This window comes from Neoaquamicrobium microcysteis, from assembly GCF_008180155.1.
Lineage (GTDB): Bacteria > Pseudomonadota > Alphaproteobacteria > Rhizobiales > Rhizobiaceae > Aerobium > Aerobium microcysteis.
Genome location: NZ_VSZS01000053.1, coordinates 1 through 111,810 on the forward strand (window position 1 = coordinate 1; position 111,810 = coordinate 111,810).

Annotated in this window: 109 protein-coding genes, 1 tRNA gene and 1 pseudogene (1 of these 111 only partly in view); 34 read left to right on the forward strand and 77 right to left on the reverse strand. The window is 63.9% G+C overall.

All coding sequences use genetic code 11. The annotated features are described in order from the left end of the window. The 3 genes from FY036_RS02485 to FY036_RS02495 form a co-directional block, all read left to right on the forward strand. The coding region (locus tag FY036_RS02485) for a reverse transcriptase domain-containing protein (protein WP_148913124.1) at nucleotides 1-1,190 on the forward strand (1,190 nt) is incomplete at its 5' end. A gap of 303 nt (nucleotides 1,191-1,493) precedes the next feature. Further along, a complete protein-coding gene (locus tag FY036_RS02490; RefSeq protein ID WP_148913125.1) occupies nucleotides 1,494-1,940 on the forward strand; it encodes a hypothetical protein in 447 nt (148 codons plus the stop codon). 360 nt (nucleotides 1,941-2,300) lie between these two features. Beyond that, complete coding sequence (locus tag FY036_RS02495) at nucleotides 2,301-2,867, forward strand: transglutaminase-like cysteine peptidase (protein ID WP_407941120.1); 567 nt, start codon at nucleotides 2,301-2,303, stop codon at nucleotides 2,865-2,867. Between the two features lie 179 nt (nucleotides 2,868-3,046). On the opposite strand, the gene FY036_RS02500 is transcribed toward FY036_RS02495, so the two are convergent. From FY036_RS02500 to FY036_RS02630, 27 genes are all read right to left on the reverse strand, one after another. Next, a complete protein-coding gene (locus FY036_RS02500) occupies nucleotides 3,047-3,730 on the reverse strand; it encodes an ABC transporter ATP-binding protein (RefSeq protein ID WP_148913127.1) in 684 nt (227 codons plus the stop codon). After that, a complete protein-coding gene (locus tag FY036_RS02505; RefSeq protein WP_148913128.1) occupies nucleotides 3,730-5,016 on the reverse strand; it encodes a lipoprotein-releasing ABC transporter permease subunit in 1,287 nt (428 codons plus the stop codon). The genes FY036_RS02500 and FY036_RS02505 overlap by 1 nt, the downstream gene beginning before the upstream one ends. Then, on the reverse strand, nucleotides 5,013-6,341 hold the full coding sequence (gene proS, locus FY036_RS02510) for a proline--tRNA ligase (RefSeq protein WP_148913129.1): 1,329 nt from the start codon (nucleotides 6,339-6,341) through the stop codon (nucleotides 5,013-5,015). Before proS ends, FY036_RS02505 begins: the two co-directional genes overlap by 4 nt. A 485-nt stretch (nucleotides 6,342-6,826) precedes the next feature. After that, nucleotides 6,827-7,099, reverse strand: a complete 273-nt coding sequence (locus FY036_RS02515) for a DUF1467 family protein (protein WP_148913130.1) — start codon at nucleotides 7,097-7,099, stop codon at nucleotides 6,827-6,829. Between the two features lie 4 nt (nucleotides 7,100-7,103). Beyond that, nucleotides 7,104-7,508 (reverse strand): methylmalonyl-CoA epimerase, encoded by a 405-nt coding sequence (gene mce / locus FY036_RS02520; RefSeq protein WP_148913131.1) that lies wholly within the window; start codon nucleotides 7,506-7,508, stop codon nucleotides 7,104-7,106. Between the two features lie 28 nt (nucleotides 7,509-7,536). Next, nucleotides 7,537-9,204 carry a ribonuclease J gene (locus FY036_RS02525; RefSeq protein ID WP_148913132.1) on the reverse strand — a complete coding sequence of 556 codons (1,668 nt, stop codon included), beginning with the start codon at nucleotides 9,202-9,204 and terminating at the stop codon, nucleotides 7,537-7,539. Between the two features lie 18 nt (nucleotides 9,205-9,222). Further along, on the reverse strand, nucleotides 9,223-10,041 hold the full coding sequence (locus FY036_RS02530; RefSeq protein ID WP_148913133.1) for a biotin--[acetyl-CoA-carboxylase] ligase: 819 nt from the start codon (nucleotides 10,039-10,041) through the stop codon (nucleotides 9,223-9,225). A gap of 3 nt (nucleotides 10,042-10,044) precedes the next feature. Next, nucleotides 10,045-11,481, reverse strand: coding sequence for an NADH-quinone oxidoreductase subunit NuoN (gene nuoN, locus FY036_RS02535; protein WP_148913134.1), 1,437 nt, complete (start codon nucleotides 11,479-11,481; stop codon nucleotides 10,045-10,047). 18 nt (nucleotides 11,482-11,499) lie between these two features. Continuing rightward, entirely contained in the window at nucleotides 11,500-13,005 is a 1,506-nt protein-coding gene (locus FY036_RS02540; protein ID WP_148913135.1) for an NADH-quinone oxidoreductase subunit M, read from the reverse strand. Further along, entirely contained in the window at nucleotides 13,005-14,987 is a 1,983-nt protein-coding gene (gene nuoL, locus FY036_RS02545) for an NADH-quinone oxidoreductase subunit L (RefSeq protein WP_148913136.1), read from the reverse strand. The genes FY036_RS02540 and nuoL overlap by 1 nt, the downstream gene beginning before the upstream one ends. Before the next feature lie 7 nt (nucleotides 14,988-14,994). Beyond that, a complete protein-coding gene (nuoK, locus tag FY036_RS02550) occupies nucleotides 14,995-15,303 on the reverse strand; it encodes an NADH-quinone oxidoreductase subunit NuoK (RefSeq protein WP_148913137.1) in 309 nt (102 codons plus the stop codon). A 5-nt stretch (nucleotides 15,304-15,308) separates the two neighbouring features. Continuing rightward, nucleotides 15,309-15,929, reverse strand: coding sequence for an NADH-quinone oxidoreductase subunit J (locus FY036_RS02555; RefSeq protein ID WP_148913138.1), 621 nt, complete (start codon nucleotides 15,927-15,929; stop codon nucleotides 15,309-15,311). A gap of 128 nt (nucleotides 15,930-16,057) precedes the next feature. Then, the gene (gene nuoI / locus FY036_RS02560) at nucleotides 16,058-16,549 is read right to left on the reverse strand and encodes an NADH-quinone oxidoreductase subunit NuoI (RefSeq protein WP_148913139.1); all 492 of its coding nucleotides are present in this window, start codon (nucleotides 16,547-16,549) and stop codon (nucleotides 16,058-16,060) included. Nucleotides 16,550-16,552: 3 nt separating this feature from the next. Beyond that, complete coding sequence (locus FY036_RS02565) at nucleotides 16,553-16,744, reverse strand: hypothetical protein (protein WP_148913140.1); 192 nt, start codon at nucleotides 16,742-16,744, stop codon at nucleotides 16,553-16,555. Further along, complete coding sequence (gene nuoH / locus FY036_RS02570) at nucleotides 16,741-17,790, reverse strand: NADH-quinone oxidoreductase subunit NuoH (protein WP_148913141.1); 1,050 nt, start codon at nucleotides 17,788-17,790, stop codon at nucleotides 16,741-16,743. The genes FY036_RS02565 and nuoH overlap by 4 nt, the downstream gene beginning before the upstream one ends. Before the next feature lie 12 nt (nucleotides 17,791-17,802). Next, nucleotides 17,803-19,884, reverse strand: a complete 2,082-nt coding sequence (gene nuoG / locus FY036_RS02575; protein ID WP_148913142.1) for an NADH-quinone oxidoreductase subunit NuoG — start codon at nucleotides 19,882-19,884, stop codon at nucleotides 17,803-17,805. Nucleotides 19,885-19,949: 65 nt separating this feature from the next. Beyond that, on the reverse strand, nucleotides 19,950-20,534 hold the full coding sequence (locus FY036_RS02580) for an NADH-ubiquinone dehydrogenase (RefSeq protein WP_148913143.1): 585 nt from the start codon (nucleotides 20,532-20,534) through the stop codon (nucleotides 19,950-19,952). A gap of 49 nt (nucleotides 20,535-20,583) precedes the next feature. Beyond that, nucleotides 20,584-21,888, reverse strand: a complete 1,305-nt coding sequence (gene nuoF / locus FY036_RS02585; RefSeq protein ID WP_148913144.1) for an NADH-quinone oxidoreductase subunit NuoF — start codon at nucleotides 21,886-21,888, stop codon at nucleotides 20,584-20,586. 9 nt (nucleotides 21,889-21,897) lie between these two features. Continuing rightward, on the reverse strand, nucleotides 21,898-23,148 hold the full coding sequence (locus FY036_RS02590; RefSeq protein ID WP_148913145.1) for an NADH-quinone oxidoreductase subunit E: 1,251 nt from the start codon (nucleotides 23,146-23,148) through the stop codon (nucleotides 21,898-21,900). Then, nucleotides 23,149-24,339 carry an NADH-quinone oxidoreductase subunit D gene (locus tag FY036_RS02595; RefSeq protein ID WP_148913146.1) on the reverse strand — a complete coding sequence of 397 codons (1,191 nt, stop codon included), beginning with the start codon at nucleotides 24,337-24,339 and terminating at the stop codon, nucleotides 23,149-23,151. 8 nt (nucleotides 24,340-24,347) lie between these two features. Then, nucleotides 24,348-24,953: an NADH-quinone oxidoreductase subunit C gene (locus FY036_RS02600; protein WP_148913147.1), complete on the reverse strand. Its 606-nt coding sequence runs from the start codon at nucleotides 24,951-24,953 to the stop codon at nucleotides 24,348-24,350. A 10-nt stretch (nucleotides 24,954-24,963) separates the two neighbouring features. Beyond that, on the reverse strand, nucleotides 24,964-25,545 hold the full coding sequence (locus FY036_RS02605; RefSeq protein WP_148913148.1) for a NuoB/complex I 20 kDa subunit family protein: 582 nt from the start codon (nucleotides 25,543-25,545) through the stop codon (nucleotides 24,964-24,966). After that, nucleotides 25,536-25,901 (reverse strand): NADH-quinone oxidoreductase subunit A, encoded by a 366-nt coding sequence (locus FY036_RS02610; RefSeq protein WP_148913149.1) that lies wholly within the window; start codon nucleotides 25,899-25,901, stop codon nucleotides 25,536-25,538. The genes FY036_RS02605 and FY036_RS02610 overlap by 10 nt, the downstream gene beginning before the upstream one ends. A gap of 243 nt (nucleotides 25,902-26,144) precedes the next feature. Next, nucleotides 26,145-26,654, reverse strand: coding sequence for a tyrosine phosphatase family protein (locus tag FY036_RS02615; protein ID WP_148913150.1), 510 nt, complete (start codon nucleotides 26,652-26,654; stop codon nucleotides 26,145-26,147). Between the two features lie 28 nt (nucleotides 26,655-26,682). Further along, entirely contained in the window at nucleotides 26,683-26,931 is a 249-nt protein-coding gene (locus FY036_RS02620; RefSeq protein ID WP_148913151.1) for a ParB N-terminal domain-containing protein, read from the reverse strand. A gap of 216 nt (nucleotides 26,932-27,147) precedes the next feature. Beyond that, nucleotides 27,148-27,477: a hypothetical protein gene (locus FY036_RS02625; RefSeq protein ID WP_235897479.1), complete on the reverse strand. Its 330-nt coding sequence runs from the start codon at nucleotides 27,475-27,477 to the stop codon at nucleotides 27,148-27,150. A 70-nt stretch (nucleotides 27,478-27,547) separates the two neighbouring features. After that, nucleotides 27,548-28,600 (reverse strand): aldo/keto reductase, encoded by a 1,053-nt coding sequence (locus FY036_RS02630; protein WP_148913152.1) that lies wholly within the window; start codon nucleotides 28,598-28,600, stop codon nucleotides 27,548-27,550. 200 nt (nucleotides 28,601-28,800) lie between these two features. On the opposite strand from FY036_RS02630, the gene pncB reads away from it, so the two are divergent. The 6 genes from pncB (at nucleotide 28,801) to FY036_RS02660 (ending at nucleotide 36,145) form a co-directional block, all read left to right on the forward strand. After that, nucleotides 28,801-30,105: a nicotinate phosphoribosyltransferase gene (gene pncB, locus FY036_RS02635; protein ID WP_148913153.1), complete on the forward strand. Its 1,305-nt coding sequence runs from the start codon at nucleotides 28,801-28,803 to the stop codon at nucleotides 30,103-30,105. A 152-nt stretch (nucleotides 30,106-30,257) separates the two neighbouring features. Further along, nucleotides 30,258-31,250 carry an ABC transporter ATP-binding protein gene (locus FY036_RS02640; protein WP_148913154.1) on the forward strand — a complete coding sequence of 331 codons (993 nt, stop codon included), beginning with the start codon at nucleotides 30,258-30,260 and terminating at the stop codon, nucleotides 31,248-31,250. Further along, nucleotides 31,240-32,253: an ABC transporter ATP-binding protein gene (locus FY036_RS02645; protein WP_148913155.1), complete on the forward strand. Its 1,014-nt coding sequence runs from the start codon at nucleotides 31,240-31,242 to the stop codon at nucleotides 32,251-32,253. Before FY036_RS02640 ends, FY036_RS02645 begins: the two co-directional genes overlap by 11 nt. Nucleotides 32,254-32,401: 148 nt before the next feature. After that, entirely contained in the window at nucleotides 32,402-34,108 is a 1,707-nt protein-coding gene (locus FY036_RS02650) for a peptide ABC transporter substrate-binding protein (RefSeq protein ID WP_148913156.1), read from the forward strand. A gap of 95 nt (nucleotides 34,109-34,203) precedes the next feature. Further along, the gene (locus tag FY036_RS02655; protein ID WP_148913157.1) at nucleotides 34,204-35,217 is read left to right on the forward strand and encodes an ABC transporter permease; all 1,014 of its coding nucleotides are present in this window, start codon (nucleotides 34,204-34,206) and stop codon (nucleotides 35,215-35,217) included. Next, nucleotides 35,210-36,145: an ABC transporter permease gene (locus FY036_RS02660; RefSeq protein ID WP_148913158.1), complete on the forward strand. Its 936-nt coding sequence runs from the start codon at nucleotides 35,210-35,212 to the stop codon at nucleotides 36,143-36,145. The genes FY036_RS02655 and FY036_RS02660 overlap by 8 nt, the downstream gene beginning before the upstream one ends. Nucleotides 36,146-36,149: 4 nt before the next feature. On the opposite strand, the gene FY036_RS02665 is transcribed toward FY036_RS02660, so the two are convergent. Then, the gene (locus FY036_RS02665) at nucleotides 36,150-36,980 is read right to left on the reverse strand and encodes an aldo/keto reductase (protein ID WP_148913249.1); all 831 of its coding nucleotides are present in this window, start codon (nucleotides 36,978-36,980) and stop codon (nucleotides 36,150-36,152) included. A gap of 88 nt (nucleotides 36,981-37,068) precedes the next feature. Here FY036_RS02665 and FY036_RS02670 point away from each other — a divergent pair, with 88 nt between their 5' ends. Together FY036_RS02670 and FY036_RS02675 are read left to right on the forward strand one after the other, a co-directional pair. Further along, nucleotides 37,069-38,046, forward strand: a complete 978-nt coding sequence (locus FY036_RS02670; RefSeq protein WP_235897482.1) for a heparan-alpha-glucosaminide N-acetyltransferase — start codon at nucleotides 37,069-37,071, stop codon at nucleotides 38,044-38,046. After that, nucleotides 38,043-38,519 (forward strand): methyltransferase family protein, encoded by a 477-nt coding sequence (locus FY036_RS02675; RefSeq protein WP_148913159.1) that lies wholly within the window; start codon nucleotides 38,043-38,045, stop codon nucleotides 38,517-38,519. Before FY036_RS02670 ends, FY036_RS02675 begins: the two co-directional genes overlap by 4 nt. A 12-nt stretch (nucleotides 38,520-38,531) precedes the next feature. Here FY036_RS02675 and FY036_RS02680 read toward each other — a convergent pair whose 3' ends face one another. The 4 genes from FY036_RS02680 to mgtE all read right to left on the reverse strand — a co-directional run bounded on the left by FY036_RS02680 (nucleotide 38,532) and on the right by mgtE (nucleotide 41,310). Beyond that, nucleotides 38,532-38,918, reverse strand: a complete 387-nt coding sequence (locus tag FY036_RS02680; RefSeq protein WP_148913160.1) for a MerR family transcriptional regulator — start codon at nucleotides 38,916-38,918, stop codon at nucleotides 38,532-38,534. A gap of 102 nt (nucleotides 38,919-39,020) precedes the next feature. Then, nucleotides 39,021-39,428, reverse strand: coding sequence for a DUF1801 domain-containing protein (locus FY036_RS02685; RefSeq protein WP_148913161.1), 408 nt, complete (start codon nucleotides 39,426-39,428; stop codon nucleotides 39,021-39,023). 18 nt (nucleotides 39,429-39,446) lie between these two features. Next, the gene (locus FY036_RS02690) at nucleotides 39,447-39,884 is read right to left on the reverse strand and encodes a DUF1801 domain-containing protein (RefSeq protein WP_148913162.1); all 438 of its coding nucleotides are present in this window, start codon (nucleotides 39,882-39,884) and stop codon (nucleotides 39,447-39,449) included. A 10-nt stretch (nucleotides 39,885-39,894) separates the two neighbouring features. After that, complete coding sequence (gene mgtE, locus FY036_RS02695; protein ID WP_148913163.1) at nucleotides 39,895-41,310, reverse strand: magnesium transporter; 1,416 nt, start codon at nucleotides 41,308-41,310, stop codon at nucleotides 39,895-39,897. Nucleotides 41,311-41,549: 239 nt separating this feature from the next. Between mgtE and rimO the strand changes: the two genes are divergently transcribed. Beyond that, entirely contained in the window at nucleotides 41,550-42,863 is a 1,314-nt protein-coding gene (gene rimO / locus FY036_RS02700) for a 30S ribosomal protein S12 methylthiotransferase RimO (protein WP_148913164.1), read from the forward strand. 9 nt (nucleotides 42,864-42,872) lie between these two features. Here the strand turns inward: rimO and FY036_RS02705 are convergent, their stop codons facing one another. The 7 genes from FY036_RS02705 to pcsA form a co-directional block, all read right to left on the reverse strand. Further along, nucleotides 42,873-43,511 carry a glutathione S-transferase family protein gene (locus FY036_RS02705; protein WP_148913165.1) on the reverse strand — a complete coding sequence of 213 codons (639 nt, stop codon included), beginning with the start codon at nucleotides 43,509-43,511 and terminating at the stop codon, nucleotides 42,873-42,875. A 144-nt stretch (nucleotides 43,512-43,655) separates the two neighbouring features. Continuing rightward, nucleotides 43,656-44,726: a BMP family ABC transporter substrate-binding protein gene (locus FY036_RS02710; protein ID WP_148913166.1), complete on the reverse strand. Its 1,071-nt coding sequence runs from the start codon at nucleotides 44,724-44,726 to the stop codon at nucleotides 43,656-43,658. A 51-nt stretch (nucleotides 44,727-44,777) separates the two neighbouring features. Beyond that, a complete protein-coding gene (locus FY036_RS02715; protein WP_148913167.1) occupies nucleotides 44,778-45,692 on the reverse strand; it encodes an ABC transporter permease in 915 nt (304 codons plus the stop codon). After that, nucleotides 45,685-46,782: an ABC transporter permease gene (locus FY036_RS02720; protein WP_148913168.1), complete on the reverse strand. Its 1,098-nt coding sequence runs from the start codon at nucleotides 46,780-46,782 to the stop codon at nucleotides 45,685-45,687. The genes FY036_RS02715 and FY036_RS02720 overlap by 8 nt, the downstream gene beginning before the upstream one ends. Then, nucleotides 46,782-48,353, reverse strand: a complete 1,572-nt coding sequence (locus FY036_RS02725) for an ABC transporter ATP-binding protein (protein ID WP_148913169.1) — start codon at nucleotides 48,351-48,353, stop codon at nucleotides 46,782-46,784. The genes FY036_RS02720 and FY036_RS02725 overlap by 1 nt, the downstream gene beginning before the upstream one ends. Before the next feature lie 122 nt (nucleotides 48,354-48,475). After that, nucleotides 48,476-49,453, reverse strand: coding sequence for a quinone oxidoreductase family protein (locus FY036_RS02730; protein WP_148913170.1), 978 nt, complete (start codon nucleotides 49,451-49,453; stop codon nucleotides 48,476-48,478). 1 nt (nucleotide 49,454) lies between these two features. Beyond that, on the reverse strand, nucleotides 49,455-50,225 hold the full coding sequence (gene pcsA / locus FY036_RS02735; RefSeq protein WP_148913171.1) for a phosphatidylcholine synthase: 771 nt from the start codon (nucleotides 50,223-50,225) through the stop codon (nucleotides 49,455-49,457). Nucleotides 50,226-50,522: 297 nt separating this feature from the next. On the opposite strand from pcsA, the gene FY036_RS02740 reads away from it, so the two are divergent. Then, nucleotides 50,523-51,707 (forward strand): UbiH/UbiF family hydroxylase, encoded by a 1,185-nt coding sequence (locus FY036_RS02740; protein ID WP_148913172.1) that lies wholly within the window; start codon nucleotides 50,523-50,525, stop codon nucleotides 51,705-51,707. Here FY036_RS02740 and FY036_RS02745 read toward each other — a convergent pair. Then, a complete protein-coding gene (locus FY036_RS02745) occupies nucleotides 51,704-52,666 on the reverse strand; it encodes an AEC family transporter (RefSeq protein ID WP_148913173.1) in 963 nt (320 codons plus the stop codon). The two genes, FY036_RS02740 and FY036_RS02745, sit on opposite strands and share 4 nt — an antisense overlap. Nucleotides 52,667-52,804: 138 nt before the next feature. On the opposite strand from FY036_RS02745, the gene hspQ reads away from it, so the two are divergent. Further along, complete coding sequence (gene hspQ, locus FY036_RS02750; RefSeq protein ID WP_148913174.1) at nucleotides 52,805-53,137, forward strand: heat shock protein HspQ; 333 nt, start codon at nucleotides 52,805-52,807, stop codon at nucleotides 53,135-53,137. 68 nt (nucleotides 53,138-53,205) lie between these two features. On the opposite strand, the gene FY036_RS02755 is transcribed toward hspQ, so the two are convergent. Beyond that, on the reverse strand, nucleotides 53,206-53,841 hold the full coding sequence (locus FY036_RS02755) for an invasion associated locus B family protein (protein ID WP_148913175.1): 636 nt from the start codon (nucleotides 53,839-53,841) through the stop codon (nucleotides 53,206-53,208). A 236-nt stretch (nucleotides 53,842-54,077) separates the two neighbouring features. On the opposite strand from FY036_RS02755, the gene FY036_RS02760 reads away from it, so the two are divergent. After that, nucleotides 54,078-55,892, forward strand: coding sequence for an extracellular solute-binding protein (locus tag FY036_RS02760; RefSeq protein ID WP_148913176.1), 1,815 nt, complete (start codon nucleotides 54,078-54,080; stop codon nucleotides 55,890-55,892). Nucleotides 55,893-56,019: 127 nt separating this feature from the next. After that, on the forward strand, nucleotides 56,020-56,712 hold the full coding sequence (locus FY036_RS02765; protein WP_148913177.1) for a DsbA family oxidoreductase: 693 nt from the start codon (nucleotides 56,020-56,022) through the stop codon (nucleotides 56,710-56,712). Nucleotides 56,713-56,715: 3 nt separating this feature from the next. Here FY036_RS02765 and mfd read toward each other — a convergent pair whose 3' ends face one another. Beyond that, entirely contained in the window at nucleotides 56,716-60,204 is a 3,489-nt protein-coding gene (gene mfd, locus FY036_RS02770; RefSeq protein ID WP_148913178.1) for a transcription-repair coupling factor, read from the reverse strand. A 7-nt stretch (nucleotides 60,205-60,211) separates the two neighbouring features. Beyond that, nucleotides 60,212-60,499, reverse strand: a complete 288-nt coding sequence (locus tag FY036_RS02775) for an FAD assembly factor SdhE (protein WP_148913179.1) — start codon at nucleotides 60,497-60,499, stop codon at nucleotides 60,212-60,214. Between the two features lie 94 nt (nucleotides 60,500-60,593). Here FY036_RS02775 and recG point away from each other — a divergent pair, with 94 nt between their 5' ends. Next, complete coding sequence (recG, locus tag FY036_RS02780; RefSeq protein WP_148913180.1) at nucleotides 60,594-62,702, forward strand: ATP-dependent DNA helicase RecG; 2,109 nt, start codon at nucleotides 60,594-60,596, stop codon at nucleotides 62,700-62,702. 50 nt (nucleotides 62,703-62,752) lie between these two features. Here the strand turns inward: recG and glmS are convergent, their stop codons facing one another. Together glmS and glmU are read right to left on the reverse strand one after the other, a co-directional pair. Next, a complete protein-coding gene (gene glmS, locus FY036_RS02785; protein WP_148913181.1) occupies nucleotides 62,753-64,576 on the reverse strand; it encodes a glutamine--fructose-6-phosphate transaminase (isomerizing) in 1,824 nt (607 codons plus the stop codon). Between the two features lie 143 nt (nucleotides 64,577-64,719). Next, nucleotides 64,720-66,069 carry a bifunctional UDP-N-acetylglucosamine diphosphorylase/glucosamine-1-phosphate N-acetyltransferase GlmU gene (gene glmU, locus FY036_RS02790; RefSeq protein ID WP_148913182.1) on the reverse strand — a complete coding sequence of 450 codons (1,350 nt, stop codon included), beginning with the start codon at nucleotides 66,067-66,069 and terminating at the stop codon, nucleotides 64,720-64,722. 124 nt (nucleotides 66,070-66,193) lie between these two features. Between glmU and FY036_RS02795 the strand changes: the two genes are divergently transcribed. Further along, nucleotides 66,194-67,126 carry a DMT family transporter gene (locus FY036_RS02795; protein ID WP_148913183.1) on the forward strand — a complete coding sequence of 311 codons (933 nt, stop codon included), beginning with the start codon at nucleotides 66,194-66,196 and terminating at the stop codon, nucleotides 67,124-67,126. A 100-nt stretch (nucleotides 67,127-67,226) separates the two neighbouring features. On the opposite strand, the gene FY036_RS02800 is transcribed toward FY036_RS02795, so the two are convergent. The 4 genes from FY036_RS02800 to FY036_RS02815 form a co-directional block, all read right to left on the reverse strand. Then, nucleotides 67,227-67,991 (reverse strand): cytochrome c biogenesis CcdA family protein, encoded by a 765-nt coding sequence (locus tag FY036_RS02800; protein ID WP_148913184.1) that lies wholly within the window; start codon nucleotides 67,989-67,991, stop codon nucleotides 67,227-67,229. A 124-nt stretch (nucleotides 67,992-68,115) separates the two neighbouring features. Continuing rightward, nucleotides 68,116-68,358 (reverse strand): hypothetical protein, encoded by a 243-nt coding sequence (locus FY036_RS02805; RefSeq protein ID WP_235897483.1) that lies wholly within the window; start codon nucleotides 68,356-68,358, stop codon nucleotides 68,116-68,118. 131 nt (nucleotides 68,359-68,489) lie between these two features. Next, nucleotides 68,490-68,699: a cold-shock protein gene (locus FY036_RS02810; RefSeq protein WP_148913185.1), complete on the reverse strand. Its 210-nt coding sequence runs from the start codon at nucleotides 68,697-68,699 to the stop codon at nucleotides 68,490-68,492. Nucleotides 68,700-68,884: 185 nt separating this feature from the next. Continuing rightward, nucleotides 68,885-68,960: transfer RNA gene (locus tag FY036_RS02815), tRNA-Lys, on the reverse strand. Between the two features lie 208 nt (nucleotides 68,961-69,168). On the opposite strand from FY036_RS02815, the gene FY036_RS02820 reads away from it, so the two are divergent. Further along, the gene (locus FY036_RS02820) at nucleotides 69,169-69,462 is read left to right on the forward strand and encodes a helix-turn-helix domain-containing protein (RefSeq protein ID WP_148913186.1); all 294 of its coding nucleotides are present in this window, start codon (nucleotides 69,169-69,171) and stop codon (nucleotides 69,460-69,462) included. A gap of 220 nt (nucleotides 69,463-69,682) precedes the next feature. Beyond that, a complete protein-coding gene (locus tag FY036_RS02825) occupies nucleotides 69,683-70,108 on the forward strand; it encodes a BA14K family protein (RefSeq protein WP_148913187.1) in 426 nt (141 codons plus the stop codon). A 66-nt stretch (nucleotides 70,109-70,174) separates the two neighbouring features. Here the strand turns inward: FY036_RS02825 and FY036_RS02830 are convergent, their stop codons facing one another. The 6 genes from FY036_RS02830 to FY036_RS23720 form a co-directional block, all read right to left on the reverse strand. Next, on the reverse strand, nucleotides 70,175-71,593 hold the full coding sequence (locus FY036_RS02830) for a pyridoxal phosphate-dependent decarboxylase family protein (RefSeq protein WP_148913188.1): 1,419 nt from the start codon (nucleotides 71,591-71,593) through the stop codon (nucleotides 70,175-70,177). A gap of 68 nt (nucleotides 71,594-71,661) precedes the next feature. Then, nucleotides 71,662-72,390, reverse strand: coding sequence for a proteasome-type protease (locus FY036_RS02835; protein ID WP_148913189.1), 729 nt, complete (start codon nucleotides 72,388-72,390; stop codon nucleotides 71,662-71,664). Between the two features lie 33 nt (nucleotides 72,391-72,423). Next, the gene (locus FY036_RS02840; protein WP_148913190.1) at nucleotides 72,424-73,218 is read right to left on the reverse strand and encodes a transglutaminase family protein; all 795 of its coding nucleotides are present in this window, start codon (nucleotides 73,216-73,218) and stop codon (nucleotides 72,424-72,426) included. Continuing rightward, nucleotides 73,218-74,159, reverse strand: a complete 942-nt coding sequence (locus FY036_RS02845) for an alpha-E domain-containing protein (RefSeq protein WP_148913191.1) — start codon at nucleotides 74,157-74,159, stop codon at nucleotides 73,218-73,220. Before FY036_RS02845 ends, FY036_RS02840 begins: the two co-directional genes overlap by 1 nt. 21 nt (nucleotides 74,160-74,180) lie before the next feature. Continuing rightward, nucleotides 74,181-75,593 carry a circularly permuted type 2 ATP-grasp protein gene (locus FY036_RS02850; RefSeq protein ID WP_201744685.1) on the reverse strand — a complete coding sequence of 471 codons (1,413 nt, stop codon included), beginning with the start codon at nucleotides 75,591-75,593 and terminating at the stop codon, nucleotides 74,181-74,183. Next, nucleotides 75,551-75,793 (reverse strand): hypothetical protein, encoded by a 243-nt coding sequence (locus FY036_RS23720; protein WP_161601084.1) that lies wholly within the window; start codon nucleotides 75,791-75,793, stop codon nucleotides 75,551-75,553. The genes FY036_RS02850 and FY036_RS23720 overlap by 43 nt, the downstream gene beginning before the upstream one ends. A gap of 55 nt (nucleotides 75,794-75,848) precedes the next feature. Between FY036_RS23720 and FY036_RS02855 the strand changes: the two genes are divergently transcribed. Continuing rightward, a complete protein-coding gene (locus FY036_RS02855; RefSeq protein ID WP_148913193.1) occupies nucleotides 75,849-76,268 on the forward strand; it encodes a DUF4864 domain-containing protein in 420 nt (139 codons plus the stop codon). Nucleotides 76,269-76,274: 6 nt separating this feature from the next. On the opposite strand, the gene tgt is transcribed toward FY036_RS02855, so the two are convergent. The 5 genes from tgt to coaD all read right to left on the reverse strand — a co-directional run bounded on the left by tgt (nucleotide 76,275) and on the right by coaD (nucleotide 80,205). Next, the gene (gene tgt, locus FY036_RS02860; RefSeq protein ID WP_148913194.1) at nucleotides 76,275-77,405 is read right to left on the reverse strand and encodes a tRNA guanosine(34) transglycosylase Tgt; all 1,131 of its coding nucleotides are present in this window, start codon (nucleotides 77,403-77,405) and stop codon (nucleotides 76,275-76,277) included. Then, on the reverse strand, nucleotides 77,402-78,478 hold the full coding sequence (gene queA, locus FY036_RS02865) for a tRNA preQ1(34) S-adenosylmethionine ribosyltransferase-isomerase QueA (protein WP_148913195.1): 1,077 nt from the start codon (nucleotides 78,476-78,478) through the stop codon (nucleotides 77,402-77,404). The genes tgt and queA overlap by 4 nt, the downstream gene beginning before the upstream one ends. 29 nt (nucleotides 78,479-78,507) lie before the next feature. After that, nucleotides 78,508-78,981 carry a peptidylprolyl isomerase gene (locus tag FY036_RS02870; protein WP_148913196.1) on the reverse strand — a complete coding sequence of 158 codons (474 nt, stop codon included), beginning with the start codon at nucleotides 78,979-78,981 and terminating at the stop codon, nucleotides 78,508-78,510. A 133-nt stretch (nucleotides 78,982-79,114) separates the two neighbouring features. Continuing rightward, nucleotides 79,115-79,690, reverse strand: coding sequence for a peptidylprolyl isomerase (locus tag FY036_RS02875; RefSeq protein WP_148913197.1), 576 nt, complete (start codon nucleotides 79,688-79,690; stop codon nucleotides 79,115-79,117). A gap of 14 nt (nucleotides 79,691-79,704) precedes the next feature. After that, nucleotides 79,705-80,205: a pantetheine-phosphate adenylyltransferase gene (gene coaD, locus FY036_RS02880; protein WP_148913198.1), complete on the reverse strand. Its 501-nt coding sequence runs from the start codon at nucleotides 80,203-80,205 to the stop codon at nucleotides 79,705-79,707. A 437-nt stretch (nucleotides 80,206-80,642) separates the two neighbouring features. Between coaD and FY036_RS02885 the strand changes: the two genes are divergently transcribed. Both FY036_RS02885 and FY036_RS24210 read left to right on the forward strand, forming a co-directional pair. Further along, entirely contained in the window at nucleotides 80,643-82,406 is a 1,764-nt protein-coding gene (locus FY036_RS02885; RefSeq protein WP_148913199.1) for a flagellin N-terminal helical domain-containing protein, read from the forward strand. Between the two features lie 130 nt (nucleotides 82,407-82,536). After that, nucleotides 82,537-82,668, forward strand: coding sequence for a hypothetical protein (locus FY036_RS24210; protein ID WP_268932158.1), 132 nt, complete (start codon nucleotides 82,537-82,539; stop codon nucleotides 82,666-82,668). 9 nt (nucleotides 82,669-82,677) lie between these two features. Here FY036_RS24210 and gyrA read toward each other — a convergent pair whose 3' ends face one another. Next, nucleotides 82,678-85,497 (reverse strand): DNA gyrase subunit A, encoded by a 2,820-nt coding sequence (gene gyrA, locus FY036_RS02890; RefSeq protein ID WP_148913200.1) that lies wholly within the window; start codon nucleotides 85,495-85,497, stop codon nucleotides 82,678-82,680. A gap of 323 nt (nucleotides 85,498-85,820) precedes the next feature. Between gyrA and FY036_RS02895 the strand changes: the two genes are divergently transcribed. After that, a complete protein-coding gene (locus tag FY036_RS02895) occupies nucleotides 85,821-86,450 on the forward strand; it encodes a MarC family protein (protein ID WP_148913201.1) in 630 nt (209 codons plus the stop codon). Between the two features lie 303 nt (nucleotides 86,451-86,753). Here the strand turns inward: FY036_RS02895 and FY036_RS23725 are convergent, their stop codons facing one another. The 4 genes and pseudogenes from FY036_RS23725 to FY036_RS02915 all read right to left on the reverse strand — a co-directional run bounded on the left by FY036_RS23725 (nucleotide 86,754) and on the right by FY036_RS02915 (nucleotide 89,008). Continuing rightward, on the reverse strand, nucleotides 86,754-87,182 hold the full coding sequence (locus FY036_RS23725; protein WP_161601085.1) for a DUF4168 domain-containing protein: 429 nt from the start codon (nucleotides 87,180-87,182) through the stop codon (nucleotides 86,754-86,756). A gap of 419 nt (nucleotides 87,183-87,601) precedes the next feature. Continuing rightward, nucleotides 87,602-87,823: pseudogene (locus tag FY036_RS02905) on the reverse strand (IS110-like element ISAli8 family transposase); the annotation flags it as partial. A 35-nt stretch (nucleotides 87,824-87,858) separates the two neighbouring features. Then, nucleotides 87,859-88,395: a GyrI-like domain-containing protein gene (locus FY036_RS02910; protein WP_148913204.1), complete on the reverse strand. Its 537-nt coding sequence runs from the start codon at nucleotides 88,393-88,395 to the stop codon at nucleotides 87,859-87,861. Between the two features lie 85 nt (nucleotides 88,396-88,480). Next, the gene (locus tag FY036_RS02915; protein ID WP_148913205.1) at nucleotides 88,481-89,008 is read right to left on the reverse strand and encodes a single-stranded DNA-binding protein; all 528 of its coding nucleotides are present in this window, start codon (nucleotides 89,006-89,008) and stop codon (nucleotides 88,481-88,483) included. A 915-nt stretch (nucleotides 89,009-89,923) separates the two neighbouring features. Here FY036_RS02915 and uvrA point away from each other — a divergent pair. After that, entirely contained in the window at nucleotides 89,924-92,845 is a 2,922-nt protein-coding gene (gene uvrA, locus FY036_RS02920; protein WP_148913206.1) for an excinuclease ABC subunit UvrA, read from the forward strand. A gap of 286 nt (nucleotides 92,846-93,131) precedes the next feature. On the opposite strand, the gene FY036_RS02925 is transcribed toward uvrA, so the two are convergent. Then, nucleotides 93,132-93,557: a hypothetical protein gene (locus tag FY036_RS02925; protein WP_148913207.1), complete on the reverse strand. Its 426-nt coding sequence runs from the start codon at nucleotides 93,555-93,557 to the stop codon at nucleotides 93,132-93,134. 258 nt (nucleotides 93,558-93,815) lie between these two features. Between FY036_RS02925 and FY036_RS02930 the strand changes: the two genes are divergently transcribed. Continuing rightward, complete coding sequence (locus tag FY036_RS02930; protein ID WP_148913208.1) at nucleotides 93,816-94,442, forward strand: hypothetical protein; 627 nt, start codon at nucleotides 93,816-93,818, stop codon at nucleotides 94,440-94,442. A gap of 104 nt (nucleotides 94,443-94,546) precedes the next feature. Here FY036_RS02930 and FY036_RS02935 read toward each other — a convergent pair whose 3' ends face one another. Together FY036_RS02935 and FY036_RS02940 are read right to left on the reverse strand one after the other, a co-directional pair. Continuing rightward, nucleotides 94,547-95,008: a hypothetical protein gene (locus tag FY036_RS02935; protein WP_148913209.1), complete on the reverse strand. Its 462-nt coding sequence runs from the start codon at nucleotides 95,006-95,008 to the stop codon at nucleotides 94,547-94,549. Between the two features lie 444 nt (nucleotides 95,009-95,452). After that, complete coding sequence (locus FY036_RS02940) at nucleotides 95,453-95,878, reverse strand: RidA family protein (protein ID WP_235897485.1); 426 nt, start codon at nucleotides 95,876-95,878, stop codon at nucleotides 95,453-95,455. 169 nt (nucleotides 95,879-96,047) lie between these two features. On the opposite strand from FY036_RS02940, the gene FY036_RS02945 reads away from it, so the two are divergent. Together FY036_RS02945 and FY036_RS02950 are read left to right on the forward strand one after the other, a co-directional pair. Next, nucleotides 96,048-96,896, forward strand: a complete 849-nt coding sequence (locus FY036_RS02945; RefSeq protein ID WP_148913210.1) for a hypothetical protein — start codon at nucleotides 96,048-96,050, stop codon at nucleotides 96,894-96,896. Nucleotides 96,897-97,080: 184 nt separating this feature from the next. Then, entirely contained in the window at nucleotides 97,081-97,899 is an 819-nt protein-coding gene (locus FY036_RS02950; RefSeq protein ID WP_148913211.1) for a DUF72 domain-containing protein, read from the forward strand. On the opposite strand, the gene FY036_RS02955 is transcribed toward FY036_RS02950, so the two are convergent. Next, nucleotides 97,876-99,393 carry an NAD(P)H-hydrate dehydratase gene (locus tag FY036_RS02955; RefSeq protein WP_235897487.1) on the reverse strand — a complete coding sequence of 506 codons (1,518 nt, stop codon included), beginning with the start codon at nucleotides 99,391-99,393 and terminating at the stop codon, nucleotides 97,876-97,878. The two genes, FY036_RS02950 and FY036_RS02955, sit on opposite strands and share 24 nt — an antisense overlap. A 261-nt stretch (nucleotides 99,394-99,654) precedes the next feature. On the opposite strand from FY036_RS02955, the gene FY036_RS02960 reads away from it, so the two are divergent. Beyond that, nucleotides 99,655-99,993: a P-II family nitrogen regulator gene (locus FY036_RS02960; RefSeq protein ID WP_148913212.1), complete on the forward strand. Its 339-nt coding sequence runs from the start codon at nucleotides 99,655-99,657 to the stop codon at nucleotides 99,991-99,993. Between the two features lie 61 nt (nucleotides 99,994-100,054). After that, nucleotides 100,055-101,464 carry a type I glutamate--ammonia ligase gene (gene glnA / locus FY036_RS02965; protein WP_148913213.1) on the forward strand — a complete coding sequence of 470 codons (1,410 nt, stop codon included), beginning with the start codon at nucleotides 100,055-100,057 and terminating at the stop codon, nucleotides 101,462-101,464. A gap of 78 nt (nucleotides 101,465-101,542) precedes the next feature. Here glnA and FY036_RS02970 read toward each other — a convergent pair whose 3' ends face one another. Beyond that, entirely contained in the window at nucleotides 101,543-102,175 is a 633-nt protein-coding gene (locus FY036_RS02970; protein ID WP_148913214.1) for a hypothetical protein, read from the reverse strand. A gap of 289 nt (nucleotides 102,176-102,464) precedes the next feature. Here FY036_RS02970 and FY036_RS02975 point away from each other — a divergent pair, with 289 nt between their 5' ends. The 4 genes from FY036_RS02975 (at nucleotide 102,465) to FY036_RS02990 (ending at nucleotide 105,451) form a co-directional block, all read left to right on the forward strand. Beyond that, the gene (locus tag FY036_RS02975; protein WP_148913215.1) at nucleotides 102,465-102,719 is read left to right on the forward strand and encodes a DUF4212 domain-containing protein; all 255 of its coding nucleotides are present in this window, start codon (nucleotides 102,465-102,467) and stop codon (nucleotides 102,717-102,719) included. 18 nt (nucleotides 102,720-102,737) lie between these two features. After that, nucleotides 102,738-104,714 carry a sodium:solute symporter family protein gene (locus FY036_RS02980; protein WP_148913216.1) on the forward strand — a complete coding sequence of 659 codons (1,977 nt, stop codon included), beginning with the start codon at nucleotides 102,738-102,740 and terminating at the stop codon, nucleotides 104,712-104,714. A 103-nt stretch (nucleotides 104,715-104,817) separates the two neighbouring features. Continuing rightward, complete coding sequence (locus tag FY036_RS02985; protein WP_148913217.1) at nucleotides 104,818-105,123, forward strand: YggT family protein; 306 nt, start codon at nucleotides 104,818-104,820, stop codon at nucleotides 105,121-105,123. Nucleotides 105,124-105,127: 4 nt separating this feature from the next. Next, nucleotides 105,128-105,451, forward strand: coding sequence for a hypothetical protein (locus FY036_RS02990; protein ID WP_148913218.1), 324 nt, complete (start codon nucleotides 105,128-105,130; stop codon nucleotides 105,449-105,451). Here the strand turns inward: FY036_RS02990 and FY036_RS02995 are convergent. The 7 genes from FY036_RS02995 to rplQ all read right to left on the reverse strand — a co-directional run. Then, nucleotides 105,448-106,239: an ATP12 family chaperone protein gene (locus FY036_RS02995; RefSeq protein WP_148913219.1), complete on the reverse strand. Its 792-nt coding sequence runs from the start codon at nucleotides 106,237-106,239 to the stop codon at nucleotides 105,448-105,450. The genes FY036_RS02990 and FY036_RS02995 overlap by 4 nt on opposite strands. Nucleotides 106,240-106,381: 142 nt before the next feature. Beyond that, entirely contained in the window at nucleotides 106,382-107,302 is a 921-nt protein-coding gene (locus FY036_RS03000) for a DMT family transporter (protein ID WP_407941119.1), read from the reverse strand. Next, nucleotides 107,299-108,285, reverse strand: a complete 987-nt coding sequence (locus FY036_RS03005) for an RluA family pseudouridine synthase (RefSeq protein ID WP_148913220.1) — start codon at nucleotides 108,283-108,285, stop codon at nucleotides 107,299-107,301. The genes FY036_RS03000 and FY036_RS03005 overlap by 4 nt, the downstream gene beginning before the upstream one ends. A gap of 37 nt (nucleotides 108,286-108,322) precedes the next feature. Continuing rightward, nucleotides 108,323-108,700, reverse strand: a complete 378-nt coding sequence (gene crcB / locus FY036_RS03010) for a fluoride efflux transporter CrcB (RefSeq protein ID WP_148913221.1) — start codon at nucleotides 108,698-108,700, stop codon at nucleotides 108,323-108,325. Nucleotide 108,701: 1 nt separating this feature from the next. Continuing rightward, entirely contained in the window at nucleotides 108,702-110,015 is a 1,314-nt protein-coding gene (locus tag FY036_RS03015) for a replication-associated recombination protein A (protein ID WP_148913222.1), read from the reverse strand. A gap of 9 nt (nucleotides 110,016-110,024) precedes the next feature. Further along, nucleotides 110,025-111,509, reverse strand: a complete 1,485-nt coding sequence (locus tag FY036_RS03020; protein WP_148913223.1) for a Do family serine endopeptidase — start codon at nucleotides 111,507-111,509, stop codon at nucleotides 110,025-110,027. A gap of 131 nt (nucleotides 111,510-111,640) precedes the next feature. Continuing rightward, on the reverse strand, nucleotides 111,641-111,810 hold the final stretch of the coding sequence (rplQ, locus tag FY036_RS03025; protein ID WP_148913224.1) for a 50S ribosomal protein L17. It continues 259 nt past the right edge of the window; the window shows 170 of its 429 coding nt (coding positions 260-429); the start codon falls outside the window, past its right edge; its stop codon occupies nucleotides 111,641-111,643.

Below are 111,810 nucleotides of genomic sequence, written 5' to 3' on the forward strand. Positions count from 1 at the left end.
CATCTGGCCGGCGCCGAACCGTAGAACGGCACCACCATCTGCACAGGCAATGGCCGGAAAGCCGATCATGCATTAAAACTGAAACCGGACCACCTCATAGGGGCAGGCCAATATCCATTGCAACTGTGCGTGATCGGATTGTCTTGCGAGCAATCAACAATGTCTTGATTGAGTGCTTCGAAGATAAACGTCAGGCTGCACCACACCACTACATCCATGAGATTTCGGACCTAATTGGACCTTTAGATAACGACCATTCGTTTGTGCAGATTGACGTTCAACACTTCTATCCCAGCATCGTCCACGAACTGCTTATGAAGCGGGTTAGGTCACGTGTCCGAACCCGTGAATTGCTCAAATTGATCGAGACGGCAATCCAAACCGCAACTGGCACTTCGTCGGCCCAGAAGTCACTGATGGGCGTTCCCCAAGGGTTGAGTATCTCTAACATTTTGTCGGCCATCTACATGACCCGGTTCGATGAGATGATGCGGTCGCGTTACTCGTATTTTCGGTACGTCGATGACATTATCGTAGTCTGTAAGACGGAGAACGCTGCGAAGGCATTTGCCTTCATTGCGAAACAGCTAGAAAAAATCGGTCTGCAGTGTCATCCCCAAACCGAGGGCAGCAAAAGCAAGATCGTTCCGCTTAATACCGGCGTTGATTATCTCGGGTATTACGTCAAGCCGAACATCGTATCCGTCCGACGCTCGTCATACCGCCGCATGATGGAGACCATAATGGGTGTCCTGACTGCGGCCAAACATACGACGAATAACAAAAAAATTCTGCGACGCCTAAATATCAAAATAACGGGATGTATATTTGATCAAAAGAGGCGAGGATGGATGTTCTTTTTCTCAATGACGACAGACATCAAGCAACTCAAAAGGCTTGATAAATTCGTGGCGCGAGCATGGCAACTTGCAGGCATGGATCAGTTTGGCAGACCCAAAAAATTCGTAAAAACCTACTACGAGATTCGCTATAATTTGGACAATACAAAGTATATTCCTCGTTTTGATGAATATACAAAGGCGCAGAAGGTGTCGCTCATCGCCGACATGATGGGTCGTGAGGGTGCAGAGGTTATGACTTGGCCGCAAGATCGGATCGATCGCGCATTTGCGAAAATCGTGCGCAAAGAAGTTTCGCAACTGGAAAACGACATGACGCCGTTCAGCTAGGCGGGTAATCCAGTTCACGTTCAGGTCTGTCACTATTTCCGTCTTAGAGAATGCGTAGAGGTGGCGAACGACATGGGGGGCGCCTTGCCGCCGAAGCTCGGCGCTGCAAGCTGAAATTCCGCTTTCTCTCACCCGCCGAAACCCGCCAGTCCGCTCCCCACCCCACACTCCCCGTCCCCGCATCGCGCCCGGTCGCGGTCGGGCACCTCCCCTTGTCAGCATCGGTCAGCAGTGCGCCGAAAATCCTGTCCACCTCCCTCCGCACCTCCCGGACAATGCCCGCCAGATAACCGAGCGACGGCAATGGACTGGAACGAGGCACTGGAGGAGGAGCGGGAGGCACTCGGCCGCATCGTCGCCCTGCTCTGCGCGCTTGCGGTTCTGGCCGAGCGTGCCGCCGGGCGGTCGCCCCTCGTCCGCAGCCTGGTTGTGTGGTTGCTGCGGCAGGCCGAGGCCGTGGCGCGCGATTTCGTCTACGGCGACACGCCATTTGAGGTGATGCCGGTCGTGCCTTCGGGCACAGGCCCGGCGGATGCAATGAGGCTCGCGGCCAGCCTTCGCGCGCTGGCCCGGCAACTGGACAGGCAGGCAAGGTTGCTTTGTGCATCCTGCAGGCTGGCCAGCCGTAAACCCGCCGCATCGCCATCCGTCCGCATACCGGCGCTGTGCGACGCGCTCGGCTCCCTGCTCAGGCTCGCAGCGGCAGCCCTTGGCGCACCGTATCCCAGCCCCGCGCCGGACACCTCGTGATTTGCCGGTTCGCTTTCAGCCCCATCCCTGCCATTTCCATGGCAGGCTCAGGGTGCATGGCCTCGTCTTCCCTGGCGGGGTACGAACACCCGTGCCCCCAACCTCCGCGACGCTCCGCGTGCGACCACGTCGCGTCATCAATCACCCCGTTGAACGATCGATAAAATTTTAGACAAATTTGATTTCAATTTTATACTTGTTTTATTCTGTTTATCTGAAACTTACATCTTGATTTGAACAAAGTTGTACTGCGCAACTTTGCGTGGAATAAAGTCGCATCTGCAATAACGGTGTCGTCAACGGGGAGACGACACGATGGGGATCAAGAGAGGGATGCGGCATGCGGCGCTCGCCGTCGCCATGCTCGGTGCCGGCGTGGGGAGCGCTTCCGCACAATCGTTCATGCCGACGGGCGGGCTTTCGACGCAGCCGGTCGGTCACTACGAGTTCTGCCAGCGTACGCCGCAGGAATGCGCCAAAATGAATCAGGCGCGGCCCGTGGAGCTGACGCGGCCGCTATGGGCCAAGATCGTCGAAGTCAACAACCTCGTCAACACAATGGTCACGCCGCGCACCGACATGGAGATGTGGGGCGTCGAGGAATACTGGTCCTATCCGGTCAACGGCTACGGCGACTGCGAGGACTACGTGCTGGAGAAGCGCCGCCGCCTGATACAGGCCGGCGTGCCCGCCTCCAACCTGCTCATCACCGTGGTGCGCCAGCCAAACGGCGACGGCCATGCCGTTCTGACCGTCAGCACCAATATGGGCGACTTCGTGCTCGACAATCTCGAGCCCCGCGTTCTGGCCTGGACCGAGACGGACTATCAGTTTCTCAAGCGCCAGTCCGCACGCCACGCCGGCATGTGGGTTTCGATCGACGACGGCCGCAACGTTCTGGTCGGCAGCGTCAGCTCGAACAGGTAGCAGAAACGGGAAATCGTCGCGGCGGTTTCGCCGCGGCCAAGGGACAACCCGGTCGAGTCCCCACCCTCCCCGTCCCCAACGACCGGGTTCAGGAGCCGGCCCTTCCCCAAAGGGTCGGCTCCGCCTTTTTCACCCTGGCATCCGATGTCGCGGCGCGTTGCCGGGGATGATCCGATGGGTCAGAAATCGACGACCTTTCCGCCCTCGAGCGTCACGCGCCGGTCCATCCGGGCAGCCAGCTCGTGGTTGTGCGTGGCGATGAGCGCCGACAGGCCGGAATGGCGCACCAGCGCCTCCAACGCGTCGAAAACATAGGACGCCGTGGCCGGATCGAGGTTGCCGGTCGGCTCGTCCGCAAGCAGCAGCAGCGGCGCGTTTGCCACCGCCCGCGCGATCGCCACGCGCTGCTGCTCGCCGCCCGACAGCTCGGCCGGGCGATGCTCCGCCCGCTCGCCGATCTTCATGTAGTCCAGCAACTGCAGGGCCCGCTCGCGCGCCTGAGCCCGCGATAGGCCGCACACGAGCTGCGGCATCATGATGTTCTCGACGGCCGAGAACTCGGGCAGCAGGTGGTGAAACTGGTAGACGAAACCGATATCGTTGCGCCGGATCGCTGTGCGCTCATCATCGCTCAGCCGGCCGCAGGCACGCCCGTTGAGGATCACGTCGCCGCCGTCGGGCCATTCGAGCAGCCCAGCCGTATGCAGCAGCGTCGATTTGCCCGCACCCGACGGCGCCACGAGCGCCACCATCTCCCCGTGCTTCAGCGAAAAATCCGCCTGGTCGAGGATCGTCAGCTTGCGCGTGCCCTCGTCGTAGCGGCGATCGACGGCTTTGAGTTCCAGCAGGAGGCCGTTGGTCATCATTCGTACCGCAACGCTTCGACGGGATCGAGCTTGGACGCACGCCACGCGGGGAACAGCGTCGCAACGAACGACAGCACCAGCGCCATGAGCACGACGGACACGGTTTCCTGCACGTCCATCCGTGCCGGCAGCTGGCTGAGGAAATAGAGTTCGGGGTTGAACAGCGTCGTGCCCGACAGCCACGAGAAGAACTGGCGGATGGATTCGACGTTGAGGCAGACCACGATGCCGAGCGCCACGCCGGCGAGCGTGCCCGTCACGCCGATGGCGGCCCCCGTCATCATGAAGATGCGCATCACCGCGCCGCTCGTCGCGCCCATCGTGCGCAGAATGGCGATGTCGCGCCCCTTGTCCTTCACCAGCATGATGAGGCCGGAGATGATGTTTAGCGCGGCTACAAGCACGATCAGCGTCAGGATCATGAACATCACGTTGCGCTCGACCTGCAGGGCCGAGAAGAAGGTCTGGTTCCGCTGTCGCCAGTCTGTCACGTAGATCTGCCGCTGTGCGGCAACCTCCACCGGCACACGCAGCGCGTCGACCGCATCGGGATCGTTGACGAACACCTCGATGCTCTGCACCACGCCTTCTGAATTGAAATAGAGCTGTGCTTCCTGCAGCGGCATGTAGATGATCGAGCCGTCATATTCCGACATGCCGACCTCGAAGATCGCTACCACCGGATAAATCTTCTGCCGGGGTGTAACACCGAAAGGCGTCACGTCGCCTTCAGGCGCGACGAGCTGGATGCCGTCGCCCACGGCGAGCCCCAGATTGTCGGCCATGCGGCGCCCGATGGCTACACCGTCCGCCTCATCGAAACCTTCCAGCGTTCCAAACCGCACGTTGTTGTAGACAAGGTCGAGCTTCGCCATGTCGGTTTCGCGCACACCGCGCACCAGCGCGCCGGTGCCGGCCCCGATGCGGCCCGAGGCGAGCACCTGACCTTCGACCAGCGGAATGGCATAGCGCACGCCTTCAACGCCCTCGATGCGCCCTGCCACCTCGGCATAGTCGTCGAAGACCCGGTCGATCGGCTGCACGATCAGGTGGCCGTTGACGCCGAGAATGCGCGTCAGCAGCTCCGCTCGAAACCCGTTCATCACCGCCATGACGATGATGAGGGTCGCCACGCCCAACATGATGCCCACGAACGAGATCAGCGAGATGACGGAGATCACCGTGTCCTTGCGACGCGAGCGCAGATAGCGCCACGCCACCATCCGCTCAAACGCGGAGAACGGGCCGGCGCCCGCGAGTTTCCTTGGCGGCGCCTCGCTCATAGAGATTTTCCAAACCGGGCGGCGACCGCCGAAAGCGGTATCGTCTCCCGCTCGCCGGTCTTGCGGTTCTTGATTTCGGCCTCGCCGGCCGCAACACCGCGCGGTCCGACGATGATCTGCCACGGAAGGCCGATGAGGTCGGCGGTAGCGAACTTGCCGCCGGGCCTCTGGTCAGTGTCGTCATAGAGCACGTCGCAGCCGGCAGCCGATAGCGCCGCGTAAAGCTCGTCGCAGGCTCGGTCACATTCCGCGTCGCCCGCCTTCATATTGATGAGCGCCATATCGAACGGCGCGACCGCCTCCGGCCAGATGATGCCGTTCTCGTCGTGGCTAGCCTCGATGATGGCGGCGACGAGGCGGCTGGGACCGATGCCGTAGGAGCCCATCGAGACGAAGTGCTCCTTGCCGTCAGGCCCGGTCACCTTCGCACCCATGGGCTTCGAATATTTCTCGCCGAAATGGAAGATGTGGCCGACCTCGATGCCGCGTGCGGCGACCTTGTCGCCATCGGCGACGGCATCCCAGGCCTTGTCGTCGTGCATTTCCTCGGTCGCGGCGTAGGGCGTCGTCCAGTCCTTGACGATGCGGGCGATGCCTGCGTCGTCGGCATAATCGACATCGGCGCCCGGCACTTTCATGTCGAGGAAATCGCGATGGCAGAAGACGGCGCTTTCGCCGGTCTCCGCGAGAATGATGAATTCGTGCGATAGATCGCCGCCGATGGGGCCGGTATCTGCGCGCATCGGGATCGATTTCATGCCCACCCGCTCGAAAGTGCGCAGGTAGGAAACGAACATCCGGTTATAGGCAGCGCGCGCGCCCTCATAGGCGAGATCGAAGGAATAGGCGTCCTTCATCAGGAACTCGCGCGAACGCATCACGCCGAAGCGCGGGCGCACCTCGTCGCGGAACTTCCACTGGATGTGGTAGAGGTTCAGCGGCAAATCCTTGTAGGACCTGACGTAGCTGCGGAAGATGTCGGTGACCATCTCCTCGTTCGTCGGACCGTAGAGCATGTCGCGCTCGTGGCGATCCTGGATGCGCAGCATCTCCTTGCCGTAGTCGTCATAGCGGCCGCTCTCCCGCCACAGCTCGGCGGACTGAATGGTCGGCATGAGGATTTCCTGCGCGCCCGCCCTGTCCTGCTCCTCGCGGATGATGGCGCAGACCTTGTCGAGCACCTTCTTGCCCATCGGCAGCCAGGAGAACGAGCCTGCACCCTGCTGGCGCAGCATTCCGGCGCGCAGCATGAGGCGGTGCGAGACGATCTCGGCCTCGCGCGGATTCTCCTTGAGGATGGGCAAAAAGTAACGCGACAGACGCATGGGATATCCGTGAAAGAAAGGCGCTGCGGAATCATTCGCGCCGGGGGTCCATTTGCTTCGGCTTCATAGCGATTTCATGGCGGAATGGAAACCCGAACCCGGCCGCGTCGGCTTTCCCCCGCACTGTACTAATGCTGGGCATCGGTTGCCGCGTTTTTGTGCAGCGCAGCACAAGTCGCGTCATATCCGCGCAATATTTTTCGTGACACGGCATGTTCGGTTGGTCTAATGTGCCCCCCATAACCGAGAGGGCGGAGCAATAATCCGCTCTCCTACGCGGTCAAAGTCTTGGGAGGATGCGATCTAGGCGCGATTTTCCGCCGCCGCCGTCAAACGGAAACAGATCGGACGCGTTTAAATTGCAAGGCTTCGGCCTTGCATTTTTTTTGTGCATCGAAATTAATCGGCGACAAGGCGACGACGTCCCGCAAGCCAAACGCGGGTCGCCCGCTTTCGACTTGAAGCATACGCAAGCGCGGCGCGCCTCAGCGCGTAGCCGACGGGCCGATATGCGGAATGTTGTCGAAGGAGAATCCATAATAGACGACGGCGATATAGAAGGCCGCGAAGATGATGCCGGAGACGATCGTCGTCCGGATCACCGCGCCGAGCATATGCGAGCCGCGCGGCGCGCTTGAAACGGTGCCCAGCGTCACCTCACCATCCTCGTCCTGCGTCTTGAGACCGAACGGCAGCATGGCGAACAGCACCACCCACCACAGGATGAAGTAGATCGCGAAGATCGAAACCCAGCTCATGGCGCTACACCTGCTCCAGTTCGACGAGCGTGCCGAAAAAGTCCTTCGGGTGGAGGAACAGAACCGGCTTACCGTGCGCGCCGATCCTCGGCTCCCCATCTCCGAGCACGCGCGCGCCTGACGCCTTCAGATGGTCGCGTGCGGCGATGATGTCGTCCACCTCGTAGCACACATGGTGCATCCCGCCGGCAGGGTTCTTTTCGAGGAACGGCCGGATGGTCGAGTTCTCGCCCAGCGGCTCCAGCAGCTCGATCTTGGTGTTGCCGACATCGATGAAGACGACGGTCACGCCGTGCTCGGGCAGAGCCTGCGGCTCAGTCACCTTCGCGCCGAGCGTTTCGCGGTAGTGCGTGCTGGCAGCCGCGATATCCGGCACCGCAAGCGCGACATGGTTGAGACGGCCAAGCATCCTGCCACTTCACTCCGGTTGGCGACGCCTATCGCGTGACGAACACCGTCACGATGGGCTTCTTGCCCCAGGCTTCATTTGCTGCGGCGCGGACGGCGCGGCGCACCGACTCCGCCACGAGGTCGAGGTCTTTTCGCCTGACGCGCGGGATGCTTTCAATCGCGCCTATCGCCGCATCCAGCATGACATCTTCCATGTCCTCGCCGCGCGCATCCGTCTTGGCGACTCCGATGGCGACCAGATCGGGATCGCCGGCGATCTCGTGCCTGTCGTCCAGCACCACGTTGACCGCGACGTGCCCGACATAAGAGAGCTTGCGTCGGTCGCGGATGCCCATGTCTTCGTCGGTGCCGATCAGCCGCCCGTCCTTGAAGATGCGGCCGAACGGCACCTTGTCGACGATCTCGGCCGGCCCCGGCGCCAGCTTTATCATGTCGCCATTGCGTACCTGCGCCACCTCGGGAATGCCCGAAGCCGCACCCAGCGCGCCATGCGCCACGAGGTGCGCCGCCTCGCCATGCACCGGGACGAGGATGCGCGGGCGCGTCCATTCGTACATGCGCCTGAGTTCGTTACGGCGCGGATGTCCCGAAACGTGCACGAGCGCATCCGTGTCCTCGATGATCCTGATGCCTTGCTCGATCAGCAGGTTCTTGGTCTCGAGGATGGCCTTTTCGTTGCCGGGGATGACGCGTGAGGAATAGACGACCGTGTCGCCGGGCGAGAGCGCCACGTTGCGCATCTCGTCGCGCGCCAGCTTGGCCAGCGCGGCGCGCGGCTCGCCCTGGCTGCCGGTGCACAGGATGACGAGGTTCTCGCGCGGGATGAAGCCATAGTCCTGCTCGTCGATGAACTCTGGCAGGCCCTCGAGATAGCCGAGTTCATTGGAAACGTTGATGACGCGCTTGAGCGAAGAGCCCAGCACCAGCACCTGACGGCCCGCATCGCGCGCGGCCTCCATGACCGAGCGGATTCGCCCGACATTGGATGAAAACGTGGTGACCGCGACACGGCCGGGTGCGGCTTCGATCACGCCTTTCAGCCCGTCGCCGACTGCCTCCTCGGAGGGCGAATCTCCCTCTCGCAGCGCGTTGGTGGAATCGCAGATGAGCGCGGTGACGCCCTCTTCGCCCAACGCGCGGAATTTCGCTTCGTCGGTCTTCGGCCCGATGGTGGGCGCAGGGTCGATCTTCCAGTCGCCGGTGTGGATCACCAGCCCCACAGGCGTGCGGATCGCCAGCGAAACCGGCTCGGGAATCGAATGGGTGACAGCCACAGCTTCGATGTCGAAAGGCCCGACCTGAAAGCGCTGGCCGGCGCGGTAGATTTCCACGGGGATCTGCGGCCCACCGTCCATCTGCCGCTTGGCTCCCAGCAGGCCGGCCGTAAACGGCGTCATCCATACCTTGGTCTTCAGGCGCGGCCACAGGTCCAGCAGCGCGCCGTAGTGGTCTTCGTGGGCGTGCGTGATGACGATGCCGCGCAGGCGGTCGATCTGGCTCTCGATGAACCGCGTATCCGGCAGCACGAGATCGACGCCGGGCAGGTGCTCGTCGGGAAACGTCACGCCCACATCGACCACGATCCACTCGCGCGCATTCGCGGGCCCAAGCCCGTAGAGCGCGAAGTTCATGCCGATCTCGCCGACGCCGCCCAGGGGGCAGAAGACCAGTTCGGCCTCATTGTTCCTGGCCATCCCCGCTCCTTTCGATTGTCAGGCCGAGGCGACTGCGCCGAAATGCACGTCGCCAGCGGCTATTGTGGTCACGACGCCGTCCTCGTCGCGAATGATGAAACGGCACTGCTCGTCTATGGTCTCGAACACGCCGCGCACGACGCGTCCCTCTGTCCTCACCGCCACATGCGCGCCAAGGCCGGCGGCCCGGCCAAGCCAGCGCTCGCGCACCGCGGCAAGGCCCCTGCCCTCATCCCACAGCCGCACATTGTCGACCCACGCGTCGGACAGCGCAAGAAAGAGCGTCTCCGCGTCGCAGGTGGACCCGAGCGCTGCCAGCGACGTCGCGGGATACGGCACATCCTGCGGATGCGCCACCACGTTGACGCCGATGCCGATGGCGAGCGCATAACGCTTCTCGTCCAGCAGTGCCGATTCGAGCAGGATGCCCGAAAGCTTGGCGCCATCGGCCAGCACGTCGTTCGGCCATTTGAGCTCGAAGCGCCCGCCGCCGATGGGCGTGCCGCCATCGATGCCGACGCCCACCTTCCGGCCGGGAACGGCGGCCGCCAGCGCGTCGGCCAGCGCCAGCCCGGCCACGAAGCCCAGCGTCGCCGCAACCTTGATCTCGACGGTCGGCTTCAGCAGCAGCGTTGCGGCGAGGTTGCCTTCCGGCGTTTCCCAGTGGCGGCCGCGCCGCCCCCTGCCCGCTTCCTGCTTCCTGGAGACGAGCCACAGCCCGCCCGGATCGCCCTGATGCGCGCGCTCCATGGCGAGCGCATTGGTGGAGCCGACCGTGTCGAACGCCTCCAGCCGATATCCCAGTGCCGCCGCCGTGGGCGCGAGCGAAAAGCCCATGCGCTAGAAGAAGGTGCTGGCGGCGGCCTCGGCCATACGCGCGACCGGCCCGCCGATCACCGCATAGAACAGGACGAACGCGCCGGATACGCCCAGCACCAGCCGCAACTCGCCCGCCATCGGCTGGAAGCCGCCGACGGACTGGTCGAACCACATGATCTTGATGATGCGCAGGTAGTAGTAGGCACCCACCACCGAGGCAAGCACGCCGATGATGGCCAGCGCGTAGAGCTCTGCGTTAATGGCCGCGAGGAACACGTACCACTTGCCCCAGAAGCCCGCGAGCGGCGGAATGCCCGCCAGCGAGAACATCAGGATGGTCAGGATCGTCGCCATCACCGGGTTGGTCGAGGCCAGCCCGCCAAGATCGTCGATGCGCTCGACATTGCCCTCCTCGCGCCGCATCGCCAGGATGAAGGCGAAGGTGCCGAGCGTCATCGCCAGGTAGATCAGCATGTAGATGGCCACGCCGCGCACGCCGGCCTGGCTGTTGGCCGCGAGGCCGACCAGCGCAAAGCCCATATGCGCGATGGAGGAGTACGCCATCAGCCTCTTGATGTTGGTCTGGCCGATGGCGGCGAAAGCACCCAGGAGCATCGACGCGATGGCGATGAAGACCACGATCTGCTGCCAGTCGGCGGCAACCGGCTCGAACGCCCCCACGGTCACCCGCACCAGAAGCGCCATGGCGGCCATCTTGGGAGCTGCGGCGAAGAACGCCGTCACCGGCGTTGGCGCGCCTTCATAGACGTCGGGCGTCCACATGTGGAACGGCACTGCCGATATCTTGAAGGCAAGGCCGGCCAGCACGAAGACGAGGCCGAACACCACGCCGAGCTGGCGCTCGCCGCCCGACAGCGCTGCGGCGATGGCGTCGAACCCGGTGTTGCCGGTGTAGCCGTAGATCAGCGAGATACCGTAGAGCAGCATGCCCGACGACAGCGCGCCGAGCACGAAGTATTTCAGGCCCGCCTCGGTGGAACGCAGATTGTCGCGATTAATGGCGGCTACGACGTAGAGCGCCAGCGACTGAAGCTCGAGGCCCATATAGAGCGCCAGCATGTCGTTGGCCGAAACCATCAGCATCATGCCGAGCGTCGCCAGCACGATCAGCACCGGATACTCGAACTTGTCAAACTTCTGCTCGCGCGCAAAGCCCACCGACATGATCAGCGTCACGACGGAGCCGACCAGCGTCAGCACCTTCATGAAGCGCGCGAACGGATCGCTGACGAATGCGCCGCCGAAGCCCACGCCGTCACCGGTAAAGACCAGCATCCAGCCGCCCGCGCCGATCAGCAGGGCGATGGCAAGACCGGTCACGGTGGTGTTGGCGCGCTCGCCGGAGAACACGCCGATCATCAGCAGCGCCATCGCGCCCACCGCAAGCATCAGCTCCGGTGTGGCGAGGATCAGGCTGTTATAGAGTTCTGCCGTCATGATGTCCGTTCCGGCTTCCTATTGCAGCGCCGCGGCCTGCGTGGCCTCGATCGACAGGGTTACGTTGTTGACCAGCGCCTCGACCGACGCCGCCGTCACATCGAGGATGGGCGCGGGGTAGACACCGAAGAGGATCACGAAGAACACCAGCGGGTAGATGATGAGCTTCTCGCGGGTCGACAGGTCTAGCAGGCCTTTCAGGCTCTCCTTGGTCAGCGCGCCATAGACGACGCGGCGGTAGAGCCACAGCGCGTAGGCTGCCGAAAGGATGACGCCCGTGGCTGCGAACAGCGCGACCCACGTATTGACCCGGAACACGCCGAGCAGCGTCAGGAACTCGCCCACGAAACCGGACGTGCCCGGCAGGCCCACATTCGCCATCGTGAAGATGAGGAACACGACGGCGTATTTCGGCATGTTGTTGACGAGGCCGCCATATGCGTCGATCTCGCGTGTGTGCATCCGGTCGTAGACCACGCCGACGCACAGGAACAGCGCGCCCGAGACGAGGCCGTGGCTCAGCATCTGGAAAATGCCGCCCTGAATGCCTTCCGGGTTCATCGCGAAGATGCCCATGGTCACGTAGCCCATGTGAGCCACCGACGAGTAGGCGATCAGCTTCTTGATGTCCTCCTGCATCAGCGCCACCAGCGAGGTGTAGATGATGGCGACGACCGACAGCGTGAACACCAGCGGCTGGAAGTAGAGCGACGCATCGGGGAACATCGGCAGCGAGAAGCGCAGGAAGCCGTAGCCGCCCATCTTCAGCAGGATGCCGGCCAGAATGACCGAACCGGCCGTCGGCGCCTCCACGTGCGCGTCCGGCAGCCAGGTGTGCACCGGCCACATCGGCATCTTGACCGCGAAGGACGCGAAGAACGCCAGCCATAGCCATTGCTGCATGCCGACAGGGAAGTCGTGGGTCATCAGCGTCGGAATGTCGGTGGTGCCCGCCTGCCAGAACATCGCCATGATGGCCAGCAGCATCAGCACCGAGCCGAGCAGCGTATAGAGGAAGAACTTGAACGAGGCGTAGACGCGCCGCTTGCCGCCCCACACGCCGATGATGATGAACATCGGGATGAGGCCGGCCTCGAAGAAGACGTAGAAGAGCACGAGGTCGAGCGCGCAGAACACGCCGATCATCAGCGTTTCCAGGATCAGGAACGCGATCATGTATTCCTTGACGCGGCTCTCGATCGATTCCCACGAGGCGAGGATGCAGAGCGGCATCAGGAAGGTGGTCAGGATGACGAACAGCATCGAGATGCCGTCCACGCCCATGTGATAAGAGATGCCGGAGTCCAGCCAGTCCACCTTCTCGACCATTTGGAACCCGGCATAGGAGTTGTCGAAGCCGGCCCAGATGAACAGCGAAAGCACGAAGGTGAAGACGGTCGTCAGCAGCGCGACATTGCGGATGTTGCGCCGCGCAGCCGCGCCCTCGTCCCTGATAAGCAGTATCAGGAACACGCCGACGAGCGGCAGGAAGGTGACCGTGGAAAGGATCGGCCAATCGGTCATCAGAAGGAACCCCCGAGCATCATCCACGTCACGAGAGCGGCGACACCGATGAGCATTGCGAATGCGTAGTGATAGAGATAGCCGGTCTGCAGCTTCACGACCCGGTTGGTGACATCCACCACCCGCGCGGCCACGCCGTCAGGACCGAGCCCGTCGATGACGGCACCGTCGCCCTTCTTCCAGAGGAAGCGGCCGAGGCGCATGGCGGGCTTCACGAACACGAGGTCGTAGAGCTCGTCGAAATACCACTTGTTGAGCAGGAACTGGTAGAGCCCCTGATGCTGCGCGGCCAGCTGCTTCGGCGTCTCCGGCGAGCGGATGTAGAAATGGTAGGCCGTTACGAACCCGCCGACCATCGCCACCAGCGGGGCGAGCTTCACCCACAGCGGCACGTCGTGGAACTCGTGCAGGATGTGGTTGTCCGGCAGCAGGAACAGCGCACCCTTCCAGAAATCGTCGTGGCCGTAGCCGATGAACGCATCGTGGAAGATGACGCCGGCAAACAGCGCGCCTGCGGCAAGGATGAACAGCGGCACAAGCATGACCGGCGGCGATTCATGCACGTGGTGCATCACGTCGTGGCTCGCGCGCGGCTTGCCGTGGAACGTCATGAAGATCAGGCGCCAGGAATAGAAGCTGGTGAAGGCGGCGGCCACGACAAGCAGCGTGAAGGCAAAGCCGGCGAGCCCGTTGTGCCCGGCAAACGCACCTTCGATTATCGCGTCCTTGGAGAAGAAGCCGGCGGTGCCGATGATCGTCGTCGGGATGCCGACGCCGGTCAGCGCCAGCGTGCCGATAATCATCATCCAGTAGGTCGTCGGGATGAGCTTGCGCAGCCCACCCATGTTGCGCATGTCCTGCTCGTCGGAAACGGCATGGATGACGGAGCCCGAACCGAGGAACAGCAGCGCCTTGAAGAAGGCGTGCGTGAACAGGTGGAAGATCGCCGCCGAATAGAAGCCCATGCCCAGCGCCACGAACATGTAGCCGAGCTGCGAGCAGGTAGAATAGGCGATGACGCGCTTGATGTCGTTCTGCACGAGGCCGACGGTCGCCGCGAAGAAGGCGGTGATCGCGCCGATGAAGGTCACGAACAGCAGCGCCGCGTGCGACAGCTCGAAGATCGGCGACAAGCGCGCCAGCATGAACACGCCCGCCGTCACCATCGTGGCGGCATGAATGAGCGCGGAGACCGGCGTCGGGCCTTCCATCGCATCTGGCAGCCAGGTGTGCAGCGGCACCTGCGCCGACTTGCCCATCGCGCCCATGAACAGCAGCAGGCAGATGGCCGTCAGCGCCCCACCCTGCGTGAGCGACCAGCCGAGGAAGGTGAAGACCGCCTCGCCTGAACCTTCGGGATTTTCGGCGATCGAAGCCGCGCTGGCGAAGATGGTATCGAAGTTGACCGAGCCGAACAGCACGAAGACGCCGAACAGGCCGAGCAGGAAGCCGAAATCGCCGACGCGGTTGACCACGAACGCCTTGATGGCGGCGGCATTGGCCGAAGGCTTCTTGTACCAGAAGCCGATCAGCAGGTAGGAGGCTAGACCCACGCCTTCCCAGCCGAAGAACATCTGCACGAGGTTGTCGGCCGTCACCAGCATCAGCATGGCGAAGGTGAACAGCGACAGGTAGGCGAAGAAGCGCGGCCGGTGCGGGTCGTGGTGCATGTAGCCGATGGAATAGACGTGCACCAGCGCCGAGACGGTGTTGACCACCACCAGCATGACGACGGTGAGCGTATCGATGCGCAGCGCCCACGACACGTCGAGCGCGCCCGACTGGATGAAGCGCAGAACCGGCACGGTGAATGCCGCGCCGTCGCCGAACGCAACGGTGAAGAAAGCCACCCACGAAAGCGCGGCTGAGACGATGAGCAGGCCGGTGGTTACATATTCCGACGCCTTCGCACCGATCGAGCGGCCAAAAAGGCCGGCGATCAGGAAGCCGAGAAGCGGAAGGAAGACTATGGCGTGATACATGATCCGCTCAGCCCTTCATCATGTTGACGTCTTCGACGTCGATCGAGCCGCGGTTGCGGAAGAAGACGACGAGAATTGCAAGTCCGATAGCGGCTTCTGCCGCAGCCACCGTCAGCACGAACAGTGCGAAGACCTGGCCGACGAGATCGCCGAGCGCGGCCGAGAAGGCGACGAAATTGATGTTCACCGCCAGCAGGATCAGCTCGATCGACATCAGGATGACGATGACGTTCTTCCTGTTGAGGAAGATGCCGAACACGCCCAGCGTGAACAGGATGGCCGATACGGTGAGAAAGTGCGCGATGCCGACTTCCATGACACTCAGATTCCCTTGCCCGTCTCGACTTTCTTGACCTCGATTGAGGTCTGCGGCACGCGCCGCACCTGCTCGCCGATGTCCTGACGCTTGACGTTCGGCTTGTGGCGCAGCGTCAGCACGATGGCGCCGATCATGGCCACCAGCAGCACGAGGCCGGCAATCTGGAAGAAGTAGATGTAGTCCGTGTAGAGGATGTCGCCGAGCGCCTGCGTATTGTGGCGCTCGCTCAGCGCCGGGGTGGGCTGCGCAACGCTGGTCGCAAGCTCCGGCGCGAAGGTATAGCCGCCGACAACGATGATGAGCTCGGCCGCGAGAATCAGTCCAACAAGCGCGCCGATCGGCGCATATTGCAGCGCGCCGTGCTTGAGCTCCGCAAAATCCACGTCGAGCATCATCACGACGAACAGGAACAGCACCGCCACGGCGCCGACATAAACGACCAGCAGGATCATCGCCAGGAACTCCGCGCCCGTCAGCAGGAAGAGCGCGGCGGCGTTGAAGAAGGTGAGGATCAGGTAGAGCACGGAGTGCACGGGGTTGCGCGCGGCAATGACCATGAAGGCCGCCGCCACCGCGATGAAGGCGAACAGATAGAAGAATATCGCCTCTAGTCCTGTCAGCATGGGTTCCCCCGGTTCCTTTCAGGTGCGGGCGCTATCGCCCTGCCCCGCTCCGGCCCGCGCCCCGCCTCCGGGCCGCGAATCCGCGTGTGTCTTAGACGAGCCTTCCCGGCCCGTCCACTTGTGAAGCCCTACCGATAGGGCGCGTCGAGTTTCAGGTTGCGCGCGATCTCGCGCTCCCAGCGGTCGCCGTTCGCGAGCAGCTTTTCCTTGTCGTAGTAGAGTTCCTCGCGCGTCTCCGTCGCGAACTCGAAGTTCGGCCCCTCGACGATAGCGTCCACCGGGCAGGCTTCCTGGCAGAAGCCGCAATAGATGCACTTCACCATGTCGATGTCGTAGCGCACCGTGCGCCGCGTGCCGTCATTGCGGCGCGGCCCGGCCTCGATGGTGATCGCCTGCGCCGGGCAGATCGCCTCGCACAGCTTGCAGGCGATGCAGCGTTCCTCGCCGTTCGGATAGCGGCGCAGCGCGTGCTCGCCACGGAAGCGCGGCGACAGCATGCCCTTTTCGTGCGGATAGTTCAGCGTCGCCTTGGGCGCGAAGAACTGGCGCATCGACAGCATGAACGCGCCGACGAACTCCGCCAGCAGCAGCGATTTGGCAGCATGTGCGAGAGCGGACATTTCCTATTCTCCAGCGATCAGGGGGCCGACGAACCAGCCGGCCACCGGCAGAAGTACGAATTGCAGCATGCCGACCACGTTCAGCACGCGCTTGGTCTCGGCCAGTTCGACGCGGCCCGCGAGCATGCGCAGCAGCGCGAAATCGACCACCGCGACGACGAGACCCACCAGCGCTCCGATGAGGGCGGCACTCATGCGACCATCAGCTCCCACACCTTCAGGAAGGTCGCGGTCGCGACGACCATGAACAGCGAGATCGGCAGGAACACCTTCCAGCCCAGACGCATCAGCTGGTCGTAGCGGTAGCGCGGCACGAAGGCCTTCACCATGGCGAACATGAAGAACACCATGCACACCTTGAGCACGAACCAGATGACGCCCGGCACCCAGGTGAACGGCGCGAAGTCGAACGGCGGCAGCCAGCCTCCAAGGAAGAGGATGGTAGTGAGCGCGCACATCAGCACGATGGCGACGTACTCGCCGAGGAAGAACAGCAGGAACGGCGTCGAGGAATATTCGATCATGTGGCCGGCGACGAGTTCCGACTCGGCTTCCACCAGGTCGAATGGCGGCCTGTTCGTCTCGGCCAGCGCCGAGATGAAGAAGATGACGAACATCGGGAACAGCGCCAGCCAGTGCCAGTCGAGGAACGAACCCGGCAGGCCGAGCGCCGTGCCCACGCCGTCGCGCTGCGCCAGCACGATATCGGTCAGGCTGAGCGAACCCACGCACAGAAGAACCGTCACGATGACGAAGCCGATCGAGACCTCGTAGGACACCATCTGCGCAGCCGACCGCAGCGCGCCGAGGAACGGATACTTCGAGTTCGACGCCCAGCCGCCCATGATGACGCCGTAGACCTCGAGCGACGAAATGGCGAAGACGTACAGGATGCCGACATTGATGGTCGCGATCGCCCAGCCTTCGCTGACCGGGATAACCGCCCAGGCGGCAATCGCCAGAACAGCTGAAACCAGCGGCGCAAGCAGGAACACGCCCTTGTTGGCGCCGGCCGGAATCACCGGCTCCTTGAACACGAACTTCAGAAGGTCGGCGAAGGCCTGCAGCAGGCCCCAAGGACCCACCACGTTGGGGCCGCGGCGAAGCTGCACGGCAGCCCAGATCTTGCGGTCGGCGTAAAGCAGATACGCCACCAGGATCAGCAGCACCACGATGAGCAGCACGGACTTGCCGAGGATGATGAGCGCCGGAAGCACGTAATATGCGAAAAAGGATTCCATCAGCCCCTGCCCCTACTCGGCCGCCTGCTTCACGCCGCCCTTCGCCAGAGCCGAGCACTCGGCCATGACGGCGGAAGCCCGCGCGATCGGGTTCGTCAGATAGAAGTCTTTGACCGGCGATGCAAACGGAGCCTTGGAAAGCTTGCCCGGCTTTTTCACCAGCGCGGCGATATGCGCCGGTTCGCCTGCCGCGATGCCGTCGATTTCGGCGAAATGCGGGTACGCCTCGTAGAGGTTGGCGCGAAGCTGCGGCAGCGAATCGAACGGCAGCCTGTGGCCCAGCACGTCCGACAGCGCGCGCAGGATCGCCCAGTCTTCCTTGGCGTCGCCCGGCGCGAAGCCGGCGCGATTCGTCATCTGGACCCGGCCCTCGGTGTTGACGTAGATGCCGGACTTCTCGGTGTAGGTCGCGCCCGGCAGGATCACGTCGGCGCGGTGCGCGCCCGCATCGCCGTGGCTGCCTACATAGACCGTGAAGGCGGAGCCGATCGCATTCATGTCGAACTCGTCGGCGCCCAGCAGGAACAGCACGTCCAGAGCGCCCATCATGGCGGAGGCGTCCTTGCCGCCTTCGCCCGGCACGAAGCCGAGATCCAGCCCGCCGACGCGCGCGGCGGCGGTGTGGAGCACTGCAAAGCCGTTCCAGTCAGCCGTCACGGCGCCGACATCGCCCGCAAGCTTCGCGGCCAGCGATAGAACCGCAGCGCCGTCGGCCCGGGCGAGCGCGCCCTGCCCGACGATGATGAGCGGCCGCTTGGCCTTCTTCAGCACCGAGGCGAACTTGATGCCGCCATCGACCAGTTGCGACAGCGTTTCGGCACCGGCGCCCAGCATCTCGTAATCGTAGCGAAGGTCGCCGACATCGCCGATGACGCCGACCGGCAGATCGCCGATGCGCCAGCGCTTGCGAATGCGGGTATTGAGCACCGAGGCCTCGAAACGCGGGTTCGAGCCGATGATGAGCACCGCGTCGGCATCCTCGATGCCGTCGATGGTCGGGTTGAAGATGTAGCTCCCGCGTCCTGCAGCGGGGTTCAGCGCCGCGCCGTCCTGGCGGCAATCGATATTGGCGGAGCCGAGCGAGCCCATCAGCGTCTTGAGGGCGAACATCTCCTCCACGGTCGCCAGATCGCCGGCGATCGCGCCGATCCTGTCGCCGGAGGTCTTCGACACCGCATCCCTGATCGCGGCAAAAGCCTCACCCCAGCTTGCGGGCTGGAGGCGGCCGCCCTTGCGGATATACGGCCGGTCGAGGCGCTGCGAGCGAAGCCCGTCCCAGATGAAGCGCGTCTTGTCGGAAATCCACTCCTCGTTCACCTGCTCGTTGATGCGCGGCATGATGCGCATCACTTCGCGGCCGCGCGTATCGACGCGGATGGCCGAGCCGACAGCATCCATCACGTCGATGGATTCGGTCTTGGTCAGTTCCCACGGGCGCGCCTGGAAGGCGTAGGGCTTCGAGGTCAGCGCACCCACCGGGCACAGGTCGATCACGTTGCCCTGAAGCTCCGAGGTCATCGCCTGCTCGAGGTAGGTGGTGATCTCGGCATCCTCGCCACGGCCGATGAGGCCCAGTTCGGAAATGCCGGCCACCTCGGTGGTGAAGCGAACGCAGCGCGTGCAGTGAATGCAGCGCGTCATGATCGTCTTGACCAGCGGGCCGATATACTTGTCTTCGACGGCGCGCTTGTTCTCGTGGTAGCGCGAGGCATCGACGCCGAATGCCATCGCCTGGTCCTGCAGGTCGCATTCGCCGCCTTGGTCGCAGATCGGGCAGTCAAGCGGGTGGTTGATGAGCAGGAATTCCATCACGCCTTCGCGGGCCTTCTTGACCATCGGCGTGTTGGTGAAGATTTCCGGCGCTTCGCCGTTGGGTCCGGGGCGCAGGTCGCGCACGCCCATGGCGCAGGATGCCGCAGGCTTCGGCGGTCCGCCCTTCACCTCGACCAGGCACATGCGGCAGTTGCCGGCGATCGACAGCCGTTCATGGAAGCAGAAGCGCGGCACTTCCGCGCCGGCCTCTTCCGCCGCCTGCAACAGCGTGTAGTGATCGGGAACCTCGATCTCTTTGCCGTCAACCTTCAGTCTAGCCATATCGCCTCAACCCCGCGGAAAACCCGCAATTCTCGATGGCGGCACCCTTCGGCGCGCCCAAACGTCTAGTTCGCGCCCGAAAGCGCCTTTGCCTGCCCGATCCAGTCGTCGCGGCCGATGCGGCCGGCAAAACCGAGCTCGCTGTCCAGCCACGCGATCTTCTCCGGCGTCAGCGCAGCGATCTGCGCGTACGTCCAGAACCCGAGCCCGTTCAGCACCTTCTCCAGCTTCGGCCCGACGCCCGAAATCTGCTTCAGGTCGTCCGGCGTCTGCGGCCTTGCGACGGGTTCAGGCTTCGTCGCAACCGGTGCCGCGACCGCTTCCGCCTTCGCCGCACGCTTCTGGCTCTTCACAGGCTTCGGCTTGTTGGTCTCCGGCCTCGAAACGACGAGCTTGAGCGTCGCAGGCTTTGGCGCAGCCGGCGCGGCATCATCGACCTCGCCAAGCCCGTTGAGCAGCCGGTGCGACGCCTCGGCGGCACCCGCCATCGCTCCCAGCCACATGCCGACGGCCTGGCTGGCAAAACCCAGTCCCAGCGCGCCCATCGCAGCAGCGCCCGCCATCGGATGCGCCATCAGGTTGACCGCGCTGGCAACTTCCTGCGCCATCGCGGTTTCGTCCGACCTGCTCTTGTGTTCGCTCGTTGTCATCTCAGGCATCGTTCCGTTGGGCAGCAGCCCTGCGTCAGCCGTTTCCTGTCTATTCCGCCGCCACCAGCGCCGGCTCGGCGCGATGGCTGTTGCGGGTAAATTCGTCGATGCGGCGCTCGATCTCGGGGCGGAAGTGGCGGATCAGGCCCTGGATCGGCCACGCGGCCGCGTCGCCCAGCGCGCAGATCGTGTGTCCTTCCACCTGCTTGGTCACGTCCAGCAGCATGTCGATTTCGCGCTTCTGCGCTTCACCGCGCACCAGCCGCTCCATCACGCGCCACATCCAGCCCGTGCCCTCGCGGCAAGGCGTGCACTGGCCGCAGCTCTCGTGCTTGTAGAAATACGAAAGCCGCGCGATCGCCTTCACGATGTCGGTGGACTTGTCCATCACGATCACTGCCGCCGTGCCGAGGCCAGACTTCAGGTCGCGCAGCGAATCGAAATCCATCGGCGTGTCGATGATCTGCTCGGCCGGCACCAGCGGTACCGACGATCCGCCGGGAATGACCGCCAGAAGATTGTCCCATCCGCCGCGAATGCCGCCGCAGTGCTTTTCGATCAGCTCGCGGAACGGGATCGACATTTCTTCTTCCACCGTCACCGGATTGTTGACGTGGCCGGAGATGCAGAAAAGCTTGGTGCCGACATTGTTCGGGCGGCCGAAGGAAGAGAACCATCCGGCGCCACGGCGCAGAATCGTCGGCGCAACTGCGATGGATTCGACGTTGTTGACAGTCGTCGGGCAGCCGTAGAGACCCATGTTGGCCGGGAACGGCGGCTTGAGGCGCGGCTGGCCCTTCTTGCCTTCAAGGCTTTCCAGCAGCGCGGTCTCTTCACCGCAGATGTAGGCGCCCGCGCCGTGGTGCACGTAGACGTCGAAATCCCAGCCGCACTTGTTGCCCTTGCCGAGCAGTCCTGCGTCATAGGCCTCGTCGATGGCGCGCTGCAGCGCCTCTCGCTCGCGGATGAACTCGCCGCGCACGTAGATGTAGGCCGTATGCGCACCCATGGCGAAGCCGGCGATCAGGCAGCCTTCGACCAGCGTGTGCGGGTCGTGGCGCAGGATTTCACGATCCTTGCAGGTGCCGGGCTCGGATTCGTCGGCGTTGACCACCAGATAATGCGGCCGGCCGTCGCTCTCCTTGGGCATGAACGACCATTTCAGCCCGGTCGGGAAGCCCGCGCCGCCACGGCCGCGCAGGCCGGACGCCTTCATCTCGTTGATGATCCAGTCGCGCCCCTTGGCGATCAGCCCGGCCGTGTCGTCCCACAGGCCGCGACGCTGCGCGCCGGCAAGCGACCGGTCGAACATGCCGTAGATGTTGGTGAAGATGCGGTCTTTATCCTGTAGCATCCCGCCCTCCTATCGCGGCTTCTTGCCGAAGACGCGGATGTATTCGGCCTCGCCGCCCTTGGCGAGCGCCTTTGCCTGCTTGACCCAGTCGTCGCGCTCGATCCGGCCCTTGAACTTCAGATAGCCGTCAACCCAGTCGCGCTCGGCCTTCTTCCACGACGCGACCTGCGCGTAGGTGTAGATGCCGAGCCCGTTCAGCACGCCTTCGAGCTTCGGCCCGACGCCCGAAATCAGCTTCAGATCGTCCGGCTGCGCCGGCTTCTCGACGCCGGCCGGGCGGTTCCTGTCTTCGAGCGAAGGCTGCTTCACCTCGACCTCGGCGGCCTTGGCCTTCCTGGTTTCAGGCGCCTTGAATGCCTGTGCAGGCTCGGCCTTCTTGTCCGGATGGGTGCGCGGCTTGTCGGTCTTTTCGACCGACGGCTCGGCCTTGTCGGCCGCCCGCTTGTCTTCCTTCGGCGCTTCCGCGCTCGCGGCCTTTTCCGCAGCCGGGCTCACCTTCACCTTGGAAGGCGACTTGATCGCCGGGCTCGTCTCAATCGCGTCGGTCTTGGGCTTGGCTGCCTGCGTCGGAGCAACGGTCGCTGCATCGGCCTTGGCGGTCTTGGCCGCGGCCTTCGCCTGCTTGTCGCGCGTGGTTTTCAAAACCGCCGTCTCATCCTTGAGCGCGGTGAGGCCCGAAAGCGGCGCGGAGAAGGTGCGGCCGTTCTGTGGCCCGGTAGGCACCGATGCGCCCCTGCCCGCCTCGAACTCGTCGATCACCTCGGCCAGCCGCTCAGGCGTCAGATCCTCGTAGGCATCCTTGAAGATCATGACCATGGGCGCGTTCACGCACGCACCCAGGCACTCGACCTCTTCCCACGACAGCGTGCCGTCTTCGTTGGTGTGGAACTGCTCGGGATGGATCTTCGAGCGGCACACATCCATCAGCGCTTCCGACCCGCGCAGCATGCACGGAGTCGTGCCGCATACCTGCACATGCGCCTTCGTGCCGACAGGCTTCAGCTGAAACTGCGTGTAGAACGTCGCGACCTCAAGCACGCGGATGTAGGGCATCTCCAGCATGTCGGCGACATGCTCGATGGCCGACTTGGTCACCCAGCCGTCCTGCTCCTGTGCGCGCATCAGAAGCGGTATCACCGCCGACTGTTCGCGTCCCTTCGGGTACTTCTTGATGGTTTGCTTGACCCACGCCGTGTTCGCCTTGTTGAAGGCGAAGCTGGCTGGCTGGACGCTGGCTTCTGCGAGACGGCGGACGGACATTTAGCGGTCGACCTCACCAAACACGATGTCGAGGGAGCCGAGGATGGCGGAGACGTCGGCCAGCATGTGGCCCTTGCACAGGAAATCCATGGCCTGGAGATGCGCGAAACCGGGCGCGCGCAGCTTGCAGCGATACGGCTTGTTGGTGCCGTCCGAGACGAGATAAACGCCGAACTCGCCTTTGGGCGCTTCCACGGCGGCATAAACCTCGCCCGCAGGCACGCGATAGCCCTCGGTGTAGAGCTTGAAGTGGTGGATCAGCGCTTCCATCGAACGCTTCATCGCGGCGCGCTTGGGCGGCACGACCTTGCCGTCGATTGCCGACACCGGACCGGTCTTTTCCCTGCCGAGCAGCAGGTCGACACACTGGCGCATGATGCGGGCCGACTGGCGCATCTCTTCCATGCGGATGAGGTAGCGGTCGAAGCAGTCGCCGTTCTTGCCGATCGGAATGTCGAACTCCAGCTCGTCGTAGCACTCATAGGGCTGCGACTTGCGCAAGTCCCATGCAGCACCCGAGCCGCGCACCATCACGCCCGAAAAGCCAAGTGCCCATGCGTCTTCCAGCGATACGACGGCGATATCGACGTTGCGCTGCTTGAAGATGCGGTTGGGCGTCAGCAGATTGTCGAGGTCGTCGATGGTCTTGAGCAGCGGGTCGAGCCAGTTGCCGATGTCCTCGACGAGTTGGTCCGGCAGGTCCTGATGCACGCCGCCGGGACGGAAATAGGCCGCATGCATGCGCGAGCCCGAGGCGCGCTCGTAGAAGACCATCATCTTCTCGCGCTCGACGAAGCCCCAGAGCGGCGGCGTCAGCGCGCCAACGTCCATCGCCTGCGTCGTCACGTTGAGCATGTGCGACATCAGGCGTCCGAGCTCGCTGTAGAGCACGCGGATGAGCTGGCCGCGCTTGGGCACCTCGATGCCCAGCAGCCGCTCGACCGCGAGTGCGAACGCGTGCTCCTGGTTCATCGGCGCGCAGTAGTCGAGCCGGTCGAAGTACGGAACGGCCTGCAGATAGGTCTTGTTCTCGATCAGCTTTTCGGTGCCGCGATGCAGCAACCCGATATGCGGGTCGGCACGATCGACAACCTCGCCGTCGAGTTCCAGCACGAGCCGAAGCACGCCGTGCGCGGCCGGATGCTGCGGACCGAAATTGATGTTGAAGTTGCGTACGGCGGTTTCACCCATGGCCAGCCTCAGTTCGGCTTCGCTTTTTCGTCACCGGGCAGCACATAGTCGGTGCCCTCCCATGGCGACAGAAAATCGAAATTGCGGAATTCCTGCTTCAGCTCGACAGGCTCGTAGACGACGCGCTTGACCTCGTCGTCGTAGCGAACCTCCACGAACCCCGTCAGCGGAAAATCCTTGCGCAGCGGATGCCCCTCGAAACCGTAGTCGGTGAGGATGCGGCGCAGCTCCGGATGACCGGAAAACAGGATGCCGTAGAGATCGTAAGCCTCTCGCTCGAACCAGTTTGCGCCGGAATAAACCCCGGTTGCCGACGGCACCGGCGTATCCTCGTCGGTTGCCACCTTCACGCGCACGCGCAGGTTCTGGTGCGGCGACAACAGGTGGTAGACGACGTCGAAGCGCTTCTCGCGCATCGGATAGTCCGCGCCGCTGATGTCGATGAACGACACGAACTGGCACTGCGGATCGTCGCGCAGGAAAGTCAGCACCCGAACGATATCGGCCGCCTCCGTCTCTATGGTCAGCTCGCCGAACGCGACGGTCGCAGACGTTACTTTGGCGCCGAGGCGCTCGGACACGTGACCGGCAAGGTCTTCCAGAGCTTCGCTCATCGTTCGCCTCTCAACGCTCGATGGTGCCGGTGCGGCGGATCTTCTTCTGCAGGAGAAGAATGCCGTAGAGCAGCGCTTCCGCCGAAGGCGGGCAGCCGGGCACGTAGATATCGACGGGGACTATGCGGTCGCAGCCCCGCACCACCGAATAGGAATAGTGATAGTAGCCGCCGCCATTGGCGCACGAGCCCATCGAGATGACGTAGCGCGGCTCGGGCATCTGGTCATAGACCTTGCGCAACGCAGGGGCCATCTTGTTGGTCAGCGTGCCGGCGACGATCATCACGTCTGACTGGCGCGGCGACGCGCGCGGCGCGATGCCGAAGCGTTCGCTGTCGTAGCGCGGCATGGCCGAATGGATCATCTCGACCGCGCAGCACGCGAGACCGAACGTCATGTACATGAGCGAGCCGGTGCGCGCCCACGTAATCAGCGCCTCGGAAGAGGTGACGAGAAAGCCCTTGTCGGACAGCTCGGCGTTGATCTCCCCGAAGAATGCGTCATCGGAGCCCACCGGCTTGCCGGTGTTCGGGTCGATAATGCCCTTGGGCTTGGGAGCCACGAGGGTCGAGGAACCGTCGTTCAATCCCATTCCAGCGCTCCCTTTTTCCATTCGTAGATGAAGCCGATGGTCAGCACGCCGAGGAACACCATCATCGACCAGAAGCCGAGCCAGCCGACCTCGCCGAACGAGACGGCCCACGGGAACAGGAACGCAACTTCAAGATCGAAGATGATGAACAGGATCGCCACGAGATAGAAGCGGATGTCGAACTTCATGCGTGCATCGTCGAACGCGTTGAAGCCGCATTCATAGGCCGACAGCTTTTCGGGATCGGGGCTGCGATAGGCGACGAGGAACGGCGCAGCGATCAGCGCCAGCCCCACGACGAGCGCAACGCCGATGAAGATCACGATTGGCAGATAGGAACTGAGAAGTTCGCTCATGGTCGTTTTCCGGCGGTCTCTATCGAGACCCAAGTCTATAGCACCGAACCGGGAGGCGGAACCGCGACAGATTCTCCGGCGGGGTCCGGTGCGGAAGGGGTTGTTGCAACGCGGCGAGGGTTAGCGCAGCCGTCTGCACGAAGCAAGTCAAACATTGGCCCGATTTCCATGCCCGAAAACTGCTGAACAGAGCGTTCACGCAGCCGTTTCCGTAACGGCACGAACTGGCCTCGTTCGCTCCCCCTAACCCTCGATGGCAAGCGCGAACGGCGTACCCTCATAGGCGTCCGCGCCGCGGCCGATGGCCTCGACGGCAGCGATCATGCGGCCGTTGCGACCGAGTATCGCATCGGCATGCTGCACCAGGCGCGCATTCGGCGTTGCAGACGGTGCGAGCCTGCGCAGCGTCCAGGCAAGCTCGGCCTCGTCGCGCGACGGGTTAAGCGCTGCCGCCGTGATGTAGGCGGCAGCCGTGGAGCGGCTGATCCCGGCGAAGCAATTGATGACCATCGGCTGCGCCCGGTCCCAGCTGCGCGCAAAGTCCAGAAGTGTTTCCACATGGTCGCGCGCAGGCACAACCATCTCGGGATGCTCCTCGACGATGTCGTTCATGGAGAGGAAAATGTGATTCGCAGGCTCGATATGCGCAGGGCGTTCAAACGGCGTGCCGCCGTTCAGCAGCGTCACCAGCCGCGCTGCGCGTGCAGCGGCGACGGTTTCGCCCACCTTTGTCATCGAGCACACGTAGATCAATTCAGATTCCTTTGTGAGCCGGCCGCATCTAGTGCCGCCGCGCCTGCACCAGATAGCTGTCTATGGTCGTTTCGCCCAGCCATTTCGCGGCCTCCAGCCGGTGCAGTCCCTCCACCAGCACATATCTGTTCGTATCCTTGCGCACCTGGATCGGCGTCTTCATTCCGTTCTGCAGGATGTCTTCCGCAAGGAGGCGGACCGTTTCGGGATGAAGCGTCTTTCGCCGCGCGGTTGGCACGTAGATGTTCGCAATGGGAACTTTTTCGATTCTGAGCATCGATCCTCCGTGCCGGCCGAAGCCGGGCGTCCATCTCATATGAAGACGCGCATCTCGTCTGAATAGGTGTCGCGCGGCGCGATGCCAAGGGTGTGGCGCGGCGCGATGCCAAGGGTGTGGCGCAAAGTCCCCGTCCCCGCGCGTCTCGCCGCGAGCGCGCCCTGCCCGCTCAGATGATCCCAAGCGGTTCAGGCAAGGTCTCGTTATTGGCGTCCCTCAATACCCGCGCGGCGGCACGAACAGGCAGATGGTGGCGCTATCGTCGCGCCCCGCCACCGAGCACCAATGAAAGACGCCGTCGGGCGACATCCTCACCTTGCGCGAGGTCATCGGTATCACCTCGCCGGTGACCTTGATGACGTATCCCTCCGGGCCTTCCAGCACTTCTGCATCCGTTACCTCTCGGCAGTCATAGTCGGAGCAACAGGAAAGCGGATAGGTCCATCCCGCCTTGGCGTCATGCGAAGCTGCGGGAACACTGGACGCGGGGAGTAGAATGCCGAGCGCGGCGGCGATGCGTGGAAGAGGAAGTCCCAAGTCGAACATGGCCTGTTCTCCTGAGGTTGCTCCTCCTGTCCTGATGCTGCGCCTGCATGGTTAACGGATCGTTACCGCCTCAAGGGCACGGGTTGCCGCGCGCTTGGTGGATCGCATCGACCGCCTTCTGCATCTCGTCCGTCCATTTCACGTCCGCGGAATCGAGCGCCATTTCGAGCTGCGCGATGCTGGTCGCCCCGATGATGTTGGACGTGACGAAAGGCTGGTGCGTGACGAAGGCGTTGGCGAACAGCGCGGGTTCCATGCCGAAGTCGCGCGCAAGCTGGTTGTAGGCCTTGTGGGCCTCGGCCGCGCTCGGCGTCTCGTAGCGCTGAAGGCGGTTGAAGAGTTGCTTGCGCGAACCGTCCGGCAAGCCGCCATCGTCGTACTTGCCGGTGAGATAGCCCTGCGCAAGAGGCGAATAGGGGAGCAGCGAGACGTCCTCACGGTCGCAGACTTCAGCCAGGTTCACCTCGAAGGTCCGGTTGACGAGATTGTAGGCGTTCTGCAGCGAGACGACGCGCGGGCCGGTGCCCTTATCCGCCTCGGCCACGAACTTCATCACGCCCCAGGAGCTTTCGTTGGAAAGGCCGAGGTGCCTGATCTTGCCGGCCTTCACCAGCTCGTCGAAGACGGCAAGCGTTTCGGCGATAGGCGTTTCGTCCTCGGCGCGCTTGGCCGGCCACGCGCCGATCCGCGTCGGGCTCGATCCCCACGGCACGAGCCGGTCGGGAAAGTGGATTTGATAAAGGTCGACGTAGTCGGTCTGCAGCTTCTCCAGAGACTTGTCGATTGCGTCCATGATGTCGGCGCGCACCAGCTTCGATGGGCGCCCTCCGCGGAACCAGACGTTTGCGGTGCGCCCTACCACCTTCGTTGCCAGTACCACCTTGTCGCGCGCGCCGCGCGCCTTCATCCAGTTGCCGATGAAGCGCTCGGTGCGGCCCTGCGTCTCCGCCTTTGGCGGAATGGGGTAAAGCTCTGCCGTGTCGATGAAGTTGACGCCGCGCTCCAGCGCCAGATCCAGCTGTGCGTGCCCTTCCGCCTCCGTGTTCTGCTCCCCGAAGGTCATCGTACCCAGACAGATCTTCGAGACAAAAAGGTCGGTGCGGCCAAGCCTGCGCTTTTCCATCGGTGATGCTCCGTGTGCGGAAATTGGGATGGGCGCGAAGGCCCGGAAGGAACCCTGATTATGCGGAATCGATCCGATGGCGCAATGCGCAAGCCGCATTTCTGGTTCAAAGCTTTCCCGAACTCGACGCACAGCCGCGCATTGACAAGCTTGCCGGCTTCGGGTTCCGCTTCGCCCTCAGTTCACAGAGACGCATCGCAATGCCCAAGACCGATATCGCCCGCAGGGTCTATAACCACACATGGAAGCTCGATCCGATCGTGCGCAGCCTGCTCGACACGGATTTCTACAAGCTCCTGATGCTGCAGATGATCTGGGGCGTCTATCGCGACGTTGACGCGACCTTTTCGCTCATCAACCGCACCACATCGGTCAAGCTGGCCGAGGAGATAGACGAGCAGGAGCTTCGGGCCCAACTCGATCATGCCCGCACGCTGCGCTTCTCGAAAAAGGAGATGATCTGGCTGGCCGGTAACACCTTCTACGGCCGCAAGCAGATATTCGAGCCGGACTTCCTGAACTGGCTGGAGAATTTCCGGCTGCCGGAATACGAGCTCTACAAGCGCGACGGGCAGTACGAACTGCATTTCCACGGCCGCTGGCACGACACGACGATGTGGGAAATCCCCGCACTCGCCATCATCAACGAACTGCGCTCCCGCGCCGCTCTGCGCGCCATGGGCCCGTTTGCGCTCGACGTGACCTATGCGCGCGCCAAGGCCAAGGTGTGGGAAAAGGTCGAGCGCCTGAGGAAGCATCCCGAAATCCGCATCTCGGACTTCGGCACGCGCCGTCGTCATTCTTTCCTGTGGCAGCGCTGGTGTGTGGAGGCGCTGAAGGAAGGCATCGGCCAGGCCTTCACCGGAACGTCGAACGTTCTTCTGGCGATGGACACGGATCTGGAAGCGCTCGGCACCAACGCGCACGAACTGCCCATGGTGGTCGCGGCTTTGACCAAGAACGACGACGAACTGCGCGCTTCGCCCTACAAGGTGCTGGAAGCCTGGCAGAAATATTACGGCGGCAACCTGCTGATCGTGCTTCCGGACGCATTCGGAACGGCCTCCTTCCTGCGCGACGCACCCGACTGGGTCGCCGACTGGACCGGCTTCCGTCCCGACAGCGCCCCGCCCATCGAAGGCGGCGAACGCATCATCGACTGGTGGCGCGAGCGCGGGCGTGACCCGGCGGAAAAACTGCTGATCTTTTCAGACGGCCTCGACGTGGACACGATCGAGAGAGCCTACCTGCATTTCCGCGGCAAGGTGCGCATGGCCTTCGGCTGGGGTACCAATCTGACAAACGATTTCGAGGACTGCGCGCCCGACCATAACGACGCACTCCGCGCCATCTCGCTGGTCTGCAAGGTCACCCGCGCCAATGGGCGCCCGGCCGTGAAGCTTTCCGACAACCCCGAGAAGGCGACTGGGGACAAGACCGAAATAGCACGCTACCTCAAGGTCTTCGGCGAAGAAGCTCGCGTCAGGCAGCCGGTGCTCGTCTGAGCGGACCGCCCCAATCTGTACACCCTTTGTGCATTTTTCGCGGCTGCACATTTCCTGTCTTGAAAAGTCTGAACACCGGTGTTGTGATGCCGGCATAAAGATAAGGGGAACGCGTCGCAACGTCGGCGCGACAGCATTGGCAGGGTGTTCCAATCGTTCAGGTATTGGAAGTCTCCGACCTCAAGACCGTCTTTCAGACCCATGACGGGGTGATACACGCGGTCAACGGCATCAGCTTCAGCCTCGACGAGGGCGAGCTGCTGGCGGTCGTGGGGGAAAGCGGTTCCGGCAAGAGCGTGGCGATGATGTCGCTTATGCAGCTTCTGCCGATGCCTCCGGCACGCATAGCGTCCGGCCGGGTCATGTTTCAGAACCAGGATCTGGTAAAGCTCAGCAGTTCGGGCATTCGTCATGTTCGGGGCGCGCGCATCGGCTTCGTGTTCCAGGACCCGATGACATCGCTCAATCCCGTGTTCACGGTCGGCTACCAGATCATGGAGCCGCTGCGCGAGCATATGGGGCTCAACCGCAAGCAGGCTCGCCAGCGCGCGATCGAGCTGCTGGAGATCGTCGGCATTCCCGCCGCCTCCAAGCGCATCGACGATTATCCGCACCAGTTCTCCGGCGGCATGCGCCAGCGCGTGGTGATAGCCATCGCACTTGCATGCGATCCCAAGGTGCTCATCGCCGACGAGCCCACCACGGCGCTGGACGTGACGGTGCAGGCGCAGATCCTCGAGCTCGTGCGCGACCTGCGCCAGAAGCTCGGCATGGCCATCATCTGGATCACCCACGACCTGGGCGTCGCAGCCGGCATCGCCGACCGGGTCATCGTCATGTATGGCGGGCTGGTGGTGGAACATGCGCCGGTGCAGGAGCTGTTCGCCAACCCCCAGCATCCCTATACCCGCGCCCTGCTCGACTCCCTGCCCGGCCGACACACAGCCGACGAGCGCCTGCGCTCGATAGGCGGACAACCGCCGCTGCTTCTGGCGGAACCTTCGTCATGCCCGTTCGCGCCACGCTGCACCCACGCATTCGACCGGTGCCGGCAGCAGAATCCGCGCCTGATGAATGTCGAGGGCCGTCACGAGGTGGCCTGCTGGTGGGATCCCGAAACCAGAGGGCCGCGCGATGTCGGTTGAGCTTGCGGAACACCCCATCAACCAACCCGCAAGCCCCGCGCCGCTGGTCCGCGTCGAAGACCTGCTGATGCATTTTCCGGTCTACAAGGGCATCCTGCGCCGCCAGATCGGCGCGGTGAAGGCGGTGGACGGGCTGACCTTCGACATCCGCAAGGGCGAGACGCTGGGCCTCGTGGGCGAGAGCGGCTGCGGCAAGTCGACCACCGGGCGCGCGCTGCTGCGTCTCTACCGTGCCACCGGCGGGCGCATCCTGTTCGAGGGCAAGGACATCGCCGCGCTCGATGGCGAGCCGCTGCGCCGCATGCGCCCGCGCATGCAGATGATCTTCCAGGACCCGCAGGCCTCGCTGAACCCGCGCATGACGGTCGGCTCCATCATCGCCGAACCGCTGATCGAGCACGGCGTCTACAAGGGCGAGGCGCGCAAGGCCAAGGTGCGCGAACTCCTCGACGCGGTCGGTCTCAACCCCGACTACGTCAACCGCTATCCGCACGAGTTTTCCGGCGGGCAGCGCCAGCGCATCGGCATCGCCCGCGCCCTGGCGCTCGATCCGGACTTCATTGTCTGCGACGAGCCCATAGCCGCGCTCGACGTGTCGATCCAGGCGCAGGTGGTCAACCTGTTGAAGGATTTGCAGAAGAAGCTAGGCCTCACCTACCTCTTCATCAGCCACGACCTTTCCATGGTCAAGCACATCGCAGACCGCGTGGCGGTGATGTATCTCGGCAAGATGGTCGAGCTGGCCGATGTCGCGACGCTGTTCGCCGTGCCGAAGCATCCATACACCAAGGCGCTGCTGTCGGCAGTCCCGGTGCCAGACCCGCAGGTCGAGGCCACCCGCAAGCGCATCATCCTGAAGGGCGACATCCCCGACCCGGCCAACCCTCCGGTGGGATGCAAATTCTGTACGCGCTGCCCCGAGGCTATCGAAAGATGTTTCGTCGAGGAGCCCGTCTGGCGCGAAGTCGATCCGGGCCGCCACGTGGCCTGTCACAGAGTGTGAAGAGGAGGACCGCCTGAAAAATTGCCAACGCCGCCATGGTGTGCGGAAATGAAGACATCCACTGTTTCGGCCGATGCTATGGGAGTGGCAATGCCGGGGCTGACGCAAGACCAATAAGACCAACAATATGCAAAAGGGGAAAGCCGACATGAAAAAGTTCACGACATTTCTGACCGGCACAGCTGCCGTCCTGGCGCTGGGCGCCGCATCGGCGCAGGCCGAGCGCGGCTCGGACGGTCACCTCAACATTCTCTACTGGCAAGCCGTCTCGATCCTCAATCCGTTCCTGTCGGGCGGCACCAAGGATGTCGAAGGCGCATCCATGGTGATCGAGCCGCTGGCCAAGTATGACGAGGCCGGCAACATGGTGCCTGCACTGGTGGACGAGATTCCGACCGTGGAGAACGGCGGCGTCTCGGAAGACCTGAAGTCCATTACCTGGAAGATTACCGAGGGCCTTCTGTGGTCGGACGGCACCCCGTTCACCGCCAACGACGTGGCCTTCACCGCCGAGTATTGCATGCATCCCGACGGCGGCTGCCAGCAGATCGCGAAGTTCACCGACGTTGAAAGCGTCGAAGTCGTGGACGACCTCACGGTCAAGGTGAATTTCTCCGTTCCGAAGCCCTTCCCCTACGGCCCGTTCGTTGGCGCGGAATCGCCGATCATCCAGAAGGCGCAATTCGAGAATTGCACCGGCCCGCGCGCGCCCGAATGCACCGAGCAGAATTTCGGCCCGCACGGCACCGGCGCGTTCCGTGTCACCGAGTTCCGCGCAAACGACGTGGTCTCTTTCGAGGCGAACCCGCATTTCCGCGACGCAGCCAAGCCCGCTTTCGCGACTGCGACACTCAAGGGTGGCGGCGACGCTGCTTCCGCTGCGCGTTCGATTTTGGAGACCGGCGAGTTCGACTATGCCTGGAACCTGCAGGTCGAACCCGAAATCCTCAACCAGATGGCAGCCGCCGGTCGCGGCGTCGTGGTGTCGTCCTTCGGCACGTCGGTCGAGCGTCTGGAGCTCAACTGGACCGATCCGTCCCCCGACAAGGGCGCAATCCGTTCAACCATCGAGGCAGGTCCGCACCCGTTCCTCAGCGATCCGGCTGTGCGCAAGGCGCTGTCGATCTCGATCGATCGCGAACTGCTGGTCGAGGCGGGCTACGGCGCTTCGGGACAGGCGACCTGCAACATCCTTCCTGCCCCGGAGCTCTACGCATCCACCGCAGTGAACTGGTGCCTGGAGTACGACGTCGAAGAGGCCAACCGCCTGCTCGATGAAGCCGGCTGGGAGCGTGGCGGCGACGGCATCCGCGCCAAGGACGGCGTGCGTCTCTCCATCCTCTACCAGACCTCGACCAACTCGGTGCGTCAGGCCACCCAGGCTCTGGTGAAGGATATGTGGCAGCAGATCGGCATCGAGACCGAACTGCGCAACATCGACGCGGCCGTGTTCTTCGGTGGCGATCCGGCAAGCCCGGACACGTTCCAGAAGTTCTATGCCGACGTGGAAATGTACACCAACAACTTCCCCGGCACCGACCCCGAGCGCTACATGGCCGGCTGGCTGTGCAGCGACATTCCGAGCCCGGCCAATGGCTGGCTCGGCGCCAACATGCCCCGCTTCTGCTCCGAGGAGTATGACGCGCTTGTCGGCCAGATGGCCGAGACGGCAGAGCTCGAGGCGCGCGGCGAACTCGCCAAGAAGATGAACGACATCCTCTCCAACGAGGGCGCGCTCATCCCCCTGATCCACCGTGGTGACGTATCCGCGCATTCGGTGACGCTGGAAGGCGTGCGCATGAACTCGTGGGACTCCGAACTTTGGAACGTCGCAGACTGGACACGCGCCCAGTAAGCGATCTCCGATCAGCCGTTCACCCGCAGCTACTTGCCTGCGGGTGAACGGACGATGCCAGACCGACGCCGCACAGGCGCGCCCGGAGCCCCAATATGCTGAACTACACGCTTCGGCGTCTGATGTTCGCTGTCCCGACGCTGCTCGTCATCAGCTTCATCATCTTCGCGTTGCTGGACCTCGCGCCCAACGATCCCACAGGCAACCTGCCGTTGACGATCCCGCCTGAGGTGCGTGAGCAGATACGTCAGACGCTCGGCCTCGGCGAGCCCTTCCACATCCGCTACCTCTACTGGCTCAACCAGTTCTTCATCAACGAGCCGCTCAACATCATCGAGCGCATATTCGGCATCGAGATCGGCAACTCGTCCGAGCGGCTGCGTATCCGCTCCTGGGCGACGCGCAGCCCTGTCGTCGATCTCATCATCGAGCGCATGCCGCAGACGCTCTGGGTCGTCGGCATGTCCTACGTCGTGGGCATCCTGATCGCCATCCCGGTAGGCATCATCTCGGCCTACAAGCAATATTCCTGGTTCGACCAGATCGGCACCTTCGTTTCGATGGTCGGCTTTTCGGTTCCCACCTTCTTCACCGGCGTCGTTCTGATCGTCATTTTCAGTGTCCAGCTTCAGTGGTTCCCGTCGATCTACGACACCACTCTGAAAGTGACGGACTGGTCTAGCTTCTGGGCGCAGGTACGCCAGATGGTCCTGCCGGTCACGGTCCTGGCCCTATACAACGCCGCACAGCTGAGCCGCTTCGTCCGCGCCTCCATGCTCGACAACCTCAATCAGGATTACGTGCGCACCGCGCGTGCCAAGGGCATGAAGGAGCGTGTGGTGCTGCTCATCCACGTGTTGCGCAACAGCCTCATCCCCGTCGTCACCGTCATCGCGCTGGGCATCCCGACCATCTTTTCCGGCGCGATCATCACCGAGCAGATTTTCCGCGTGAACGGCCTGGGCCAGCTTCTCATCATCGCCATTCAAGGCGCCGACATACCGCTGGTCCAGACGCTGACCTTCATCTTCGCCGTGCTCATCGTGCTGTTCAACCTGATCGCCGACCTCGTCTACGGCATCCTCGACCCGAGGATCCGCTATGAGTGACGCCGTCATCAAGCCGCCTCACGGCTCACCCTCTGCTCCGCTGGTCACCAAGCAGCGCACGCTCGCCGCCGATGTGTGGCGTCAGTTCCGCCAGCACCGCGGCGGCGTGGTCGGGGCCATCGTCTTCCTCACCATCGTCTTTCTGGTGATCTTCGGGCCCTACCTCCACGGCATCAACCCGGCCGCGCTCGACGTGCGGTCGCGCAACCTGGGCATTTCTTTCGCCCATCCCATGGGTACTGACAATCTGGGCCGGGACATGTTCGCGCAGGTGCTGGCCGGCGGGCGCACCTCGCTTTCCGTCGGCATCACCGCAATGATGCTGTCGTTGCTGCTCGGCACCACCATCGGCGTCGTCGCCGGCTATTTCAAACGCCTCGACGGCCCGCTGATGCGCCTGACGGACCTGTTTCTGGCACTTCCGCTGCTGCCGCTGCTGCTCGTCATCATCATGCTTTTCCGCGATGTACTGCGCGCCAGGTTCGGCCCGGAAACCGGCATCTTCCTGTTGATCGTCTTCGTCATCGGCATCACCAGCTGGATGCAGACGGCCCGCATCGTCCGCGGGGCCGTGCTCTCGGTGAAGGAGCAGGAATTCGTGCTCGCGGCCAAGTCGATCGGCACGCGGGAGCGTCGCATCGTAACTCGGCACATTTTGCCAAACGTACTGTCGCCCATCATGGTGTCGGCGACGCTCGGCATCGCCACCGCCATCATCACGGAGTCGGCCCTGTCGTTCCTCGGCCTTGGGTTCCCGTCGGATTTCCCGACATGGGGCCGGTTGCTCTACGACGGCGTCAACTTCATGACCATCAACCCGTCGCGGGTGATCTGGCCGGGGCTGGCCATCTCGCTCACCGTGCTTTCGATCAACTATGTCGGCGACGGGCTCCGCGACGCGCTGGACCCGCGTATCCGCGGCAGATGAGAGGTCAGGGTCGGTCCCACTTCGGCGAAAAGCCGTAGTCGCAGATGCGCTGGTTCTGCGAGCGCAGGGCGGAGATGGCATCCATCTCCGCATCGCTCAGCGCAAAGTCGAAGATGTCGGCGTTCTCGGCCAGCCTCTCGCGCTTCGTCGTGCGCGGGATGGCGACGACACCGTCCTGCTGGACATGCCATCGAAGGATCACCTGCCCCGGCGTCTTTCCATGCGCCTTCGCCGCGGCAGCTATGACCGGCTCGCCGAAGAGATCGCCGCCCCGGGCCAGCGGGCAGTATGACACCATCGCCATGCCGGCGGCACGGCAGGCGGCATTAACCTTGCGCTGGTCGAGATAGGGGTGGTTCTCCACCTGATTGGCCACCAGCGGCGCGTCGGATAGCTCCAGCCCCTGCGCCAGCAGCGCGGTCGGAAAATTCGAGACGCCGATGTGGCGGGCAAGCCCGTCCGCCTTCACCCGGTTCAGCGCGCCGATGGACTCCGCCAGATTGATCTTCGGGTTCGGCCAGTGGATCAGCAGCAGGTCCACGTCGTCCAGCCCCAGCCTCTTCAGGCTCGCCTCGGCAGAGTGGCGAAGGTCGTCGGCCCCGATGTCGGTCCACCACACCTTGGTGGTAACGAAGACCTCGTCTCGCTCCACGCCGGATGCGCGCAGCCCCTGCCCCACCGCCTCCTCATTGCCGTACATGGCCGCCGTGTCGAGGTGGCGATAGCCGATCGACAGCGCATCTTCCACCAGCCGCGCGCATTCGCGCCCCTCCAGCGTCCATGTGCCCAGCCCCAGCGCCGGTATGGCCGCACCGTTTGCTTCCACGCTGTGCATGGCGATCATCCTTTCCTTCTTGGCGAGCCGCCGGTCTTTCATGCTATCGCTTCGGACGGCGGCGGATGGAGTCGAGTGAGGGAAGCTAGTGCAGGGAACCGCAAACGACAAACGCCGGCTTGAGGCGATAGACTTCGCGCGCGGCGCGGCGCTGGTCGCCATGGCGATCTACCATTTCGCATGGGATCTCGAGTTCTTCGGCTACGCGCCGCCGGGAATGACGGCCGAAGGCGGCTGGAAGCTGTTCGCACGCGGCATCGCTTCTTCGTTCCTGTTTCTCGTCGGCGTCAGCCTCTATCTGGCGCATGCGAACGGGATCCGGTGGGCCTCGTTCCGCCGGCGCTTCATCATGGTCGCGGGCGCCGCCGCGGCGATTTCGCTCATCACATGGTTTGCGGTGCCGGGCGCGTTCATCTTCTTCGGCATCCTGCACCAGATCGCGCTGGCCAGCCTGCTGGGTCTGGCCTTCCTGCGTTGGCCGGCTTGGGCAACCGTGCTTGCCGCGCTGGCCGTCATCGCGGCACCGCATTTCCTGCGCTCGACCCTGTTCGATCACCCGGCCTTCTGGTGGCTGGGCCTCTCCAGCGTGAATCCGCGCTCCAACGATTACGTCCCGCTGTTCCCGTGGTTTGCCGCAGTGCTGCTCGGCATCGCGGCTGCCGGTCTGGCAACGCGAGCAGGTCTCTTCGCACGGCTGCGTGCGCTGGCCCTCCCGCGCTGGACGCGCCCCGTGCAGACCGCCGGCCGCCACAGCCTTCTCGTCTACCTCGTCCACCAGCCGGTGCTGATCGGGCTCATCTGGCTGTTCTCGCTGGTCTTTCCGGCAGCGCAGACCCCGCCCGACATCGCGTTCACCCGCGCCTGCACCGCCCAGTGCGAGGAAATGCGCGGCCCCCTCTTCTGCGCCGCCTACTGCACCTGCGTCCTGGAAGGACTGGACAGCGAAAACCGGCTGGATGAAATCCACGGCGGCTCGCCGTCGCCAGAAACCTCGCAGCGCTTGCAGGAAATCGTTCAGGCGTGCAGTTTCGAGACCGAATTCGCAGTGCCGGAGGAGGAACCATGACCCCGATCCAGAACAGCCCCAACACGCTGCCTTGGCCGCCGATCGTCTACATCGCGGCGGTGGCCGCAGCCATCCTGCTGCACTGGCTGTGGCCGCTGCCCTGGCTGCCCCGGCCCATGTCCGAGCTGCTTTTCGCCATCGGCTGGCTCATCGTCGGCGTGGCGCTTGCAATGGACATCGCGGCCATGCGCGCCATGGCGTCCGCGAAAACGACGATCATGCCCAACCGCGGCTCAGACCATCTGGTCACCGGCGGGCCGTTCGCCTTCACCCGCAACCCGATCTATCTCGGCAACACCATGCTGATGATCGGCATCGGACTTATCGCCGGTATCGTCTGGTTCATCCTGCTGGCGCCCGTCGCCGCCTTCGTCACCCAGAAGCTCGCGATCGAGCGCGAGGAACGGCACCTCGAAGCGCGCTTCGGCAAGAAGTATCGCGATTACGTGAAAAAGGTGCGGCGCTGGATATGACCTGGAGGTCGGCTACGTATTGACGCCCAGCTCCACCAGCCGCTCCACGCACGCCTCTTCGGCGTGATCCAGCTCGGCCAGCGTCTCCTCGAGATCGCGCCGCTTCTGGCGCAGTTCCTCACGCTTTTCCTCGATGCGCTTTATCATCAGCTTCAGTTGGCCCACCTCGCCCGGCGGCTCCTTGTACATCTGGATGATCTCGCGAATCTCGTTGATCGAGAAACCGAGGCGCTTGCCGCGCATGATCTGCCGGATGAGATGCCTGTCCGAAGGCTTGAAAAGGCGCGTTCGGCCGCGCCGAACAGGCGCGATCAGCCCTTCATCCTCGTAGAAGCGCAGCGTGCGCGTCGAGATGTCGAACTCGCGGGTCAGTTCGGTTATCGAGTAATATTCCCGCATGACCGCGGCATCCTGTCATGAATCTGTTGCAGGATTTGGCACGGCATTTACGTAAAAGTCAATTCGCAAGACCGCGAGGCTGGCGGGTCGTGCCTTGGACGCCTACGCTTTCCCGCGTTTCTTTCGCGCCGAGCGCGTGGTCGCATTGGCATCCATCGCCGCGCGCACCAGCGCCACGAACGCGGCTTCGTCGATCTCCGCTCCCTCGCCGATATCGATCGCGCGTCGCGTGTTGCCCTCAAGGCTGGCGTTGAAGAGGCCGGCCGGATCGGCAAGCGAAGCGCCCTTGGCAAAGGTCAGCTTTACCACCGCCTTGTAAGTTTCGCCGGTGCAGATGATCCCGCTATGCGACCACACGGGCACGCCGCGCCATTTCCACTCCTCGACCACGTCCGGATCGGCCTTGCGGATCAGGGCGCGGACATGCGCAAGCGTTTCGCCGCGCCAGTCGCCAAGCTCCGCTATGCGCGCGTCGATCAGCTTCGCGGCGTCGGTTTCTCGTTCGGACATCTCGGCAACACCTCCCTCTCAGAGCTTCTCGCCGGGCAAGCCGCTCGCCTGCCTCACCCAGGCGGCAAACTGCGCCTCGTCGAACCCGCCTTCATGGATATCCAGATAACGGACCTCAGGGTGTTTGGATTTGCCCGCCGGCACCGGCTCAAGCGAAGTGCCGCGAAAGAACGTCACTTTCACATATCGGGTGAAGCAGTGGAGGCTGAGAAACCACAGATCGTCCTCAATGCCGTAGAACGGCGAATTCCACTTCACCGCCTTGCGCACGCCTGGCACCTCGCCTTCGATGATCGCGTCGATCCGTCGGCCCAGATCGCTCTTCCAGCCCGGCATGGCGGCAATGTAAGCCTTCACCGGCCCGTCCCCATATCCCTTGGCGATCTGCGGGTTTCCGCCGGAAAGCAGGACGACCTCGTCTGCCTTGGCCTTTGCGGCGGGCTTCCTTTCGCCCATTTCTCTCTCCCTAAAGCAGGCCGAACCACCACGTCGCAAGGCCGAGGAAGGTGAAGAACCCGACCACGTCGGTGATCGTGGTCACGAACACGGCCGACGCGACGGCGGGGTCCGCGCCGAAGCGGTCGAGCAGCAGCGGGATGAGGATACCGGCCAGCGCGGCTGTCAGCATGTTCACCACCATCGCCACCGCGATGATCCCGCCGATGTCCGGGCTCGAAAACCAGAACCCCGCAACGATGGCGATAAGGGTGGCGAATATGGCGCCGTTGAGCAGCCCGACGCCGATTTCGCGCCGGATGATGCGGCTCGCATTGTAGATGTCGATGTCCTTCGTCGCCAGCGCCCGCACCGTCACCGTCATCGTCTGCGAGCCCGCATTGCCGCCCATGCCCGCCACGATCGGCATCAGGATGGCCAGCGCGACGATCTCCTGGATGGTGGCGTCGAAAAGGCCGATCACCGAAGCCGCCAGAAACGCCATAACGAGATTGACCATCAGCCACGGCACGCGCGAGCGCGAGGTTGTGAGCACCTTGTCCGACAATTCTTCGTCGCCGACGCCGCCGAGGCGCATCAGATCTTCCTCGGCTTCTTCCTGAATAACGTCGACCACGTCGTCGATGGTCAGCACGCCGACGAGACGCTCGTTCTCGTCGACCACGGCGGCGGAGAGAAGATCGTACTGCTCGAAGATTTGCGCGGCTTCTTCCTGGTCCATCGTGGCCGGGATCGCGTGGCGCGTCTCGTGCATCACCTCTTCGATCTTCACGCCGCGCTGCGTGCGCAGGATCCGGTCGAGATCGACGGCACCGAGCAGGCGGAAGGTCGGGTCGATGACGAATATCTGGCTGAAGGACTCAGGCAGGTTCTTGTCTTCGCGCATGTAGTCGATCGTCTGGCCCACGGTCCAGAACGGCGGCACCGCGACGAACTCCGTCTGCATGCGCCGGCCGGCTGACTCCTCGGGATAGTCCAGAGACCGGCGCAGCCTGATGCGCTCGGTGAACGGAAGCTGCGCGAGGATTTCTTCCTGATCTTCCTCGTCCAGGTCTTCGAGAATGTAGACCGCGTCGTCGGAATCGAGCTCCTGCACCGCCTGCGCGATCTGCTCGTTGGGCATCGCGTCCACGATGTCCATGCGGATCGCGTCGTCGACTTCCGTCAGCGCGGTGAAGTCGAAATCGGACCCCATCAGTTCGACCAGCGCCTGACGCTGCTCGGGCAGAAGAGCTTCGATGAGGTCGCCGACCTCCGACTGGTGAAGCGCGCCGACGTCCTGCTTGAGAGTCAGCGTGTCGCGGTCGGCAATCGCCGCGCCGATATGCGCCAGGAACGAGGCGCGGATCGCGCCGTCCTCGTCGTAGATGTCTGCGCCTTTGGTGTGAACGTCGTCCTCGGGCGGCCGGTCTTGCGGATTTTCCAACGGCGCCTCCCGTGCGTTAGTGTTCGGTCAGCCCCGTCTAGCCCGCCTGCACGGCGAACACAAAGGCAATCGCGCCGCAACGTGTCGCTGCGTCGTGCCTGTGGTGAACGCGCGACACCCGTTGGGGTTGCCTGCCCCCGCGCACTCATTGCCGCACGCGTCGCTACGGAGATTACACCTTTGGAAAATTCGTGCTATGGCGCGGCGCAAATCCCCTCAACCACCGAGAGTTTTCCGCCATGCCAGCGCCCCGCGTCAGCTTTGTAAGCCTTGGATGCCCGAAAGCGCTGGTGGATTCAGAGCGCATCATCACGCGCCTGCGCGCCGAAGGCTACGAGATCGCGCGCAAGCATGACGGCGCCGACCTCGTCGTCGTCAACACCTGCGGCTTTCTCGATTCGGCGCGCGACGAATCGCTGGCCGCCATCGGCGACGCGATGAAGGAAAACGGCAAGGTCATCGTCACCGGCTGCATGGGCGCAACGCCAGAGCTGATCCGAGAGAAGCACCCCAACGTTCTGGCGATCACCGGACCGCAGGCCTATGAAAGCGTCATGACGGCGGTGCATGAGGCCGCGCCGCCCGCCCACGAGCCCTTCCTAGACCTGATCCCGCCGCAGGGCGTCAAGCTCACGCCGCGCCATTACGCCTATCTTAAGATTTCGGAAGGCTGCAACAACCGCTGCTCGTTCTGCATCATTCCTGCGCTGCGCGGCGACCTCGTCTCCCGCCCGGCGGGCGACGTTCTGCGCGAGGCGGAAAAGCTGGTGAAGGCCGGCGTCAAGGAAATCCTCGTCATCTCGCAGGATACGTCCGCCTACGGCGTGGACGTGAAGTACCAGCCGAGCCTATGGCAGGATCGCGAGGTGCGCACCAAGTTCATCGACCTGTCGCGCGAGCTGGGCGAGATGGGCGTATGGGTGCGCATGCACTACGTCTACCCCTACCCGCATGTCGACGAGGTGATCCCGCTGATGGCCGAGGGCAAGATCCTCCCCTATCTCGACATCCCGTTCCAGCATGCCTCCCCGGCAGTCCTGAAGAACATGCGTCGCCCCGCCCACCAGGAAAAGACGGCGGCGCGCATCAAGGCATGGCGGGAGGTGTGCCCGGACCTCGCCGTACGCTCCACCTTCATCGTCGGCTTCCCGGGCGAGACGGACGACGATTTCGAGACGCTGCTCGACTGGCTGGACGAAGCGAAGATCGACCGCGCCGGCTGCTTCAAATACGAGCCCGTCGGCGGCGCGCGCTCCGAAGAACTCGGCTTGCCCGAGGTTCCGCAGGAGATCAAGGAAGCCCGCTGGCGCCGCTTCATGGAGCGCCAGCAGAAGGTCTCCGCCAATCTGCTGAAAAAGAAGATCGGCAAACGCCTGCAAGTCATCATCGATGAGGCAAACGGCACGGCAGCAAAGGGCCGCACCCGCTACGACGCGCCGGAGATCGACGGCAACGTCCATCTGGAATCGCGCCGCCCGCTGCGGGTAGGAGACATCGTCACCGTCAAGATCGATCGTGCCGATGCCTACGACCTCTACGGGCAGGCCAGCTGAAAAGTCAGCCTACCCCGCGAACTGCTTCTGGAAGAACGGCGTCTTAATCGCCATTTCCTGATCTTTCTCGGCGGCGCGCAGATTGGCGGGCCTGTCCTTGACGCGATCCATGTAGGCGATGAACGACGGTCGCTCCGGCAAGGCCTTCATCTGCTGCATCGTATAGCCGATGCTCGACGCGAGTTGCGTATCGGCTGCGGTGAACCGGTCGCCCGCTGCATAGGGGCGCTCCGTCAGAATGCGGTCGATATAGTTGACCATGTCGTCGGCCAGCCCGAACGAGAAGTGATTGCTCTCGTATTTCCACCCCTGCACCTTCGCAGCCAATGCCGGGTCGAACACGGAATCGCAATAAACCAGCATTGAGAGGTATGGCCCGCGCATCGGGTGGCCCACCGCCGGAGCAAGACCGGCATTAGGGAACGCCTCTGCCAGATAGATGGTAATCGCCGCGCGCTCGGTGATGACGACGCCGTCATGCTCGATGGCGGGCACCTTCTTGCTCGGCTGGATGCGCCGGTAGTTTTCGGGCACGCCGCCTTCCTGTCTGATGTCGATCTCCGTCAGCTCGTATTCGACTCCCAGTTCCTCCAGCAGCCACAGCACACTGGACGATCTTGACCATGGCGCGTGATAGAATTTGAGCATAACCCGTCTCCTCGCTTCATTCGGCGGTTTGGATGGGCCGTCTTACCACCAGCCTCCTGACAACCGGCCGTCAGGAGCAGCCAGTTCGCCAAAGAAAAAGGGCGGCCCGAAGACCGCCCCTCGTGATTGCGAACCCGCCTTCGCCTACTGCGGAAGCTGGTCGTCCACGCCCTCCACGTAGAAGTTTAGGCCGAGCAGGAACCCGTCTTCGGCGACTTCGCCGTCGGCCAGCCACTGCGTGCCGTCCTGCTTGTTGATCGGGCCGGTGAACGGGTTGAACTCGTGCGACTTGATCTTCGCCTCGGTTTCCTCGGCCAGCGCCTTCACGTCGTCGGGCATGTTGGTGTACGGCGCCATCACGACGTGGCCTTCGGCCATGTCGCCCCAGACGTCCACCTGCTCCCAGGTGCCGTCCATGACGGCCTTCACACGCTCGATGTAGTACGGACCCCAGTCGTCGATGATCGAGGTCAGTTGGGTCTCGGGCCCGAAGGCGATCATGTCCGAAGCCTGGCCGAACGCCTTGATGCCGCGCTCCGCCGCCACCTGGATCGGCGCGGTGGAATCGGTGTGCTGGGTGATGATGTCGACGCCCTGGTCGATCAGCGCCTTGGCCGCATCGGCTTCCTTGCCCGGATCGAACCAGGTGTTGGCCCACACCACCTTGACCTTGAAGTCGGGATTGACCGACTGCGCGCCGAGCAGGAAGGCGTTGATGCCCATCACCACTTCTGGGATCGGGAACGAGGCGATGTAGCCCGCAACGCCTGCTTCCGACATCTTGGCGGCGATCACGCCCTGTACGTACCGGCCTTCGTGGAATTTCGAATTGTAGGTCGAGACGTTCTCATGCTCGCGCTTGTAGCCGGTCGCGTGCTCGAACTTCACGTCCGGGAAACGGCCTGCGATCTTGTTGGTCGGGTCCATGTAACCGAACGACGTGGTGAAGATGATGTCGCAGCCCGAACGTGCCAGGCGCTCCAGCGCGCGCTCGGCGTCCGCGCTTTCCGGCACGCTTTCCAGAAAGGCCGTCTCGACCTTGTCGCCGAATTCCTTTTCGACGTCGAGAAGGCCCTGATGATGCTGGTAGGACCAGCCGAAATCGCCGATGGGGCCGATATAGATCCAGCAGGCCTTGGTCTTGTCCTGCGCCATCGCCCCGCCCGGGATCAGCACTGCTGCCGATGCCGCCAATGCCAGAAGTGTTTTTCTCATTGTGTCCGTCCTCTGTTGAGATTCGAAAGGGGCTCTATCCCGTTGTTTGTTCTAGCGATCCGGCACAAACGGCCGCCCCAGAGAAGCCGGTGTGTTCACCATTGTCAGTCGCCTGTTTCTTGAGATTAGAACGAGAACCACGATCGTCGCCAGATAGGGCAGCGCAGAAAGCAGTTGAGAAGGGATCGGCCATCCGAGTGCCTGCGCATGGAGCTGTCCGATGGTCACCGCGCCGAAGAGATAAGCGCCCGCCAGAACCCGCCACGGACGCCACGAGGCGAACACCACGAGAGCCAGCGCGATCCAGCCGCGTCCCGCGCTCATGCCCTCCACCCACTGCGGGACATAGACCAGCGCGAGATACGCGCCCGCCAGCCCGGCGCACGCCCCGCCGAACATCACGGCCAGATAGCGGATGGCGATGACGCGGATGCCCAGCGCATGGGCCGAGCCGTGATTGTCGCCCACCGAGCGCAGGGTCAAACCCGCCTTGGTGTAGAACAGGAAATAGGCGACGCCGGCCGTCAGCATGATCGAGATGTAGAAGATGGGGTCCTGCCCGAAGACGAGCCGGCCGACATAGGGCAGGTCGGTAAGGAACGGGATGTACAGCGTTCCCATCTTCACGCCGGGCAGGCCGACGAAGCCCTCGCCGATCATGCCGGACAGGCCGAGGCCCAGCAGCGTGAGGGCGAGGCCGGTGGCGACCTGGTTGGTCACCAGCGTCAGCGTCAGGAACGCGAACAGCAGCGAGAACAGCGCCCCGACCAGAATGGCCGCGAACACGCCGAGCCATGGCGATCCGGTGGTCAGCGCCACGCCGAAGCCGGTGACCGCGCCCATTATCATCATGCCTTCGACGCCGAGGTTGAGCACGCCGGAGCGTTCGACGACCAGCTCGCCCATGGCGGCGATCAGCAGCGGCGTCGCGGCCGTCGCGATGGTTATGACGATGGCTTCAAACATGGGAGGTCTCCCCCGCGCCTGCCGCCTGCGGACGGACGAAGCGGATCTGGTAGTGGATCATCGTGTCGCAGGCCAGCACGAAGAACAGGATCATGCCCTGGAACGCCCGCACCACCTTGTCGGAAAGGCCGACCGAGATTTGCGCCGCCTCCCCGCCCAGATAGGTCAGCGCCAAAACGAGGCCGGCAGCCACGATCCCCAGCGGATTGAGGCGGCCCAGGAACGCCACGATGATGGCGGTGAAGCCGTAGCCGGGCGAGAAACTCGGCCGAAGCTGGCCGATCGCGCCGGAAACCTCCGAGATGCCGGCAAGCCCGGCCAGCGCGCCCGACACGAGAAACGCGAAGATCACCATCCGCCCGGCGGAGAACCCGGCGAAACGCCCTGCACGCGGGCTCTGGCCCAGCACCTTGACCTCGAAACCCTTGAGCGTCTTCGACAGCAGGAACCAGACCAGCAGGGCAGCAACCAGCGCGAACACGAAGCCCCAGTGGGCGCGGCCGGAATCAGGCAGGATTTCAGGCAGTATCGCGTAAGAGTGGAAGTTGCGCGTTTCGGGAAAGTTGAAGCCCGCCGGGTTGCGCCACGGGCCGCGCACAAGCCAGTCGAGGAACAGCTGCGCGACATAGACCAGCATCAGGCTGGTGAGGATTTCGTTGGTGTTGAAGCGCACCTTGAGGAACGCCGGTATCGCCGCATAGGCCGCGCCGCCTGCCATTCCCATCAGCAGCATCAGCGGCAGCACGATCCAGAACTGGAACTCCGGAAACAGCACCGGCAGCATGGAGCCCGCCACCGCCCCCATCAGAAACTGGCCTTCCGCCCCGATATTCCAGTTGTTGGAGAGGAAGCAGACGGACAGGCCCACCGCGATCAGGATCAGCGGTGCGGCTTTGATCGCCAGTTCGTGCAGCGACCAGACCTCGGTCAGCGGATCGATGAAGTAGTAGTAGAGCGTCGTCGCCGGGTTCTTGCCCAGCAGCGCGAACAGCACCGCTCCCGCGACGATGGTCAGCCCGAAGGCGAGAAAGGGCGATAACGCCGAAAACAGCTTCGAGTGCTGCGGCCGCTTGACGAGTTCGATGCGCATCACGCGGCCTCCCCGTGGTGTTCGCCATGGGCGACGTCGGCGCCGCCCATCAGCAGCCCGATCCGCTCCAGCGTCGCGTCGGCCACCGGTATCGGCGCGGAAAGCTGGCCGTCATGCATCACCGCGATCGCGTCGGAGACTTCGAACAGCTCGTCGAGGTCCTGGCTGATGACCAGAACCGCCGAGCCGGAGCGCGCAAGATCGATCAGCGCCTGGCGGATGCGTGCTGCGGCACCCGCATCCACGCCCCATGTCGGCTGGTTCACCACCATCACCGCCGGCTTGCGGTCGAGCTCGCGCCCTATGATGAACTTTTGCAGGTTGCCGCCGGAAAGTGCTGCGGCTTCAGGGTCTTCCGCGCTTTTCCTGACATCCATCTCGGATACGATCCGCTTCGCCGCCTGCGCGATCACCGGGGTGCGGATAAGCCCGAGCCCGCCCAGGAACGCCTTCGCATCGGTCTTGAAGCGCGACAGCAGCAGGTTTTCCGAAAGCTTCATGCGCGGGGCGGCACCATGCCCCAGCCGCTCCTCGGGCACGAAGGCGGCACCAGCCAGCCTTCGCCCGGAGATGTCGAGCCGACCGGCATCCTTGCCGCGCAATCTCACCACCGCGGCGTCCCGCTGGATCACCTCGCCGGAGATCGCCTCGAAGAACTCGCCCTGCCCGTTTCCGGCAACGCCCGCGATGCCCACCACCTCGCCGGCATTGACCGTCAGCCATATGTCGCGCAGCGGGATCGAGAACGGTCCGGCCGGCTGGCGCGAAAGGCCGCGCACCTCAAGCAGCGGCTGGCGAGCCGCATTGGCCGCCGGCGCTTCCCGCACCACCGCCTGCACGTCGTTGCCCACCATCATGCGGGCCAGCGACGCTGCGGTCTCCTTGCGCGGGTCGCAATGGCCGACGACCTTGCCATGGCGCAGTACGGTGGCCCGGTCGCACATGCGCTTCACTTCTTCCAGCCGGTGCGAGATGTAGAGGATCGACTTGCCCTCGGCGCGCAACCGCTCCAGTGTCTCGAACAGCTTGTCGGCCTCCTGCGGCGTCAGCACCGATGTCGGCTCGTCGAGGATGATGAGTTCCGGCTCCTGCAGCAGGCAGCGGATGATCTCGATGCGCTGGCGCTCGCCAACGGAGAGGTCGCCCACCAGCGCATAGGGATCGAGCGGCAGGCCGTAGGCTGCCGAAAGCTGGCGCGCCTTTTCGGCGATCTCGATGATCGACGTATCGTCGTCCAGCGAGAGCATGATGTTTTCGGCCGCCGTCAGCGCGTCGAACAGCGAGAAATGCTGGAAGACCATGCCGATGCCGAGCTTGCGCGCGTGGCCCGGGCTGGTGACGGTCACCGGCTCGCCCTTCCAGAGGATTTCGCCCGATGCCGGCTCCAGCGAGCCGAACAGCATCTTCACCAGCGTCGATTTGCCGGCCCCGTTCTCGCCCAGCAGCGCGTGGATTTCTCCCCGAGCGATGGTGAGATCGATGGCGTCACATGCCTTGAGCTGGCCGAATACCTTGGTAAGTCCGCGCACCTCGAGTAGCGGTGCGGCTGCGCTGTTGCGTTGCTCGCTCACAGTGCCTCCCGGTCCGTTTTTGCTGGACGTGTTCTATGTTCCCGAAGGCATCGTAGGCTGGGGGTCGCGACATCGCAAAGCGTCCCCCAGCTTGAAAGTGCTTCAAGTTTTTCAACGTATTCCTAGGGAATGAGAACCGTGGTGCCGGTCGTCTTGCGGCCTTCGAGATCGCTGTGCGCTTGTGCGGCCTCGGCAAGCTGGTAGCGCTGGTTAACCCGGATTTTCACCGCACCGCTGCCGACCACGTCGAACAGGGCCTTCGCCGAAGCTTCCAGTTCGTCGCGCTTGGCGATGTAGTTGAACAGCGTCGGGCGCGTGGCGTAGAGCGAGCCCTTCTGCGACAGCATTGCCAGGTTGAACGGCGGGATGGGCCCCGACGACTGGCCGAAGCTGACGAACATGCCGCGCAGCCGCAGGCAGTCGAGCGAGCCGGGGAACGTATCCTTGCCGACGGAATCGTAGACCACGTCGCACATCTTGCCGCCGGTGATCTCCTTCACCTGCGCCACGAAATCCTGGTCGCGATAGTTGATGACGTGCTCGTATCCATGCGCGCGCGCCAGTTCCGCCTTCTCCTCGGAGCCGACGGTGCCGATCAACGTCACGCCCAGCTTGCGCGCCCACTGGCCGAAGATCAGCCCGACGCCGCCGGCGGCGGCGTGATACAGCACAACCTCGCCGGCTTTCACCGGATAGGTGCGCAGCAGCAGATATTCGACGGTCATGCCCTTCAGCATCATGCCGGCGGCTTCCTCGTCGGAAATTTCGTCCGGAACCTTCACCAGCCTGTCGGCAGGGATGACGCGCTGCTCGCAATAGGCTCCGATCGGGCCGACATAGGCGACGCGGTCACCGGGCTTCAGCCAGTCGACCCCCTCGCCCACCTCCAGCACCTCGCCGGCCGCCTCGTTGCCGGGTATCAGCGGCAGTCCGGCCGGGGCCGGGTAGAGGCCCGAGCGGAAATAGGTGTCGAGGAAATTCAGGCCGATGGCCGTGTGGCGGATCAGCGCCTCGCCCTTGCCCGGCTTGCCCGGTTGATAGTCTTCGTACTTCAGAACCTCGGGTCCGCCGTTCTGGTGGATGCGTATCGCCTTGGCCATGTCAGTCCTTTTTCAGTCCAAGTTTCGGGAAAAGCTGCATCACGCCTCCGATAACGAACAGGTAGAAGCCGGTGATGCCGACGCCCACCTGCACGACGGAGGACGCATCCATGTTCTGCAGCAGCGCCACCGCGCCAAGCGCGCACCACGCCAGGAAGACGCCCAGATTGAGCGGGCGCAGCCGCTGCACGCGCACCGGATGGAGGAAGCTGACGGGCACAAAGGACAGGATCGCCGCGATCACCACGATCGCGAAGGAGACCCATTCTCCCGGCGCGATCACGAAAAGGGTGAAGACCACCATGTTCCAAACCACCGGGAAGCCCTTGAAGAAGTTCTCCTTCGTCTTCATTCCGGTGTCGGCGTAGTAGATCGCGCTCGACACCACGATGATGGCCGCCGAGAGGAACGACAGACCCTCGCCCATGAAGCCGCTCTGATAGAGCGCGAAGGCCGGTATCAGCACATAGGTGACATAGTCGATGATGTTGTCGAGGAGTTCGCCCGACCACGTCGGCAGCACCTCCTTGACGTCCAGCTTGCGCGCGATCGGCCCGTCTATGCCGTCCACGAACAACGCCAGCCCGAGCCACAGGAACATCGCTGTCCACTGCTTCTCGGCGGCCGCCACCAGAGAGAGGAAGGCGAGGAACGAGCCGGAAGCCGTCAGCAGGTGCACGGAAAAGGCGCGCGCCTGCGGCCACGTCACCTTCTTCTTGGGCCGCGGAATACGCTCCGAAAGCTTCTTGCGTGGGGATGCCTGCTTGCTCACGGGCAGTTCCGGTCCGACTGGATCAGCGGCGTCCGGCCGCTTGGAGCGGCGGCTGCGGCAAGGTCGAATACTCGCGATTGCATGGTCAAAGCCGCTCCTCCCTTATCCTCACCTGATTTCTCGCCCGGCTCGTGCCGTTTGAAGTGGCAGGAACCTACAGGCAGCACCACCACTCGCACAACAATTATCGGCCCTCGCCGCGCTGAACTCTGCGGAAATGGCAATGGGCCAATTCGACACGTTGCTCAAGGGTGCCGGCCGCTCCTATATGCCTGTTGAGCGATTTCGGAGCGTCGCATGAGAATCGAAACGGACATCGTTGTCGCCGGAACGGGCCCCGCAGGCCTGATGGGCGCGCTGGCGCTCGCACGCGCAGGCTTTTCCGTCGCGCTGGCGGGACCGGCCGTCAATCTGGCCGACCGGCGCACCACCGCGCTCATGAAGCCGTCGCTCGAGTTTCTGGGGGGTCTGGGCCTTCTGGAAGCGCTGGAAAAGGAAGCCGCCCCCCTCAGGGTGATGCGGATCGCCGATGCCACGCGACGGCTCCTGCGCAGCCCCGTGGTCACTTTCCGCGCCGCCGAGATCGGCGAAGACTATTTCGGCCTGAACATCCCCAATCGCCGCCTTCTGGCCGTTCTGGCGGAAGCAGTCGCGGCGACCGGCAACGTAACCCGCGCGGAGACGACCGTTTCCCGCTGGACGCTGGGCGAAGCGGCTGTCGAGGCCGCGCTCGCCGACGGCGGGGCTATCGCCGCGAAACTCGCTGTCGCAGCCGACGGCAGGCTGTCTCCCGCCCGCGAGGCTGCCGGCATCCCGGTCAGTTCAGGCAGCACGGGCCAGTCCGCGCTGGTGCTGGATTTCGCCCACACACGCGCCCACGAAGACACGTCCACCGAGTTTCACACCGAGCATGGACCCTTCACGCTGGTGCCCCTGCCCGGCCGGCGCTGCAGCCTCGTCTGGGTTACGCGTCCGGAGCGAGCCGGCGAATTGATGAACCTCGACGACGCCGCCCTTTCGCAGACCGTCGAGCAGACCATGCAGTCGATGCTGGGCCGCGTCAGCGTCGAGCCTGGCCGCCAGGTCTATCCGCTGACCTCGGCGCTGCCGCGCCATTTCGCGAAAGACCGCGTGGCGCTTGTGGGCGAGGCCGCCCACATCTTCCCGCCCATCGGCGCGCAGGGCCTGAACCTCGGCATCCGCGACATCGAAAGCCTCGTACGGGCGGTGGGGGCCCATGCCGCCGACCCCGGTGCGCCTTCTGCCCTCGCCGCCTATGACCGCAGCCGCCGCCCCGACATTCTGGCGCGCTCGTCCGCCGTCAACCTGATGAACCGCTCGCTGCTGTCCGACATGCTTCCCGTCCAGTTCCTGCGCGCGGCGGGCCTGAACCTGCTCGGCGCAGCCCCGCCCCTGCGCGCGCTATTCATGCGCGAGGGGCTGCGAACCGGCAGCGGCTTCGGCTCGCTTTTCCGGGCTTAGGGGAACAGGTCGGGCGGCATGATGCCGCTTCGGATCAGATAGAGCAGCACCGTCAGCGTGACGACGGACAGAACCGTCGTGAGCAGAAGGCTCGCCGACGCGCGCTGAACCCACACATTGTACTGCTGGGCGATGACGAAGACGTTCGTCGCCGTCGGCAGCGCCGCCAGCAGCACCGCCGAATACATCCATATCGGCGAGAAGTCGCCGATCAGGCTCAGGATCACGTAGCAGAGGATCGGGTGGATAACGAGCTTGAGTGCCACGATGGCGCCGAGCTCGGCCGGCACGCGCCGCAGCGGTTGCAGCGCCAGTGTTACGCCCATCACGAAGAGCGCGCATGGCGCGGCCGCCTGCGCCAGATATTCCAGCAGCCTCGCCACAGGGGCCGGCGGCTCGAACTGCGCCCACGCGGCAAGCACGCCCACCGCCGTGGCGATGATGAAGGGGTGCAGCACGATCTTCTTGACGACGCTCAGCGCCAGCGCGCCCGGCGACGTCTTTTCACCCCCGGCAAACGCCATCATCATCGGCGCGACAGCGAAGTGCATGGCGTTCTCGAAGCAGAAGATCAGCGCCACCGGCACGGCCGCTTCCGGCCCGAAGGCAAGCAGCGCCAGTCCGGGTCCCATATAGCCGATATTGCCGTAGGCGGCTGCAAGGCTCTTGATCGTGCTCTCGGCGATCTTCCCGCGCGACAGGATCATCGAGCCCACGAACATGATCGTGAAGACGAGGTAGGTCGCGAGTAGCACGCCGAAAATGTAGCGCCACTCGGTCAACTGCTCGATCGGCGTCCTTGCGATGAGCTGGAAGAACAGGGCCGGCAGCGCGATGTAGACGATGAAGGTGTTCATCCATCCCAGCGCCTCGAGCGGCTGGCGGGTTATGCGCGCGGCGACCGCGCCCAGGAGGATCATCCCGAAGAAGGGCAGAACGAGTCCGACGATATCCGCCATGGTCACCTTTGGCCGCGAAACGGGCGTTGGAGCGGGTGGGCTGATGCGCGGCTACCCTGCGTTGCGGGCATCGTCAAGGAGAGCGAGGATTGAATTGTGCGCTGCAATGAGCCAAATAGGCATACAGGGTGCAGAAAAATGCGTGAAGCCAAAGTTGCGAAGTTCAGGATCGGCCAGGTCGTCAGGCACAGGCTGTTTCCGTTCCGTGGCGTGATATTCGATGTCGATCCCGAATTCGCCAATACGGAGGAATGGTACGAAGCCATTCCCGAAAACGTAAGGCCGCACAAGAACCAGCCTTTCTATCATCTGCTGGCCGAAAACGACGAGAGCGAATACGTCGCCTACGTGTCGGAGCAGAACCTGCTGGACGACAGCTCCGGCGAGCCTGTGCGCCACCCGCAGCTGGCCGAGTTCTTCGACAAGACCAGCGACGGGCACTACGCGCCCAAGGGCCGCGCCCAGCATTGAAATCGACCGGCCAATGAAAAAGGCGGGCTCGAAGGCCCGCCTTGTATCGTGCTGCCGTTCGGCAGGACTTAGTTGCCCTGCTTGGCCCGCTCCTGCTCCTCGCGCAGCTTCTGCGCGAAGTCGTCGGTGTTGCGGCTGACGAAATCCTGGATGCGGCGCTGGCGGTCTTCCAGATCCGACTGCTGCAGCGGCTCCCCGTCGAAGGCGGCGGTGAAGCCGGACAGGCTCATCTTGATCGGGTTTGCCTGGTTCTGGAAGTTGACCGAGGTCAGCGTCAGTTCCGAGCCGCGCTTGAAGGAGGCGACGAGCTGGTCGCTCAGCTGGCCTTCCGCGATGCAGCGGTCCGGCAGGCACAGCATGTAGTCGATCTTCTGCGCCTGGCCGCCATCGATCTGCAGGCCGATGCCGGGAGGCACCATACGGCCAGTCGGCACGGTGATCTGGAACAGGCGGCGGTTGGTCTTGCCCTTCACCTCGATCAGGCTGACGCCGGTCAGAAGCTGGCCGGTATCGGCGACCATGATGTTCTGCACGTTGCAGATGTCCACGTCTTCCTGCTTGCTGCACGCCTTGAACCAGCCCTGCGGCAGTTCCGGCTGTTGCTGCTGCTGCGCTGCGGCGGGCGTGAAGCCCGACACGGCGACGCCGATGGCGCCGGCGGCCAGGAGGGAAATTCGGGTCGCAGTGGTCTTGCGGCGGTTCATCGGGGCGTTTTCCTCTCAGAAATGGAGCTGCGGGCGGGCCGAAGTCGATCCGCTACTGCTTATCAAATACGGCGACAGCATGGCTCTTGCGCGCCTGTTACACCGCCCGCGCGGTGGAATCCAGCCCTGCGCCCAAATTCGCCACAGCGTCTGGCGGGCATTCCGGGCCGAGCGCCTCCCGTGCTACGGTGCCTCGAATCAGCTCTATCAGAATGACATCGCACCGGAGCATTGTCATGCGCCTGTCGATCCTGCCCATCCTGGCGATCGCCGCCCTTTTTTCACCAGTCTGCCAGTCCGCTGCGGGCGACGGCCCCCGCCACGCCATCGCCATGCACGGCGAGCCGGAGCTGCCGGCAGACTTCACGCATTTCCCCTACGCCAACCCGGACGCACCCAAGGGCGGGCGCATCGACTATGCCACGCAGGGCACCTTCGACAGCCTCAACCCGTTCATCGTCATGGGCGACGGAGCGCGCGGCCTGTTCGATCCCTATTTCGGCATGAACGTGTTCGAGACGCTGATGCTGCGCTCGCGTGACGAAGCCTTCACGCTTTATCCGCTGCTGGCCGAAAGCATCGAGACGGACGACGAGCGCACCTTCGTCGAGTTCACGATGGACGAGCGTGCCCGCTTCTCCGATGGCGCGCCGGTGACGGCGGACGACGTGATCTTCTCTATGAACCTCCTGCTGGAGAAGGGCCGGCCCATCTACCAGAACTGGATCAGGGCAGCCGAGCGTATCGAGAAGGTCGGCGAGCGCGGCGTGCGCTTCACCATGAAGCCCGATGCCGGCCGCGAGATCCCGCTGCTGCTGGGCCAGCTTCCCATCCTGCCGCAGCACGCGATAGACGCTGAAACCTTCGACCGCTCTTCCCTCACCCCGATGATCGGCTCCGGCCCGTATGTCGTCGACACCGTGCGTCCCGGCGAACTCGTGGTCATGAAGCGCAACCCCGACTACTGGGCGAAAGACATCCCGTCCAAGCGAGGCTTCGACAATTATGACGAGCTGCGGATAAACTATATCCGCGACGACAACACCATGTTCGAAGCCTTCAAGAAAGGCGTGTCCTCGATCCACATCGAGACCGACACCGGGCGCTGGGCCACCGGCTACGACTTCCCGGCGGTCAGCGACGGGCGTGTCATCAAGGAGGATTTCGAGTTCGGCCTGCCTTCGGGCATGTACGGCTTCGTTATGAACACGCGCCGCCCGGTGTTTTCCAACCGCGACCTGCGCATGGCGCTGGTCAACCTGTTCGACTTCGAATGGGCGAACCGCAACCTCTTCAACGGCGCCTACGAACGCACGAAGAGCTACTATGACGGCTCCGAGCTGTCCTCGCAGGGCGTCCCTGCAAGCGAGGCCGAGCGCGCGCTGCTGGCCCCCTTCCCCGACGCGGTTCTGCCTGAAATCATGGACGGCTCGTGGAAGCCCAGCGCCTCCGACGGTTCGGGCCGCGACCGCGATTTCCTGCGTCAGGGCATGGAGGCGCTGACGAAGGCCGGCTACCGGCTCGACGGCCGCCGTCTCGTCGGTCCCGACGGCCAGCCGCTCAGCTTCGAGATCATGCTCAACGGCCCGTCCGGCGTCCCGCTGGCGACCGCGTGGGGCCGCACGCTGGAGCGCCTCGGCATCCAGGCCAGCATCCGCGTCGTTGACAGCGCGCAGTACCTCCAGCGCCAGCGCACCTACGACTACGACGTGATCCTGCAAAGCTACACGTCCTCGCTGTCGCCGGGCGCCGAGCAGCTTGGCCGCTGGGGCTCGGTGACGCGCGACCTCAACGGCACCTACAATTTTGCCGGTGTCGCCGAACCCGCCATCGATGCGATGATCGAGGCGCTTCTGGCCGCCCGCTCGCGTGAGGATTTCATCACCGCTGTGCGCGCCTATGATCGCGTGCTGCTCAGTGGCGCCTATGTGGTGCCGCTCTACAACCCGCAGCTCAATCGCTGGGTGGCACGCTGGAAGCAGATCGAGCGGCCTGAAACGACGCCGGTCTACGGGCCGCAGTTCCAGACATGGTGGCACGCGGGCCGTTGAGTTAAAGCATGTCTCCCGAAAGTGGGCACCGGTTTCGGGACAAAGACATGCGTCAAAACAAGTAGCTGAAGCGCATGGAGCGAATCTGAAAGATCGCGACGCGCTTTAGAACACAGGGAGCGCGCGCATGAGCGAGCCGGCAGAAATCACCGTCGATGTCATCTCGGATGTCGCCTGTCCGTGGTGTTTCGTAGGCATGAAACGGCTGGAGCGGGCCATCGCGCTTGCCGGCGACGTCGACGTGCACGTGCGCTGGCGCCCCTACCAGCTCGACGGAGCCATTCCCGCCGAAGGGCTGCCCCGGCGCCAGTACATGCTCGACAAGTTCGGTAGCGAGGAGCGGCTGCGCGAAATCCACGACAAGCTCGTCGGCATCGGCGAAGCCGAAGGCATCCGTTTCAATTTCGATGCGATGCAGGTCTCGGCCAACACGCTCGACGCGCATCGGCTGATCCGCTGGGCAGCCTCTCCCAAATCGCCGCCCGGCACGCAGCCGCGCATGGTCAAGCGCCTGTTCGAGATGAACTTCGAGGAAGGCCGCGACATCGGCGACCGCACCGTGCTGGTCGAGGCGGCCGACGAGGTCGGCATGGATTCGGCACTCGTCGAAGCGCTGCTGACCTCCAACGCCGACACCGACTCCGTCCGCGCCGAGATCGGCACCGCCGCGCAGATGGGCGTTCGCGGCGTCCCCTGCTTCCTGCTGGAAGGCAAATACGCCGTCATGGGCGCGCAGGAGGCCGAAACGCTGGCCGACGCGATCCGCCAGATCGCCACCGCCAAGGCTCGGGGCGAACTGGACGAGAAGCCCGCGACCTGAGGTTCAGGCCGCGGCCTTCTCGGCCAGCTTCGCAAGCTGGGTCATGACGACGGCGGAACCCGCAAGCCGCTTCTGGGCCGTCGGCCAGTCGCGCATCAGCACGATGCCGTGATCGGGCCGTATCTTTGCCAGAGACCCTTGCTCGCCGATGAACCGCACCAGACCTGCCGGGTCGGCGAACGACTTGCCGCGGAAGTGGATGACGACGCCCTTCGGCCCGGCATCCAGCTTCTCCACATTGGCCTTTCTGCACAGCGCCTTGATGAAGACGATCTTGAGCAGGTGGTCGACTTCCTCCGGCATCGGGCCGAACCGGTCGATGAGCTCCGCACCGAAGCCGTCGATTTCCTCCGTGGTTTCCAGATCGCCCAGCCGACGGTAGAGCCCCAGCCGAAGCTGAAGGTCCGGCACATAGCTTTCGGGAATCATCACCGAAGTGCCGATGGCGATCTGCGGCGACCAGCTTCCGTCCGACACGTCGCCCGTGCCGCGCAGCTCTGCAACCGCCTCCTCCAGCATCTGCTGGTAGAGCTCGAAGCCCACTTCCTTGATATGGCCCGACTGCTCCTCGCCCAACAGGTTGCCCGCACCGCGAATGTCGAGGTCGTGGCTGGCGAGCTGGAAACCCGCGCCCAGCGTGTCGAGCGACTGCAGCACCTTGAGCCGCCTTTCGGCGAGCTGGGTGAGCGTCCGGTTGGCCGGCAGCGTGAACAGCGCATAGGCGCGCAGCTTGGAGCGTCCCACCCGCCCGCGAAGCTGGTAGAGCTGCGCAAGGCCGAACATGTCGGCGCGGTGCACGATCATCGTGTTGGCGGTCGGGATGTCGAGGCCGGATTCCACGATCGTGGTCGACAGAAGTACGTCGTACTGCCCGTCGTAGAAGGCGTTCATGATGTCGTCCAGCTCGCCGGCCGCCATCTGGCCGTGCGCCGTCGCCACCTTGAGCTCCGGCACCTGCTCGTCGAGGAACTTCTTGATGTCCGCAAGGTCCGAGATGCGCGGCACAACGTAGAAGCTCTGCCCGCCGCGATAGCGCTCGCGCAGCAGCGTCTCGCGTATCACCAGCGGGTCGAAGGGCGAAATGAAGGTGCGCACCGCCATGCGGTCCACCGGCGGCGTGGTGATGAGCGACAGTTCGCGCACGCCGGTCAGCGCAAGCTGCAACGTCCGCGGAATCGGCGTCGCCGAAAGCGTCAGCACGTGCACGTCGCTCTTCAGCTCCTTCAGGCGCTCCTTGTGCTTGACGCCGAAATGCTGCTCCTCGTCGATGATGAGCAGGCCGAGGTTCTTGAAGCTCATCGACGAACCAAGCAGCGCGTGGGTCCCGACCACGATATCGACCGTGCCGTCCGTGATGCCCTTCTTCGTCTCGGCGAGTTCCTTGGAGCCCACCAGCCGCGATGCCTGCCGCACGGTGACGGGCAGCCCCGAAAAGCGCTGGCTGAACGTACGGAAATGCTGGCGCGCGAGCAGCGTCGTGGGGACGACCACCGCGACCTGGAACCCTTCCATGGCGGCGAGGAACGCCGCGCGAAGCGCCACTTCCGTCTTGCCGAAGCCCACATCGCCGCAGATCAGGCGATCCATCGGCCGCCCCGCTGCCAGGTCGTCGCTCACGGCGTCGATGGCGGCCTGCTGGTCATCCGTCTCATCATAGGGGAACCGCGCGGCAAACTCTCCGTAGAGGCCGTCCGGCGGGGTCAGCACCGGGGCTGGCCGCATCTGGCGCTGCGCGGCAAGCTGGATCAGTTGCCCCGCCATCTCGAGCAGCCTGCGCTTCAGCTTGGCCTTGCGCGACTGCCAGGCGACACCGCCCAGCTTGTCGAGAACCGTCTCGGCAGCGTCCGATCCGTATCGGGACAGAAGCTCGATGTTCTCGACCGGCAGGAACAGCCTGTCATCCCCGGCATAGCGGATTTCGAGACAGTCATGCGGCGCGCCCGCCGCCTCGATGGTCTTCAACCCGACGAAACGGCCTATGCCATGGTCGGCATGAACGACGATATCGCCGGCTGACAACGCCGCCACTTCGGCAATGAAATCAGAGGCTTTTCGCCTCTTCTTTGATCGCCGGACAAGGCGGTCGCCCAGAATGTCCTGCTCGGCAACGACCACCAGATTGGCCGTCTCGAAGCCCGATTCGAGCGGCAGCACCGCAAGGCCGGCCTCGCCCGACTTCAGGCTCGTGGCATCTGCCAGCGTCGCGACCGTGCGAAGGTTCTCCAGCTTGTGCTCGGCAAGGATTTGCGTCAGCCGGTCGAGCGAGCCTTCGCTCCATCCGGCCACCAGCACGCGGCGGCCTGCGGCGCGCTGGTCGGCGATGTGCTTTACCGCATGGTCGAACACGTTGGCCTTCGGGTCCGCGCGTTCCTCGGCAAAGCTTCGGCCGGCATGCGCGCCGGCATGGCGCAGCGTTCGGCCGCTGGTTTCCGGCACCTCAAACGGGGTGAACTCGACTGCAATCCGGTCCCCCGCGCGCGCAGCCACCTCGTCCGGCGACAGATAGACCAGTTCCGGCTTCACCGGCTTGTAGGGAACCGCCTCGCCCAGCCCCGCCGCCGGCTGTTTCGCGCGCGCCTCGTAGTGATCGACGATCAGCGCATGGCGCTCCCCGATCGCCTCTTTCGCCAGGTGGTCGAAGATGACAGGCATGTCAGGCAGGTAATCGAACACCGTCTCCAGCCGCTCGTAGAACAGCGGCAGCCAGTGCTCCATGCCGGCGAAGCGGCGGCCCTCGCTGATCGCTGCATAAAGCGCATCGTCGCGCGACGGAGCGCCGAAGGTCTCGATATAGGCCCGCCGGAAACGGCTGATCGTGTCCGCCGTCAGCGTCACCTCGCTCATCGGCTTCTGCGAGAAGGCCGCGCGCTGCCCAGTGGTGCGCTGCGTCGCCACGTCGAAGGCGCGGATCGATTCCAGCGTGTCGCCGAAGAAGTCGAGCCGCATCGGCTCGCCGCCGGGCGCGTAGAGATCGAGAATACCGCCGCGTACCGCGAATTCGCCCACGTCGCGCACCGTCGGCACGCGCTCGAAACCGCTGGTGTCCAGCCTTGCGGCCAGCGCGTTCATGTCCACCTGGTTGCCGGGCTTGGCAACGAAGGTCTGCGCCTCGATCGCGTCTGCCGGCGGCATGCGCTGCAGCAGCGCGTTGGCGCTGGCGAGGATCACCGCGCGGTGAGGCTTGTTCTTCAGCGCAGCCATCGACGCCATGGCGTCCAGACGGCGCGCCGCGGCGTCGGAGCCGGGCGATACGCGGTCGTAGGGCAGGCAATCCCATGCCGGCAGTTCCAGCACCGGCAGGCCCGGGGCTGCGAAAGCCAGCGTCTCGGCGATCGCCGGTAGGCGCTGGCCGTCGCGCGCCACGAACAGCAGCGGCTTCTCGCCCAGTTCAGCGGAAATCGCGGCCAGCGCGAACGCCTCGTAGCCGTCCGCGACGCCGTCCACGACGGTCGCGCCTTTTGCCGGCAGGCGAATGGGGTCGATCAGCTTCATGTTCCCGTCAGACGTTTACGCGGGCGCGATAGGAAAGGATTTTCGCGAATACCGGCGTGTCGTGGCGGGCGGGCACTGGCGCCTCTCCCGTCACCCATTTCAGGATATCGGCATCGGGCTCCGCCATCAGCGCCTCGTAGACGGCGAGCTCGTCCTCGCTCAGCGCGGCGATCTCCCCGTCCGCGAACGATCCGAGGATCAGGTCCACCTCGCGCATGCCCCGATGCCACGAGCGAAACAGCACCTTGCGGCGTCGAATGTCGAGATCGGCGCTGGAGCGCGTTGTTCCTGTCATGACCGAGAACCTTTGTGGATGAAAGGGGCATATAGCGACTGCGGACGCAGATGTCAGCCTTTGCGGGCGCGGTCTGCCGACATATGCTTCCACGATGCGGCCTTCCCTTCTCGATCCCCTCTTTGCCCCCATCACCTCCCTCGACGGCGTCGGTCCCAAGGTGGCGGGGCTGATCGCAAACATCGTGCCGGGAGACGTGCCCGGCCGCGAGGTGCGCGTGGCCGATCTCCTGTTCGTTCTGCCGCATTCCATGATCGACCGGCGCAAGCGCTACGCCATCGCCGATGCGCCCGAGAGCACCATCGTGACGCTGGAAGTCACCATCGACCGGCATCAGCCGCCGCCGCGCGGCAACCGCAGCGTTCCGTACCGCGTCTTCGCGCACGACGACACCGGCGACATCGCGCTCACCTTCTTCCATGCCAAGGCCGAGTGGCTGGGCAAGGCGCTGCCCGAAGGCGAGCGCATGATCGTGTCGGGCCGCATGGAATGGTTCAACGGCCGCGCCTCCATGGTTCATCCCGACCACATGGTGCCGGCCGCACGCGCAGGCGACCTGCCGCTGGTCGAGCCGGTCTATCCGCTGACGGCCGGATTGTCCGGAAAGGTGCTGCGCCGCGCGATCCTCGGCGCGGTCGAACGCCTCCCGGTCCTGCCCGAATGGCTCGACGCCGAGATGATGCGCCGCCACGCACTGTCCGAGGTTGGATCGGCGCTGAAGAAACTGCACGAACCCTATGATCCCCAGGACATCGATCCGAACGGCGTTTCGTGGCGCAGGCTGGCCTATGACGAGCTGCTCGCGGGGCAGCTAGCGCTCGCGCTCGTGCGCGCGAAACTGAAGCGCGCGACGGGCCGCCCGCTGACGGGCGACGGCAGGCTGGAAGCCATGATACGCAAGGCTTTGCCCTATTCCCTCACCGCCTCCCAGGAGCAGGCGCTGGAGGAAATCCACGCCGATCTCGCCTCGCCCGACCGCATGCTGCGCCTGCTTCAGGGCGACGTGGGCTCCGGCAAGACCGTCGTTGCCCTGCTGGCCATGGCGCGTGCGGCCGAAGCCGGCGGCCAGTCCGCCCTGATGGCGCCGACCGAAATCCTCGCCCGACAGCACTTCGCGACAATCGCGCCGCTGGCCGAACGCGCCGGCCTGCGCGCCGCGGTGCTGACCGGACGCGAGAAAGGCCGTGAACGCGCGGCGATTCTGGAAGGTCTCGCCTCGGGCGAAATCCACTTCCTGCTCGGCACCCATGCCCTGTTTCAGGAAAGCGTGGTGTTCAGGGATCTGGCGCTCGCCATCGTCGACGAGCAGCATCGGTTCGGCGTGCATCAACGCCTCGCCATCTCGGCCAAGGGCGGCGCGGTCGACATGCTCGTCATGACCGCGACGCCGATCCCTCGTACTCTGGTGCTGACGGCTTTCGGCGACATGGACGTCTCGCGCCTGACCGAAAAGCCCGCCGGCCGCCGCCCGATCAACACCGTGACCTTGCCGCTGGAGCGGCTGGGAGAGCTGGTCGAGCGCATGCGCAACGCCGTGTCCGACGGCCAGAAGATTTACTGGATTTGCCCTCTGGTGGAAGAATCCGAGGAGGTGAAGCTGATGTCGGCGGAGGACCGCTTCGCTTCGCTCCAGCCGGTCTTCGGCAACGCCGTCGGCCTTATCCACGGCCGCATGAACGGGCGCGACAAGGACGAGGCGATGCGCGCCTTCAAGGAAGGCGAGACCCGGCTTCTGGTGGGTACGACTGTCGTCGAGGTCGGTGTGGACGTGCCCGACGCCACGATCATCGTCATAGAGCATGCCGAGCGCTTCGGCCTGGCACAGCTTCACCAGCTGCGCGGGCGCGTCGGGCGCGGCGACAAGCCGTCCACCTGCGTGCTGCTCTACAAGGAACCGCTCGGCCTTGTCGCAAAGCAGCGGCTTACGGTGATGCGCGAGACCGAAGACGGCTTCCGCATCTCCGAGGAAGATTTGAAGCTGCGCGGCGAAGGCGAGCTTCTGGGCACCCGCCAGTCGGGAACGCCGGGCTTCCGCGTCGCGCGGCTCGACATTCACGGCGACCTGCTAGAGACCGCGCGCAACGACGCACGCCTTATCCTCGAACGCGACCCAGACCTGCGCTCGCCCCGTGGCGAGGCGCTACGGGTGCTGCTCTACCTGTACGGCCGCGACGACGCGGTCAGGCTGCTGCGGGCGGGCTAAAGCATGTCTCCCGAAAGCGGGAACCGGTTTCGGGACAAAGATAGGCCGCCCTACTCCACCGTCACCGACTTTGCCAGATTGCGCGGCTGATCTACGTCCGTGCCCATGAACACGGCGGTGTAATAGGCCAGCATCTGGATCGGCAGCGAGTAGACGATCGGCGCGACGATCTCCGGCACGTCCGGCACCACGATCGTGTCCAGCGTATCCACCGTCGAATGCGCCGCGCCCTTGGCGTCGGTGATGAGGATGATCTTGCCGCCCCGCGCCGCCACTTCCTGCATGTTCGACACGGTCTTGTCGAAGATGCGGTCGTAGGGCGCGATCACGATCACCGGCATCTGCTCGTCGATCAATGCGATCGGGCCGTGCTTGAGCTCGCCGGCAGCGTAGCCTTCGGCGTGGATGTAGGAGATTTCCTTGAGCTTCAGCGCGCCTTCCATGGCGAGCGGGAAATTGGTGTCGCGGCCAAGGTAGAGCACGTGCTTGTAGTGCGAAAGGTCGCGGGCGAGCTTCTCGATCTGGTCGGACAGCTTGAGCGTTTGATTGGCCAGCTTCGGCGCTTCGGAAAGCTGCCGCACGAGGCGCTTTTCCTGATCCTTGTCGATCTTGCCGCGCGCGGCCGCGGCCTTCACAGCCAGCGAGGCCAATACCGAAAGCTGGCAGGTGAACGCCTTGGTGGAGGCCACGCCGATTTCCGGCCCCGCCAGCGTCGGGAACACGCCGTCTGACTCGCGCGCGATTGTCGATTCGCGAACGTTGACGATGGCGCCGATCGGCAGGCCTTCCTGCCGGCAATAGCGCAGCGAGGCCAGCGTGTCGGCCGTCTCGCCCGACTGCGAGATGAAGAGCGCGCCGCTTTCCTTCGACAGCGGCATTTCGCGATAGCGGAACTCCGATGCGATATCGATGTCCACCGGCAGCCGCGCGTAGCGCTCGAACCAGTATTTGCCGATCAGCCCGGCGAGATAGGCGGTGCCGCAGGCCGAGATGGCAAGACGGTCGATCTTGCCGAAATCGAACGGCGTGTCGAACTCCTTGGCCACGCCGTTGGCGAGGTCGAGATAGTGCGCCAGCGTGTGCGACACGACTTCCGGCTGCTCGTAGATTTCCTTCTCCATGAAGTGGCGATAGTTGCCCTTATCCACGAGATAGGTGGTGCCGACGGACTGCTGGCGCTTGCGTTCCACACGCTTGCCGTCGATGTCGAAGATTTCCATGCCGCCGCGGCGCACGACCGCCCAGTCGCCGTCCTCGAGATAGGTGATGGAGTTGGTGAACGGGGCGAGCGCGATGGCGTCGGAGCCCAGATACATTTCGCCTTCACCGTGGCCGACCGCCAGCGGCGGGCCGTTGCGGGCGCCGATGATCATGTCTTCGTCGCCACGGAACATGATGGCGAGCGCAAACGCCCCCTCGAGCTGCTTGAGCGCCGTGTGCGCCGCCTCGACCGGCGATGCGCCCTTCTTCACTTCGCGGGAGATAAGGTGCGCGACGACTTCGGTGTCGGTCTGCGAAGCAAACTCGTAGCCGTCGGCGATCAGCGAGGAACGCAGCTCGGCGAAGTTTTCGATGATGCCGTTGTGGACGATCGCGACGTCGTGGGAAAAGTGCGGATGGGCATTCGTCTCGTTGGGAACGCCGTGTGTCGCCCAGCGTGTGTGGCCGATGCCGATGGTGCCGGCCAGCGGCTCCGCGCCTAGTCGGCGCTCCAGGTTGACCAGCTTGCCCTCGGCGCGTCGCCGGCCGAGCTGTCCCTGCGAGATCGTCGCCACGCCGGCGGAATCGTAGCCGCGATATTCGAGCCGCTTCAATGCGTCCACGATCAGCGGCGCGACCTGCTCGCGCCCCACAATTCCGACAATACCGCACATGTTGCAGCTACCTTCCCGTTCCCGCCCGAAACGCCGGACTCTTGATGATCCGGCTGCCGGGGAAAATTCACTTATGGTTTCAGCCCGTATCGGCCATGCGAATGTCTGGAGGCTATTACTAAGCCATTTCGCTGACCATTCGGTTACTTGCCGGCGCGCGCGGCATACTTCTCGCGAAGTCGCCGGCCGAACCCTTCCTTGTTTTCCTGCCGCGCCCGCCCAAAAGCCAGCGCATCCGCCGGCACGTCCTGCGTCACGACGCTGCCAGACGCAATATAGGCGTTCTCCCCGATGGTGAGCGGAGCGACAAGTGACGAGTTCGACCCCACGAACGCACCGGCCCCGATCTCGGTGTGATGCTTGGCGAAGCCATCGTAGTTGCAGGTGATCGTGCCTGCCCCGATATTGGCCTTCGCGCCGACATGCGCGTCACCCACATAGGTCAGATGATTGATCTTGGCGCCCTCGTCGAGCACCGCATTCTTCACCTCGCAGAAATTCCCGATCTTGGCCTTGCGGCCGACCTGCGTTCCCGGCCGCAGCCGCGCGAAAGGCCCGATTTCCGCGCCCTCGGCGATCTGCGCCTTCTCGATATGCGAGAACGCCCTGATGAACGCACCGGCCCCCACGCTCACGCCGGTGGCGAAGAACACGTTCGGCTCGATGGTCACGTCCTCTGCGATCTCCGTGTCATGCGAGAGGTGAACGGTTTCAGGATCGGTCATGGTCACGCCCGCCAGCATCAGCGAGCGGCGGCGGCGGCGCTGCCAGATGGTTTCGGCCTCGGCCAGCTCGGCACGGTTGTTGATGCCCAAAACGCTCTCATAGGGCGCCTCGGTCGCCGTCACCTTCAAGCCGCGCGTAACGGCGATGCTGACGATGTCGGTGAGGTAGAACTCGTTCTTGGCATTGTCGTTGCCCACCGCCTCGAGCAGCGACAGCGCATGCTCGCCGGCGATTGCCATCAGCCCGCCATTGCAGAAAGTGATGGCGCGCTCGGCTTCGCTCGCGTCGCGCTCTTCGCGGATCGCCAGCAAGGAGCCGTTCTGCATCACCAGCCGCCCGTAGCCGGCCGGGTCCGGCGCCTGAAAACCCATGACCACGACCGCCGCGCCATCGACCAGGCCCGCGCGCAGATCGGCGAGCGCTTCGGGCTCGATCAGCGGCGCATCGCCGAACATGACGACGATGTCGTCATAGCCGCGCGCGATCTTGTCGCGCGCTGCAAGCACGGCATGCGCGGTGCCCAGCCTCTCGGTCTGCTCGAAGATTTCGGCCTCGGGCGCATAGGGCGCGACGGCCTTGTGAACCGCCTCCGCCTGCCGGCCCACCACAATGGCCACGTCGCTCGCCTCGTCTCCGCAGGCCGTCTTCACGACATGGGCGACCATCGGCAGCCCCGCGATCGGGTGCAGCACCTTGGGCATCGCGCTCTTCATGCGCGTGCCTTCGCCGGCAGCGAGAACGACGGACAGGCACGTTCTGTGGCTCATAGACGAGTTCCAGCTAGTCGGTTGAACGGGAATCCGGACCTCTGTAACACCACGGTCGGTCCGGTCCAATCCCCCATCCGGGCCGAGCAGCCCTCCGCCCTTTGCTCGAACCGGGAAGCCGTTCTTGTCCAACACGCCCACCAGCCGCCCGCGGCTCGCCTGGATCATCATGCTGCTCGCGCCGCTGTTCTTTTCCAGCAATCTCATTTTCGGTCGCAGCGCTGTCGAGGAGGTCTCGCCCTTCACGCTCGCTTTCATACGGTGGCTGGCCGTGGCCCTCGCACTCGCGCCGTTCATGCTGTCGGAGGCAGCTTCGCTGCGCGCCGTCGTTCGCGGCAACTCTCCGCGCCTGCTGCTGCTGGCGTTTCTGGGCATGTGGGTTTGCGGCGGCTGCGTCTACCTTGCGCTGCAATGGACCAGCGCCACCAACGCGACGCTGATCTACACCACGTCGTCCGTGCTGATCCTTCTGCTGGAAGGCGCATTCAAGGGCCGCCCGATCGGCCTGCGCGAGCTGGCGGGGTCGCTGCTCGCCATCCTGGGCATCGTCACCATCGTCCTGCGCGGGGACATTGCGGCCCTGCTGGCGCTGGATTTCAACGCCGGCGACCTCATCATCATGGCGGCTGCGCTTGCCTGGGCGATCTATTCCATCCTCTATCGCGCGCCCGGTCTCCAGAAGGTTTCCAACACGGCGATGCTGGGCTTGCTGGCTACCATCGGCGCGGTCATGCTTTTGCCCGCGGCGGCAGTGGAATGGAGCGCCGACGCGACCTTGCCCTCCACCGCGCGCGGCTGGGGCAGCGTCGCCGGCATCGTCGTGTTCTCCTCGCTGCTGGCCTTCTCCAGTTTCCAGTTCGGGTTGCGCAGCTTCGGCCCTTCGCTGGCGGGCGTGTTCATGTACCTGATGCCGCCCTACGGCGTGATGCTGGCGGTGCTGTTTCTGGGAGAGACGCTGCAGACGTTCCACGCCGTCGGCATCGTGCTCGTCATGGGCGGCGTGATTCTGGCGACCTTCCCGGTCGCGTGGCTGCGGCAGAAGCTGGACTGGAGATAAAGCATGTCTCCCGAAAGTGGGAACCGGTTTCGGGACAAAGACATGCGTCAAAACAAGTAGCTAAAGCGCATGGAGCGAATCTGAAAGATCGCGACGCGCTTTAGCCCAGCATCCCGAGCGCCGGGAACGTCTCCAGCAGCCAGTAGGACGCGGCCTGCACGCCACCGGTCAGGAACAGCACGCCCGCGATCACCAGCAGCCCGCCCATCACCTTTTCCACGCGCCCGAGATGAACGCGAAAGCGGCTGAGGAAACGCATGAAAGCGCCGGAAAACAGGGCTGCCAGCAGGAACGGAATGCCAAGACCGAACGAATAGGCCGCAAGCAGCAAAGCCCCCTCGCCCACCGTTTCGCGGCCGCCGGCCAGCGTCAGGATCGGCCCCAGCACCGGGCCAATGCACGGCGTCCAGCCGAAAGCGAAGGCCAGCCCCATCACATAGGCCGCAACCATGCTGGCGGGCTTGCCGCCCGGCTGGAAACGCGCCTCGCGCGACAGCAGCGGAATGCGGATCACGCCGAGGAAGTTCAGCCCCATGGCGATGATGAGGACGCCGGCGACCAGCGCCAGCTCCTGCTGGTAGACGCGCAGAAGGCCACCGATGGTGGATGCGCCCGCCCCCAGCGCCACAAACACCGTGCTGAAACCGAGAACGAACGCGAACGACGCGTTGATGAGCGCCAGCCGCGCCGGACTTGCGGCCAGGACGGCTGCGCCCCCGCGCTCGCCTTCACCGCTGCGGAAATCGTCCATCGACACGCCGGCCATGTAGCACAGATAAGGCGGCACGAGCGGCAGGACGCAGGGCGACAGGAAAGAGATCGCTCCCGCGCCCACGGCGCTCAGATAGCCGACATCGATTGCCATGGTGCCCGCAGCCCCAACCGTTTAACATCCGGCCCCGATATAGACGCTGGCTGCGCGGCGCTCCAATCATCAAAGCGTGTCATAGGGTCGCTGATGGCGCAGCGACCGCAGATCGCGACGCGCCTTAGCGCTTGGTCTTCTTCGCGACTGCCGCCTTGCGTGGCTTCGCGGCCGCGGGCTTGCTGGGCTTGTCGGCCTCGGCATATTCGCGCTCCAGCCTGGCAAGCCGCAGCCGCTCGGTTTTCGCTTCGCGCTTGGCGACCTCGACATCCATTATCTCGCGGGCGACCCTTGTGGTGGTGTCCGCCTTGGCTTCCTGCTTCGAGGCCTTGGGCTGAAATATGGCGTTGATAGCGACTTCATCCATCTGCAAACTCCCGAAAATGAAAAAGGCCGGGAATCCCCCGACCTTCTCCCGCGCGCTTCGACGATCAATGCCAGTACATCCGTGGTCAGAGATCGGAAACGCAATAACGTGGACCCGACAGGTCCGATGCCTTAGGCGGCCTGAAGGTTCTCAGCGGAACTCTTGCCGTTGCGGTTGTCCTTGACAACCTCGAAGCTCAGCTTCTGGCCTTCGACGATCGTGCGCATGCCGGCCCGCTCGACGGCGGAGATGTGCACGAACACGTCCGGCTGTCCGCCGTCCTGCTCGATAAAGCCGAAGCCCTTGGTTGCATTGAAAAACTTAACTGTTCCAGTAGCCATTGTAGCAATCTTTCAAAATCGCAAAAAAGTTCGCCGCCTGACCGAATGCCAGACGCCGTATTATTCGAATTGAGAAAGAAGATCGTAGGAGCGCCGTGGCGCGGGAACAAAGTTCGTCAGCAAATTCGATTTGCTTGATATAGGCCAGCGAGCGAAGAAATGCAAGGCTGCCTGCCGGTTTATCTTGGTGAGCGCGCTGGGGCTCGAACCCAGGACCTACTGATTAAAAGTCAGTTGCTCTACCAGCTGAGCTACGCGCTCCCGTGGCGCAGCAGATCGCGCCCCCGAAATTGCGGCGGAACATAGGGAGAGTGCTTGCGGCGGTCAACCGCAAAAACCATACCGCGCAAAGCGCCGCAGCCCCTGCCAGCAGCAGATGGCCGGCACCCTGTCGCCGCCGTGCGTTGCGGGAATGATCGATGACCGCTACCCTGCTTCCATCGCCAATCGGGCTTGCGGGGAACGCATCATGACACCGGCACAATGCCGCGCGGGACGCGCGCTGATCGAATGGACGATAGAAGATCTCGCCGAGGCCTCCGGCGTGGCGGCGTCGGTGATCACCGACTTCGAAACCCGGCGCACGCAGGTCGACCGCGAGGCCATCGAAGCGCTTGTCGCGGCGTTCGAACATGGCGGCGTGCGGTTGATCCCGGAGAATGGCGGAGGAGAAGGCGTGCGCCTCAAGTTCAGCCGTTCCGAAGTGAAGCGTATCGCCACGCTCGAGGGTGAAGGCGGCATCATCGCCGAAGACGATGTTTAGCCGATCCTGAAATGCTTGCAGGAAGCCGTCGCTTATTCTGCTCTATTTGGATCGAAACGCTTCACGTCTGGCAAACGTTACTTCACCATTCCCGCGGGCCTGTATTTATGCGCTTGCCCGCCCTGTCGATACCACCTAGCCTTGCGGAACGTTCTCCGAAATGGGGCGTTTTGACGGAAAGGGACGGAATACCGACCTGAAGGGAGGCAAGGAGACCAAGATGTTGAAGATCGTTTCCAGCATATGCGCAGCGGTGATGGCGATATCCATTCCGTTCGCAACACCGGCCGTAGCCATGCCCGCGCCGATCTCGGCGCCTGTCTGGGACAAGCAGGGCCCGACCGAGGTGCAGTACCGCTACCGCGACAACAGGCGCGGCTACTATCGCGGCCACCGCGGCTATCGCTACCAGCGTCCGGGCTACCGCTACCATGACGGCTACTGGTTCCCGCCGGCCGCCTTCATCGCCGGCGCGATCATCGGCGGCGCGATCGCCAATCAGGAACCGCCGATCCGCTATCGCCCGCGCGCAACCGGCGGGCATGTCGAATGGTGTTATGCGCGCTATCGTTCGTATCGCGCCTACGACAACAGCTACCAGCCTTACAACGGCCCGCGCCGTCAGTGCAGGTCGCCCTACGGTTGAGAGCTGTCTCACTAAGATGCGAAAGGCCCGCTACCCGGCGGGCCTTTTTCGTTGGTTGGGCGAACGTCAGCCGACAGGCTGCCGCGAAGCGCAGTCCACGATGACGTCGTAGGCTGCCATCACATCCTCTTCAGTCGTCTCGAACTGCCCTGCCTGAAAGCGGATCGCCACGCGACCGCCGACCCTGGTCTGGGTCAGATAGATGCGGCCGTCGTCGTTGATCGCATTCACCAGCGCGAGGTTATGAGCGTCGATGTCGTCGTTGCCCTGTGGCCGATGGCGGAACGAGAAAAGCGACAGCACCGGCTCCGTCACGATCTCGAAGCCGGACGTCCCGCGCAGCCGCTCGGCCAGCTTGCCGCTCCATGCGACGTGATTGCGGATCATCGTGCGCAAGCCTTCGAGCCCGTAGGCCCGCAGCACGAACCAGAGTTTGAGCGCGCGAAAACGCCGGCCAAGCGGCACCGACCATTCCGAATAGTTGATGACACCCTCGCGCCCATGGGTCTTGAGATATTCCGGCTGGATCGCCAGCGTCTTCACCAGACTTTCGGGATCGCGCAGGAAATGGGCGGCGCAATCGAATTGCGCGCCCAGCCATTTGTGCGGGTTGAAGACGATGGAGTCGGCCTGTTCCACGCCGGCCCAGAGTTGCCGGAACTCCGCACATATCATTGCCGAACCTGCCCATGCCGCATCGACATGGGTGTAGAGCCCGTGCCGGCGTGCAATTTCGCAGACGGCTGCGATGTCATCGGTCGAGCCGGTGCTGGTCCCGCCGACGCAGGCGATGATGCCGGCAGGCACGAAACCCGCCTCGATATCGGCGCGGATAGCCCGCTCCAGCGCCTCCGTATCCATGGATCGCAGCGGCCCGGTCACGGGAATGCGGACGAGATTTTCCTCGCCGATGCCCGAAATCCAGATTGCCCGGTCTATCGATGTATGAACCTGATCGGACGAGTAGACGCGCAGCCTCCCCTGGCCGGAAAGGCCGGCGCGGTTGCCGCTCCAGTCGAGCGCCCGCTCGCGCATCGTCAGCACGGCGGCCAGCGTTGCGGATGATGCGGAATCCTGGATGACGCCGTGGAAACCGGCGGGCAGCCCCAGCGCGCCGCGCAGCCAGTCGAGCACCTTGGTTTCCAGTTCGGTGGCCGCCGGCGATGTCTGCCACAGCATGCATTGTGCTGCCATCGCTGTCACAAGATACTCGGCCACCACCGAGACGGGCGCGGCGTTCGCGGGAAAATAGGCGAAGAAGCGCGGATGCTGCCAGTGCGTCATCCCCGGCAGGATGATGTCCTCGAAATCGGCGAATATCGCCTCCATCGGCTCGGGCTGTTCAGGTGCAGCCTCTGCGATGTGCGCGGCGATCTCGCCCGGTGCCGTGCGGGCCCGCACGGGCCGGTCGCGCAGCGCTTCCCTGTAATCCGCGCCCCACTGGGCCGCGCGATCCGACCAGCGCCTGAATTCGTGGTTGTCCATGGTTTCCTCCGCTACGCCCAGGCGGGAAGGCATATCCCGCGCTGGCGCATCCGGGCCACCCGAAAGCGCTATTCCTGAAAATCGGGCAGGCGTTTGAAGGCCGATTTGAGCGCGTCGGACCAGCCATCCGAAATCTCGCGATAATACGGGTCATCGTGGCCGATACGCTTGCGGTAGCCGACCTTGTAGCTGTCGCGCTCGTAGTAGAGGAAGTCGAGCGGCAGGCCGACGGAGAGGTTCGACTTCACCGTGGAATCGAAGGATACCATCAGCAGCTTCGCCGTTTCCGCAAACGTCATGGTCGGCTCGTAGGCGCGGACCAGTATCGGCTTGCCGTATTTGGTCTCGCCGATCTGGAAGAACGGCGTGTCCTCGCTCGTCTCGATGAAGTTGCCTTCCGGATAGATGAGGAACAGCCGCGGCTCGGTGCCCTTTATCTGCCCGCCGAGGATGAACGAAGCGCCGAAAGCGTCTGCGTTTTGTCCGGTCGGCGCGGAGCTGGCGATCACTTCCTTGACCGTGTTTCCGACCAGCCTGGCCGTCTGGTACATCGACGGCGTCTGGAGGATCGAGGGCGAGCGCTCGGCCGGCGCCTTGGAGCGCTCGTCGAGCAGGCTCACCACCGCCTGCGTCGTGGCAAGGTTGCCGGCGGCCAGCATCACCAGCACCCGCTCACCCGGCTCTTCCCAGGTGTACATCTTGCGAAAGATGGAGATCGAATCGACGCCCGCATTGGTGCGGGTATCGGACATGAAGACGAGGCCGCGATCGATCTTGAGGCCGACGCAATAGGTCATGAATCAGTTGCCCGAGGGTTGCCTAAGCACAGATTACTGCTCGACTGTGATGTGAACTTCAAGCTGTTCCTGCGCCTGGCCCAGCCTTATGCCGGAAACCGGCATTGCATCGCGGTAGTCCCGCCCGGTCGCCAGCCGGACATACCGGCTGTCGGGCGATATCTGGTTGGATATGTCGAACGCCACCCAACCCAGCCCTGTCACATATGCTTCGGCCCATGCATGCGTGGCAACCTGCTCTACCGAATCGTTCAGCATCAGATAGCCGCTCACGTAACGCGCGGGAAAACCCAGAAGCCGCGCAGCAGCGAGGAAGATGTGCGAGTGATCCTGGCATACGCCCTGCCCCTGCGCCACGGCATCCTCGGCATTGGTCGTCGCGTCGGTCGCTCCGACGACATAGTCCACCCGCTCGCGTATCCGGGCGGACAGCGCGTGCAGGCGGTCGATATCGCTTCCTTCCGATGCCCCCCGCGCCAGTTCGTCGATCATCGCGCCGGCCGTCGTCAGCGCCGTCGCCTGCCCGAAAAGCCAGAGCGGCGCAAAGCCGGTGTGCGGACCGGAGACGCCTGCGGTATCGCGCACCTCCACCTCGCCATGCGCGGTGATCTGGATCGTGTGCGGATCGCCGGACACGCTCAGCAGGCGCGTGTCGTTGCCGAACTGGTCGTGAAACCGCACTTCCTCGTTGGCGCCCTCGACATCGACCGACCACGAGATCACAGTCTGGGTCGGCCCGTTCTGCGGCTGCAGGCGCACACGCTGAAGCGCATAGGGCACCGGCGCGTCGTAGGAATAGAGTGTGCGATGGGAGATTTTCAGCGGCATCAGAAGAACCGGTAGTTCTCGGCAACTTCGTTGCCCAGCCTGTTGTTGCTGCGGATGAAATCGCGCAGGAATTCATGAAGCCCGACGTCGAATATCGAGGTGATGCTGCCCGGCTTCAGCCTTCCCCGTATTTCCTCGAGCGTGCCGTGGCAGGCGTGCCGCTCGCCGTAATCTTCGGCGAGATAGGCGAGGCTCTCGGCGATCATCTGATAGCAGTAGGCCAGCGAGCGCGGCATGCGCCGGTTGAGGATGAGGAAATCCGCGATGTTGGTCGGCTTGTAGTCGGCCTCGTAGACCCAGCGATACGACCGGTGCGCCGAGACCGAGCGCAGGATCGATTCCCACTGGTAGTTGTCGAGCGACGAGCCGACCCACGAGATCGACGGCAGCAGCACGTAATACTTCACGTCGAGGATACGGGCTGTGTTGTCGGCGCGCTCGACATAGATACCGAGCTGGGCGAAGTCGAAAATCTCGTTGCGCAGCATCGTGCCGTGGAACGCGCCGCGGATAAGCGCGGTCTCACGCTTGATGGCGTCGAGGATTTTCGGCAGCTCCCGCTGGTCGATGGGCGAGGCCAGCATCCGCCTGCATGTCATCCATGCCTCGTTTATGCTCTCCCACGTCTCGCGTGTCAGCGCGGTGCGAACCATGCGCGCATTCGACCGCGCCGTCTCGATGGACGAGAGCACGCTCGACGGGTTCGTCACGTCGCGCAGCAGGAAATCGGAGACGGTGTCGGCCGTGTACTCGTCGTGGCGTTCGCGAAACGCCTGTTCGACCCCCGCGCTGAGCACGACCGATGCCCACTCGTCGGCGGACGAATCGGTCCGCGTCAGCGCCAGTCGCAGCCCCGCATCGACGATACGCGCCATGTTTTCCACGCGCTCGATGTAGCGCGTCATCCAGTAGAGACCGTTTGCCGTGCGACCGAGCAACACTGTCAGGCGCCCTCCCCGTTCTCAGTCATCCAGCACCCACGTGTCCTTCGTGCCGCCCCCTTGGGAGGAATTGACGACGAGCGACCCCTCCTTCAGCGCCACGCGCGTCAACCCGCCGGGCACGATGCGGATGCGGTCCGACACCAGCACGAAGGGCCGCAGGTCGACGTGGCGCGGTGCTAGCCCCTTCTCGGTGAGGATCGGGCAGGTGGAAAGCGCCAGCGTCGGCTGGGCGATGTAGTTCGAGGGCTTGGCCTTGAGCTTGGCGGCGAAAGCCTCGCATTCCTTCTTGGAGGCCGTGGGGCCGACCAGCATGCCGTAGCCGCCCGAGCCGTGCACTTCCTTGACCACCAGCTCGTCGAGGTGTTCGAGCACGTATTTGAGGCTGTCGGGTTCCGAGCACCGCCAGGTCGGAATATTGCCCAGTATCGCCTTGCGGCCGGTATAGAACTCGACGATTTCCGGCATGTAGGAGTAGATCGCCTTGTCGTCGGCGATGCCGGTTCCCGGCGCATTGGCGATGGTGATGTTGCCCGCGCGAAACACGTCCATGATGCCGGGCACGCCGAGCGCGGAATCCGGATTGAACGTCAGCGGATCGAGGTAGTCGTCATCGACGCGGCGATACAGCACGTCGATCTGCTTGTAGCCCTGCGTGGTGCGCATCGCCACATGGCCGTCGACCACGCGCAGATCGTGCCCTTCCACCAGTTCGACGCCCATCTGGTCGGCCAGAAACGCATGCTCGAAATAGGCGGAGTTGTAGCTGCCGGGCGTCAGAACCGCCACCGTGGGTGCACCGTTTGCGCTACGCGGGGCGACCGCCGAAAGCGATTGGCGCAGAAGCTGCGGATAGTTCTCGACCGGGCGAACCTTCACCATCTGGAACAGCTCGGGGAAGAGCTGCATCATCGTTTCGCGGTTCTCGATCATGTAGGAAACGCCCGAAGGCGTGCGCGCATTGTCCTCCAGCACGAAGAACTCGTTTTCCGCCGTGCGAACGATGTCCACGCCGATGATGTGCGTATAGACGCCGGCCGGCGGGCGCACGCCGATCATCTCGGGCAGGAACGCGGCGTTCCCTGCGATCAGCTCGCGCGGAATGCGGCCTGCGCGCAGGATTTCCTGCCGATGGTAGATGTCGTCCAGGAACGCGTTGAGCGCCTGCACCCGCTGCTCGATGCCCTGCGTCAGCCGCCTCCATTCCGCGCCCGAGATGATGCGCGGCACGATATCGAACGGGATCAGCCTTTCGGCCGCCTCCTGCTCGCCATAGACGGCGAAGGTGATTCCCGTTCGGCGAAAGACGCGCTCGGCGTCCTGCATCTTTTCGGTAAGTCGGGCGGGGTCCTGCGACTGAAACCAGCCGTCATAGCCCGAATATGGATGTCTCAGCCCGTTTCCTTGCGGGCGCATTTCGTCGAACGCGACCAAGCAGATACTCCTCGATGGCCCATAACAAAGAGCCGGCGGCGCAAAATCAAGAAGAATCCGTCGCTTGCGTCGATGAAGGCGGCATTATCGCGCATTTGCCCAAGGAAACGGCAGTTTGCACGCAGCCATGCGAAATTCTCGGGCAGGCGAGCAGCTTCGCCCCGAAAATGCACCTGCATGAAACCGTTCGCTGCCGGCATCCGTATCTGGTGAAGCGGAAGCAGATCGGCGCTCGGCTTCCATGGGAGAACCGCGATGCACTGGATACGCTGCCTGCTCGTCTTGCTCGTCGTGGCGCCGCTTCATGCCGCGCACGCCGACGATGCCGCCGCAGGCGCTGCGCAGACGACCATCGACCAGCAGATACAGGCGTTCCTGAACGGCGACGACGATGCCGCCTACAGCCATGCCGGGCCCAACATCAGGCGGATGTTTCCGACCCGCGACGCGTTCATGGCGATGGTCCGCAAGGGCTACCCGCAGGTGCACAGCCCGCGCAACTACGCCTTCGGCCGGTTCGAGATGCTCGCGCCCGGCCGCATCCGGCAGCACGTCCTCATCCTCGGCCCCGACGGCAAGGACTACGAGGCCGTCTATACGCTCGAGATGCAGCCCGACGGGGTGTTTCGCATCAACGCGGTCAGCATCCGCGAAGGCAACATCCCCAGCATCTGACCGGCCTCACAACACGGGGAGGTCGCCTTCCGCCCACGCTTGCGCGATCTCGCCGGTGCGCTCGACAAAGCGCCCCGCCTCGATCGACCCGCGAATATCGGCCATCAGCGTCTGGTAGTAGGCGAGGTTGTTCCAGGTCAGCAGCATCGAGCCGAGCGCCTCGCCCGACTTCACCAGATGATGCAGATAGGCCCGCGAATAGTCGCGCGCGGCGGGGCAGTCGCTTTCCTCGTCCAGCGGGCGCGGATCGTCGGCATGCCGCGCGTTGCGCAGGTTCACCTTGCCGCGCCGCGTATAGGCCAACCCGTGCCGCCCGGCCCGCGTGGGCATGACGCAATCGAACATGTCGATGCCCCGCGCAACCGACTTGATGATGTCGTCTGGCGTGCCGACGCCCATCAGGTAGCGCGGCTTCTCCTGCGGCAGCACGGGGCACGTCACGTCCAGCATGTCGAGCATCACCGCCTGCGGCTCGCCGACCGCAAGGCCGCCCACCGCATATCCCTTCAGCCCCATGTCCTTCAGCGCCCCCGCCGAGCGCTCCCGCAGCGCGGGAATGTCGCCGCCCTGCACGATGCCGAACATCGCCCGGCCCGGCTGCTCGCCGAACGCCGTCTTGCAGCGTTCGGCCCAGCGCAGCGAGAGCTCCATCGCACGCGCGATTTCCTTCTCGGTCGCGGGCAGCGCTACGCATTCGTCGAGCTGCATCTGGATGTCGGAATCGAGCAGCCCCTGAATCTCGATCGACCGCTCCGGGCTCATCTCGTACGGCGCACCGTCGATATGCGACCGGAACGTCACCCCGCTCTCGTTCAGCTTGCGCAGTTTCGATAGCGACATCACCTGGAAGCCGCCCGAATCCGTCAGGATCGGCCACGGCCAGCGCGCGAACTCGTGCAGGCCGCCCAGCCGCGCGACGCGTTCCGCGCCCGGCCGCAGCATCAGATGATAGGTGTTGCCCAGGATGATGTCGGCTCCCACGCCGCGCACCTGGTCCATGTACATGGCCTTCACTGTGCCACCGGTGCCCACGGGCATGAAGGCCGGCGTGCGCACGGTGCCGCGCGGCATGGAGATTTCGCCGCGCCGCGCCTTACCATCGGTGGCCAGCACCTTGAAGGTGAATTCGTCGCTCAATCGTCGCTCCTGAAGAGCAGGCTGCCATCGCCGTAGGAATAGAACCGATAGCCGTCGGCTATCGCGTGATCGTACGCCGCCCGCATCGTCTCCATCCCGCTGAAGGCCGACACCAGCATGAACAACGTGGAGCGCGGGAGGTGGAAATTCGTCATCAGCACGTTCGCGGTGCGGAAGCGATAGCCCGGCGTGATGAAGATGTCGGTCGCTCCCGACCATTCCGCCAGCGAACCATCCGGCGCAGCAGCACTTTCGAGAAGGCGAAGCGACGTGGTGCCGACCGCCACGATGCGCCCTCCCCGCGCCTTCACTTCATTGAGCGCGGCTGCCGTCGCCGCCGAAACATGCCCGATCTCCGCATGCATTCGATGGTCTGCGGTGTCGTCGGCCTTCACCGGCAGGAACGTGCCCGCGCCAACGTGCAGCGTCACGAAATGCCGCTCGATACCGGCCTCGTCCAGCGCCGCGAACAGCTCTGGCGTGAAGTGCAGCCCGGCGGTGGGCGCGGCCACGGCACCCTCCTCGCGCGCATAGATCGTCTGGTAGTCGCTGCGGTCGCGCTCGTCCTCCGGGCGCTTGCCGGCGATGTAGGGCGGCAGCGGGATGTGGCCGACCTCTCGCAGCGCATCGTCCAACGCCGGCCCCGCGAGATCGAAGGCAATCGTCACCTCGCCTCCATCGCCCTTCTCCACCACCGTCGCGTCCAGCGTACCCAGAAGGCAGGCACTGTCGTCATGGCCGAACTGGATACGGTCTCCCACGGCCAGCCGCTTGGCGGGGCGCATGAACGCCTTCCAGCGATCGGGCGCAACGCGCATATGCAGCGTCGCGTCCACCTGTGCCACGGCGTCGCCGCGCCTGCGAAGGCCGGTGAGCTGGGCGGGGATAACCCGCGTATCGTTGAAAACCAGCGCGTCGCCTGCCTTCAGCAGGCCCGGCAGTTCCCGCACGATGCGATCTTCCAAAGGCTCGCCCGGCCGCACGACAAGAAGCCGCGCGGTGTCGCGCGGCTCTGCCGGACGAAGGGCGATATGGCCCTCCGGAAGATCGAAATCGAAAAGGTCGACGCGCACGGCGTTCCCCGTCGTGTCGCGCCGAAGGATCAGGCGTCGGCGGCGACGCGCATGGTGACGATCGAGTCGGGGTCGCGCACGGGCTCGCCCTTCTTGATCTGGTCGATCGCGTCCATGCCTTCGATCACCTGCCCCCACACGGAGTACTGCTTGTTCAGCCACGGGGCGTCGTCGAAGCAGATGAAGAACTGCGAATTCGCCGAATTCGGGTTCTGCGAGCGCGCCATCGAGCAGGTGCCGCGAATATGGCTCATGTTGGAGAACTCCGCCTTCAGGTCCGGCTTGTCGGATCCGCCCATGCCGGTGCCGGTCGGATCGCCGGTCTGAGCCATGAAGCCGTCGATGACGCGGTGAAAGACGATGCCGTCATAGAACTTCTCGCGCGCCAGTTCCTTGATGCGCGCAACGTGGTTCGGCGCCAGGTCGGGCAGCAGTTCGATGACCACCTTGCCCTTCGTGGTTTCCATGACGATCGTGTTCTCGGGGTCCTTGATCTCGGCCATCGAGCTACCTTCCTTGTTGTCCTGTGTTGTTAGAGCATGTCTCCCGAAAGTGGGAACCGGTTTCGGGACAAAGACATGCGTTAATACAAGTAGCTAAAGCGCATGGAGCGAATCTGAAAGATCGCGACGCGCTTTAGTCCGCCGCGATGCGGACGGAAATCATGCGGTCGGGGTCTGTGACCACGCCGTTCTGCGCCTGGTTGCCGCGCTTGATGTTGTCGACCAGTTCCATCCCACTTTCGACGGTGCCGATCACGGTATAGCTGCCGTCGAGCGACGGGGCGGGCGCGAACATGATGAAGAACTGCGAGTTTGCGGAATCCGGGTTCTGCGCGCGCGCCATGCCCACCGTGCCGCGGACGAACTGCTCGCTGGAGAACTCCGCCCCGACATTGCCGAGCGACGAACCGCCGGTGCCGACGCGCTGGCTGTTGTAGCCGTCCTCCAGATCGCCGAACTCCACATCGCCGGTCTGCGCCATGAACCCGTCGATCACGCGGTGAAAGGCGACATTGTTGTATTCGCCTCCGCGCACCAGCGCCTTGATCTGCTCGACATGCTTGGGCGCGAGGTCCGGACGAAGCGCGATGGACACCTCGCCGTCCTTCAGTTCGATGATCATCGTGTTTTCGGGCTCTGCGGCAAGCGCGGAACCGGCCATCAGGCCGGCGGCTACGACGATCGACGAGGCGAACCTCAGAAACTGCATGGGAAACTCCGTCTTCAGGATTTGAACTTCGCGTCCAGCGCGGCTGCTACGGCCGCAGGAACGAACGGGCGGATGTCTCCGCCCATCGACGCTATCTGGCGGACAAGTGTGGCGGTAATCGTGCGCACCGAAGGACTGGCGGGAAGAAAAATCGTCTGCAGATCAGGCGCCATCGTCTCGTTCATGCCGGCCATCTGCATCTCGTAATCCAGATCGGTGCCGTCGCGCAGCCCGCGAATGAGGATAGAGGCGCCGTTCTGGTGCGCCGCGTCCACCAGCAGCCCCTTGAACGACACGATCCTCAGGCGGCCTGCCTCCGCGCCGAGTTCATCGGCCGCCCACGCCTCGATCAGTTTCACCCGCTCCTCGAACGAGAACAGCGGTTGCTTGGAGGCCTGCGCGCCGATCCCGACGATGATCTCGTCGGCGATCGTCAGCGCGCCCTTGAGCACGTCGAGATGGCCGTTCGTGAGCGGATCGAAGGAACCCGCATAAAAAGCGATGCGCTTGGTCATGGCAGCGCTTCTAAAGCATTTTACAGCCCCGTGGGAACACCTCGCATCGCATAATTGCGTTTCCGTGGCCCCGGCATGCCGTGGGGGCCTCCCGAGGCCCTGCTGCTCCACCCGAACTCCGCGCTAAGCCGACGTTCTGGAAGAAAGCTGCGGCGGCGAAACCGGGATTCTCGCGAACAGCCCGCCGGCAGATCAGGCGCAGACAAATAGGCGTATTTAATAATATCCATAATTTATAATATAATGAAAAACACAAATATGGCGGGATTGGCTTGTGCATACGTCAGTCCATATTCATCCGAACGCAGATTTTACCGCCGCAATTACGCTGGGTAACCGGTGCGATCGCCGAATTCACGCCGCGTTAACCCTATGTTATTTCGCGCTTCGATAGCTTGAACCGGTCGAGAATAGCCGTCCAAGAGTATCTTCAGCCCGTGTCCAGCATACATACCAACGTCGCCGCGATGACAGCATTGCGGACGAAAGAGGCCGTTTCTTCATCGCTGACTCGCACGATCAATTCGATAGCGACGGGTCAGCGCATCAGCGAGGCCTCGCACAATGCGGCCTACTGGTCGGTCAGTGTGGGCATGCAGAATCGCGTCAACCTTTTGTCGACGGTGCAGGACATGCTGGGCTTTGCTGCGGCGATGATCGACGTCAGCCACGCCGCCATGGAGGAAACGCGGGAGATATTGCAGCAGATTTCCGCGAGGCTGCTGGCGGCGAAACAATCCGGCGTCGATCTCGACGCGATCCAGCTAGAAGTGTCGCAATTTGCCGACCAGACCTCCGAGATCGCAGATGCGGCGGTCTTCTCGGACATCAACTGGCTTCGCACGGACATCGACGACCTGCACGAAAAGCTTTTGGACGACCGGTCGCGCCAACTGGTCTCCAGCATCTCGCGCTCCGACAGCGGCGGCCTTTTGATCAACAAAATGGCTGTCGATCTGAAGGTCACGTCGCTCTACAACGCCGATGGCGGCGGCATATTGCAGGCCGATCCGCGAAGCCCGGGCACGATCGGCGGCACCAGGGCTCCCTTGCCCGCAGTGGGATACGACAACTACAGTGACGGGCGGCGGGGCCTTGGTTCGGCGGCTTCGATACCGATGAATTTCACCGGGCCGTTCACCTTCGGCGCCGACGACACCATCCGGTTTTCCCTGACGGTCGATGCCGACAACCCCAACGCGGCCACGAATGGCGGCCTGCCCGGTCCTTACGATGGCGGCACAACCTATGAAATCGAGATAGACCGGGCGTTGGTCGATCTTGCGCTGCCGGGCCGGGACGGTCTGGTCTCGGACTATGAGGAGTGGGCGTCGGTCGTGCGTACCGCTCTGGCTGGGACGGGCGTTTCCGTCTCCTTTTCCACGGTCTGGGACAGCGACGTCGGCGGCTACGTCCGCCGGGAGAACTATTTCGAACTGCGCTCTCAGGAAAGTCTGGGGCACGATGGCTCGAACGTCTCGATCGGCAATCTGGACGTGACCGGAAATGCCGGAGATTTCTACGAAGCTGACCGCTACGGCTCGCTCAGCTCCCGGATTGTATTGCCCTTCGACAGCTTCAAGCTGTTCGAGGACGTGGAGATTGCGTTCGATTTCGCGGTGAACGGCGCCGTCGAAGGCAGTCACGTTATCGATCGCGACCTGATCGAAGATATTCTGGGTCGGGACGACGGCGTCGTCGAGACGGCCGCCGAAATGCTGCTTCTTCTGGAGTCCCTGGTGGGGCGCAACGGCCTCCTCCTCGAGTTGGACGGAAACAGCATCGTCATCCGCACCGATCCGGCCGACGACAGGTTGAACGGAGCGAAGACCAGCATCGGCTTCCACTCCGTCTCGGTTAACATCGAACCGATCCCGGCTTTCGGGCTGCTCGACATCGACGTGGCCGCCAACCCCGGTCTCGTCGACGCCTATATCCACACGGTGGAGGGCATGCTCAGGCGCACGATACAGGCATCGGCCTTGATGGGTGCGCTCAAGCAGCGCGTCGACGTCCAGTCCCGGTTCCAGACCGCGCTGTCCGACGCCTTCCAGCGTGGCATCGGTCAGCTCGTCGACACGGACATGACCCGGGCGGCAGCGAAGCTGGCAGCCCTGCAGGCGCAGGACGAACTCGCCACCCAGATGCTCTCGATAGCGAACTCGAACCAGAAGCCGCTTTTGCAGCTCTTCGGGACCTAGTCTGCGCCCGGCATGAATGCGCGATGAACGGTCGGATCAGGACACGTTCAAACGTCTTCCTTCAGAAAAGGCACCGAAATGAAACGAATTGGCGTTTCACTCGTTGTTGAGGGAAGAAGGAGACGTGACTATGATGATCTTCATGCTCGCTGCCGCAATGACGCTGGCCATGCTGATCGCAACGGCCTTCGGCCTTCACAACGAGGCCCAGGCCGTAAAGCTTGAGGCGCGCCGCCGCTCCGTCCGCAACCGGATCGGCTGACCAGTTCGACTATTCCTCCAGAGGCGCGGGCGGTGTACTTCCCTGCACACCGTCCGTCGCCGCCTCTTCCGAGACGGCCTCTTCAGCGTCGGCCATGACGGTCTCGGCTTCAGCCTCCGGCTCCGAAATACGCTCCACCGAAACGACTTTCTCGCCATCCGCCGTGTTGAAGACTGTCACGCCCTTGGCCGTGCGGCTGGCAAACCGGATGTTGTGAACGGGCACGCGGATCACCTGGCCGCCATCGGATACCAGCATGATCTGGTCTTCCGCCTCGACCGGGAAGCCCGCCACGAGCCCGCCGATCTCGCGCACCTTCGAGACGTCGGTGGCCCGGATACCCTTGCCGCCACGCCCGATGATGCGGAAGTCGTAGGACGACGAACGCTTGCCGTAGCCGAATTCCGTCACCGTCAGCACGAACTGCTCGTGGTCGCGCAGGAAGGCGTAGCGCTCCTCGCTCAGGTCCGCATCGTCGCCGACCTCCTCGTTGGTCAGCGCGACCTCTTCCTCTCCTTCGCCGTTCTCGCTCGACGCCGCGCGGCGCTCCGCAACCGACCGCTTGAGATAGGCTGCGCGCTCCTGCGGGCTCGCGTCCACATGTTCCAGTATGGTCATGGAAATCGCGCGCTCGCCCGCGCCGAGCGAAATGCCGCGCACGCCGACGGAGTTTCTGCCGGCAAAGACGCGCACGTCCGTCACGGGGAAGCGGATGCACTGGCCCGAATCGGCGATCAGCAGCACGTCGTCATTGTCCGTGCAGGTCAGCACGTTGAGGATGGCGTCGCCCTCCTCCAGCTTCATCGCGATCTTGCCGTTCCGCTTCACGTCCGCGAAGTCGGAGAGCTTGTTGCGGCGCACCGTGCCGCGCGTCGTGGCAAACATCACGTCCAGCTTGCCCCACTCCTCCTCGTCGGGCAGCGGCAGGATGGCCGTGATCCTGTCGCCCTCGTCCAGCGACAGGATGTTGCGCAGGAACTTGCCGCGCGACTGCGGCGTGCCGATCGGCAGGCGCCACACCTTCTCCTTGTAGACGATGCCGCGCGACGAGAAGAAGAGGATCGGCGTATGCGTATTGGCCACGAACAGGCGCGTGACGAAATCCTCGTCCTTCGTGGCCATGCCCGAGCGGCCCTTGCCGCCGCGCGCCTGCGCCCGATAGATCGATAGCGGCACGCGCTTGATGTAGCCTTCATGCGTGACCGTGACGACCATGTCCTCGCGCTGGATCAGGTCTTCGTCGTCCATGTCGGCGCCGCCGTCGGTCAGCTCCGTGCGGCGCGGCGTGCCGAACTCGTCGCGCACCGCGATCAGCTCGTCCTTGACGATCTGCTGGATGCGCGCGCGCGACGACAGGATGTCGAGATAGTCGCTGATTTCCGCGCCGATGGTGTTCAGCTCGTCGGCGATCTCGTCGCGGCCGAGCGCCGTCAGCCTCTGCAGGCGCAGCTCGAGGATGGCGCGCGCCTGCTCCTCGGACAGGTTGTAGGTGCCGTCCTCGTTGATGCGGTGCCGCGGGTCGTCGATCAGCAGGATCAGCGATTCGACATCGGCGGCCGGCCAGCGCCGCTCCATCAGCTGCTCGCGCGCCGTCTGCGGGTCGGGCGCGTGGCGGATGAGGCGGATCACCTCGTCGATGTTCGCGACCGCGATGGCCAGGCCTACCAGCACGTGGGCGCGCTCACGCGCCTTCTTCAGCAGGTACTTGGTGCGCCGGCTGATGACTTCCTCGCGGAAGCTCACGAACGCGCGCAGCATGTCCAGCAGCGTCAGCACTTCCGGCTTGCCGCCGTTCAGTGCCACGACGTTCGCGCCGAACGAGGTCTGCAGCGGCGTGTAGCGGTAGAGCTGGTTGAGAATGACGTCGGCGTTGGCGTCGCGCTTCAGCTCGATGACGACGCGATAGCCCTGCCTGTCGCTCTCGTCGCGAATGTCGGAGATGCCTTCGATGCGCTTGTCGCGCACCAGCTCGGCCATCTTCTCGATCATCGACGCCTTGTTCACCTGATACGGGATCTCGGTGACGACGATCGCCTCGCGGTCGTTGCGGATGTCCTCGACATGCACGCGCCCGCGCATGACGATCGAGCCGCGACCGGTCGAATAGGCGTTGTAGATACCCGAGCGGCCGAGCACGATGCCGCCAGTCGGAAAATCGGGTCCGGGGATGATCTCCATCAGTTCCGGCAGCTCGATCGCCGGATTGTCGATCATCGCCACGCAGCCATTGACCACTTCGGTCAGGTTGTGCGGCGGAATGTTCGTGGCCATGCCCACGGCGATGCCGCCCGAGCCGTTGACCAGCAGGTTGGGAAAGCGCGCCGGCAGGACCTTCGGCTCGCTGCCCGAGCCGTCATAGGTGTCCTGCCAGTCGACGGTTTCCTTGTCGATGTCCTCCAGCAGCTCGTGCGCTACCTTGGTCAGCCGTGCTTCGGTGTATCTCATCGCCGCCGGTGGATCGCCGTCGATCGAGCCGAAATTGCCCTGCCCGTCGATGAGCCGCACGCGCAGCGACCATTCCTGCGCCATGCGCACCAACGCGTCGTAGATCGAGGCGTCGCCGTGCGGGTGATACTTACCCATCACGTCGGCGACGGGACGCGCCGATTTCACGTATTTGCGGTTCCAGTGGTAGCCGCTCTCGTGCGAGGCATAGAGAATGCGCCGATGCACCGGCTTCAGGCCGTCGCGCACGTCCGGGAGAGCGCGGCTCACGATCACGCTCATGGCGTAATCGAGGTAGGAGCGCTGCATCTCCTCGATGATCGAAATCGGCTCGATGCCTTCAGGCAGGTCCTGCGGCCCGCGCGGCGTGGTCTGGTCAGTCAATTGAGATCACGTTCATGCTTGGGGAATCATTTTTTCCTTATATAGGAAGCATGGCAGTAATTCCAAACCGCGAAGACCGATTTCCATAGCCTATTTGCCTTTGTTTTTCATATACTTAGGATGAGAGAGACGAAGCGACGCGGCATACCCGCCCCGTCGCGGGCGAAACCGGCCGGAAACCTGCCCCTAATCGGCGAATCACCCGGCTGGTCCAGCTTTCGGGCGAAACCCCGCACCACACGGCTTTCTGGCAAATTCCGCAGCAAGCAGGTAAGCATGGCGTACGCAAAGTCGGCGACGACACGTGAACTCAGGGGACGCCGATGCCGAGCTTCGATCTGCTTTTCAACGCTTTCGTGACTGTTCTTGTCACGATTGATCCGCCGGGTCTTGCACCCCTTTTCCTCGCGCTGACCGGCGGCATGAACCGTGGCGAGCGCATGCAGGTGGCAATGCGCGCGTCGATCATCGGCTTCGCCGTGCTGGCGCTGTTCGCGGTTGCGGGCGCGGCCATCCTGGCGGTCTTTGGCATCACCCTTCCCGCCTTCCGCGTGGCGGGCGGCCTGCTGCTGTTCTACATCGCCTTCGAGATGATTTTCGAGCGCAGGCAGGAGCGCAAGGAACGCAGCGCCGACACTGCGATCACCAAGGACCATATCCGCAACATCGCCGCTTTTCCGCTGGCCATACCGCTGATCGCGGGGCCGGGCGCGATCTCGGCCACGGTGCTTCTGTCGGGCTCGTTTCCAAGCGTGCTCGGCCACCTGATGCTGGTGGGCATCATCGCGGTCTGCATCGCCATAACGTGGCTGACCTTTGCCGCGGCCGAGCGGGTGGACGGCTTCCTGGGGGAGACCGGCCGGTCGATCCTGACGCGCCTTCTGGGCGTCATCCTGGCGGCCCTGGCGGTGCAATTCGTGGCGGACGGCATCAAGGCCTTGATGGCCGCCTGAAGAATGCCTGACACGCGAACCGGCGTCGAGATGCGCATAGCGCAAAGATAGATCGCTGGATCTGATTCAGGCCCTTGCTGCCCCACCGCTTTCGGCGGTTCTTTCGGGGCGAGCGACTTGTCTCGCCCGTCCCCCGGATGCCCCGCAACCGGAATAGGATGAGCTTTGAGGCCATCTACGATATGGGCTCCTCCACTGCGAAGCGGCGAAGGTGGCACGGATCGTCGGAGGGGGCGTTCGGCTGCTACAGATGCACGGGCGTTTCGGCCGCAAGGAGATCGGCCGAAACGCCCAGGCCCTGCCTTATTCGGCAGGCGCGGGCTGGGTTTCACCGGCTGCTTCGGTGATGTGGCCATTGATGCGCTGGGCCAGTTCGGGGTCCGTCTGCGCGGCCTGGATGATCATGTTGTATTCATCCACGGAGATGCCGTCGGCCTCGCTCACCGCCTCGACCATCTTCTCGCCGGCCTCCTGCTGCAGGCGCTGCTGGTCTTCCGGAGAGGCCCCTTCCATCTGGGGCTGGTAAGACTGCGTCACCTTCGTCACCTCGAGAAAGGCGACAGCGAAGGATTTCAGCTTGTCGTCATCCATTGCGGGCGCCGGCGCCGCCGCAGGCGCCTCCATCTGCGGGGCGGGAGCCGCATCGTCCTGCGCGTTGGCGACGCCCAGCGATGCACCCAAACCGATAGCCAGCGCGGAAAGGCCCGACAGCAAAGTCTTGTTGAAAGTCATGCTTACATATCCTCTTCTTGGTCCTTGCGGACGGAAAAGGCCCTCGCAAAGCCGACTCTCGCCGGAGTGCGAACACCAGCGCAGACGGAAGCGCCGGAAGCTGCCGAGACTATGGCGGGAATGCCGCAAATGCGTGCAACGGCAGTCACTTTGTCCAAACGGAAGTGACATTTCTTTACCCGCCAGCGTCGAAAGTGTCGCTGGGAGACACAACCGGAAGGAGGCATCGCAGCTGCTGCAACGCTGGATCATTTCAGGTTTTCGCTGGGTCGCCCCCTTCATTGCTTCGCAGGGAGAAACCGGGGTCGCGCACGGCCGCAACGCTGGATTCCCGTACAAGGGGGGTCCGAAGGACGGGCGAGACAAGCGGCTCGCCCTCAAAGATCACGCGAAGCGTGGTGAAGCGACCATCTGGCGCGTCAAGCAATATTGAGGGCTGCGCGGGTTTCGCGTGCCTTTGCGTTGAGACGAACGAGGAGTTTTCTGGCGAGGGCGACGCGCACGGCCATCTTCGGCTTGCCCCGATCGAGCAGGCGCTGCCTGAAGTCGGCGAGGCTTGGGTCGAACTTGCGGGCGACGTCGGCGACGAGGAAGAGGATGGAGCGCACGCTTGCCCTGCCGCCGCGGATCGTCCGACTTCCACATCAGTGCGGCCGGAAACGCCAGGCGGCAGCCGTCAGAATGCCCGCGGCTCCGGCATCTCGCCTGCCTGCGCGCCGTCGCGCATGACCGGAAGCAGCAGGCGCAATGCATGCGGGCCGTCGAAATCGACGTCGCTGGGATACTCTTCCCTGTGGTGAAATTGGGAGATGTCGCGCCGATAGCCGCTGCCGACGAGCCACTCGATCATCCGGCCGTAATGTGCGGGCACGTCGCCGTCCTGCGGCCCGTGCCACGAACTTGCAACCGTCATGGCGGGCAGATCGAGAAACGCGAAACCGGCAGGCATTGCCTCCCCCGCCTCGACCGCCACTCCGACGAAATAGTCGAACCCGTCCGGGCGGTCGTTTCGGGAGAGCCCTACTATCGGGCTCTTCCACATGCTGGTGCGCTGGTCGGAAAAATGCTGGACGCTGCGGATGACCTGGCGAACGTCGCCGGCAGCCGCCTCGTCGAAAGTCCCCCGCCACCACAGCCCGCCAAGCAGTTGTGGCGGGCGCTCCGAGATCGAAACCGCATGGGAACCGGAACCGCTACCGCATAGCTGACACATCGGCGACCCGCCTCAGCCTGTTGCGGGATCGCGTAGCGCGCTTGTCGATGAGCACGGACGATCCGACACCCGCCTGTGCCGACGCTCAGAACGGGATTTCGTCGTCGAGGTCGCGCGAATAGCCACCACCGCCACCGCCGCTGCTGCCGCGCCCCTGGTCGCCGGGGCCAGACTGGCCGAAATCGGAATTGCGGCCGCCACCGCTCTGATAGTTGCCGCTGCCGCCGCGATCGTAGCCGACCTGACCGCCGCCGCCCTCGCCGCGGCCATCGAGCATCTGCAGCTCACCGCGGAACTTCTGCAGCACCACCTCGGTGGTGTAGCGTTCCTGGCCCTGCTGGTCCTGCCACTTGCGGGTCTGGAGCTGGCCCTCGAGGTAAACCTTTGCGCCCTTCTTCAGGTACTGTTCGGCGACCTTGGCGAGGTTGTCGTTGAAGATGACGACATTGTGCCACTCGGTCTTTTCGCGGCGCTCGCCGGACTGTTTGTCGCGCCAGCTTTCCGAGGTCGCGATGCGCAGGTTTACGACCGGATCGCCCGAGTTGAGCCTGCGGATTTCAGGGTCTGCGCCCAGATTACCCACCAGAATGACTTTGTTGACGCTACCCGCCATGACGCTCTCCTGCGCTCGTCCTAAACCTGAAATGAAAGTCGCGGCACATTATCCGAACGCCTGCCGCGATGCGCTAGCGCGCCCGTGCAAACGGCCCTCGTGTCCACAGCTTTCATGTTCCTTCTTTGTTCCAGTACACCGTAATGGCGCAAGAGGCAATCTCCTGCCTTCGAAAGGGAAATCCCGACACGTCCCAAAGCGGAATCCGTCTTCGGGCGACGCGGCTCCGGCCTGATCGAGCGCTCGGGCCTGCTCAAGCGAAAGCCCCGCCACTCGCTGAGGATGTGGACGGGGCTATTGAGAGCTTCTGCCCTGTTGCCGGGGGTAGATAACCGGCACTTTTCTCGGATGCGTCGCGGGTCGTCGCCCGATGATCCGACCGGTGGTCTCTGATTTTAGGTTGATCGGTGACAAACCCGCGTCGCAGCGCTTCGCGCGTACGATCAAGTCGTTACGTCACCGTGGCTCCATGCAGTGATGGAGCCTGCAGGGACTGTCAGGTGGGGTCATACCTCGCTCCCTTCACGGTTTCTCTGACGCAGACGTACTCAAGCCTTGCCGTGTTTCCGACGCCGCGTGGACATCCCAGGACGACCGCCATGGCGAGCTTCATCTGACAGGGAAAGGATGGACCCAACCCTCCCCAGCGTCAACCGCGCAAGCCCGTCCGCAACAATTCGTGATGCCCGGCGCTCCTGCCGCCAACGGCTTACAGATGGCAACGACCCTACTGCCAGCGGAGTGTCAGGAGCCGTTCGCCCTCTGTTCTTTTCACTTGCCGTGACCTCGAAAAAGCGTGAAAAGCCGTATCTGGCTTTCAGGGCGCTGCCCGGCCTCGACGGACGGCACTACCAACACCATATCCAGCGTGGCCGGCATTCGCCGGCCGTTCTGATGTAAGGCGGCACACGGGTCATGGCGGACCAGAAATTTATCTCCATTCGCGGCGCGCGCGAGCACAATCTCAAGAATGTCGATCTCGACCTGCCGCGTGACAGGCTGATCGTGATGACCGGCCTGTCGGGCTCCGGCAAATCGTCACTCGCCTTCGACACGATCTATGCCGAGGGCCAGCGGCGCTATGTCGAGAGCCTGTCGGCCTACGCTCGCCAGTTTCTGGAGATGATGCAGAAGCCGGACGTCGATCAGATCGACGGCCTGTCGCCGGCCATCTCCATCGAGCAGAAGACCACCTCCAAGAACCCGCGCTCGACCGTCGGCACCGTCACCGAGATTTACGACTACATGCGCCTGCTGTTCGCGCGCGTGGGCATTCCCTATTCGCCGGCAACTGGCCTGCCCATCGAGAGCCAGACGGTCAGCCAGATGGTCGATCGCGTGCTGGCGCTCGACGAAGGCACGCGCCTCTACATCACCGCCCCCATCGTGCGCGGCCGCAAGGGCGAGTACCGCAAGGAACTGGCCGAGCTGCAGAAGAAGGGCTTCCAGCGCGTCAAGATCGACGGCGTGTTCTACGAGATCGGCGAAGTCCCCGCGCTCGACAAGAAGTACAAGCACGACATCGATGTCGTCGTGGACCGCATCGTGGTGCGCCCCGACCTTGCGGCGCGCCTGGCCGACTCGATCGAGACCGCGCTCAAGCTTGCCGAAGGCATTGCCGTGGCCGAGTTCGCCGACAAGCCGCTCGACGCCAGCCAGACCGGCGAGGACGCCGTCAACAAGTCGAAGAACGAAACCCACGAGCGCATTCTTTTCTCCGAAAAGTTCGCCTGCCCCGTATCGGGCTTCACGATCCCCGAGATCGAGCCGCGGCTGTTCTCGTTCAACAATCCCTTCGGCGCCTGCCCCACCTGTGACGGGCTGGGCACGCAGCGCGCGATCGATCCCGACCTCGTCGTGCCTGAGGACCACGTCTCGCTGCGCGAGGGCGCGGTTGCGCCATGGGCGAAATCGACCTCGCCCTATTACCTCCAGACGCTGGAAGCGCTCGGCAAGGCCTACGGCTTCAAGGTCGGCGACCGCTGGCGCGATCTTCCCGACGAGGGCAAGAATGCCATCCTGCGCGGCACCGGCAGCGACAGGATCGAGTTCAGCTACGATGACGGCCTGCGCGCCTACAAGACCACCAAGACCTTCGAGGGCGTGATCCCCAACCTCGAGCGACGCTGGAAGGAGACCGAATCCGCCTGGATGCGCGAGGAGATCGAGCGCTTCATGTCGGCCACCCCCTGCCCCGCCTGCTCGGGCTACCGCCTCAAGCCCGAGGCCCTGGCGGTCAAGATCGGCGGCATGCACATCGGCGAGGTCACGGCCATGTCGATCCGCAAGGCGGATGCGTGGTTCACCGAGCTCCCCGCCCAGATGAACGACAAGCAGAACGAGATCGCTGTTCGCATCCTCAAGGAAATCCGCGAGCGCCTGCGCTTCCTCAACGATGTCGGTCTCGATTATCTGACGCTGTCGCGCAGGTCGGGCACGCTGTCGGGCGGCGAGAGCCAGCGCATCCGGCTCGCCTCGCAGATCGGCTCGGGCCTCACCGGCGTGCTCTACGTGCTCGACGAGCCCTCCATCGGCTTGCACCAGCGCGACAATGCCCGCCTGCTCGACACGCTCAAGCACCTGCGCGACCTCGGCAACACGGTCATCGTGGTCGAGCATGACGAGGACGCCGTGCTGACCGCCGACTACGTGGTCGACATCGGCCCCGCCGCCGGCATCCATGGCGGCAACGTCGTGGCGCGCGGCACGCCGGCCGAGATCATGGCCAACCCCAATTCGATGACCGGCCAGTATCTGTCGGGCGCGATGGGCATCCCGGTGCCGGCCGAGCGCCGCAAGGGCAAGAAGGGCAAGCGCATCAAGGTCGTCGGCGCGCGCGGCAACAATCTGAAGAACGTCACCGCCGAGATCCCGCTGGGCACGTTTGCCTGCGTCACCGGCGTTTCGGGCGGCGGGAAGTCCACCTTCCTCATCGAGACGCTGTTCAAGTCCGCCTCGCGCCGCATCATGGGCTCGCGCGAGCACCCGGCCGACCATGACAGGATCGAGGGGCTGGAGTTCCTCGACAAGGTCATCGACATCGACCAGTCGCCCATCGGCCGCACGCCGCGCTCCAACCCGGCCACCTACACCGGCGCGTTCACGCCCATCCGCGACTGGTTCGCGGGCCTTCCCGAGGCCAAGGCGCGCGGCTACCAGCCGGGCCGGTTCTCGTTCAACATCAAGGGCGGCCGCTGCGAGGCGTGCCAGGGCGACGGCGTCATCAAGATCGAGATGCACTTCCTGCCCGACGTGTACGTCACCTGCGACGTATGCCACGGCAAGCGCTACAACCGCGAGACGCTGGAGGTGCTGTTCAAGGGCAAGTCCATCGCCGACGTGCTCGACATGACGGTGGAGGAAGGCGTCGACTTCTTCGCCGCGGTGCCGGGCGTGCGCGACAAGCTGGCCACCCTGGCCAAGGTCGGCCTCGGCTATATCCATATCGGCCAGCAGGCGACCACGCTCTCGGGCGGCGAGGCCCAGCGCATCAAGCTGGCCAAGGAGCTGTCGCGCAAGGCAACCGGCAAGACGCTCTATATCCTAGACGAGCCGACGACGGGCCTGCACTTCCACGATGTCGCCAAGCTGCTCGAACTGCTTCAGGAGCTCGTCGACCAGGGCAACACGGTCGTCGTCATCGAGCACAATCTCGAAGTCATCAAGACGGCCGACTGGCTGCTGGACCTCGGCCCCGACGGCGGCGACGGCGGCGGCGAACTGGTCGCCAGCGGAACGCCCGAAGACATCGTAGCCGAACCCCGCAGCTACACCGGCCAGTTCCTCAAGGAACTGCTGGAGCGCCGGCCGGGCGGGAAAAGGGAAGCGGCGGAATAGTTGAGGGCTTGGGGTGGCGTTCTGAATGGAGCCGAATGCTGACCGGCAACGTTGAAGATTCGACGGCCGAATGGCTGCCATTCAATCGACGAACCGCCAAAGTCAGCTTCCGACCCCAAACAAGTCGTTCACGCCGGACTAAGGAACACCCGAAACCTGCCGCTCATTCAGAATTTGAATTTCGGCTAGAGCGGGGCCGACCCCGGATTGTCAACTTGTAGGGTGCCTCCGGTAGAAAGCCGGCGTTCGGCCAGCGCCACCATTGCAACGGGAGGAACGCACTAGCCTAATTCGTATGCAACGTGGTCTCCTCCATGAGACGCTTGGCGAGGGTATCGCCGTAGCTTATGAGGCTTATCGAGAGGCCCAGCATGCCGAGTAGGACAGTGAAGGACACCCCCCGACCTACCCAGAAGATAGTCATCATTTTTACCTTCTGACCTTTCCCAATCTGCTCCTTGAGTTTGGCGACGAAAAACGATGTCCAGCCTTTTCCCATTGCATCCGCGACAAACCACCCTAGCCGTATGAGCAGGAACCCCAGCAAAAGCAGGGTGCAGAGCAATACGGCGTATGTGATACCGCTAACATTCTCCATTTGAGCCGAGACAAAGGTGGCCAGAAGCACGAGAAAAGCCAGTCTCGTCAGCATTCCCACCACATCGGAGAGATGCTTTGCTCGTTCAAATGCTCGGAGGTAACTCTCGTCCATCGCTGCAAAATTCCCCCATTCTCTCGCATGGCCATGCCCCAGCCGGTATCAGGTGGTGTTTAGGCACTTGTCGCCGGGCATAATCTTGCTCAATCTGTTGCCGATCCAGAGGTTGAGGGCATTGTGACACAAAAGCCAGCAACTAAACAAACCGAACCGGCCGGACCAACACCGACTTGCCGCGTGTGCAGGAGTCCAATCAATCACGGATCGAAAAAATGCTTGGCATGTGGCTCTCGGCAGGACTGGCTTCGTTTTTTGGATGTTGGCAACACCTCTCTGAGCCTCTTGATTGCTGCAATCTCTGTGATCGCGTTAAGTGCTGACAATTTTATCCGGGTGGCCGGTTGGTTTCAGGACAGCGAGAGCGCGGATTTTACAGCGAGAATTAGTTCCGCCCAGCCAAAGCAATTAACATTGACGATCGACAATGATGGGCCAGGCTCGATCGTTTTTGGAGGATCGGTCTCGTGTGATGTTTATCAGACGAAGACGGAAATAGAGCTTTGGGTGCCATCGGAATCACACCCGGGCACCTACTTCCTTTCACGCTATCCGCGCCCCGAAGAAGTGGTCGCGAGAACTGTTTTCTTTTATGGCGACGCAACCAACGCCGAGATCATCACACCGGGAACATTCAAGCAGATAACGCTCCCATTCAGGGATATATCACCTCAACACTTCACCCCGAATCTAGTAGCGGGGCGGCCTGAGGTCAAAAGCCATTGCACAATGTTGTATGATCTTGAAAACGGTCAGGACGGAATCTTCTTCGACTTCATTCGCGACATTGAAGTCAGCTTCTTTGCCCTTGATCAGGCTGACGTTATGGCGGCGTTTGCCGAAAGAGAGGCGAGGATCAAACAACAGGAAAAGACGCCCTGACTCGCGCCGGCAGCTTTGCCAGTCTGCCCCGCCCCATATCTGATTGGGCGCGAACTCGGACCACCGGGAGACGTGTAGTTCATCCGGACGGATTCTATGCTGCCTCAAACAAAAGCTGAGTAAACGAAGGAGGCGGCTACGGAGGCAGCTACGCCAATGACAAATCCGATTACTCGTTCCGCCCAAATCGAAGCGCGGGTCGGGACGCGGAAGACGTCTTGAACTGTCGAGGCGCTGATTTCGGTAAGTGCCCGCAATTCGCTTAGCTTCGCGTCTAGCTGCCCCTTTTCCTCCTCCCGCTGAACAAGTGTTCTGCGTAGTTCGGCAAGCGCCGCCTGATTCCGCTGAGCCTCCCCTTTCAACTCGTCGATGGCTTCTAACGCTTCGCTCAAGTTGGCGCGCGCGGCCTCAATCTTCAGAATTCGATCGTCGAGAGATGACTTCGTCGACTTCAGTAAGCCAGTTTTCTCTAAGGTTTCCCGGCCTCCCGGAATTAGCATGTCGGCCACGATGGCGGCCACCGCGGAGAATACTTGGCGTGCGAAAACTACGTTCAGCGTGTCCATTCCACCCCCCTTTGGCCAGCACTCTATACCTTAAGCTCATCCCGTGAACCCGCCATGAGAGCAACCGAGAACAGTCGCTGGTACCGGTATCCGTACGACGTATCGCTCGGCGGCTGGGCAAGGCCGACCTGATCGAAGACTTTGTAGTGGCATTGCGGAAGGCTGACCGATACGCCTGAAACCGATCGTTACATTTCGGTTGTGGTTATCACACGGCGTGCCGCTGGACCCCAAAAATGGCGTCGGTTCTTGGAGCCGGCTTGCGGCCCGTCGAACGACAGAATGGGGCGCGCATTACTGTCAAAGTGGGGCGGCCATCTGTATGGCCGCTTTTCCGACTACACCATCCAAAAGCCGTCAGGCAGGAATCCACCCCTTTGCGGTCGCCGGGCGCATGCCGAGAAACCAGATCCAGTCCTCACACAGCACAAGGACGAAAGAGGCTTACGCCTCGGCGATCATCGCTATCGAGACTTTCATGTCTGCAATGCGGACCGGCATCTTCGCCCCTTGCCTGGCAGGCAGGTTGTCAGGAAACCACTTGAGCCATTCCTCGTTGGCGCCGGCGAAGTCGCCCTCATCGGCGACGATAAGTGTTGCACTTGCCGCCTTTTCCAGGCTGCTGCCCGCAGCAACAAGAATAGCGGAAATGTTTCGAAGGCATTGTGCGACCTGAACCTGCACCGGACCCTTCACGAGTTGCCCTGTTGCCGGATCGATCGGCGCGGTCCCGGATACGAAAATCAGCCCCGCGGCCTTTACAGCCTGACTGTAGGAGGGCGGCGTTGCCGGAGCAGCTTCCGTGGCGATGATAGTGCGCGGCATGGGTTTGCCCCAGGATGCGAGCCAGATCGAACAACGCTCGGCCAATGAGCGGAGAAGTCAAGAAAAATGCGACCTCCACACCCCCTCTCCTCTGATTTCACGGGGAGAGGGTGCGAGTGAGGGGCAAGCTCCCCCGCGAAAGGCTACCATCCCCTATCCACCCCCTTCCATCCCTGCCCCACAATCGCGCCGCCCTGACGGGAAGGAGGACGCGATGGACTGGAATGCTGCGATCGAGCATCACCGAGAGGCGCTGAAGCGCGTGCTGGCCATGCTCACCGCCATGGCCGGCTTGGCCAACGGGCTTGCGGCAGGCAGCGCAGAGTCAGGACCATCGCAGGCCGCCGATGGCCTGTCGCCGACTGCCAACCGCCCCACCCTCCCGCGTCACCTCCATCGGGCCGTGCTGCGCCTGCTGCGGCCGGCCGAGGCAGCGGCGCGGCGGCTGGTGGCCGTCGCCGCGCGCGGGCTGGTCGTGACGCCGCAGGCCAGCGCGCGGGAAGGCGCGACGCCCCCTCCGGCGCTTCGCGCCACTTCCCAAGTAAAAAGGGGACGATCTCGCCCGCCGGCCGGGCGCTACATCGGATCATGCCCTGCGACCCCGCATGTGCCCGCCCTGCCCCTGTTCGATCCGCTGCCCCGCTGGCGCGCGCGGCGCAAGGTGACGGCGAGCAGCGTGCCGCGCATCTCCGTGCCCGGCCTCGCCGCACCCTTTGCCATTCCGGCCCCGCCCTCGCCCTTCGACCCGCTCGATGCGACGCGCCTTGCCCTGCGGTTCGCGGCACTCGCGCGCACGCTGGAGGACCTGCCGCTAGCCGCCCGGCGCTTTGCGCTCTGGCGCGCCCGCCTCGCCGCGCGCAGCCAGCCGCGCAGCGGGGCCGATGCCGCAGGCAGGCCGGCGAACACCCCCATCCGCGCGCGCCGCATCTGGCCGTTCCGCCCCGGCCGTCCACCCGGCCAGCGCGCCGCGCGTGCCTCCGCGCGCTCCCATCCGGTTCACGCCGTTCTCGATGAGGTACACGGCCTCGCTCTGTGGGCGCTTGAGCCGACCGACACCTCATGACCGCCCAGCGGTTTTGGGCGTACGATGCAATCCTCAATGGCCAGGGCGGGCTTGCCGCAGCGTGGCGACGATGCCTGCTGGCTGGAAGCCATGGCGAGGGGCAGACCTGTCAGGAGGCAGCAGGGATCGGGTGGACAAAGCCGGCGGCCAGACGCATTTTCCCGGAGAAACGAGGAACGATGCGATGCAATCGGGAAAAGACGGCCTCGGCCGGATTCGAACAGGCATGGGCGGCTGGACGTTCGAGCCGTGGGAAGGCACCTTCTACCCCGACAGGCTCGCCAAGGCCAAGCAGCTCCACTATGCCGCCGGCCAGGTCAGGACCATCGAGGTCAACGGCACCTACTATTCGACCTTCAAGCCGCCGACGTTCGCGAAGTGGGCCGCCGACGCACCCGACGGTTTCGTCTTCTCGCTCAAGGCGATCCGCTTTTCCACCAACCGCAAGGTGCTGGCCGAGGCGGGCGAATCCGTCCAGCGCTTCCTTGGTTCCGGCGTGTCGGAGCTGGGCGAAAAGCTCGGCCCCATCGTCTGGCAGTTCGCGCCGACGAAGAAATTCGACCCGCAGGATTTCGAAGGCTTCCTCAAGCTGCTGCCCGCGAAGCAGGACGGCGTGCCGCTTCGCCACGCGCTGGAGGTGCGGCACGATTCGTTCATCGTGCCGGAGTTCGTCGCCCTGGCGCGCAAATACGGCGCAGCCATCGTCTACGCCCACCATGAAAAATATCCCGAAATGGCGGACGTGACCGGCGATTTCGTCTATGCGCGGCTGCAGCGCGGCAGCGACGACAACGAGAACTGCTACACCGAAAATGAGCTCGACGGCTGGGCGCAGCGCGTGAAGCTGTGGGCCGAGGGCGGCCAGCCGGACGACCTGCCCTATGCCGATCCGGGAACCAAGGCGGACGGGAAGGCGCGCGACGTGTTCGCCTACTTCATCACCGAGGGCAAGGTGCGCGCGCCCTTCGGCGCCATGGCCCTACAGCGCAGGGTCGATGGCTAGGATTTCGCGCAGCACCTGAGGCATCAGGCCGGGCAGATCCTCCGCGATCAGCCCCGGCCCGAAGCGCCTCGCCGCCTCCGCATGCATCCATACGGCCGCGCACGCGGCGTCGAACGGGGGCATCTTCTGCGCGGCCAGCCCCGCCACGATCCCCGCCAGCACGTCGCCCGACCCGGCCGTCGCCAGCCACGGCGTCCCGTTGAAATTGATGGCGGCCCTGCCATCGGCACTGGCGATCACGGTGTCCGGCCCCTTGAAGATGACGACGGCGCCGGATCGGGCGGCAGCCCCCCGCGCCTTCTCAAGCTTCGACAGCCCGTCATCCGCCGCCAGATCCGGGAACAGCCTCGCGAACTCGCCTTCGTGCGGCGTGAGGATAAGATCGAGCGGTGAGCTTTTCGCGGCCTCGAAAAGAGCTTCCGGCCTGTCGCGGAAGCTGGTGATGCCGTCGGCATCGAGCACCACCACACCGCCGGCTGAGGCCTTGAGCACCGCCAGCGCCCACTCCCTGACTGGCCTGTCGAGCCCGAAGCCTGGGCCAAGCACGAACGCGTCGGGCGAACGCACAGCCAGCGCATCGCGAACAGCATCCGGATCGTCGACCCTGCGCAGCATGATCGACGTCAGATGCGCGGCATTGACCGCAAGCGCGTTGCCGGGCGAGTACACCGTTACGGCCCCTGCCCCGGAACGCGCCGCAGCCAGCGCCGACAGCCTCGCCGCACCGGTCGAACCCGGCCCGCCTGAAAAGACGGCGACGTGTCCGCGCGAATATTTATACTGCTGACGGGTTGGCCGTGGATATGTGGCCAGCCAGAGCGCGGGAAGATTGACGAGTGTGCGCGGCGCTATCTGCTCCAGCACCGTCTCCGGCAGACCGATATCCGCGACGACGATCTCGCCGCACGACGCGCGCCCCGGCTCCAGGAGGTGGCCGGGCTTGAGGCGGAAGAAGGTGACGGTCAGCATCGCCTCGAAGGCTTCTCCAACCGCGCGACCGCTATCGCCGGAAATACCTGACGGCAGGTCCACGGCCACAACCCGGGCGCAAGCGTTGCGGCACGCCGCAGCCACACGCGCCGCCTCGCGGTCCAGCGGCCGCGTGAGGCCGGCCCCGTACAGCGCGTCGATGACGAGCGAGCCCGCATCCGGCTCGAACGCCGATAGCGGCCCGGCCTCCAAAGGGCAGTCCCGTGCGGCGAGCGCGGCGTCGGTTCCCTCGCGTGGAGGCCCCTCGGCAATTACCCGTACCGCGCATCCGGCCTCGCGCAGCAGGCGTGCGACGACATACCCGTCGCCGCCATTATTGCCGGGGCCGCAGAGGACGTTGATGTGTTTTTCACCGGAGAAGCGACGCAGGACCTCCGCCGCGACGGCGGCACCGGCATTGCGCATCAGCGCGTACCCGTCGAAGGGACCGTGGGAGATCGCGATCCGGTCTGCCTCGCCCATCTCCGCCGGGCTCAGCAATTCGATCGGAATGCGGGCCTTCATCCCTTCGCCTGAAATGCCGATGCTTATTCCGTATGCAGATTGCATAATTTTTCACCAGCCTTCACTATGGCAGTCGCGTGCCGTCTGGAGCCCTGCGGCGCAAACCGGCAAGGCCATGTCGCCAACCACCGCGTTGCGCTGCGTCACTTCCGGCTTTGCCACGACAACGCCCCGCAACCGGCATCTGGCACGCTTCCTGCTTTCTTTTTGCGGAAGCGGGACCATTCGATCCGTCTTTACCCTACCGGAGGCCACCACCGCATGAAAAAGATCGAGGCGATCATAAAGCCGTTCAAGCTCGACGAGGTGAAGGAAGCCCTTCAGGAAGTCGGCCTTCAGGGCATCACAGTTACCGAGGCGAAGGGCTTCGGGCGCCAGAAGGGCCACACCGAGCTTTATCGCGGCGCCGAATACGTCGTCGATTTTCTGCCCAAGGTGAAGATCGAGGTCGTGCTTGCCGACGACAATGTGGAAGCTGCCATCGAGGCGATCCGCAAGGCTGCGCAGACCGGTCGCATTGGCGACGGCAAGATCTTCGTCTCCAATGTCGAGGAAGTCGTGCGCATCCGCACCGGCGAAACGGGCGTAGACGCCATCTGATCCGGCGGGCTTTCGCCTCAACCACCAAACTATTTGCACCATCATCACAGGGAAACAGGAAATGACGACAGCAAGCGACATCATGAAGCAGATCAAGGACAACGACGTTAAGTTCGTCGATCTGCGCTTCACGGACCCGAAGGGCAAGCTCCAGCACGTGACGATGGACGTCGTGGCGGTCGATGAGGACATGTTCGCCGACGGCGTGATGTTCGACGGCTCGTCGATCGCAGGCTGGAAGGCCATCAACGAATCCGACATGGTGCTGATGCCCGACACCGAAACGGCCCACATGGACCCGTTCTTCGCGCAGTCCACCATGGTCGTCGTCTGCGACATCCTCGACCCGATCTCCGGCGAAGCCTACAACCGCGACCCGCGCGGCACCGCCAAGAAGGCCGAAGCCTACATGAAGGCAGAAGGCATCGGCGACACCATCTTCGTAGGCCCCGAGGCCGAGTTCTTCGTCTTCGACGACGTCAAGTATAAGGCCGACCCGTATAACACCGGCTTCAAGCTGGATTCGTCGGAGCTGCCGTCCAACGACGACACCGACTACGAGACGGGCAACCTCGGACACCGCCCCCGCGTCAAGGGCGGCTATTTCCCGGTCCCGCCGATCGACTCGTGCCAGGACATGCGCTCGGAGATGCTGACGGTACTCTCGGAAATGGGCGTCGTCGTCGAGAAGCACCACCACGAGGTGGCTTCCGCGCAGCACGAGCTCGGCGTCAAGTTCGACGCGCTGGTTCGCAACGCGGACAAGATGCAGATCTACAAGTACGTCGTGCATCAGGTGGCAAACGCGTACGGCAAGACGGCGACTTTCATGCCGAAGCCGGTGTTCGGCGACAACGGCTCGGGCATGCACGTCCACATGTCGATCTGGAAGGACGGCAAGCCGACCTTCGCGGGCAACGAGTATGCCGGCCTGTCCGAAACCTGCCTCTACTTCATCGGCGGCGTCATCAAGCACGCCAAGGCGATCAACGCATTCACCAACCCGCTGACCAACTCCTACAAGCGTCTGGTTCCGGGCTATGAAGCGCCTGTGCTGCTGGCCTATTCGGCGCGCAACCGTTCCGCCTCCTGCCGCATTCCGTTCGGCTCCAACCCGAAGGCCAAGCGCGTCGAGGTCCGCTTCCCCGATCCCGGCGCGAACCCGTACCTCGGTTTTGCAGCGCTGCTGATGGCTGGCCTCGACGGCATCAAGAACAAGATCCACCCCGGCCAGCCGATGGACAAGGATCTCTACGACCTGCCGGCAAAGGAACTCAAGAAGATCCCGACCGTCTGCGGCTCGCTGCGCGAAGCTCTTCAGTCGCTCGACAAGGATCGCGGCTTCCTGAAGGCCGGCGGCGTGTTCGATGACGACCAGATCGACGCCTACATCGAGCTGAAGATGGCCGAGGTGATGCGCTTCGAGATGACCCCGCACCCGGTCGAGTTCGACATGTACTACTCGGTCTGATCCTTCGGATCGGATTGTCGTAAAGGAAAAGGCCGGAGCGGAAACGCTCCGGCCTTCTTCATTTCGATGCTGGGGTTTTCAAGCCTGCTGTCGGCCCAGCATGTCGTCGAGCAGCGCACGCGTATCGACCGTGTCGATGAAATCCGAATGGAAGCGCAGCAGGTTCATGCGCAGATTGTTGAAGATGTAGTCGTAGTCGTTGGTGACCACGCTTTCGTGGATGGGCAGCGCGTCGAATACCACCTTCGCCAGCGGGTCGGGTATCAAGCGCACCGGTCGTGGAGCGTCCGCCTGCGTGGCCTGCAACCGCTCGGCCACCAGCTCTGCCGCCCTGTCCCAGAAGTCCGGCTCCATGGCCGCGGGCACCGGGTGGCGAGCAAAAACGCCCTTTGCAGCCGCCGTCAGAACGCCGGGCAGTTGGCGCTGGCGCAGGCCAGCGGGCTCGCGCAGCACCCCTTCGATCATCTCCACGATCATCGCGACCGACGGGGGGAACGCCTTCCAGTTGGCCTTGCCCAGTTCGGTGATGAACTCCTCTTCCATGAAGAGCTTTTGCCAGTAAACACCGGCGCGCACGCGGCAAAACTCCACCACGCACTTCTGGCACAGGAAGGCGGCGCGGCTGTCGATGAAATCGGCCAGAGCCTCGACCGAGTCGATCCTGTCGCGCCTGCCGAAGAGGTTCGTGCCCAGTTTGTCCAGAAGACCCATCGTTTCTTGTTCCCGCACCTTGTTTGCGCGAAGCCTATCCGCCCCCGCCAGCGCACGCCAGCGCCTTCTGCACAGCTTCCGCAACGGCTGATCCTAAAGTCGAATGAACAACCCGCCCGCCAAGTGGTACTGAATCGCCAACATTGCGGGCTCTCTGAGTCCGGGACTCCGGCTCGCGATGTGCCGTGAATGGTTTCCCGGGAGGGCGTGACCTGCCGCGGCTCCGCAACAGCATCCGGTTTTCCAGGAGGGACGGCCGGATCGCGCAAGAGGAGGAGGGTAGCGCGCTATGAGCACATCTAACCGCGCAAAGCATTGGGAAAAGACCAGAGGCCTCATGTTCGTCATGCTGGGTCTGTGGGTTTTCTTCGGATTCGTCATCCACATGTTCGTCAACGTACTGAACAACATCGTCATTCTCGGCTTCCCGCTCGGCTTCTACATGGCCGCGCAGGGTTCGCTGATCGCCTTCGTCATCATGCTGTTCGTCTTCGCAAGGAAGCAGAACGCGATCGACGAAGAGTATGGCGTTGCCGAAGACTGATCGGGGGAGATCGAAACAATGGCAAACGTACAGGGCGGTGACAGCTTTACCGCCAATCTCAACAAGGTGTACGGCATGTACACCGGGGGCTTCATAGCCTTCATCATCCTGATGGCGATCCTGAGCGCCATGGGCGTCCCGAACGTCATCATCGGCTACATGTTCGTGGGCTTCACGATCCTCATCTACGCGGTGATCGGCATCATGAGCCGCACCATGCAGGTGGGCGAATACTATGTGGCCGGCCGGCGCGTTCCGGCCATCTACAACGGCATGGCGACGGGTGCGGACTGGATGTCCGGTGCTTCCTTCGTCGGCATGGCCGGCACGCTTTACCTGCTCGGCTACAACGGCCTCGCCTTCGTTCTGGGCTGGACCGGCGGTTACGTGCTGGTGGCGATCCTGGTCGCGCCGTTCCTGCGCAAGTTCGGCGCCTACACGGTTCCCGACTTCCTGTCTGCACGCTACGGCGGCAACATCGCCCGCTTCGCGGGCATCGTCGTGCTGTTCTCGTGCTCGTTCACCTACGTTGTCGCGCAGATCTTCGCGACCGGCATCATCTCGGCCCGCTTCCTCGGCCTCGACTTCACGGTCGCTGTCTATGTGGGTCTCGCCGGCATCCTGGTCTGCTCCATGCTTGGCGGCATGCGCGCGGTCACCTGGACGCAGGTCGCCCAGTACATCGTGCTCATCATCGCGTACCTGATCCCGGCTATCTGGATGTCCACGGTCATGACGGGCGTTCCGATTCCGCAGCTCATGTACGGCCAGGCGCTGCAGGGCATCATCTCGCTGGAACAGGCACAGGGCATTGTAGTCGGACACACCTCGACCTTCGTTTCCGGCGGCTACGATGCGCTGAACTACTTCCTGCTCATCCTCTGCCTGATGGTCGGCACGGCATCGCTGCCGCACATCCTGATGCGCTACTTCACCACGCCTTCCGTGCGTGAGGCCCGCGCTTCGGTGGCATGGTCGCTGCTGTTCATCTTCATCCTCTACTTCACGGCGCCTGCCTACGCGGCATTCGCCAAGTGGACGATGCTGGAGCTGGTGCAGAGTGGCCTTACGCCGGACAACATCGCCGACAAGGCGGCGTGGATGATGAACTGGGCGCAAGCCGACGGTGCTCTCGTGCGCATCTGCGGTGCAGCCGCAGTCAGCGCGGAAGCCATCGCTTCGGCCTGTTCGGCACAGGGCATCGAGAACATCGGCTTTGCCAACATCGCGCTCAACGCCGACATGATCGTTCTGGCGACTCCGGAAATGGCCGGCATGCCTTACGTCATCTCGGGGATGGTCGCGGCCGGTGGTCTCGCTGCGGCTCTTTCGACCGCAGACGGCCTCCTGCTGGCCATCGCCAACGCGCTCAGCCACGACATCTACTACAAGATGATCGATCCGAACGCACCGACGTCCCGTCGTCTGATCGTGTCGCGCGTGCTGCTGGTCGTGGTGGCCATTGCCGCAGCCTACGTGGCATCGACAAGACCGGCGGACATCCTCGCGATGGTCTCCTGGGCGTTCTCGCTTGCCGCCGCGGGCCTGTTCCCGGCGCTGGTGCTGGGCGTGTGGTGGAAGCGTACGAACGGACCCGGCGCGGTAGCAGGTATCGTTGCCGGCTTCGGCATCTGCCTCTACTACCTGCTGGGCACCCGTTACGGCGCTGTCGGTTTCCACGAGACGTGGGGCTGGCTCGGCACCGCGACCGTCGAGCAGGTAGCCCGCTTCGACGAGCTCAAGGCTGCGTGGACCGCCGCTACCGGTGAGGCGAAGGAGGCCGCATGGGTTGCACTCGACGCTCACGCCCAGACGATCGCAAGCTGGTGGGGTGTCAAGAACCTGTCGGCTGCAGCCTTCGGTCTGCCGGTGGGCTTCGGTGTGATGATCCTGGTCTCACTGCTAACCAAGGCTCCTTCGAAGGAAATGCAGGACTTCATCGACGAGCTGCGCGTACCGGGCGGCAAGACGATGATGGAAGAAAAGACGACCTAAACCTCGTCTCTTACCCACGGAGCGGGGTCCGGCGACGGGCCCCGCTTCCTTTTCCGCACGGCCCGGTCCATAAGGGCCCTCTTCCGCGGTTTCAGGCGCACCGATGAGTTTCTGGTCCTACTGGTATTTTCACCTTCCCAATTTCGTCCTTGCCGCGGTCATGTACACGCTGCTCGGCCGCATGGTGCTGGGCCTTTTCGTGCCGGCCGACTGGGACAACTACATCTGGCGCTTCTTTCGACGCGTGACCGATCCGTACCTGAAGCTGGTGCGCTATGTGACGCCGCAAATCCTGAGCGATGGCGTCGTGATGGTATTCGGCGTGCTGTGGCTGATGGTGCTGCGGCTGGGATGGTTCTTCTTCCTGCTCCAGTTCGGTCTGGCGCCGGTCGGCGGACAAGGGAGCTGAGACGATGAACCGAAACGCACTCGTCCCGATCATGGCCGTCGCTATCGTCAACGGCATCTTCTCGCCATGGGTTCTGGCCGTCTTCGTGCTGTACCCGATCTGGTATCCGGCGTGGCTGCCGCCATACGCCCAGCTCGTCTACATGGCGAGCGCGCTGATCCTGTCGACGCTCACCATCATGGTGGCCGGCATTCCGGCAGCCCTGCATGAAAGGCTGGGCGGCACGCAGAACCCGGCGCTCACGACCTCGATCTGGCTGGCGGGCGCGCTCGTTCTCACGCTGCCTGCATTGCCGAACGTGATGAAGGCGCTGGGCTTGGGGGCCTAACGCGCAAGCGCGCCCAGCAGGGCGACGGCGGCATCGAAATCCCGGCGGCGCGCGTTGCGGCGCGCTGTCGCCTCGGCGTCCTCGCCCCACTGCTCGATGGTCCAGTCTTCATCCACATGGGCCGCGGTCCAGACCGCATCGGCGTCCATCGCCCCGGCCTCAAGTGCGAGCGCCAGAAGCGCGGAGCCGGTCAGTGTCGTCATCAGGTGGATCGCGGAGAGGCGGAACGCTTCTTCGCGCTGCTTGAGCCAGATGCCGACCGCGCCGACTGACTCGCGCGGCTGCTCGACGTGAATGACGCCTTCGGCAAGGAAAAACCGTGCGCCCAGGGTCGCGCGCGCCCAGTCCAGAACCGGGTCCCACGCGTCGGCCTGCCGCGCCACGAGCGCCTCAGGCGCGTCCGCGCGGTAGCAAACGAGGTCGGACGACGAGAACCGCATCACGTCCTCCAGAACAGCCTGCATCTCGGCGGAAACGCCGTCGATGGCCGTGTTGGCAAGGCGCAGCACCGGCATTGAAACCGGATCTATCGTCTCTCCCTGCGCGGAGAACTCCCCGGTGACCAGCTCGGCGGCCGGCTTTGTTGGCAGCGCCAACAGCGCCTTGCCCGGCGTACGCACCGGCTTGCCGTCGAGCTGCACCGCATATCCTTCGGCTACGGCCACGACAGAAGCTTCTTTGTAGAAGCGCTTCGGCAATGGCTGGCGCATCTGGATCTGCGCCCGTCGGACGGGGTCCGGATCGGAGAGATGGTTTCCGGTCTCGAGATCGTTCAGGAGATCGCGCATGGTCTTCCTCTAGAATATCGCCGCAGCCTTAGACCATGATGCCGAAAAGTGGGAACCGGTTTTCGGACGACATCATGGTCCAACTTATCGATTTAGCCGCATGTATGCGACACCGGGTGTTTCCACCCGACTGCAACATGCTCTAGCCGGGCAGCGAGCGCCGCACCGGCCGGTTCACGACGAGCAAGCCGGCGCCTATCAAGGCCAGCGCACCGAAGATGCGCATGGAAAGCGGCTCGTTCAACAGCAGCCCCGCACACAAAACACCGAAAGCCGGCGTCAGGAAGGCAAAGCTGGACAGGCCCGAGGCCGGATAACGCCGCATCAGCCAGAACCACAACACGTAGGTGAAAGCGACGATGAAGACGGCCTGCAGAAGCAGCGATCCCGTCGCCAGCGGCGTCACGTCCCGAAGGACGGGCCCTGCCAGCGGAACGAACGGGACGAGGATGATGGCGGAGACGAACAGCTGGTAGAGCAGCGTCTTCTCGGCGCTTGCCGCAGAAAGCTTCGTGCCCTTGATGACCAGCATCGTCGCCGCCCACAAGATGCCTGCCGCCAGGCACATCAGGTCGCCCCATATGGCGTCGGGTCCGGGAACGCTCAGCTCGTCGGAAAATACCAGGATCACGCCGGCGAAGGCCAGCGCGAGCCCGGCGAACTTCTGCATCGTGATGCGCTCGCCAAGCAGGAAATGCCCGCCCAGCAGAACCCAGAAGGGCATCGAGTTGACCATCAGCGTGCCCCGCGCGGCCGTGGTGTAGTCGAGCCCGAGGAATATGAGGGCGAACTCGAAGCCGAACAGTGCGCCCGCCAGAATGCCGGGCCACAATGTTCCGTCACGCTCGAACAGCGGTATGCGCCGATAGCGACACCAGAGCCAGACCAGCAAGCAGGCTATCGCCGACCGCGCCAGCACCGAAAAGATGGGATTGTAGCCGGTGTTGGAGACCTTCACCAAAACCTGGTTGAAGCCCCACGACAGCGTCAGCCCGATCATGACGGCAGCGGCGAACGCGTCGATCGCCGGGCGAGCACCGCTGACCGCGGCCGGCTGGCTCACGCGTTCTCCTCGGCGGTGGCCTCGTCGAAGCCGAGCAGGTTCCAGCTTTGGCGCATATGCGGCGGCATCGGCGCGGTCACGTCGATGACGCCGCCGTTTGGATGTGGAATGACGATACGCCGCGCGTGCAGGTGAAGCCGGTTCTGCATGCCGCCGGGAAAGTCCCAGTTCTGGTCGGCCTCGAAATATTTGGGGTCGCCGATGATCGGACAACCGATATGGGCGGCGTGGACGCGCAACTGGTGGGTGCGGCCCGTGTGAGGCTCCATCTCCAGCCAGGAGAGCGTCTGCCCCGCCTGATCGACGATCCGATAATAGGACACTGCGTGATCGGCACCGTCTTCGCCGTGGCGGGCAACGCGCATGCGATCACCGTCGATCGTCTGCTCCTTGACCAGCCAGGTCGAAATCTTGTCTTCCCGCTTCTTCGGCACGCCCTTGACCAGCGCCCAGTATGTCTTTTTGGCATCGCGCCCACGGAAGGCCTCAGCAAGCTTCATCGCCGCCAGACGCGTACGCGCGACGACGAGCACGCCCGAAGTATCGCGGTCGAGCCGGTGGACGAGGCGCGGCTTTTCACCCTTCTTGCTGCGGAACGCCTCCAGCATGTCGTCAACATGACGCGTCACGCCCGAGCCGCCCTGCACGGCCAGGCCTGCCGGCTTATTGAAGACGAACACCGCGGGATCCTCGTGCAGCAGCATCTTCGACAGCACTGCGCCGTCGTCCTGCCCGCGCATGGTTTTCGCCGTAACCGGCTGGTCGCCCTTGCGGTCCACACCCAGCGGCGGCACGCGAACCACCTGCCCCGGCTCGACCCGGGTGTCGGCCTTGACGCGGCCGCCATCCACCCGCACCTGCCCGGAGCGCAGCAGCTTCTGCAACTGGCCGAAGCCGAGCCCAGGGAAATGGGTCTTGAACCAGCGGTCGAGCCGCATCCCCGCCTCGCCGGCTTCAACCTTAATCTGCTCTACGCCTGCCATTTTCCGCCAAACTCTCTCTTGAGAGGGCCAGATAGCATCAGGCGAGGCTTCGCGCGAGCCACAATCCCACAAACAGGGCGCCAATGGACAAAACGACGCTCGCAGCGACGTAGCCGAATGCCTGCACGAGCGCGCCGCGTTCGTAAAGCACTGCAAAGTCCAGGGAAAAGGCAGAGAACGTCGTGAACCCGCCAAGCAGACCGGTCGCGACGAAAAGCTTCAATTCGGCGGAGCCGCCGAAGCGGCGGGCGAGCAACTCGATGAACACACCCATGAACAGGCACCCCAGCAGGTTCACTGCCAGCGTTCCCCACGGATAGGCAGGCCCCAGCAACCGCAGGGCGGCAACGTTTGTCAGGTGCCGCATTCCCGCACCGATCGCGCCGCCGGCCGCCACCACCAGAAAATGATACACTCTACCCGCCCCGTCGCTCTCTTCGCAGCTTTGCCCACCAGTCGAGCCGCTTCCTGATCTCGCGCTCGAAGCCGCGATCCGGCGGATCGTAGAAGGTCTGCCGCCCCAGCGCTTCGGGAAAATAGTCCTGCCCGGAAAACGCGTCAGGCGCGTCGTGGTCGTACTCGTATCCCGAGCCGTAGCCCTCGGACTTCATCAGCTTCGTCGGCGCGTTGAGGATGATCTTGGGCGGCGCCAGCGAACCGTGCTCCTTGGCTGCGCGGGTGGCAGCCTTGAAAGCGGTGTAGACGGCGTTCGACTTCGGCGCCGTCGCCAGATAGACGCAGGCCTGCGCCAGCGCCAGCTCACCTTCCGGCGAACCAAGGTAGTCGTAAGCATCCTTGGCAGCGTTGGCGATCACCAGCGCCTGAGGATCGGCCATGCCGATATCCTCCGACGCCATCCGCACCATGCGCCGACCGAGATAGAGTGGATCCTCCCCGGCGTCGAACATGCGCGCAAGATAGTAGAGTGCTGCGTCCGGGTCGGACCCGCGCACGGCCTTGTGCAATGCCGATATCAGATTGTAGTGCCCGTCCTGGCTCTTGTCGTAGATCGGCGCACGGCGCTGGACGATGCGCTGAAGGCCCTCGGCATCGAAGATCTCGCCCTCTCCCGCAGCCCTCCATGCTTCTTCCGCCAGCGTCAGCGACGCGCGGCCGTCGCCATCCGCCATGCGCACCAGGACCGCGCGCGCCTCGTCGTCCAGCGGCAGCGCCCGGCCCTCTTCCGCCTCGGCCCGCTCCAGCAGTTTCGCGATGCTTTCGGGCGCAAGCGAATGGAAGGTGAGCACGCGGGCACGAGACAGCAAAGCGGCGTTGAGCTCAAAGGACGGGTTCTCCGTCGTCGCGCCGACGAGGATGACGGTGCCGTCCTCCATGACCGGCAGGAAGGAATCCTGCTGGGCACGGTTGAAGCGATGTATCTCATCGACGAAGAGCAGCGTCTGCCGCCCGCCGGAGCGCCGCATCCGTGCGGTCTCGAACACCTTCTTGAGGTCGGCGACGCCTGAGAAAATCGCCGAAATCTGCTCGAAGGCCAGCCCGGTTTCACCGGCCAGAAGCCGCGCGACCGTGGTCTTGCCGGTACCGGGCGGCCCCCAGAATATCATCGAGCCGAGGGAGCCCGAGCGGATCATGCGCGTGAGCGCACCGTCCGGACCTGTCAGGTGATCCTGGCCAACCACCTGCGCAAGCGTCGTCGGGCGCAGCCGGTCGGCAAGCGGACGCCCGGGCTGCTGGCCGGGCTGTGGATCGGGCTGGAAAAGATCGCCCATCAGGTCACGTCAATAGCGCAGTATCTGGTTGGTGACGCGACCGTCGCGCTCGACGGTGAAGCGCCACCAGCGGCCATTGGTCGCCGCCACGTCGCGCAGCTTTTCAGGCGTGTCGATGGCTTCGCCGTTCACCTCGCGCACGATGTCGCGCGGCCTGAAGCCGAAACCGGCCGCAGGCGAGTTGCGGCTTACTTCGACGATGGCAACGCCGTCGCCGCTCACCTGCCCGCGAATGCCAAGCCGTTGTGCGAGACGCGGCGAAAGCGAGGCAACCTTGGCGCCGGCGAACGGGCTGCGTCCGTCGATGATGATCTCAGCGGAAGAGGCACCCTCCGGGGCGCGGATCAACTCGACCTCGACCTGCTTTTCGCGGCCCTGGCTAAGGACGGTGAGCGTCGAGACGCTGCCGATAGCTTCGGTGGCAAGACGGTAGCCCAATGCATCCGGGTGCTCGATGGCAGCGCCGTTCATTGCGAGCACGACATCGCCCGGCCGCAGGCCGGCGATTTCCGCCGGACCTTCCGGAACCACCGACTGGACGAGAGCGCCGGCAGGCCGCGCCATGCCCAGCGCCTCGGCCATCTGCGCCGTCACGTTCTCGAAGGTGGCTCCCACGAAGGGGCGCTCGAAGTAGTCGCGCCCGCTTCTGGCAGCTTCCACTACTGCGCGCACGATATTCGACGGAATGGCGAAGCCGATGCCGATGGAGCCGCCGGACTGGCTGTAGATCGCCGTGTTGATGCCGATGACCTGCCCGCCCATGTTGATGAGCGCGCCGCCGGAATTGCCCGGATTGATCGCGGCGTCCGTCTGGATGAAGAAACCGAAATCGTTGACGCCGATATGCGTGCGGGCAAGCGCCGATACGATGCCGCTGGTCGTTGTCTGGCCGACACCGAACGGATTGCCGATAGCCAGAACCAGATCGCCGACCTCCAGCGCGTCGGAATCACCCAGCGGCGCGATGGGGAACGGTTCCGGCGCCTCGATCTTGAGAACGGCGAGGTCGAGCGACTCGTCCTTCAGCAGGATCGTGCTGTTGAACTCGCGCCCGTCCGACATTGCGACACGCACCTCGTCGGCATTGCCGATGACGTGGTTGTTGGTGACGACGTAACCTGAAGGATCGACCAGCACGCCGGACCCCAGCGAGGACTGCACGCGCGGCGGCATCTGTTGCTGGCCGAAGAACTGCTCGAAAAACGGATCGCCCGCGAACGGCGAACGCGCCGCCACGCGCTGCGAGGCATAGACGTTGACGACCGCAGGAGCCGTCTGGCTGACGAGGGGAGCAAACGACAGCTGCATCTCCTGCTGGCCGAAGGGCACACGGCGCGCAGGTTCGCCCGTCTGTCCTTCTGAACCGCCGCGCAGAAGATCGCTCAGTGCATCTGCGAGCCCCCTGCCCCCGCTATTGTCCTGCGCCTGCGCCATGCCCAGCGGACCAAAGGCAAGCAGGACGGCAAGAGCGGCAGGAAGGATTTTGCGGCGCATGAAGATTCCCCGGTTCGTTTCGACCGATGCCATTTTGGCGCGGATTGTGCAAAATAAAAGGCTTGGTGGGCCAAATGCGAAAAGGGGCCGCGAAGGCCCCTTTGTACAGATGGTCAGGATCGAAGCGACGATTATGCCGCTTCGGCCTCATTGGCCTCTTCGGCCTCGACGCGGGCGCGGTCAGCGGCACCCTTGGCGGACACGTCGCGATCGACAAACTCGATCACGGCCATCGCCGCGTTGTCGCCGTGGCGGAAGCCCGCCTTCATGATGCGCAGGTAGCCGCCGTTGCGGGTGGCGT

What these genes read in the sequence shown, in the direction of transcription:
- FY036_RS02490 (WP_148913125.1), top strand. Translation starts at nt 1,494, where the DNA reads ATGGACTGGAACGAGGCACTGGAGGAGGAGCGGGAGGCACTCGGCCGC.
- FY036_RS02495 (WP_407941120.1), top strand. Translation starts at nt 2,301, where the DNA reads ATGCTCGGTGCCGGCGTGGGGAGCGCTTCCGCACAATCGTTCATGCCG.
- FY036_RS02500 (WP_148913127.1), bottom strand. Translation starts at nt 3,730, where the DNA reads ATGACCAACGGCCTCCTGCTGGAACTCAAAGCCGTCGATCGCCGCTAC.
- FY036_RS02505 (WP_148913128.1), bottom strand. Translation starts at nt 5,016, where the DNA reads ATGAGCGAGGCGCCGCCAAGGAAACTCGCGGGCGCCGGCCCGTTCTCC.
- proS (WP_148913129.1), bottom strand. Translation starts at nt 6,341, where the DNA reads ATGCGTCTGTCGCGTTACTTTTTGCCCATCCTCAAGGAGAATCCGCGC.
- FY036_RS02515 (WP_148913130.1), bottom strand. Translation starts at nt 7,099, where the DNA reads ATGAGCTGGGTTTCGATCTTCGCGATCTACTTCATCCTGTGGTGGGTG.
- mce (WP_148913131.1), bottom strand. Translation starts at nt 7,508, where the DNA reads ATGCTTGGCCGTCTCAACCATGTCGCGCTTGCGGTGCCGGATATCGCG.
- FY036_RS02525 (WP_148913132.1), bottom strand. Translation starts at nt 9,204, where the DNA reads ATGGCCAGGAACAATGAGGCCGAACTGGTCTTCTGCCCCCTGGGCGGC.
- FY036_RS02530 (WP_148913133.1), bottom strand. Translation starts at nt 10,041, where the DNA reads ATGGGCTTTTCGCTCGCGCCCACGGCGGCGGCACTGGGATATCGGCTG.
- nuoN (WP_148913134.1), bottom strand. Translation starts at nt 11,481, where the DNA reads ATGACGGCAGAACTCTATAACAGCCTGATCCTCGCCACACCGGAGCTG.
- FY036_RS02540 (WP_148913135.1), bottom strand. Translation starts at nt 13,005, where the DNA reads ATGACCGATTGGCCGATCCTTTCCACGGTCACCTTCCTGCCGCTCGTC.
- nuoL (WP_148913136.1), bottom strand. Translation starts at nt 14,987, where the DNA reads ATGTATCACGCCATAGTCTTCCTTCCGCTTCTCGGCTTCCTGATCGCC.
- nuoK (WP_148913137.1), bottom strand. Translation starts at nt 15,303, where the DNA reads ATGGAAGTCGGCATCGCGCACTTTCTCACCGTATCGGCCATCCTGTTC.
- FY036_RS02555 (WP_148913138.1), bottom strand. Translation starts at nt 15,929, where the DNA reads ATGCTGACAGGACTAGAGGCGATATTCTTCTATCTGTTCGCCTTCATC.
- nuoI (WP_148913139.1), bottom strand. Translation starts at nt 16,549, where the DNA reads ATGTCCGCTCTCGCACATGCTGCCAAATCGCTGCTGCTGGCGGAGTTC.
- FY036_RS02565 (WP_148913140.1), bottom strand. Translation starts at nt 16,744, where the DNA reads ATGAGTGCCGCCCTCATCGGAGCGCTGGTGGGTCTCGTCGTCGCGGTG.
- nuoH (WP_148913141.1), bottom strand. Translation starts at nt 17,790, where the DNA reads ATGGAATCCTTTTTCGCATATTACGTGCTTCCGGCGCTCATCATCCTC.
- nuoG (WP_148913142.1), bottom strand. Translation starts at nt 19,884, where the DNA reads ATGGCTAGACTGAAGGTTGACGGCAAAGAGATCGAGGTTCCCGATCAC.
- FY036_RS02580 (WP_148913143.1), bottom strand. Translation starts at nt 20,534, where the DNA reads ATGACAACGAGCGAACACAAGAGCAGGTCGGACGAAACCGCGATGGCG.
- nuoF (WP_148913144.1), bottom strand. Translation starts at nt 21,888, where the DNA reads ATGCTACAGGATAAAGACCGCATCTTCACCAACATCTACGGCATGTTC.
- FY036_RS02590 (WP_148913145.1), bottom strand. Translation starts at nt 23,148, where the DNA reads ATGTCCGTCCGCCGTCTCGCAGAAGCCAGCGTCCAGCCAGCCAGCTTC.
- FY036_RS02595 (WP_148913146.1), bottom strand. Translation starts at nt 24,339, where the DNA reads ATGGGTGAAACCGCCGTACGCAACTTCAACATCAATTTCGGTCCGCAG.
- FY036_RS02600 (WP_148913147.1), bottom strand. Translation starts at nt 24,953, where the DNA reads ATGAGCGAAGCTCTGGAAGACCTTGCCGGTCACGTGTCCGAGCGCCTC.
- FY036_RS02605 (WP_148913148.1), bottom strand. Translation starts at nt 25,545, where the DNA reads ATGGGATTGAACGACGGTTCCTCGACCCTCGTGGCTCCCAAGCCCAAG.
- FY036_RS02610 (WP_148913149.1), bottom strand. Translation starts at nt 25,901, where the DNA reads ATGAGCGAACTTCTCAGTTCCTATCTGCCAATCGTGATCTTCATCGGC.
- FY036_RS02620 (WP_148913151.1), bottom strand. Translation starts at nt 26,931, where the DNA reads ATGCTCAGAATCGAAAAAGTTCCCATTGCGAACATCTACGTGCCAACC.
- FY036_RS02625 (WP_235897479.1), bottom strand. Translation starts at nt 27,477, where the DNA reads ATGTTCGACTTGGGACTTCCTCTTCCACGCATCGCCGCCGCGCTCGGC.
- FY036_RS02630 (WP_148913152.1), bottom strand. Translation starts at nt 28,600, where the DNA reads ATGGAAAAGCGCAGGCTTGGCCGCACCGACCTTTTTGTCTCGAAGATC.
- pncB (WP_148913153.1), top strand. Translation starts at nt 28,801, where the DNA reads ATGCCCAAGACCGATATCGCCCGCAGGGTCTATAACCACACATGGAAG.
- FY036_RS02645 (WP_148913155.1), top strand. Translation starts at nt 31,240, where the DNA reads ATGTCGGTTGAGCTTGCGGAACACCCCATCAACCAACCCGCAAGCCCC.
- FY036_RS02650 (WP_148913156.1), top strand. Translation starts at nt 32,402, where the DNA reads ATGAAAAAGTTCACGACATTTCTGACCGGCACAGCTGCCGTCCTGGCG.
- FY036_RS02655 (WP_148913157.1), top strand. Translation starts at nt 34,204, where the DNA reads ATGCTGAACTACACGCTTCGGCGTCTGATGTTCGCTGTCCCGACGCTG.
- FY036_RS02660 (WP_148913158.1), top strand. Translation starts at nt 35,210, where the DNA reads ATGAGTGACGCCGTCATCAAGCCGCCTCACGGCTCACCCTCTGCTCCG.
- FY036_RS02665 (WP_148913249.1), bottom strand. Translation starts at nt 36,980, where the DNA reads ATGCACAGCGTGGAAGCAAACGGTGCGGCCATACCGGCGCTGGGGCTG.
- FY036_RS02675 (WP_148913159.1), top strand. Translation starts at nt 38,043, where the DNA reads ATGACCCCGATCCAGAACAGCCCCAACACGCTGCCTTGGCCGCCGATC.
- FY036_RS02680 (WP_148913160.1), bottom strand. Translation starts at nt 38,918, where the DNA reads ATGCGGGAATATTACTCGATAACCGAACTGACCCGCGAGTTCGACATC.
- FY036_RS02685 (WP_148913161.1), bottom strand. Translation starts at nt 39,428, where the DNA reads ATGTCCGAACGAGAAACCGACGCCGCGAAGCTGATCGACGCGCGCATA.
- FY036_RS02690 (WP_148913162.1), bottom strand. Translation starts at nt 39,884, where the DNA reads ATGGGCGAAAGGAAGCCCGCCGCAAAGGCCAAGGCAGACGAGGTCGTC.
- rimO (WP_148913164.1), top strand. Translation starts at nt 41,550, where the DNA reads ATGCCAGCGCCCCGCGTCAGCTTTGTAAGCCTTGGATGCCCGAAAGCG.
- FY036_RS02705 (WP_148913165.1), bottom strand. Translation starts at nt 43,511, where the DNA reads ATGCTCAAATTCTATCACGCGCCATGGTCAAGATCGTCCAGTGTGCTG.
- FY036_RS02710 (WP_148913166.1), bottom strand. Translation starts at nt 44,726, where the DNA reads ATGAGAAAAACACTTCTGGCATTGGCGGCATCGGCAGCAGTGCTGATC.
- FY036_RS02715 (WP_148913167.1), bottom strand. Translation starts at nt 45,692, where the DNA reads ATGTTTGAAGCCATCGTCATAACCATCGCGACGGCCGCGACGCCGCTG.
- FY036_RS02720 (WP_148913168.1), bottom strand. Translation starts at nt 46,782, where the DNA reads ATGCGCATCGAACTCGTCAAGCGGCCGCAGCACTCGAAGCTGTTTTCG.
- FY036_RS02730 (WP_148913170.1), bottom strand. Translation starts at nt 49,453, where the DNA reads ATGGCCAAGGCGATACGCATCCACCAGAACGGCGGACCCGAGGTTCTG.
- FY036_RS02740 (WP_148913172.1), top strand. Translation starts at nt 50,523, where the DNA reads ATGAGAATCGAAACGGACATCGTTGTCGCCGGAACGGGCCCCGCAGGC.
- FY036_RS02745 (WP_148913173.1), bottom strand. Translation starts at nt 52,666, where the DNA reads ATGGCGGATATCGTCGGACTCGTTCTGCCCTTCTTCGGGATGATCCTC.
- hspQ (WP_148913174.1), top strand. Translation starts at nt 52,805, where the DNA reads ATGCGTGAAGCCAAAGTTGCGAAGTTCAGGATCGGCCAGGTCGTCAGG.
- FY036_RS02755 (WP_148913175.1), bottom strand. Translation starts at nt 53,841, where the DNA reads ATGAACCGCCGCAAGACCACTGCGACCCGAATTTCCCTCCTGGCCGCC.
- FY036_RS02760 (WP_148913176.1), top strand. Translation starts at nt 54,078, where the DNA reads ATGCGCCTGTCGATCCTGCCCATCCTGGCGATCGCCGCCCTTTTTTCA.
- FY036_RS02765 (WP_148913177.1), top strand. Translation starts at nt 56,020, where the DNA reads ATGAGCGAGCCGGCAGAAATCACCGTCGATGTCATCTCGGATGTCGCC.
- mfd (WP_148913178.1), bottom strand. Translation starts at nt 60,204, where the DNA reads ATGAAGCTGATCGACCCCATTCGCCTGCCGGCAAAAGGCGCGACCGTC.
- FY036_RS02775 (WP_148913179.1), bottom strand. Translation starts at nt 60,499, where the DNA reads ATGACAGGAACAACGCGCTCCAGCGCCGATCTCGACATTCGACGCCGC.
- recG (WP_148913180.1), top strand. Translation starts at nt 60,594, where the DNA reads ATGCGGCCTTCCCTTCTCGATCCCCTCTTTGCCCCCATCACCTCCCTC.
- glmS (WP_148913181.1), bottom strand. Translation starts at nt 64,576, where the DNA reads ATGTGCGGTATTGTCGGAATTGTGGGGCGCGAGCAGGTCGCGCCGCTG.
- glmU (WP_148913182.1), bottom strand. Translation starts at nt 66,069, where the DNA reads ATGAGCCACAGAACGTGCCTGTCCGTCGTTCTCGCTGCCGGCGAAGGC.
- FY036_RS02800 (WP_148913184.1), bottom strand. Translation starts at nt 67,991, where the DNA reads ATGGCAATCGATGTCGGCTATCTGAGCGCCGTGGGCGCGGGAGCGATC.
- FY036_RS02805 (WP_235897483.1), bottom strand. Translation starts at nt 68,358, where the DNA reads ATGGATGAAGTCGCTATCAACGCCATATTTCAGCCCAAGGCCTCGAAG.
- FY036_RS02810 (WP_148913185.1), bottom strand. Translation starts at nt 68,699, where the DNA reads ATGGCTACTGGAACAGTTAAGTTTTTCAATGCAACCAAGGGCTTCGGC.
- FY036_RS02820 (WP_148913186.1), top strand. Translation starts at nt 69,169, where the DNA reads ATGACACCGGCACAATGCCGCGCGGGACGCGCGCTGATCGAATGGACG.
- FY036_RS02825 (WP_148913187.1), top strand. Translation starts at nt 69,683, where the DNA reads ATGTTGAAGATCGTTTCCAGCATATGCGCAGCGGTGATGGCGATATCC.
- FY036_RS02830 (WP_148913188.1), bottom strand. Translation starts at nt 71,593, where the DNA reads ATGGACAACCACGAATTCAGGCGCTGGTCGGATCGCGCGGCCCAGTGG.
- FY036_RS02835 (WP_148913189.1), bottom strand. Translation starts at nt 72,390, where the DNA reads ATGACCTATTGCGTCGGCCTCAAGATCGATCGCGGCCTCGTCTTCATG.
- FY036_RS02840 (WP_148913190.1), bottom strand. Translation starts at nt 73,218, where the DNA reads ATGCCGCTGAAAATCTCCCATCGCACACTCTATTCCTACGACGCGCCG.
- FY036_RS23720 (WP_161601084.1), bottom strand. Translation starts at nt 75,793, where the DNA reads ATGCCGGCAGCGAACGGTTTCATGCAGGTGCATTTTCGGGGCGAAGCT.
- FY036_RS02855 (WP_148913193.1), top strand. Translation starts at nt 75,849, where the DNA reads ATGCACTGGATACGCTGCCTGCTCGTCTTGCTCGTCGTGGCGCCGCTT.
- FY036_RS02870 (WP_148913196.1), bottom strand. Translation starts at nt 78,981, where the DNA reads ATGGCCGAGATCAAGGACCCCGAGAACACGATCGTCATGGAAACCACG.
- FY036_RS02875 (WP_148913197.1), bottom strand. Translation starts at nt 79,690, where the DNA reads ATGCAGTTTCTGAGGTTCGCCTCGTCGATCGTCGTAGCCGCCGGCCTG.
- coaD (WP_148913198.1), bottom strand. Translation starts at nt 80,205, where the DNA reads ATGACCAAGCGCATCGCTTTTTATGCGGGTTCCTTCGATCCGCTCACG.
- FY036_RS24210 (WP_268932158.1), top strand. Translation starts at nt 82,537, where the DNA reads ATGATGATCTTCATGCTCGCTGCCGCAATGACGCTGGCCATGCTGATC.
- FY036_RS02895 (WP_148913201.1), top strand. Translation starts at nt 85,821, where the DNA reads ATGCCGAGCTTCGATCTGCTTTTCAACGCTTTCGTGACTGTTCTTGTC.
- FY036_RS23725 (WP_161601085.1), bottom strand. Translation starts at nt 87,182, where the DNA reads ATGACTTTCAACAAGACTTTGCTGTCGGGCCTTTCCGCGCTGGCTATC.
- FY036_RS02910 (WP_148913204.1), bottom strand. Translation starts at nt 88,395, where the DNA reads ATGTGTCAGCTATGCGGTAGCGGTTCCGGTTCCCATGCGGTTTCGATC.
- FY036_RS02915 (WP_148913205.1), bottom strand. Translation starts at nt 89,008, where the DNA reads ATGGCGGGTAGCGTCAACAAAGTCATTCTGGTGGGTAATCTGGGCGCA.
- uvrA (WP_148913206.1), top strand. Translation starts at nt 89,924, where the DNA reads ATGGCGGACCAGAAATTTATCTCCATTCGCGGCGCGCGCGAGCACAAT.
- FY036_RS02925 (WP_148913207.1), bottom strand. Translation starts at nt 93,557, where the DNA reads ATGGACGAGAGTTACCTCCGAGCATTTGAACGAGCAAAGCATCTCTCC.
- FY036_RS02935 (WP_148913209.1), bottom strand. Translation starts at nt 95,008, where the DNA reads ATGGACACGCTGAACGTAGTTTTCGCACGCCAAGTATTCTCCGCGGTG.
- FY036_RS02945 (WP_148913210.1), top strand. Translation starts at nt 96,048, where the DNA reads ATGGACTGGAATGCTGCGATCGAGCATCACCGAGAGGCGCTGAAGCGC.
- FY036_RS02950 (WP_148913211.1), top strand. Translation starts at nt 97,081, where the DNA reads ATGCAATCGGGAAAAGACGGCCTCGGCCGGATTCGAACAGGCATGGGC.
- FY036_RS02955 (WP_235897487.1), bottom strand. Translation starts at nt 99,393, where the DNA reads ATGAAGGCCCGCATTCCGATCGAATTGCTGAGCCCGGCGGAGATGGGC.
- FY036_RS02960 (WP_148913212.1), top strand. Translation starts at nt 99,655, where the DNA reads ATGAAAAAGATCGAGGCGATCATAAAGCCGTTCAAGCTCGACGAGGTG.
- glnA (WP_148913213.1), top strand. Translation starts at nt 100,055, where the DNA reads ATGACGACAGCAAGCGACATCATGAAGCAGATCAAGGACAACGACGTT.
- FY036_RS02970 (WP_148913214.1), bottom strand. Translation starts at nt 102,175, where the DNA reads ATGGGTCTTCTGGACAAACTGGGCACGAACCTCTTCGGCAGGCGCGAC.
- FY036_RS02975 (WP_148913215.1), top strand. Translation starts at nt 102,465, where the DNA reads ATGAGCACATCTAACCGCGCAAAGCATTGGGAAAAGACCAGAGGCCTC.
- FY036_RS02980 (WP_148913216.1), top strand. Translation starts at nt 102,738, where the DNA reads ATGGCAAACGTACAGGGCGGTGACAGCTTTACCGCCAATCTCAACAAG.
- FY036_RS02985 (WP_148913217.1), top strand. Translation starts at nt 104,818, where the DNA reads ATGAGTTTCTGGTCCTACTGGTATTTTCACCTTCCCAATTTCGTCCTT.
- FY036_RS02990 (WP_148913218.1), top strand. Translation starts at nt 105,128, where the DNA reads ATGAACCGAAACGCACTCGTCCCGATCATGGCCGTCGCTATCGTCAAC.
- FY036_RS02995 (WP_148913219.1), bottom strand. Translation starts at nt 106,239, where the DNA reads ATGCGCGATCTCCTGAACGATCTCGAGACCGGAAACCATCTCTCCGAT.
- FY036_RS03005 (WP_148913220.1), bottom strand. Translation starts at nt 108,285, where the DNA reads ATGGCAGGCGTAGAGCAGATTAAGGTTGAAGCCGGCGAGGCGGGGATG.
- FY036_RS03015 (WP_148913222.1), bottom strand. Translation starts at nt 110,015, where the DNA reads ATGGGCGATCTTTTCCAGCCCGATCCACAGCCCGGCCAGCAGCCCGGG.
- FY036_RS03020 (WP_148913223.1), bottom strand. Translation starts at nt 111,509, where the DNA reads ATGCGCCGCAAAATCCTTCCTGCCGCTCTTGCCGTCCTGCTTGCCTTT.